Source organism: Thermococcus sp. GR5 (assembly GCF_012027535.1).
Classification (GTDB): Archaea; Methanobacteriota_B; Thermococci; order Thermococcales; family Thermococcaceae; genus Thermococcus; species Thermococcus onnurineus.
The window spans coordinates 1-111,996 of record NZ_SNUN01000001.1 but is presented as its reverse complement, the minus strand read 5'-3'; the positions used below and the strand labels follow the sequence as shown (position 1 = coordinate 111,996).

General features: G+C 50.3%; 115 protein-coding genes, 4 tRNA genes and 1 rRNA gene (1 of these 120 only partly in view). 66 read left to right on the top strand and 54 right to left on the bottom strand.

What is annotated here, in order from left to right; genetic code table 11:
- Positions 1-29: the end of a hypothetical protein gene (locus tag E3E33_RS00595; protein WP_167711678.1), read on the top strand. 211 nt of this gene lie to the left of the window's left edge; 29 of the gene's 240 nt are visible here — the last part of the coding sequence; its start codon lies beyond the left edge, outside the window; it ends in the stop codon at positions 27-29.
- Between the two features lies 1 nt (position 30).
- Here E3E33_RS00595 and E3E33_RS00590 read toward each other — a convergent pair whose 3' ends face one another.
- Positions 31-984: an NAD-dependent epimerase/dehydratase family protein gene (locus E3E33_RS00590; protein WP_167711677.1), complete on the bottom strand. Its 954-nt coding sequence runs from the start codon at positions 982-984 to the stop codon at positions 31-33.
- An 87-nt stretch (positions 985-1,071) separates the two neighbouring features.
- Between E3E33_RS00590 and E3E33_RS00585 the strand changes: the two genes are divergently transcribed.
- The 16 genes from E3E33_RS00585 (at position 1,072) to E3E33_RS00510 (ending at position 14,016) form a co-directional block, all read left to right on the top strand.
- Positions 1,072-2,067 (top strand): sugar phosphate nucleotidyltransferase, encoded by a 996-nt coding sequence (locus E3E33_RS00585; protein WP_167711701.1) that lies wholly within the window; start codon positions 1,072-1,074, stop codon positions 2,065-2,067.
- 99 nt (positions 2,068-2,166) lie between these two features.
- Positions 2,167-3,516, top strand: a complete 1,350-nt coding sequence (locus E3E33_RS00580; protein ID WP_167711676.1) for an ATP-binding protein — start codon at positions 2,167-2,169, stop codon at positions 3,514-3,516.
- Positions 3,517-4,238: 722 nt separating this feature from the next.
- Positions 4,239-4,883 carry a hypothetical protein gene (locus E3E33_RS00575; protein ID WP_167711675.1) on the top strand — a complete coding sequence of 215 codons (645 nt, stop codon included), beginning with the start codon at positions 4,239-4,241 and terminating at the stop codon, positions 4,881-4,883.
- Positions 4,884-5,005: 122 nt separating this feature from the next.
- Complete coding sequence (locus E3E33_RS00570) at positions 5,006-6,064, top strand: glucose-1-phosphate thymidylyltransferase (protein ID WP_167711700.1); 1,059 nt, start codon at positions 5,006-5,008, stop codon at positions 6,062-6,064.
- Between the two features lie 9 nt (positions 6,065-6,073).
- Positions 6,074-7,075, top strand: coding sequence for a dTDP-glucose 4,6-dehydratase (rfbB, locus tag E3E33_RS00565; RefSeq protein WP_167711674.1), 1,002 nt, complete (start codon positions 6,074-6,076; stop codon positions 7,073-7,075).
- A 45-nt stretch (positions 7,076-7,120) separates the two neighbouring features.
- A complete protein-coding gene (locus tag E3E33_RS00560) occupies positions 7,121-7,408 on the top strand; it encodes a hypothetical protein (RefSeq protein WP_167711673.1) in 288 nt (95 codons plus the stop codon).
- Positions 7,366-7,707, top strand: coding sequence for a type II toxin-antitoxin system VapC family toxin (locus tag E3E33_RS00555; protein WP_167711672.1), 342 nt, complete (start codon positions 7,366-7,368; stop codon positions 7,705-7,707). The genes E3E33_RS00560 and E3E33_RS00555 overlap by 43 nt, the downstream gene beginning before the upstream one ends.
- A gap of 74 nt (positions 7,708-7,781) precedes the next feature.
- The gene (locus tag E3E33_RS00550) at positions 7,782-7,985 is read left to right on the top strand and encodes a DUF2281 domain-containing protein (RefSeq protein WP_058938042.1); all 204 of its coding nucleotides are present in this window, start codon (positions 7,782-7,784) and stop codon (positions 7,983-7,985) included.
- Positions 7,985-8,383, top strand: a complete 399-nt coding sequence (locus tag E3E33_RS00545) for a PIN domain-containing protein (RefSeq protein ID WP_012572809.1) — start codon at positions 7,985-7,987, stop codon at positions 8,381-8,383. The genes E3E33_RS00550 and E3E33_RS00545 overlap by 1 nt, the downstream gene beginning before the upstream one ends.
- A 4-nt stretch (positions 8,384-8,387) precedes the next feature.
- Positions 8,388-8,945 (top strand): dTDP-4-dehydrorhamnose 3,5-epimerase, encoded by a 558-nt coding sequence (rfbC, locus tag E3E33_RS00540; RefSeq protein ID WP_167711671.1) that lies wholly within the window; start codon positions 8,388-8,390, stop codon positions 8,943-8,945.
- 63 nt (positions 8,946-9,008) lie between these two features.
- Positions 9,009-9,197: a hypothetical protein gene (locus tag E3E33_RS00535; RefSeq protein ID WP_012572811.1), complete on the top strand. Its 189-nt coding sequence runs from the start codon at positions 9,009-9,011 to the stop codon at positions 9,195-9,197.
- Positions 9,185-9,655, top strand: coding sequence for a type II toxin-antitoxin system VapC family toxin (locus tag E3E33_RS00530; RefSeq protein ID WP_167711670.1), 471 nt, complete (start codon positions 9,185-9,187; stop codon positions 9,653-9,655). The genes E3E33_RS00535 and E3E33_RS00530 overlap by 13 nt, the downstream gene beginning before the upstream one ends.
- Positions 9,652-10,503 (top strand): dTDP-4-dehydrorhamnose reductase, encoded by an 852-nt coding sequence (gene rfbD, locus E3E33_RS00525; RefSeq protein WP_167711669.1) that lies wholly within the window; start codon positions 9,652-9,654, stop codon positions 10,501-10,503. The genes E3E33_RS00530 and rfbD overlap by 4 nt, the downstream gene beginning before the upstream one ends.
- 5 nt (positions 10,504-10,508) lie before the next feature.
- A complete protein-coding gene (locus tag E3E33_RS00520; protein ID WP_167711699.1) occupies positions 10,509-11,780 on the top strand; it encodes a UDP-glucose/GDP-mannose dehydrogenase family protein in 1,272 nt (423 codons plus the stop codon).
- Positions 11,777-12,643, top strand: coding sequence for a UTP--glucose-1-phosphate uridylyltransferase GalU (gene galU / locus E3E33_RS00515; RefSeq protein ID WP_167711698.1), 867 nt, complete (start codon positions 11,777-11,779; stop codon positions 12,641-12,643). Before E3E33_RS00520 ends, galU begins: the two co-directional genes overlap by 4 nt.
- A gap of 152 nt (positions 12,644-12,795) precedes the next feature.
- Entirely contained in the window at positions 12,796-14,016 is a 1,221-nt protein-coding gene (locus tag E3E33_RS00510; RefSeq protein ID WP_167711668.1) for a lipopolysaccharide biosynthesis protein, read from the top strand.
- Here the strand turns inward: E3E33_RS00510 and E3E33_RS00505 are convergent, their stop codons facing one another.
- The 5 genes from E3E33_RS00505 to E3E33_RS00485 all read right to left on the bottom strand — a co-directional run bounded on the left by E3E33_RS00505 (position 14,017) and on the right by E3E33_RS00485 (position 19,316).
- Positions 14,017-15,948: a hypothetical protein gene (locus E3E33_RS00505; RefSeq protein ID WP_167711667.1), complete on the bottom strand. Its 1,932-nt coding sequence runs from the start codon at positions 15,946-15,948 to the stop codon at positions 14,017-14,019.
- Positions 15,926-16,819 (bottom strand): glycosyltransferase family 4 protein, encoded by an 894-nt coding sequence (locus E3E33_RS00500; protein ID WP_255453316.1) that lies wholly within the window; start codon positions 16,817-16,819, stop codon positions 15,926-15,928. Before E3E33_RS00500 ends, E3E33_RS00505 begins: the two co-directional genes overlap by 23 nt.
- Before the next feature lie 232 nt (positions 16,820-17,051).
- Positions 17,052-18,119 (bottom strand): glycosyltransferase, encoded by a 1,068-nt coding sequence (locus E3E33_RS00495; protein WP_167711665.1) that lies wholly within the window; start codon positions 18,117-18,119, stop codon positions 17,052-17,054.
- A gap of 14 nt (positions 18,120-18,133) precedes the next feature.
- A complete protein-coding gene (locus E3E33_RS00490; RefSeq protein ID WP_167711664.1) occupies positions 18,134-19,102 on the bottom strand; it encodes a glycosyltransferase family 2 protein in 969 nt (322 codons plus the stop codon).
- Positions 19,071-19,316: a glycosyltransferase gene (locus tag E3E33_RS00485; protein ID WP_240911979.1), complete on the bottom strand. Its 246-nt coding sequence runs from the start codon at positions 19,314-19,316 to the stop codon at positions 19,071-19,073. The genes E3E33_RS00490 and E3E33_RS00485 overlap by 32 nt, the downstream gene beginning before the upstream one ends.
- A 417-nt stretch (positions 19,317-19,733) precedes the next feature.
- Between E3E33_RS00485 and E3E33_RS00480 the strand changes: the two genes are divergently transcribed.
- From E3E33_RS00480 to E3E33_RS00445, 8 genes are all read left to right on the top strand, one after another.
- A tRNA-Glu gene (locus E3E33_RS00480) sits at positions 19,734-19,811 on the top strand.
- A gap of 13 nt (positions 19,812-19,824) precedes the next feature.
- Positions 19,825-19,902: transfer RNA gene (locus E3E33_RS00475), tRNA-Ile, on the top strand.
- A gap of 578 nt (positions 19,903-20,480) precedes the next feature.
- A complete protein-coding gene (locus tag E3E33_RS00470; RefSeq protein WP_167711657.1) occupies positions 20,481-21,596 on the top strand; it encodes an ATP-binding protein in 1,116 nt (371 codons plus the stop codon).
- Positions 21,597-22,501: 905 nt separating this feature from the next.
- Entirely contained in the window at positions 22,502-23,293 is a 792-nt protein-coding gene (locus E3E33_RS00465; protein ID WP_167711656.1) for a hypothetical protein, read from the top strand.
- Positions 23,286-24,077 carry a nucleotidyl transferase AbiEii/AbiGii toxin family protein gene (locus E3E33_RS00460; RefSeq protein ID WP_167711655.1) on the top strand — a complete coding sequence of 264 codons (792 nt, stop codon included), beginning with the start codon at positions 23,286-23,288 and terminating at the stop codon, positions 24,075-24,077. The genes E3E33_RS00465 and E3E33_RS00460 overlap by 8 nt, the downstream gene beginning before the upstream one ends.
- 89 nt (positions 24,078-24,166) lie before the next feature.
- Positions 24,167-24,346 carry a zinc finger domain-containing protein gene (locus E3E33_RS00455; RefSeq protein ID WP_012572828.1) on the top strand — a complete coding sequence of 60 codons (180 nt, stop codon included), beginning with the start codon at positions 24,167-24,169 and terminating at the stop codon, positions 24,344-24,346.
- A 19-nt stretch (positions 24,347-24,365) separates the two neighbouring features.
- Positions 24,366-24,641 carry an elongation factor 1-beta gene (locus tag E3E33_RS00450; RefSeq protein ID WP_012572829.1) on the top strand — a complete coding sequence of 92 codons (276 nt, stop codon included), beginning with the start codon at positions 24,366-24,368 and terminating at the stop codon, positions 24,639-24,641.
- A 78-nt stretch (positions 24,642-24,719) separates the two neighbouring features.
- Positions 24,720-24,929, top strand: a complete 210-nt coding sequence (locus tag E3E33_RS00445; RefSeq protein WP_240911978.1) for a DUF2283 domain-containing protein — start codon at positions 24,720-24,722, stop codon at positions 24,927-24,929.
- A 12-nt stretch (positions 24,930-24,941) separates the two neighbouring features.
- Here E3E33_RS00445 and E3E33_RS00440 read toward each other — a convergent pair whose 3' ends face one another.
- Positions 24,942-25,967: a tetratricopeptide repeat protein gene (locus tag E3E33_RS00440; RefSeq protein ID WP_167711663.1), complete on the bottom strand. Its 1,026-nt coding sequence runs from the start codon at positions 25,965-25,967 to the stop codon at positions 24,942-24,944.
- A gap of 306 nt (positions 25,968-26,273) precedes the next feature.
- Between E3E33_RS00440 and E3E33_RS00435 the strand changes: the two genes are divergently transcribed.
- The 7 genes from E3E33_RS00435 to E3E33_RS00405 all read left to right on the top strand — a co-directional run bounded on the left by E3E33_RS00435 (position 26,274) and on the right by E3E33_RS00405 (position 38,558).
- The gene (locus E3E33_RS00435) at positions 26,274-29,084 is read left to right on the top strand and encodes an anaerobic ribonucleoside triphosphate reductase (protein ID WP_167711654.1); all 2,811 of its coding nucleotides are present in this window, start codon (positions 26,274-26,276) and stop codon (positions 29,082-29,084) included.
- A 29-nt stretch (positions 29,085-29,113) separates the two neighbouring features.
- Positions 29,114-29,827 (top strand): anaerobic ribonucleoside-triphosphate reductase activating protein, encoded by a 714-nt coding sequence (locus E3E33_RS00430; RefSeq protein ID WP_167711653.1) that lies wholly within the window; start codon positions 29,114-29,116, stop codon positions 29,825-29,827.
- Positions 29,828-29,959: 132 nt separating this feature from the next.
- Positions 29,960-31,090 (top strand): ABC transporter substrate-binding protein, encoded by a 1,131-nt coding sequence (locus E3E33_RS00425; RefSeq protein WP_167711652.1) that lies wholly within the window; start codon positions 29,960-29,962, stop codon positions 31,088-31,090.
- 2 nt (positions 31,091-31,092) lie between these two features.
- Positions 31,093-32,139 carry an iron ABC transporter permease gene (locus E3E33_RS00420; protein ID WP_167711651.1) on the top strand — a complete coding sequence of 349 codons (1,047 nt, stop codon included), beginning with the start codon at positions 31,093-31,095 and terminating at the stop codon, positions 32,137-32,139.
- Positions 32,132-32,905, top strand: coding sequence for an ABC transporter ATP-binding protein (locus tag E3E33_RS00415; protein ID WP_167711650.1), 774 nt, complete (start codon positions 32,132-32,134; stop codon positions 32,903-32,905). Before E3E33_RS00420 ends, E3E33_RS00415 begins: the two co-directional genes overlap by 8 nt.
- Positions 32,902-36,660 (top strand): cobaltochelatase subunit CobN, encoded by a 3,759-nt coding sequence (locus tag E3E33_RS00410; protein ID WP_167711649.1) that lies wholly within the window; start codon positions 32,902-32,904, stop codon positions 36,658-36,660. The genes E3E33_RS00415 and E3E33_RS00410 overlap by 4 nt, the downstream gene beginning before the upstream one ends.
- Positions 36,636-38,558, top strand: coding sequence for a VWA domain-containing protein (locus E3E33_RS00405; protein ID WP_167711648.1), 1,923 nt, complete (start codon positions 36,636-36,638; stop codon positions 38,556-38,558). Before E3E33_RS00410 ends, E3E33_RS00405 begins: the two co-directional genes overlap by 25 nt.
- Before the next feature lie 75 nt (positions 38,559-38,633).
- Here E3E33_RS00405 and E3E33_RS00400 read toward each other — a convergent pair whose 3' ends face one another.
- On the bottom strand, positions 38,634-39,818 hold the full coding sequence (locus tag E3E33_RS00400; RefSeq protein ID WP_167711647.1) for a hypothetical protein: 1,185 nt from the start codon (positions 39,816-39,818) through the stop codon (positions 38,634-38,636).
- 185 nt (positions 39,819-40,003) lie between these two features.
- Between E3E33_RS00400 and thsB the strand changes: the two genes are divergently transcribed.
- Together thsB and E3E33_RS00390 are read left to right on the top strand one after the other, a co-directional pair.
- Entirely contained in the window at positions 40,004-41,638 is a 1,635-nt protein-coding gene (thsB, locus tag E3E33_RS00395) for a thermosome subunit beta (RefSeq protein WP_012572840.1), read from the top strand.
- 123 nt (positions 41,639-41,761) lie between these two features.
- Positions 41,762-42,829, top strand: a complete 1,068-nt coding sequence (locus E3E33_RS00390; RefSeq protein WP_167711646.1) for a DUF1464 family protein — start codon at positions 41,762-41,764, stop codon at positions 42,827-42,829.
- 422 nt (positions 42,830-43,251) lie between these two features.
- Here E3E33_RS00390 and E3E33_RS00385 read toward each other — a convergent pair whose 3' ends face one another.
- Positions 43,252-43,839, bottom strand: coding sequence for a hypothetical protein (locus E3E33_RS00385; protein ID WP_167711645.1), 588 nt, complete (start codon positions 43,837-43,839; stop codon positions 43,252-43,254).
- Between the two features lie 6 nt (positions 43,840-43,845).
- Entirely contained in the window at positions 43,846-45,828 is a 1,983-nt protein-coding gene (locus tag E3E33_RS00380; RefSeq protein WP_167711662.1) for an IGHMBP2 family helicase, read from the bottom strand.
- Between the two features lie 239 nt (positions 45,829-46,067).
- Here E3E33_RS00380 and E3E33_RS00375 point away from each other — a divergent pair, with 239 nt between their 5' ends.
- Positions 46,068-46,973: a hypothetical protein gene (locus tag E3E33_RS00375; RefSeq protein WP_167711644.1), complete on the top strand. Its 906-nt coding sequence runs from the start codon at positions 46,068-46,070 to the stop codon at positions 46,971-46,973.
- Positions 46,974-46,977: 4 nt separating this feature from the next.
- Positions 46,978-48,300 carry a hypothetical protein gene (locus tag E3E33_RS00370; RefSeq protein ID WP_167711643.1) on the top strand — a complete coding sequence of 441 codons (1,323 nt, stop codon included), beginning with the start codon at positions 46,978-46,980 and terminating at the stop codon, positions 48,298-48,300.
- A gap of 30 nt (positions 48,301-48,330) precedes the next feature.
- On the opposite strand, the gene E3E33_RS00365 is transcribed toward E3E33_RS00370, so the two are convergent.
- Positions 48,331-48,615 (bottom strand): hypothetical protein, encoded by a 285-nt coding sequence (locus E3E33_RS00365; protein WP_238516407.1) that lies wholly within the window; start codon positions 48,613-48,615, stop codon positions 48,331-48,333.
- A gap of 439 nt (positions 48,616-49,054) precedes the next feature.
- Between E3E33_RS00365 and guaB the strand changes: the two genes are divergently transcribed.
- The 8 genes from guaB (at position 49,055) to pdxT (ending at position 58,162) form a co-directional block, all read left to right on the top strand.
- Positions 49,055-50,515, top strand: a complete 1,461-nt coding sequence (gene guaB / locus E3E33_RS00360; protein ID WP_167711642.1) for an IMP dehydrogenase — start codon at positions 49,055-49,057, stop codon at positions 50,513-50,515.
- 79 nt (positions 50,516-50,594) lie between these two features.
- Complete coding sequence (locus E3E33_RS00355; RefSeq protein WP_167711661.1) at positions 50,595-51,995, top strand: L-aspartate oxidase; 1,401 nt, start codon at positions 50,595-50,597, stop codon at positions 51,993-51,995.
- Positions 51,996-52,045: 50 nt separating this feature from the next.
- The gene (locus tag E3E33_RS00350; protein ID WP_167711641.1) at positions 52,046-53,233 is read left to right on the top strand and encodes a TIGR00529 family membrane protein; all 1,188 of its coding nucleotides are present in this window, start codon (positions 52,046-52,048) and stop codon (positions 53,231-53,233) included.
- Between the two features lie 45 nt (positions 53,234-53,278).
- Positions 53,279-54,187: a quinolinate synthase NadA gene (nadA, locus tag E3E33_RS00345; protein ID WP_167711640.1), complete on the top strand. Its 909-nt coding sequence runs from the start codon at positions 53,279-53,281 to the stop codon at positions 54,185-54,187.
- Between the two features lie 77 nt (positions 54,188-54,264).
- Entirely contained in the window at positions 54,265-55,575 is a 1,311-nt protein-coding gene (locus tag E3E33_RS00340; protein ID WP_167711639.1) for an ATP-binding protein, read from the top strand.
- Entirely contained in the window at positions 55,562-56,395 is an 834-nt protein-coding gene (nadC, locus tag E3E33_RS00335; RefSeq protein ID WP_167711638.1) for a carboxylating nicotinate-nucleotide diphosphorylase, read from the top strand. The genes E3E33_RS00340 and nadC overlap by 14 nt, the downstream gene beginning before the upstream one ends.
- 132 nt (positions 56,396-56,527) lie before the next feature.
- Complete coding sequence (pdxS, locus tag E3E33_RS00330) at positions 56,528-57,535, top strand: pyridoxal 5'-phosphate synthase lyase subunit PdxS (protein ID WP_167711637.1); 1,008 nt, start codon at positions 56,528-56,530, stop codon at positions 57,533-57,535.
- Positions 57,536-57,568: 33 nt separating this feature from the next.
- Positions 57,569-58,162 carry a pyridoxal 5'-phosphate synthase glutaminase subunit PdxT gene (pdxT, locus tag E3E33_RS00325; protein WP_012572854.1) on the top strand — a complete coding sequence of 198 codons (594 nt, stop codon included), beginning with the start codon at positions 57,569-57,571 and terminating at the stop codon, positions 58,160-58,162.
- Between the two features lie 231 nt (positions 58,163-58,393).
- Here the strand turns inward: pdxT and E3E33_RS00320 are convergent, their stop codons facing one another.
- Positions 58,394-58,573 (bottom strand): hypothetical protein, encoded by a 180-nt coding sequence (locus E3E33_RS00320; RefSeq protein ID WP_167711627.1) that lies wholly within the window; start codon positions 58,571-58,573, stop codon positions 58,394-58,396.
- 239 nt (positions 58,574-58,812) lie between these two features.
- Between E3E33_RS00320 and guaA the strand changes: the two genes are divergently transcribed.
- On the top strand, positions 58,813-59,736 hold the full coding sequence (gene guaA / locus E3E33_RS00315) for a glutamine-hydrolyzing GMP synthase (RefSeq protein ID WP_167711660.1): 924 nt from the start codon (positions 58,813-58,815) through the stop codon (positions 59,734-59,736).
- Positions 59,737-59,746: 10 nt separating this feature from the next.
- The gene (locus E3E33_RS00310) at positions 59,747-60,313 is read left to right on the top strand and encodes a GMP synthase subunit A (RefSeq protein ID WP_012572857.1); all 567 of its coding nucleotides are present in this window, start codon (positions 59,747-59,749) and stop codon (positions 60,311-60,313) included.
- Positions 60,314-60,706: 393 nt separating this feature from the next.
- Here E3E33_RS00310 and E3E33_RS00305 read toward each other — a convergent pair whose 3' ends face one another.
- The 11 genes from E3E33_RS00305 to twy1 form a co-directional block, all read right to left on the bottom strand.
- The gene (locus E3E33_RS00305) at positions 60,707-61,444 is read right to left on the bottom strand and encodes a DUF2101 family protein (RefSeq protein WP_167711636.1); all 738 of its coding nucleotides are present in this window, start codon (positions 61,442-61,444) and stop codon (positions 60,707-60,709) included.
- Between the two features lie 4 nt (positions 61,445-61,448).
- Complete coding sequence (locus E3E33_RS00300; RefSeq protein WP_167711635.1) at positions 61,449-64,874, bottom strand: DUF2341 domain-containing protein; 3,426 nt, start codon at positions 64,872-64,874, stop codon at positions 61,449-61,451.
- Positions 64,874-67,042 carry a TPM domain-containing protein gene (locus E3E33_RS00295; protein ID WP_167711634.1) on the bottom strand — a complete coding sequence of 723 codons (2,169 nt, stop codon included), beginning with the start codon at positions 67,040-67,042 and terminating at the stop codon, positions 64,874-64,876. Before E3E33_RS00295 ends, E3E33_RS00300 begins: the two co-directional genes overlap by 1 nt.
- Entirely contained in the window at positions 67,039-68,526 is a 1,488-nt protein-coding gene (locus E3E33_RS00290) for a hypothetical protein (protein WP_167711633.1), read from the bottom strand. Before E3E33_RS00290 ends, E3E33_RS00295 begins: the two co-directional genes overlap by 4 nt.
- On the bottom strand, positions 68,523-68,996 hold the full coding sequence (locus tag E3E33_RS00285; protein WP_167711632.1) for a hypothetical protein: 474 nt from the start codon (positions 68,994-68,996) through the stop codon (positions 68,523-68,525). The genes E3E33_RS00290 and E3E33_RS00285 overlap by 4 nt, the downstream gene beginning before the upstream one ends.
- Positions 68,977-69,426 (bottom strand): hypothetical protein, encoded by a 450-nt coding sequence (locus E3E33_RS00280; RefSeq protein ID WP_240911977.1) that lies wholly within the window; start codon positions 69,424-69,426, stop codon positions 68,977-68,979. Before E3E33_RS00280 ends, E3E33_RS00285 begins: the two co-directional genes overlap by 20 nt.
- The gene (locus tag E3E33_RS00275; RefSeq protein ID WP_167711631.1) at positions 69,423-70,058 is read right to left on the bottom strand and encodes a class III signal peptide-containing protein; all 636 of its coding nucleotides are present in this window, start codon (positions 70,056-70,058) and stop codon (positions 69,423-69,425) included. The genes E3E33_RS00280 and E3E33_RS00275 overlap by 4 nt, the downstream gene beginning before the upstream one ends.
- A 39-nt stretch (positions 70,059-70,097) precedes the next feature.
- Positions 70,098-70,727, bottom strand: a complete 630-nt coding sequence (locus E3E33_RS00270) for a hypothetical protein (protein ID WP_012572865.1) — start codon at positions 70,725-70,727, stop codon at positions 70,098-70,100.
- A complete protein-coding gene (locus tag E3E33_RS00265) occupies positions 70,724-71,815 on the bottom strand; it encodes a cell division protein FtsZ (RefSeq protein ID WP_012572866.1) in 1,092 nt (363 codons plus the stop codon). The genes E3E33_RS00270 and E3E33_RS00265 overlap by 4 nt, the downstream gene beginning before the upstream one ends.
- A 7-nt stretch (positions 71,816-71,822) precedes the next feature.
- Entirely contained in the window at positions 71,823-74,039 is a 2,217-nt protein-coding gene (locus E3E33_RS00260; protein ID WP_240911976.1) for a terpene cyclase/mutase family protein, read from the bottom strand.
- A gap of 73 nt (positions 74,040-74,112) precedes the next feature.
- Positions 74,113-75,099, bottom strand: coding sequence for a 4-demethylwyosine synthase TYW1 (twy1, locus tag E3E33_RS00255; RefSeq protein ID WP_167711658.1), 987 nt, complete (start codon positions 75,097-75,099; stop codon positions 74,113-74,115).
- Positions 75,100-75,231: 132 nt separating this feature from the next.
- Here twy1 and E3E33_RS11050 point away from each other — a divergent pair, with 132 nt between their 5' ends.
- A complete protein-coding gene (locus tag E3E33_RS11050) occupies positions 75,232-75,366 on the top strand; it encodes a hypothetical protein (RefSeq protein ID WP_255452935.1) in 135 nt (44 codons plus the stop codon).
- Here the strand turns inward: E3E33_RS11050 and E3E33_RS00250 are convergent.
- Positions 75,363-75,947 carry a HemK2/MTQ2 family protein methyltransferase gene (locus tag E3E33_RS00250; protein ID WP_167711629.1) on the bottom strand — a complete coding sequence of 195 codons (585 nt, stop codon included), beginning with the start codon at positions 75,945-75,947 and terminating at the stop codon, positions 75,363-75,365. The genes E3E33_RS11050 and E3E33_RS00250 overlap by 4 nt on opposite strands.
- A 257-nt stretch (positions 75,948-76,204) precedes the next feature.
- On the opposite strand from E3E33_RS00250, the gene E3E33_RS00245 reads away from it, so the two are divergent.
- Positions 76,205-77,485, top strand: coding sequence for a S8 family peptidase (locus E3E33_RS00245; protein ID WP_167731659.1), 1,281 nt, complete (start codon positions 76,205-76,207; stop codon positions 77,483-77,485).
- Between the two features lie 110 nt (positions 77,486-77,595).
- Here E3E33_RS00245 and E3E33_RS00240 read toward each other — a convergent pair whose 3' ends face one another.
- The 9 genes from E3E33_RS00240 to E3E33_RS00195 all read right to left on the bottom strand — a co-directional run bounded on the left by E3E33_RS00240 (position 77,596) and on the right by E3E33_RS00195 (position 82,269).
- Positions 77,596-77,751 carry a 30S ribosomal protein S27ae gene (locus tag E3E33_RS00240; RefSeq protein ID WP_012572872.1) on the bottom strand — a complete coding sequence of 52 codons (156 nt, stop codon included), beginning with the start codon at positions 77,749-77,751 and terminating at the stop codon, positions 77,596-77,598.
- Between the two features lie 2 nt (positions 77,752-77,753).
- Positions 77,754-78,050, bottom strand: coding sequence for a 30S ribosomal protein S24e (locus tag E3E33_RS00235; RefSeq protein WP_012572873.1), 297 nt, complete (start codon positions 78,048-78,050; stop codon positions 77,754-77,756).
- Positions 78,040-78,573: a GTP-dependent dephospho-CoA kinase gene (locus E3E33_RS00230; protein ID WP_012572874.1), complete on the bottom strand. Its 534-nt coding sequence runs from the start codon at positions 78,571-78,573 to the stop codon at positions 78,040-78,042. Before E3E33_RS00230 ends, E3E33_RS00235 begins: the two co-directional genes overlap by 11 nt.
- On the bottom strand, positions 78,573-78,758 hold the full coding sequence (gene spt4 / locus E3E33_RS00225) for a transcription elongation factor subunit Spt4 (RefSeq protein WP_012572875.1): 186 nt from the start codon (positions 78,756-78,758) through the stop codon (positions 78,573-78,575). Before spt4 ends, E3E33_RS00230 begins: the two co-directional genes overlap by 1 nt.
- Entirely contained in the window at positions 78,755-79,321 is a 567-nt protein-coding gene (locus E3E33_RS00220) for a DNA-directed RNA polymerase (protein WP_012572876.1), read from the bottom strand. Before E3E33_RS00220 ends, spt4 begins: the two co-directional genes overlap by 4 nt.
- A 39-nt stretch (positions 79,322-79,360) precedes the next feature.
- Positions 79,361-79,897: an inorganic diphosphatase gene (locus E3E33_RS00215; RefSeq protein WP_167711930.1), complete on the bottom strand. Its 537-nt coding sequence runs from the start codon at positions 79,895-79,897 to the stop codon at positions 79,361-79,363.
- A 111-nt stretch (positions 79,898-80,008) separates the two neighbouring features.
- Positions 80,009-80,281, bottom strand: a complete 273-nt coding sequence (locus E3E33_RS00210; RefSeq protein ID WP_167711928.1) for a hypothetical protein — start codon at positions 80,279-80,281, stop codon at positions 80,009-80,011.
- 860 nt (positions 80,282-81,141) lie between these two features.
- Positions 81,142-81,217 (bottom strand) — tRNA-Gln (locus E3E33_RS00205).
- A gap of 974 nt (positions 81,218-82,191) precedes the next feature.
- Positions 82,192-82,269 (bottom strand) — tRNA-Pro (locus tag E3E33_RS00195).
- A gap of 79 nt (positions 82,270-82,348) precedes the next feature.
- Between E3E33_RS00195 and E3E33_RS00190 the strand changes: the two genes are divergently transcribed.
- Positions 82,349-83,407, top strand: a complete 1,059-nt coding sequence (locus E3E33_RS00190) for a glycosyltransferase (RefSeq protein WP_012572881.1) — start codon at positions 82,349-82,351, stop codon at positions 83,405-83,407.
- Between the two features lie 63 nt (positions 83,408-83,470).
- Positions 83,471-85,159, top strand: coding sequence for a DUF4910 domain-containing protein (locus E3E33_RS00185; RefSeq protein WP_167711931.1), 1,689 nt, complete (start codon positions 83,471-83,473; stop codon positions 85,157-85,159).
- Here E3E33_RS00185 and E3E33_RS00180 read toward each other — a convergent pair.
- Both E3E33_RS00180 and E3E33_RS00175 read right to left on the bottom strand, forming a co-directional pair.
- Positions 85,156-85,497: a transcriptional regulator gene (locus tag E3E33_RS00180; protein WP_012572883.1), complete on the bottom strand. Its 342-nt coding sequence runs from the start codon at positions 85,495-85,497 to the stop codon at positions 85,156-85,158. The genes E3E33_RS00185 and E3E33_RS00180 overlap by 4 nt on opposite strands.
- A gap of 69 nt (positions 85,498-85,566) precedes the next feature.
- A complete protein-coding gene (locus tag E3E33_RS00175; protein ID WP_167711932.1) occupies positions 85,567-86,217 on the bottom strand; it encodes a metallophosphoesterase in 651 nt (216 codons plus the stop codon).
- Between the two features lie 514 nt (positions 86,218-86,731).
- Here E3E33_RS00175 and E3E33_RS00170 point away from each other — a divergent pair.
- Together E3E33_RS00170 and E3E33_RS00165 are read left to right on the top strand one after the other, a co-directional pair.
- The gene (locus tag E3E33_RS00170; RefSeq protein WP_167711933.1) at positions 86,732-87,526 is read left to right on the top strand and encodes a nitrilase; all 795 of its coding nucleotides are present in this window, start codon (positions 86,732-86,734) and stop codon (positions 87,524-87,526) included.
- A gap of 251 nt (positions 87,527-87,777) precedes the next feature.
- Entirely contained in the window at positions 87,778-88,155 is a 378-nt protein-coding gene (locus tag E3E33_RS00165; protein ID WP_012572886.1) for a hypothetical protein, read from the top strand.
- A 15-nt stretch (positions 88,156-88,170) separates the two neighbouring features.
- Here E3E33_RS00165 and E3E33_RS00160 read toward each other — a convergent pair whose 3' ends face one another.
- A complete protein-coding gene (locus E3E33_RS00160; protein ID WP_012572887.1) occupies positions 88,171-88,959 on the bottom strand; it encodes a methyltransferase domain-containing protein in 789 nt (262 codons plus the stop codon).
- 95 nt (positions 88,960-89,054) lie between these two features.
- Between E3E33_RS00160 and E3E33_RS00155 the strand changes: the two genes are divergently transcribed.
- Together E3E33_RS00155 and E3E33_RS00150 are read left to right on the top strand one after the other, a co-directional pair.
- Positions 89,055-89,759 carry a hypothetical protein gene (locus E3E33_RS00155; RefSeq protein ID WP_167711934.1) on the top strand — a complete coding sequence of 235 codons (705 nt, stop codon included), beginning with the start codon at positions 89,055-89,057 and terminating at the stop codon, positions 89,757-89,759.
- The gene (locus E3E33_RS00150; protein WP_167711935.1) at positions 89,743-90,132 is read left to right on the top strand and encodes a sigma factor-like helix-turn-helix DNA-binding protein; all 390 of its coding nucleotides are present in this window, start codon (positions 89,743-89,745) and stop codon (positions 90,130-90,132) included. Before E3E33_RS00155 ends, E3E33_RS00150 begins: the two co-directional genes overlap by 17 nt.
- A gap of 22 nt (positions 90,133-90,154) precedes the next feature.
- Here E3E33_RS00150 and E3E33_RS00145 read toward each other — a convergent pair whose 3' ends face one another.
- The 5 genes from E3E33_RS00145 to E3E33_RS00125 are packed head-to-tail and all read right to left on the bottom strand — an operon-like array spanning position 90,155 to position 93,053.
- Positions 90,155-90,871, bottom strand: a complete 717-nt coding sequence (locus tag E3E33_RS00145; protein WP_240911975.1) for an SdpI family protein — start codon at positions 90,869-90,871, stop codon at positions 90,155-90,157.
- Between the two features lie 4 nt (positions 90,872-90,875).
- On the bottom strand, positions 90,876-91,652 hold the full coding sequence (locus tag E3E33_RS00140; RefSeq protein ID WP_167711936.1) for a DUF1648 domain-containing protein: 777 nt from the start codon (positions 91,650-91,652) through the stop codon (positions 90,876-90,878).
- Complete coding sequence (locus tag E3E33_RS00135; RefSeq protein WP_167711937.1) at positions 91,640-92,008, bottom strand: PadR family transcriptional regulator; 369 nt, start codon at positions 92,006-92,008, stop codon at positions 91,640-91,642. Before E3E33_RS00135 ends, E3E33_RS00140 begins: the two co-directional genes overlap by 13 nt.
- A gap of 5 nt (positions 92,009-92,013) precedes the next feature.
- Complete coding sequence (locus tag E3E33_RS00130; protein WP_167711938.1) at positions 92,014-92,718, bottom strand: YhfC family glutamic-type intramembrane protease; 705 nt, start codon at positions 92,716-92,718, stop codon at positions 92,014-92,016.
- 5 nt (positions 92,719-92,723) lie between these two features.
- Positions 92,724-93,053 carry a heavy metal-binding domain-containing protein gene (locus tag E3E33_RS00125; RefSeq protein ID WP_012572895.1) on the bottom strand — a complete coding sequence of 110 codons (330 nt, stop codon included), beginning with the start codon at positions 93,051-93,053 and terminating at the stop codon, positions 92,724-92,726.
- 118 nt (positions 93,054-93,171) lie between these two features.
- On the opposite strand from E3E33_RS00125, the gene dph2 reads away from it, so the two are divergent.
- The 5 genes from dph2 (at position 93,172) to E3E33_RS00100 (ending at position 98,156) form a co-directional block, all read left to right on the top strand.
- On the top strand, positions 93,172-94,206 hold the full coding sequence (dph2, locus tag E3E33_RS00120) for a diphthamide biosynthesis enzyme Dph2 (RefSeq protein ID WP_167711939.1): 1,035 nt from the start codon (positions 93,172-93,174) through the stop codon (positions 94,204-94,206).
- Complete coding sequence (locus E3E33_RS00115; RefSeq protein ID WP_012572897.1) at positions 94,203-94,814, top strand: METTL5 family protein; 612 nt, start codon at positions 94,203-94,205, stop codon at positions 94,812-94,814. Before dph2 ends, E3E33_RS00115 begins: the two co-directional genes overlap by 4 nt.
- A gap of 77 nt (positions 94,815-94,891) precedes the next feature.
- The gene (locus E3E33_RS00110; RefSeq protein WP_167711940.1) at positions 94,892-95,851 is read left to right on the top strand and encodes a hypothetical protein; all 960 of its coding nucleotides are present in this window, start codon (positions 94,892-94,894) and stop codon (positions 95,849-95,851) included.
- A gap of 49 nt (positions 95,852-95,900) precedes the next feature.
- Positions 95,901-96,770, top strand: coding sequence for a HEAT repeat domain-containing protein (locus E3E33_RS00105; RefSeq protein WP_167711941.1), 870 nt, complete (start codon positions 95,901-95,903; stop codon positions 96,768-96,770).
- A 57-nt stretch (positions 96,771-96,827) separates the two neighbouring features.
- Positions 96,828-98,156, top strand: coding sequence for an RsmB/NOP family class I SAM-dependent RNA methyltransferase (locus tag E3E33_RS00100; protein ID WP_167711942.1), 1,329 nt, complete (start codon positions 96,828-96,830; stop codon positions 98,154-98,156).
- Here E3E33_RS00100 and E3E33_RS11100 read toward each other — a convergent pair.
- A complete protein-coding gene (locus E3E33_RS11100) occupies positions 98,153-98,707 on the bottom strand; it encodes a mechanosensitive ion channel family protein (protein ID WP_370519839.1) in 555 nt (184 codons plus the stop codon). The genes E3E33_RS00100 and E3E33_RS11100 overlap by 4 nt on opposite strands.
- Here E3E33_RS11100 and E3E33_RS11095 point away from each other — a divergent pair.
- On the top strand, positions 98,687-99,076 hold the full coding sequence (locus E3E33_RS11095; RefSeq protein ID WP_370519838.1) for a hypothetical protein: 390 nt from the start codon (positions 98,687-98,689) through the stop codon (positions 99,074-99,076). The two genes, E3E33_RS11100 and E3E33_RS11095, sit on opposite strands and share 21 nt — an antisense overlap.
- Before the next feature lie 161 nt (positions 99,077-99,237).
- Here the strand turns inward: E3E33_RS11095 and E3E33_RS00090 are convergent, their stop codons facing one another.
- The 6 genes from E3E33_RS00090 to E3E33_RS00065 form a co-directional block, all read right to left on the bottom strand.
- Positions 99,238-99,876 carry a DUF432 domain-containing protein gene (locus E3E33_RS00090; RefSeq protein WP_167711943.1) on the bottom strand — a complete coding sequence of 213 codons (639 nt, stop codon included), beginning with the start codon at positions 99,874-99,876 and terminating at the stop codon, positions 99,238-99,240.
- Positions 99,877-100,497: 621 nt separating this feature from the next.
- Positions 100,498-101,160 carry a DUF434 domain-containing protein gene (locus E3E33_RS00085; RefSeq protein WP_167711944.1) on the bottom strand — a complete coding sequence of 221 codons (663 nt, stop codon included), beginning with the start codon at positions 101,158-101,160 and terminating at the stop codon, positions 100,498-100,500.
- A gap of 21 nt (positions 101,161-101,181) precedes the next feature.
- Positions 101,182-101,952, bottom strand: coding sequence for an HD domain-containing protein (locus tag E3E33_RS00080; protein ID WP_167711950.1), 771 nt, complete (start codon positions 101,950-101,952; stop codon positions 101,182-101,184).
- A 102-nt stretch (positions 101,953-102,054) separates the two neighbouring features.
- On the bottom strand, positions 102,055-102,465 hold the full coding sequence (locus E3E33_RS00075) for a PIN domain-containing protein (protein ID WP_012572905.1): 411 nt from the start codon (positions 102,463-102,465) through the stop codon (positions 102,055-102,057).
- Positions 102,466-102,493: 28 nt separating this feature from the next.
- Complete coding sequence (eif2g, locus tag E3E33_RS00070; RefSeq protein ID WP_012572906.1) at positions 102,494-103,726, bottom strand: translation initiation factor IF-2 subunit gamma; 1,233 nt, start codon at positions 103,724-103,726, stop codon at positions 102,494-102,496.
- A 119-nt stretch (positions 103,727-103,845) separates the two neighbouring features.
- The gene (locus E3E33_RS00065; protein ID WP_012572907.1) at positions 103,846-104,223 is read right to left on the bottom strand and encodes a 30S ribosomal protein S6e; all 378 of its coding nucleotides are present in this window, start codon (positions 104,221-104,223) and stop codon (positions 103,846-103,848) included.
- Between the two features lie 144 nt (positions 104,224-104,367).
- Here E3E33_RS00065 and E3E33_RS00060 point away from each other — a divergent pair, with 144 nt between their 5' ends.
- Complete coding sequence (locus E3E33_RS00060; protein WP_012572908.1) at positions 104,368-104,538, top strand: preprotein translocase subunit Sec61beta; 171 nt, start codon at positions 104,368-104,370, stop codon at positions 104,536-104,538.
- On the opposite strand, the gene E3E33_RS00055 is transcribed toward E3E33_RS00060, so the two are convergent.
- On the bottom strand, positions 104,535-105,197 hold the full coding sequence (locus E3E33_RS00055; protein WP_012572909.1) for a hypothetical protein: 663 nt from the start codon (positions 105,195-105,197) through the stop codon (positions 104,535-104,537). The genes E3E33_RS00060 and E3E33_RS00055 overlap by 4 nt on opposite strands.
- 93 nt (positions 105,198-105,290) lie before the next feature.
- Between E3E33_RS00055 and engB the strand changes: the two genes are divergently transcribed.
- Positions 105,291-105,902, top strand: coding sequence for a GTP-binding protein EngB (gene engB, locus E3E33_RS00050; protein ID WP_012572910.1), 612 nt, complete (start codon positions 105,291-105,293; stop codon positions 105,900-105,902).
- On the opposite strand, the gene E3E33_RS00045 is transcribed toward engB, so the two are convergent.
- Positions 105,849-106,313 (bottom strand): Lrp/AsnC family transcriptional regulator, encoded by a 465-nt coding sequence (locus E3E33_RS00045; RefSeq protein ID WP_167711945.1) that lies wholly within the window; start codon positions 106,311-106,313, stop codon positions 105,849-105,851. The genes engB and E3E33_RS00045 overlap by 54 nt on opposite strands.
- 163 nt (positions 106,314-106,476) lie before the next feature.
- On the opposite strand from E3E33_RS00045, the gene E3E33_RS00040 reads away from it, so the two are divergent.
- From E3E33_RS00040 to E3E33_RS00030, 3 genes are read left to right on the top strand one after another with little or no spacing between them, the layout of a single operon-like run.
- A complete protein-coding gene (locus E3E33_RS00040) occupies positions 106,477-107,544 on the top strand; it encodes a Clp1/GlmU family protein (RefSeq protein WP_167711946.1) in 1,068 nt (355 codons plus the stop codon).
- A gap of 44 nt (positions 107,545-107,588) precedes the next feature.
- Complete coding sequence (locus E3E33_RS00035) at positions 107,589-108,419, top strand: geranylgeranylglycerol-phosphate geranylgeranyltransferase (RefSeq protein ID WP_012572913.1); 831 nt, start codon at positions 107,589-107,591, stop codon at positions 108,417-108,419.
- Positions 108,420-108,431: 12 nt separating this feature from the next.
- Positions 108,432-108,812 (top strand): hypothetical protein, encoded by a 381-nt coding sequence (locus E3E33_RS00030; RefSeq protein ID WP_012572914.1) that lies wholly within the window; start codon positions 108,432-108,434, stop codon positions 108,810-108,812.
- Between the two features lie 44 nt (positions 108,813-108,856).
- Here the strand turns inward: E3E33_RS00030 and E3E33_RS00025 are convergent, their stop codons facing one another.
- The 4 genes from E3E33_RS00025 to scpB all read right to left on the bottom strand — a co-directional run bounded on the left by E3E33_RS00025 (position 108,857) and on the right by scpB (position 111,814).
- Positions 108,857-109,663: an OB-fold nucleic acid binding domain-containing protein gene (locus E3E33_RS00025; protein ID WP_167711947.1), complete on the bottom strand. Its 807-nt coding sequence runs from the start codon at positions 109,661-109,663 to the stop codon at positions 108,857-108,859.
- Positions 109,660-110,037 carry a replication factor A complex, RPA14 subunit gene (locus E3E33_RS00020; RefSeq protein ID WP_012572916.1) on the bottom strand — a complete coding sequence of 126 codons (378 nt, stop codon included), beginning with the start codon at positions 110,035-110,037 and terminating at the stop codon, positions 109,660-109,662. The genes E3E33_RS00025 and E3E33_RS00020 overlap by 4 nt, the downstream gene beginning before the upstream one ends.
- Positions 110,038-111,102: an OB-fold nucleic acid binding domain-containing protein gene (locus E3E33_RS00015; protein ID WP_167711948.1), complete on the bottom strand. Its 1,065-nt coding sequence runs from the start codon at positions 111,100-111,102 to the stop codon at positions 110,038-110,040.
- A gap of 124 nt (positions 111,103-111,226) precedes the next feature.
- Positions 111,227-111,814 (bottom strand): SMC-Scp complex subunit ScpB, encoded by a 588-nt coding sequence (gene scpB / locus E3E33_RS00010; RefSeq protein ID WP_167711949.1) that lies wholly within the window; start codon positions 111,812-111,814, stop codon positions 111,227-111,229.
- Positions 111,815-111,914: 100 nt separating this feature from the next.
- Here scpB and rrf point away from each other — a divergent pair.
- A 5S ribosomal RNA gene (gene rrf, locus E3E33_RS00005) occupies positions 111,915-111,996 on the top strand; the annotation flags it as partial.

The following is a 111,996-nucleotide window of genomic DNA, read 5'->3' as shown; positions in this document are numbered from 1 at the left end:
CAAGAAAAGTGTATGAGGTAATAAAATGAGTCAGATGGTCGAGAGAAGCTCTCTCACCGTCCTCCTCACGGCCTCGTAGCTGTTGAGCTTCGGCTCCCAGCCGGTTTTCTTCGCTTTCTCTATGCTCAGGCGCATGAACTTGACGTCGCCCTTCCAGCCGCGGCCACCGTCGACTCCACCTGTGAACATGAAGGCTGGATTCAGCCCTATCTCCTCGCTGACTATCTCGGCGATTTCCCTGACGGTTATCCAGTCGTCGTTTCCGAGGTTGTAAGCGTCGTAGGTTTTGCCTTCCTTCCTGAAGTGCTCGAAGATGTGGAGCATCCCATCAACGGTGTCGCTCACGTGGAGGTAGCTCTTCCTCTGGGTTCCGTCGCCCAGAATTTCCAGCTCATTGGGGTTCTTCCTGAGCTTGTTGATGAAGTCGTAGATGACGCCGTGGTTGGAGCGCTCGCCTATTATGTTGGCCAGCCTGAAGACGAGAGCTTTGAAGTCGAAGGTGTGGGCGTAGCCGCTTATCAGGGCTTCAGCCGCGAGCTTCGCCCCGCCGTAGACGCTTATCGGCTCGAGCGGGGCGTAGTCCTCTGGAGTGGGGATGACCTCGGCGTCGCCGTAGACCGTCGATGACGAGGTGAAAACGAGGTATTTGACCCTGGATTTCCTCATTGCTTCAAGGAGGTTGTAGGTTATAACGACGTTGGTCTCGTAGAGCAGCTCCGGGCTCTGAGAGCCGATCCTAACCTCCGGATTGGCGGCGAGATGGAAGACCACCTCTACGTCTTCAACGGCCTTCTCCACGATTTCCCGATTTCTCATGTCTCCCTCTATGAACTCGAACCTCTCATGCTCGAGCCAGCGTTTAAGGTTGTCCAGACTGCCGGCGCTTAAATCGTCCAGAACCCTGACCTCGTATCCGAGCTCCATGAGCCTGTCCACAAGATGGGAGCCTATGAAGCCTGCACCGCCCGTGACCAGAACCTTCATTCATACCACCACCCATGATGAAGCGAAATTATTTAAATATGTTAGGGGTAAACCCTGTGGTTGAAGTACGTTGGAACGGTGAGCGCTATGAAGGTTCTGATAATGGCCGGCGGCTACGCGACGAGGCTCTGGCCCATAACCAAAGATAATCCCAAAGCCTTACTCCCTGTCGGGAACAAGGTGATACTGGACTACATTCTGGAAAAGGTCGACGAGCTTGGTCTCGAAGCCTACATATCGACCAACAGGTTCTTTGAGATGCACTTCCGTCCCTACGCTGAGAGGAATGGCATAAACCTCATCGTGGAAGACACCCTCCACGAGGAGGAGAAGCTCGGAACGATAGGGGCTATGAAAAAGGCTTTGGAGGAGCTCGGTTCAGATGACTACCTCATCATAGCCGGAGACAACCTGTTCTCCTTCAGCCTGGTGGACTTCCTGAAGGCCTACGACGGGAGGACCCTCATAGCGGTCTACGACGTCGGCGACCTAGAGCTGGCCAAGCGCTACGGTGTGGTCGTTCTTGAAGGCGACAGGGTCATCTCCTTCCAGGAGAAGCCGGCCGAGCCGAAGTCGACTCTCGTCAGCACGGGCGTTTACATCTTCCCGAGAAGGGTAATGGAGAAAATCGATGAGTACCTCTCCGACGGAAACAAGGATTCACCCGGCTACTTCATCCAGTGGCTCCTGGAGAAGGGTGAGGACATCAGGGCCTACCGCTTCTCCGAGTACTGGTACGACATAGGAAGTGCGGACAGCTACCTGGAGGCTCTCAAGACTCTCCTCAGAGAGAGCCACGTCGAGGAGATTCAAATAAGCCCCTACGCCAAGATAATCCCGCCGGTGGTCATAAAGAAGGGCGCCAAAATACTCGGCAGGTCGATAATAGGGCCGTACGCCTACATAGGTGAGGAGTGCGTCATAGAGAACTCTGACATCAGCGACTCGATAATTTTCCGTAGAACCATAATCAGGAACTCGACGATATGGCGCTCCATCATCGATGAGAAGTGCGAGATAAGGAACCTCGAGCTCAGGAAGAGCCTCGTTGGAGGGCATGCAAAGATACAGAGGGGCGAGTAATATCTCTACATATTTTTTGCATCTTTGAACGGCCATTCCCCACTAGAGCATCCGCAACTTTTTTATACCTATCAGGTATAATACCTGTGGGGTATAAAAATGAAGTTTTATGACCGTGAGCGGGAGATTGAACTCCTCAGAAGGGGCAAGAGAATTGCCATAATCGGACGGCGCAGAGTGGGAAAGACTAGATTGGTCGAGGAGGCTCTCAACCCTATAACGCTCTTCATCCCGGCCGAAAAGAACGAGGCCTTAATATGCCGAGATTGGATCGAAGAAATTCGCGAGAGGAGATACATTCCAACGCTCAACTCTATGAAGGAAATCGTTGAGTTCTTAATGAGGGAAGGGGAGACGATATTCATTGATGAACTCCAGAATGCCCTCAGGGTAAATCCCTCCTTTCTTTATGATCTTCAAAGGCTCCTCGACAAGTACCGCGATGCAAAGCTCGTCGTTACGGGTTCACTCATTAGTATGAGCAAGAAGCTTGTCGAAGACTATCAAGGCCCGCTTTATGGCAGGTTCGATTACATCATAAAACTCCGGGAGCTGGGTTTTGGGACAGTGACGGAAATAATGCGCGATTTGGGCTACAGCATCGAGGACGCCGTTGTGATGTGGGCGGTCTTTGGCGGCTCGCCCAAGTACTACGAGACGCTTGAGAGATTCAGTCTGCCGGTTGAGGACTTCATCCGTATGATGTTCTTTGAGGAGCCTTATCCGATGTTCCCTGAAGTCCTCATGATGCTCAAAGAGGAGCTAGGTAAGGAGTACAAGACTTACTTCAGCATCCTCCAAGCGATAAGCGAGGGCAAGAACACGCTGGGGGAGATTTCCTCTTATCTGTCCGTCAAGAGCACGAGCCTCACCAAGTATCTCGCTGCCCTTGAGCGGGAGTATGAACTGGTTACAAAGCGGAAAGATGTCTTTGAGCGGGGGAGAAACAGGTATTACATAACCCAAAACCTGGTTGACTTCTGGTTCAGATTTCTGTGGCGGAATTATTCCAAGCTCGAGAGGAACGAGCTGAGCTTTGATAAAAACGACTTCAACGCTTACGTTGGCCGTAAGTTTGAGAGTCTGGTGGAGTTGCTTGTTCCAAAACTTGTGCCTTTTGAGGTTATCAGAACGGGCAAGCTCTGGGGGAAGTTCAAAGGCAAGGAGAAGGGTAAGGATTCCTTTGAGATTGATGTGGTTGCCCTCGGAAGGGAAGACATTGCGTTTTTTGAGGTGAAGTGGGAGGAGCTGAGCTTTGGCGAGGCCAAAAAGGAGCTCAAATTGCTGTCCAAAAAAGCCGAAGCTGTGGGGGATAAGCGGAGGATTCATTTAGTCCTCGTTGCGAAGAGGATTGGAGGTAAAGAAAGGCTATGGGGTATGGTGTATGATTTGGAAGATTTAAATGAGATGCTGGCAATGGCCACACACCGTTTAGAAACGGAGCGGTAGAATAGTGAGGAGCGCCATACAGACGAGTCTGGAGTGAAGTTCCACTCTTGACAGACCTTTCCCTGCTTAATAGTGGTCCCATGACCCTCTCAGATCATGGAATCACTGTTCGGGTTAGGTCTGCCTGGGGTGAAGCTTTCGCTTCAGTCTCCCCTGCAGGCACTCCTCATATACCATTAGGTGCTTTAACTATATAAACCTTTGCTTTTATTTAAAGCAAAATTTTTTGACAACTCCTTGAAATAATTTCAACCATGCTGGGATCTGAGTTGGAAGCGGAGGGTATTCATGTAAGAATAGAAATTGAATCAGGCGCGAGAAGATAGTGAGGAGCACCTTGAAATCGGGACCTCGGCGAAAATCCCATCCTCAAGGAACGCCAGGCTTGTGACTCCAGCCCTCCGGACTTGTGGAACACGTTAGGCTTAGCATCCATCAAGGGTGAAACTTTCGCTTCGGTCTCACCAACAGGGCACTCCTCATATAGTATTGGGTGTTTTAACTATATAAACCTTTGCTTTTATTTAAATCAAAATTTTTTGGCAACTTCCCGAGATAATTTCAATCAGGTTGGGAATTCGGTTTGAGATGGAGTGTTTAGTAGTTAGCTAAAATGGAAATCGAATCGTACATTGAAAAGACGGAGAAATGGAATTTCCTGCTTTTTCAAACCCAACCCTTAAATTCTTCGAGAACCAAAAGTTAATGATGGGGTGTGGGTAATGGGTGAGAAATTAATTAAGGTGCTGACGGTTCTCGTGGTTATTCTGCTTGTCTTCAACATCGGCATGGTCTACGGTGCACTCAAAGCCAGGAGCATAGCGCTGGAGGAGATAGACAGTGCTATAACCCTCGTGGAGGACATGAAGAACGAGAAGATAACCATTCAGTACCCGTTCGACCAGGAGATAAAGGTGCCCCTCAGGATGAACATCAGCGTTCCCGTTTCCATGGTGGCGAGGGTTCCGGTAAATGAGGAGATTGCCGTGAAGGTTCCTCTCGATACCTACGTTGACGTTCCCGTAAACAAGACTGTGAAGGTGCACATCGTCCAGAACATAACCACCACCGTTGAGGTGAACGGCAAGCAGGAGACGGTGATAATTCCGCTTGATACCTACGTCGATGTCCCGATAGTCACGACGGTTAGGGTTAGGGTCAGGGACGTTGTAGACACCACAGTGCCGCTCAACATGACCCTTGAGGTGCCGATAAACCAGACGGTTGTTGTGCCGATAGACGAGACGCTGACCGTTCCGATTAAGATGGACCTCACCATCGAGACGACACCGGAGGAGATGGGCCTCGGAGATATGATTGATAGGGTTGTTAAGATGCTCGAGGGGATGAAGGCGGCGATTGGGTGAACCGGCCTGAGCATAACGTTACATTTGGAATCCTATTCATCCACCCTCTGAGGATGTTGGCCGTTACGACGGCCACGATAGGTTTTTATTTTCTGGGATAGTATTGACGGCGGTGGATGATCATGAAGGCCCTTATTCTCTCCGGAGGTCACGGTACGAGGCTGAGGCCGTTAACGTATTCCCAGCAGAAGCAGCTCATCCCAGTCGCGAACAAGCCCGTCCTGTTCTACGCCATCGAGGACGTCATCGAGGCCGGCATTCACGAGATTGGAATTATCGTCGGCCCAAACAAGGAGCAGGTGATGGAGACCGTTAGGAGCGTTGATTGGGACGCTGACATAGAGTTCATCTACCAGGGCGAGCCGAAAGGTTTAGCACACGCGATAAAGGTCGCGAGGGATTATCTCGGTGACGATGATTTTGTGATGTACCTCGGTGACAACATCCTCAGGGAAGGCATAGTGGAGCACCTGAACCACTTCAAAGAGGGAAACTTCGACGCCAGCATTTTGCTCTGTGAGGTTTCCAATCCCCAGCGGTTCGGTGTGGCCGAGCTGAGTGAGGACGGAAAGACCATCAAACGGCTGGTTGAGAAACCCAAGGTGCCGCCGAGCAACCTGGCGCTTGTGGGAATCTACTTCTTCAAGCCCGTCATCCACGAGGCAGTCGAGAACATAAGGCCCTCCTGGAGGAACGAGCTTGAGATAACCGACGCGATCCAGTGGCTCATCGACCACGGCTACCGCGTTGGGTGGACGAAGGTTCAGAACTGGTGGAAGGACACCGGAAAGCCCGAGGACATACTCGACGCCAACAGGCTCATCCTGGACGACATCCAGACGGATATACGGGTCGAGACAAAGGCCAGAATCCATGGAAGGGTGGTCATCGGGGAAGGTACCCAGATCGACGGGAACACCGTCATAAAGGGCCCCGCGATAATCGGCAGGAACTGCATCATCAGGAACGCCTACATCGGCCCCTACACGAGCATCGGCGACAACTGCGTCATCGAGAACATCGAGATTGAGGACTCCGTGATCCTTGAGGGAAGCGAGATTAGATGCGGCGGCAGGATTGTGGAGAGCCTCATAGGGAAGAACGTGAAGATTTTAGAGGGGAACAACCATCCCATTGGGAGGAAGCTGGTCGTCGGTGACAATTCCCAGTTAATGCTGTGAGGTGGAATGATGAGACTCTTAGTGACCGGTGGAATGGGCTTCATAGGGAGCAACTTCATCCGCTATATCCTGGAAAAGCACCCTGACTGGGAAGTGATAAATCTCGACAAGCTCGGCTACGGGTCGAATCCGGCAAATTTGAAAGACATCGAGGACAATCCGCGCTACACCTTCGTCAAGGGAGACATAGCGGACTTTGAGCTCGTTAAGGGGCTAATCAAGAAAGTTGATGCGGTAGTTAACTTCGCTGCTGAGAGCCACGTGGACAGGAGCATCTCAAGCCCTGAGCACTTTCTAAAGAGCAACGTCATCGGTGTTTACACGATTCTTGAAGCCATCAGGAAAGAGAACCCCGAAGTTAGACTAGTTCACGTGAGCACCGATGAAGTCTACGGCGATATCCTGGAAGGCTCGTTCACCGAAAAAGACGCGCTTATGCCCTCATCCCCATACTCTGCTACTAAAGCTGCCAGTGATGTTCTCGTGCTTGGCTGGACGCGGACTTACAGTCTGAACGCCTCCATAACGAGGTGCACCAACAACTACGGCCCCTACCAGTTCCCGGAAAAGCTCATCCCCAAGACGATAATCAGGGCCAGCATGGGGCTCAAGATCCCGATATACGGCACCGGCCAGAACGTCAGGGACTGGCTCTACGTCGAAGACCACGTAAGGGCAATTGAGGCCGTTCTGCTCAGAGGGGAGCCTAGGGAAATCTACAACATCTCCGCCGGCGAGGAAAAGACTAACTTGGGGGTCGTTAAGACGATCCTTGAGCTCATGGGCAGGGACGAGTCGCTTATAGAGTTTGTTGAGGACAGGCCCGGCCACGATTTGAGGTACTCCCTCGACTCCTGGAAGATAACGCGCGACCTCAAGTGGAGACCGAAGCACAGCTTTGAGGAGGGCATTAGAAAGACTGTCGAATGGTACCTCGAAAACGAGGCCTGGTGGAGGCCGCTGGTCAACGAGAAGGTCCTCCACCCGACGCCCTGGAAGCTGGGGTGGTGAGAACATTTAAATATGTGCGTACACATAATTATGTATGGTGATGATATGCCGACTATGACCCTTTCAATACCTCCGGAGCTCTACCGCAGGATGAAAAAGCACCCAGAAATTAAATGGAGCGAAGTGGCGAGAAAAGCCATAGCCGAGTACCTCAGTGAGCTTGAGAACTCCCGAACCGAGATGTCCATGTTGGAGTTCAGAGAACTTCTGGGGGATGAGACCCTCAGGGAGATGGAGTCCATTCCGGACGAGGCTTACGAGGAATACTACGGGAAAATGAGGGATCTGGAATGGGAGAGGACAAAAAGAAACTCTACGACACGAACGTCCTGATCGACCTCGTTAAAAGCGGCGAGAATCCCGGGGACGGCTATACAACGGCGCTGAATCTTGTGGAATACCCAAAGGGAGTCTCTCTGGATCTGGGAGTCCTCATACCATCGCCCAAAGAATACGCTCTGGCTGTTAAGCTCTCAGAGAAACTTGTAAAGGCAGGCACCCCTGTTCCCGCCGTGGACGTGATAATCGCCGCCGTTGCAATATCCAGAGGCATGGCCCTGATAACAAAGGACCGGCATTTCTTACTGGTAAAGGATGTCGCCCCCGAGCTCAGACTCGAACTGGTTGAATGAGATGTGTTATTAATCATTTGGCAGTAAGCAAAAGGTAATTAAGTTCCGCGAGAATGTTTAGGATGGTGAACGTGATGGAGGACGCTTACAAGCTCTTTCAACAGCTCCCAGATGACCTCAAGGAGGAGGTGCTGGACTACATCGAGTTCCTCCTGGAGAGGAACGCGCGCAGGAGACGCTCCCCCATGAAGTTTGGATGGCGCGGGGGGCTGAAGGAGCTCAGGAAGAAGTACACTTCCGTGGAGCTTCAGCACAAGGCCCTTGAATGGTGGGGCTGATGTATCTAGTTGATACTAACGTGTTCCTTGAAATCCTTCTTGATCAGGAAAACGCTGATAACGCGGAGAGGTTCCTTAGAGAAACTCCACCCAGCGAGCTTGCCGTCTCGGATTTCTCGGTTTACTCAATAGGGATAATACTCTTCAAGCAGAAGAAACACGGGGTCTTCCGGGAGTTCGTTGAGGACGTTCTCCTGCGCGGTGGGCTCTCCCTGCTGAGACTCACTCCCTTTGATTTTGAATCCCTGGTTGAAGCCTCCCGTAAATTCCACCTCGATTTTGACGATGCGTACCAGTACACCTTGGCCCGTAAATACGGCCTCCGCATAGTCAGCTACGATTCAGATTTTGATGCAACCGATATCGGTAGGGTTACGCCACTTCAGGCGATGAGGTGATGTTATGCCGTTCGAATTTAAAAGGCTGGAAATCCCTGATGTTATCCTGATCAGGCCCAAGGTCTTCGAGGACGAGAGGGGCTTCTTCATGGAAACTTACAAGAAATCGGATTTTGAAAAGGCTGGAATCAAAGGGGAGTTCGTCCAGGACAACCACTCAAAATCGAGATATGGAGTGCTCAGAGGCCTGCACTTCCAGCGCGAGCCCTACACCCAGGCCAAGATTGTGAGGGCCGTTAGGGGAGTTATTTATGATGTGGCAGTTGATTTAAGGAGGGACTCACCGACCTTCGGTAGATGGGTGGGGGTAATCCTCTCGGAGCACAACAAGTGGCAGCTCTACATTCCGAGGGGCTTTGCCCATGGATTCCTAGTGCTGAGCGACGTTGCCGAGGTCGTCTATAAGGTTGACAACGTCTACGCCCCTGACTATGAGGGCGGGATAATCTGGAACGACCCGGAGATAGGCATAGACTGGCCGATTGATGACCCCATAGTATCAGAGAAGGACAGAAAGTGGCCAACGCTGAAGGAGGCCATCGAAAAGGGATGGGTGTTCTGAGACACTACTATCGCAAAACATTTTATAACGCTATGATAAAAAATACACCGACGGTGGTTGGATATGGGAAAAATCGCCATTGAGCTTAACATCCCTGACGAGATACTGAAGACGATTGACCTCAAGCGGCTGAAACGAATCGTTGAGAGAGAGGTTATTATAGAGTACAGTGTCCAGAAACTTCACGGAAAGTTCAAGGACATGGATCTTAAAAAACTCCTCAGAGAGGTCGAAGAGGAATGGGCCATCTAACGGCCTTCGTGGACACCAACGTAATAATTGAGCACCTGGGAGGCAATATTGACCTCCTCGACTTAAGGGAGAGGTTTGACGTCCTGTATTCTAACAGCATAGTGTTCAGTGAGGCGCTTATGGTGTACCTAAGGGCATTAACTGGCGAACGCCCGTATACACTCAAACACAACCCCGATATTATCAGGAACCTGAGGGAGGAGCTCCTGGACTTCTCAAGGCTTTTTGAACTTTTCCTTGATCTGGAAATAAACCGGACTGTTGAAACCCTCTCCGTTGAGTACATGATAAAATACGGCCTGCTGCCGAATGATGCACTCATTCTCGCAACCTGTAAGTTTTACGACGTCAAATATCTAATTTCGTTTGACAGCGATTTTGCCAATGCCTGTGAGAATGAAGGGATATCTCTTCTCAGTGATCCAGAGGAGATAACTAGGCTTGGTGATGTCCCGTGAGGGTTGCGATAATCGGGGCCAACGGCCAGCTCGGAACCGACCTGGTGAAGGTCTTTGGGGAAGACCCGTCTTTTGAGGTCATCCCGTTGACTCACAGGGATCTGGACGTCACGGTTCCCGAGACCCTGAAGGTGCTGAAAGAGCTGAAGCCCGACGTAATCATCAACACGGCCGCCTATGTGAGGGTTGATGACGCCGAGATTTATCCGGAGAAAGCTTTTGCGGTGAATACCATCGGCGCGCTGAACGTTGCCAGGGTTGCCAGTGAAATTGATGCCATCAACGTCTACATCAGCACGGACTACGTCTTTGACGGCGAGAAGGGAGAACCATACACTGAGGACGACGTTCCGAACCCGATAAACGTCTACGGGGCAAGTAAGTACTCCGGCGAGATTTTCACGAGGAATTATTCGACGAAGTACTACATCATCCGGGTGGCGAGCCTGTACGGAAAGGCCGGTGCGAGCGGAAAGGGTGGAAACTTTGTGAACTGGGTCATCGAGAAGGCAAAGCGCGGGGAGGAGCTGAGGATAGTCGACGACCAGTTCATGAGCCCCACTTACACGATGGACGTCGCCAGAACTCTGAAGAAGTTCCTGGAGGTTGGGCCAGAGTGGGGAGTCTATCACATGGTGAACGAGGGCTACTGCTCGTGGTATGAGTTCACAAAGACTATCTTTGAAATCTTGGGCTGGGACGTTGAAGTGAAGCCTATAAAATCGAGCGAGCTTAACAGACTGGCGAGGAGGCCGATGTTTTCGGCGCTGAGAAATGAGAAGCTGGAAAGGATTGAGTTGAGGATGATGGATTGGGAAGAGGCGTTGAGGGAGTATCTTCGGAGGTGATGGAATTGAGAATTTCAATTATCGGTTCTGGCTATGTTGGTCTTGTTACTGGCATGGGGTTTGTCAAACTGGGAAATGAAGTTAGTTTCGTTGATGTTGACGACAGGAAAATTGAATTGATAAACAGCGGGAAACCCCCAATTTATGAGAGAGGTCTTGAAGAACTTATGCAGGAATTCGGGGGAAAGTACTATGCTACTAAAGACTATCGAGAAGCAGTCCTGAACTCCGATGTAACATTCATTGCTGTTGGAACACCATCAAGAGAAGATGGGAGCATTGACCTAAAATACATTGAAAGTGCCTCTAAAGAACTTGGAAAAGTCTTGAAAGAGAAAGACTCCTATCACCTCATCGTTGTCAAAAGTACTGTTCTCCCTGGGACAACTGAGAACGTTGTCAGGCCAATCTTGGAGAGCGAATCAGGTAAGACAGCCTTCCAAGACTTTGGCCTAGCAATGAACCCCGAATTCCTGAGGGAAGGTGTTGCACTTCAAGATTTTCTAAATCCTGACAGAATTATTATTGGCGTAAATGATAAGAGGAGTAGGGACATCCTTAAGGAGCTTTATGCTCCAATTGATGCGCCAAAACTTGTTGTCAATATCAAAACTGCAGAAATGATTAAGTACGCCTCAAATGCTTTTCTCGCAACAAAAATAAGCTTTGCAAATGAGATTGGCAATATCTGTAAAAAGCTTGGCATTGATTCATGGAAAGTCTTTGAAGGCGTTGGCTTGGATCACCGGATAAGCTCGCACTTCTTCAGGACTGGAATCGGCTGGGGTGGCTCTTGCTTCCCCAAAGATGTAAGAGCATTAATTAGAAAAGCTGAAGAACTGGGAGAAGAACCACTAATTCTAAAGGCTGTTATGGAGGTTAATGAGAAGCAGCCATTAAAATTGATTGAACTTCTAAAAGAACATATCTCAGAGTTAAAAGGAAAAACAATTGGTGTTTTGGGATTGGCCTTCAAACCTGACACTGATGACATTAGAGAGGCAAGATCAATAGTAATTGTGAAAAAACTCTTAGAGGAAGGTGCTGAAGTTATTGCTTATGACCCAAAGGCCATGGAGAACTTTAGACGTTTGTTCCCGCAGATTGAGTATGCAAGCTCTGCAGATGAGGTTTTGGAAAAATCTGACATTATTCTGATAGTAACAGAGTGGGGAGAGTTTGAAGAGCTTGATTACTCTGGGAAGATTGTCATCGATGGAAGGCGCGTAAGAGCCGCTGAGAAAACGGCAAAAATTTACGAGGGGGTTTGTTGGTGAGGGTTAAGAAAGCTGTAATCCCTGCGGCTGGTTTAGGAACCAGACTACTACCGGCAACAAAGTCAATGCCCAAAGAGATGTTGCCCATTATTGATAAACCAGTAATTCATTATGTTGTTGAGGAAGCAATAAAAGCTGGGATTGATGATATTCTTATAATTACCGGTAAGGGAAAAAGAGCTATTGAAGATTATTTTGATAGGAGTTTTGAGCTAGAATATTATTTGAAAGAAAGAGGAAAAGAAAAAGAGCTAAGACAAATTGAGAAGATTGGCGAAATGATCGATATTTACTATGTCCGACAAAAGAGGCCTCTGGGATTAGGTGATGCTATTCTTCATGCTGAAAAGCATGTAAATGGGGAACCCTTTGCGGTTCTTTTAGGTGATGACATTATTGTTAATAAAAGTCCTGCAATTGGGCAGTTAATAGAAGTATTTGAACATTTTAATGCTTCAGTTTTGGGAGTGGAGAAAGTTTCCTGGGATGCTGTCAGCAAATATGGTATTGTTGATGCAAGGGAAATTCAGAAGGGCCTCTATGATGTCCACGATTTAATTGAAAAACCGTCTCGGGAAAAAGCGCCAAGTAATATTGCCATTGTTGGACGTTACATTCTAACTCCTGATGTTTTTGATGTTTTGAGGAGAGTGAAACCTGGCAAAGGTGGAGAAATCCAACTGACGGATGCTCTGAGACTACTGTTGGAGGAGAACAATGTCAAAATCTTTGCTAAAGAAATTGAAGGCAAACGATACGATGTTGGGGATAAGGCTGGATATGTAAAAGCCATAATCGATTTTGCGTTGATGAGAGAGGATTTAGAAAAAAATATAAGAGATTATATCATGGGATTACAATGACTTCAGGATTTACTTAGTGTCTACAAACTAAACGTGGCGAGTGTATCTAATTAGCAAGATCTCACAGCAAGCTTGTCTAATATCGTGAAGGAAATCTTAAATACGAACTATGATGATAACTTTGAGAAATCACAGTGGGACGGCGTGTTGCAATGATGAGGATAATAAAGCATGAGCTAAAAAACTTCAAGAATCCTCTCTATAAAAATTCTATATGCCTTGCTTTAGCATCCGTTATCTCTGCCTTTGCTGCTTTCGTTTTTTGGAACGTAGTGTCCCGGCTCTATTCCCCAGCTGACGTTGGTGTTGCATCATCTTTAATATCTATGCTCAACCTAATTTTTGGTATCTCTCTATTGGGCTTAAACATGTCACTTATTAGGTTCTATCCAGAATATAAGGATCGATCAATTGGAAGTGCGCTCCTGATTTCAACATCATTTGCAGCCGTCGTTGCGCTGGGTTATATCCTGTTGGCAAGAACCTCTTCAAATTTTGCCACTATTTTTTCATTCAGTTTTTCGTTATTGTTTGTTCTCATCTCAATGATGGGTGCGGCATTCAACATATTGGGAACGGCGTCCATAGCCATGAGAAACACGAGACATAATCTTGTTCAAAACGTGTTGTTTAGTCTACGGTTTGTACCTCTATATATGCTAGTCCACTTGGGTATCCCCGGAATCATTGGTTCTTTCGGCTTTGGTGTGCTCTTTGGTTTAACGTATATTGTGTTTGTCCTTAGAGGGCATATCTCGCTCTCGATCGACAGAAGGTATCTGTCTACTGCATTCAAGTTTTCACTTGGTAACTATATAGCAAATATCGCTAATATAGCTCCCAACTATCTAATGCCGACCCTTGTTCTGACAGTGGCAGGTAGGGAAGATGCGGCATATTTCTTCATTGCGTTTACAATTGGTAACATGCTTTTAATAGTGCCCAACTCAATAAATACTTCTCTTTTTGTGGAGGGTAGTCATGGACTTGTAGACTTGAAACAGACGCTAAGGAAGGCAATATTATTCAGTTATCTCTATTTGGTAATTGTTATTGTATTCGTATGGATGTTTGGAGAGTGGGTGTTGGCGTTCTTTGGGCCGGAGTATGTACGTGGGTTGGATTTGTTGAAAATTGTATCCCTCTCAGGATTTTTGATTGTTATAGTTAACTTCTATGTTACAATGTTGAATATCCAGAAAAAGGTAAAGGGGGTAGTGATAATTTACATTTTAAAGGCGGTTTTGTTTCTTGGGCTGAGTTACCTACTGGTTTTAAGATTTGGAATTTTAGGGGTAGGATATGGGTGGGTGATATGTAATGTGGTTCTTGTTGTATTAGTGTATTTAATGTCTTTACGCGATCCGATATGACTAGGGGGTATTCTGCTTTGTATTGCCACAACTGTCGTAAATTGCGACGACTTCATTATTAATGTATACATTACATCTGTCATAAGAACTGAATAGCTTTTCTCTGAAATCTGCGTTGAGGTAGACTATTCCCCTAAAGTGGTTGTCGGCATGATAAAAGTACTCACCATTTAATATGTCCCACCTAATCAGCTCAATATCCACTGGTGCCTTTATCCAGTTAATCCAGTAATATGAAACAATAGTATTTTGTAATTGGTAGTATCCAAAAACTGGATGCAAAAGAAGGTCAGAGCCAAAAGACATATTTTGATAATTTGTGTGGAGAAAGTTAACTGCATACACTGCTTCAATTTTTTGTCCATGTTCGTAATTATTGGGATTGATAGATTGTAGAGACCCCTCTGGATAAAATCCAGGATATAAAAAGTTTGTAAATACCAATGTTATTAAGAGTGTGCTCAGTGTTATTAATGCTAATTTGTTTTGTCTACTTAGAAGTAGATACATGCTCACGGATACCGGTATTGTCAGAACCCCAAATATGAATGGCATCCACCTATCAGGAAAGAATGCAGTCAGTTTTAGAACTACACTAGTGCCAGCGAATCCGAATAATGCAAGTCCCGCTAATGAGAGGGACAACATTCTAATACGAAGGTCTCGGTTGTGTATCCTCTTGGAACTAAGAGATCCCAGAAGTACCCATGTCCCATAAAGTGAGATTACAACGAAAGTAGTTACTCCGGACAACTTCAGGAAGTTTGAAATAGGGGTAGGGACTTCTTTGATCATAAGTATTTGAAACCTAAATAAAAACCTCAGAGATGCCGCTATGTGAGTTTTAACAATATATTCCGTCCCTACCCAATAACCCCATGTTGCTATTAATAATATAACAATCAAAATCAGCGTGGGGTATCTGCTTCTCTTGGCGTCTTCGGGAGATAATGAAGGTGTCCATTGAAGGAACGAGTTAAATATCAACATGACAACAGCAAAGAGTATCAATACCACGGTGTAAAGTGGATGTGTGGGAATTATGGCAATGGACACTATGGTTGCCAGAAGAATTTCTCTATGGTCATTAACCTCAAATATTTTGGAATAAACGAGTAGGAAAATCATACTGTATATGACAGCCAGGGACATTGCTATTACCCAGTAGCTCCATAATACGTGTGTCATGTTTATCCCTATCAACATTGCTCCAATAAGACCTACGTTATCACTAGAAAGGAACTTTTTTACTAAAAGGTACACTGAGGTTATGGAGAGGATCGATTCTGGAATCATTATAGTCACTACAAATAATGTTTTATCTAACGGATGGCATATCATTGAAGTAACTGCATTGTATATATGAAACATGGGAAATTTTGAGTAGTACAAAACATAGGGTTGGACATGCCCTGTCCATATTATGCCTTTATACATTAACGCATGAAACCAAGTGTCTATACCAATGTATAGAGGGTACTCGAAATATATGACGACCCTAATTGTGATACTCCACAGAATTATTAGAAGTAGTATAAAATAGCTTTGGCGCTTACTTTTATGTGTGAGTATTGCAAACAAGAGGATGCACGAAATAGTAACAAGGTATGCAAATTTAATCTGGGGGTTTAATACCAATTTGGGGTTGAGTATGTAAGCGAAGAGCAGCTGAAGAATAAGCAGTGAATCTATGACGAGTAGAATCAAGGATAAGTTACTGTGCTTTCTATTGGTGCCATTTGTCATTGGAACAGCATTAAAAGTTATGTTTTTAGGAGTAGTTAAGAGTAACAGAGGCAAAAAAAGGAAGAACACTAAAAAATATTTATGGAGATAAATCCCTGTAATAGATATAATTATTCCCATTACACCTATGATTGTATTGATTATATCGTAAGCGGAGCGTTCATTAAATGGCTGTCTTTTGTACATGCTCCCCCACCAACATTCTGTAAATATTTATGTACCTTTGGGTGATTGTATTCCAGCTGTACTTCTTTTCAGTGATCTCTCTGTTCCGTTTTCCAATTTTGTCCACAAGTGCGTTGTCTTGTATTAGCATATTCACAGTTTCCCCTAACTCCTTAGGACTCTTAAGTGGCACGATAAAACCGTTCTTTTCATGCTCAACAATGCCCCCACTCCCAACTGGGGTTGTGATCACAGGCAGTCCTGAAGCCATTGCTTCTAACACCGTTAAGGGTTGAACTTCATCTAGAGAAGGCAAAATAAAAATTTTTGATCGCTGATAAATCTTTGCTAATTCTTGGTGGGTCAAATTAAATATAAATTCAATCCCGGCTTTTTTTCCTAACCAATATAACTTCTTTTCTACACGGGTAACTACGGCAACTACTCTAATGCCCTTCTCTAAATACTTAGTAGCTTGTATTAGTGTGTCAAATCCTTTTGCAACTGTTCCTCTTCCAACAAAGAGAATAATATTCTCTTTTACTATATCGGGATCGGGTCTAAATAATTCAGTATCAACCCCGTTGGGGATAACGGAAATTTTACTGGATGGTATCCCATGGTCGCATAAATATTTTTTTAAATCAAGCCTCGGAACAATAAGATGATCAATATTTTTGAAGCTTCTTTTTTCAATAGCTTTTGCTACTATGTATGTTATGTCATTATACACAGGTTTGTATTTTAGGCTCATTGTCCTGGAGCGTCTTTCTACTTGTTGAAACCAAACGCTACCAATGGAGATGATTGTTGGCTTCCTCGGTTTGTACAATAACGTTGTGGTGTTATTTGCCAGATGAATTATATCATAACTATTCTCATGCCTTTGCAGTACTTTCTTCCCTACATATGGAATACATGTAATGTCCTAACATATGGCGCATATTTTATAAAGTCGGGAAAGTTTGCATTTATTCCGTTAGCAAAAGAGATTAACTCGACTTCATGTCCAAACTTTCTCATATATTTAGCCAAATATGCTGGCACGATTGCTCCGCCGCCCCCCCTTTTGGTCTGGTAATACTCGCTGATATACAACACCTTCATTGCATTCACCATGATTTTTAGTTAGATATCTTGTGGAATATACTAACTAACTGCTTTCCAATTCTCTTGGGAGTAGCCTTTTCTTTATAAATCCTGTATCCCCCATATGCGATTTTTTTTCTCAATATCTTGCTATCCTTTAATTCTAAAATTTTATCGGCTAAATCATCGGAGTTTGCATGTTCCACAAATAATGCACTCTTTTTATCTTTAAGTAGTTCTCTATTTGCTGGATTGTCTCCCACTATAGTTGGTTTTTTCATTGCAATGAACTGGAATGTTTTTCCAGCTATGACTCTCTTGGCTTTATCTATATCCGAAAAATGTCCACCAAGGCAGACATCAGCTTTTGCTATTTCTACTGGCAACCTTTCATAGGGAATCCACTCTATAAAGGACACATTTTGTAAGTTTAGTTTCTTGGCATATCTAATCATTCTTTCATATTCTAAGCCCTTACCAACGATCTTAAAATGAATATCAGAGTGCTCCTCTAATTTCTTGGCGGCTTCAATGATATATTTTACTCCATGAAGAGGAAGGTATGTAGCATAGTAAAATATCTCAAAAGCCCTGTTGTCCTTTTCGACATACCTTGGATAAAATACACTATTATCGGCACCAACAAAGATGCTCTTAAATTTGTCTTTTTCTACTCTAAAAGTGTTAACAAAATAATCTATATGCGCATTAGTGTCTAATAGAACAATATCAGCAAGTTCACACGAAAATTTGTCTAACAAATAACTTGATCTTCCAAAGAACGAATCCGGCTTGATTTTTTCTCTATCGAAGCATAAAGTGTCATATACTGATATAAATGCGTCAAAGATTATAGGTTTGTTTGGCAATAATGATTTAATTATTGGGACTAGAGGCTGACCTAAAAAACCGACAAAAATTAAGTCAATGTCTTTTTCTTTTCTCACGAGAAATTTCTTTAAGACATCATAATATCTTTTGGGATAAGAATGTAGCTGACTGGTGTGTTCAATAACTTTAATCCCGTTTTCTCTTAAACCTTTCAATATTATGGAATTTCGCACATAACTTGGCTCCCTTCCTGAGATAAAGAGAACTCTCATTACTCTATCACCATTTATTTCTTCTCATACTCTAACTTCTTCAGCCTATACAGCACATCATCTAGGAGCATCCTCTGGGATTTAAGCATATCTGCCAAAAGCCCTAAAACTATCGTTTGAACGCCCACTATGAGTAATAGAGTTGCCAAGACTGCAGAAGGCAACCTTCCACTAACACTCCCTGTAGCGAGATAATATGACAGAGCTCTCCACCCAAAGTACAATCCAGCAATTATAAAAACACCTCCCACAAGGCCAAAAACTTTCAATGGATTGTAATCCCTATATGACCTTAAAATTATCATGCCCGCTCTTTTTGCATATTTAAAGATATTTGAAATCAATCTAGATTTTCCATCCCCTTTTCTCTTCCTAAACTCTACGGGAACTTCAACGATCTTCAATCCGTAGTGACTTGCCTGTATAATCGTCTCCTGGACATAAGTATAATCCGCCAAAATATGCAGCCTCATTGCAGCATCTCTTGAGAAAGCCCTAAATCCCGTTTGAGCATCGGAGGTTGGAAATCCAGAGGTGATCCTCGTAACCCACGTAGCGATTTTATTACCAATGCGCTTTTGTAGCGGCATGTACTCAATCCAACCCTTAAACCTTGAGCCCAGAACTATATCCGCTTTGCCATCAAGTATTGGCTTTACTAATTTTGGAATTTCTTTAGCATTATATTGACCATCTGCATCGATGTTAACAATGATATCTGCCCCAATTTCTAAAGCCGTTTCTATTCCCTGCCTAAATGCCCTTGCCAGTCCTCTATTTTTTCTAAAGCTGACTATTACATCAGCCCCGGCTTCTTTAGCAACTTTAACAGTATTGTCTTTAGAACCGTCGTTAACGACAACAATCTGAATGTCGTCGATTTTCCCTTCAAAATCTTCCGGCTTGAGGTCTTTTATCTCTTTTATGACTTTACTAATTGTTTCCTCCTCATTATATGCAGGTATGGTGATTACCAGTTTCATCTTTGGACCTCCATACACTTGGTGCAATCTCAAAAGTTTTGTCCTTACTCCCATCATCGACTACCAGGACATCACCGTGCTTCTTAGAAAGGGCAACGACTGAGCCTATGGTCAGTTCCTCGTTGTACGCTGGGATGGCGATCAGGATGTTATGCCCCATAATTCCCACCGGTGACATCGTTGCAGTATATCCAAATTTTAGTAGTACTATCAACAATTTAAAATATGTGTATACATGGGACTCAAGTAAACTCTATTGTCCACTCCTTTTTAAATTTTTCTAACCTCCAGAGATATTTTGGTTCGTATATAAAACGTTATTTGATGAGAATCGCTCCTCGGAGTTTCAGATGCAGAACGCTCCTCTGACATTATGGTACTCCGAATGCCCGTATTCATGCTGAAACTTGAATAGCTGCCCCGGTGAATACCATTAAGTGCCTTGGTGGGGGCATTTTAGTGACGTTGTGGATCACTCCCCGTGCCCGGAATTCTGCGTCAGTTATTATATCTCTCCTCACATCCACCTGGAGTCCCTCGCGTTTTGGCCTCTGCTAGTGCCCTGGATGTCCCGGGCTCTCCCCCCCACCGAAAACTTTTTAAATCCTCTTCCCTCCCTAATTTCGGACACGCCCCGGTGGTGTAGCCCGGTCAATCATGCGGGACTCTCGATCCCGCGACCCGGGTTCAAATCCCGGCCGGGGCACCAGAACCTTTCTCGCGGGCCCGTGGCTCAGCCTGGTCAGAGCGCCCGCCTGATAAGCGGGAGGTCCGGGGTTCGAAGCCCCGCGGGCCCACCAGTTCTACAAACTTCGCCTGCGCGAAGTTTGATCAAGGTCGGTGATTCCTGTTTGAGTGCTCTTTTGGGAGTGTTTGCCTTTTTGAGTGTGCGGTTTTTAGTGAAGAATTCCTTTGAAAATACATTATTCAAGTGGGTTTACTTCTTCCGCGCTCCGTTGGAGCGCTTTAATGGTTTAAACCCGCGTTTTGAGGCTTGTGAAATGCGAATTCCAGCTTAAAATGGCAGTTTGGTAGTGCAAATTCTCTTCAACTGCACCTTTGGGAAAGAATCACAAACTTTGATGAATCCCTACCGAGCAACTTTGCTGGACAAAGTCTCTTTGGTGAAGCTTTTTTCAAAAGCTTCCTTCGCATGTTGAGGCTTTTGCCTCAACACCTCGGGAAGCTTCGCTTCCCAAGGAGCGCTGGTGGAAATGATGTACCTATTCTGAAGTGTGATTATTTTATGATTAATTCTTCAGGGTGGGGCGGTCAGCGTAAACTCTGGTTCATCTCAAAAACAAAACGGATGATTGGGGAATTTCATCACAATTAAATTTTTATCCATATTCCCATGAAACCTTATGTGGTGAAAGCTATGGGATGTCAGAAGCCGAACTATTTCAGTACGGCACCAAAAACCCGTGTATGCGATCTTTTCGGAAGGGACTATCACGTACATAAGTTCGAAAGATGGATGCTGAATCCAAACCGGAGATTCTTCATAATTACCGGCCCTCGAAGAGTTGGTAAAACGAGCTTTCTCTACTCCACACTCAACGAGTTGCATAAATCAAAGAACTATCAGACCATTGTAATTGACGTGAGGAAAGTAATCTCAATGAACAAAAACTATCCAGAAAAACCCATCTCCCAAAAAATGACTGGACTCTTATCGGGAAAAAAGCGTTTCAAAGAAATATTCCCCTTTGCAAAAATAACCGTGAAACTCCCGTTCATCGAGGTAGCGTGGGAAAATAAGGAAGAGCTTTCCCTCGCCGAGATATTCGACGCTCTAGGAGAAACAGACCACACTTTCGTAATAGCCTTTGATGAAGCGCAGGAACTGAGATATGGACAAAATGACCTCAGAGAACTTTTTGCATCGGTACTTGATTCGCCAGAGTTACAAAACATAAAACTTATCTTCACCGGTTCACAAGTTGGCATACTCGAAAAATGGCTTGCGGTTGATGATGGCGATTCCCCTCTCTATGGACGCTTTGAAAAACGTATCCACCTCAACCGTTTCAGTCCCAATGAAACAATACGCTTCCTTGAGGAGGGCTTTGAGCAAAACGAGTTTGATGATTATGATTTCGATGAACTCATACTCGCGTACGATGAGGTAGGTGGCACGCCGGGCTGGCTCATTGATTATGCAAATGACCGCCTTGAAGGCTACACTCACAGAAAAGCGCTCAAAAACATGATCGAGAAGGCGAAAAGAAACGTGATAAGTGAGTTCAAGCAACTGAGAAAAGACAAGAAAAAAGAATCAAACTACGAAAAAGTCATGAGGGTCATCGCGAAGAAAGTTCATGAGAGGGGATATGCGACGTTTGGGGAAATAAAGAACTATATGGGTCTAAATGATTCCACGGTGAGAGAATTACTCATCAAGCTTGAGGATTATGGATACATTGAACAGGTAGGTCATAACAGATATACAATTTTTGACCCTATTGTAGTGAATGTGTTCATTGATGTATAAGATTATGCATCCCAAGTTACTTGGGATGTGGAAAGTTGTTCGTTGATAGACATGTTTGGCGTAGTTGGAAGTACATACACCCTTCGATGAGCTTGGGAACTGAAGTGATGTTCTCAAGATGTTGCTTTTCTCATTTTCGCCATTCTTCGAGCGCTCCTTCTTTTCCCGGGGAGAAAAGTTCAACCGGCTCGCATTTTCCCAATTTGAAAATGGTCTGTCATTTTTGCAAAATTTTTGGGGAATTCACTGGCCTTTTATAGTATGTGCATCACTATCCCTAACTTTTCCATCTGCTTCCCTAACTTCAAAGGCCTCTCCCAGAACTTCCATCTGTGTCTCACCGTCCCTAGTGAAGGGGGTTCATTTGCGGGGATCCTCTCTGGTCGATTCTTGCTAAGTGTTCAACTCTAGTCTGCTCAAACAGACTAAACCACGAGGTTTTTATTCCGTTCGGACAGACTAGACTGTGGCGTGGTCGTCCATAACGGAAGCTTGGAAACAGAAATGGCGTGTGGTTTGTCCCCCGTGAAATGTTTCTCCTGATGCTTTGATCTTTTTCGTAGTTCCCTTTATACAACCTGTATGAGGGGAGGCCGGTGTTGTTAAGGTTTGGTTAACTCCCGCAACTCCTATGCACATCTTTGGACGTCCCCCATAATGGGGGGCCTCTCATTTCTCCGAGAACATGCACCACTGGGGATGTCCTCCCTAAAGAACAGGGGGAGATAAGGTAAACCTCCGGGGCGTGGGGGCGTTAGCCCCCCGGTAATTCAAATAAAACCGGGGTGCGGGGTGGAACCCCGCATCTCACCGTATCAAGTGAGTGGTTATAGAATGCCATATGTTACACCCCTTTAACCTCGTTCCGAAAATTTTATTAAGAAAGTTACCACAGTGGTCACTATATGCAGAAAAATTACTACCTTACAAAAACTGAACAGGACATAATTAGGGCGATACGAGGGACTGATATAGTGAGTGCTGACGAGATTAGAGAACTCTTTCCAGGTCTCAGCAGGGAGATGGTTAAAAAGGTCCTTTGGAGCCTCTCAAAAAAAGGATACCTCACAAGGCTGAAGAAAGGCCTCTACCTCGTCAACGAACAGCCAGGAAACCCCTCAATAAAAAACCCCTATCGGATAGCCCTCGCCCTGTTCCCGGGATACATAGCTTTCTCTTCCGCCCTGAGGCTTTATGACCTACTCGACTACGAGCCGTTCACGATATTCGTGGCCACACCGAGAAAATCCGGTGAGAGAACCGTTGGGGAGTACACGATCAGGGCCGTTGCCCTGGGAGAAAAGGCCACTGGAATGACGCTTAAGGATGGCGTCTACACCTCCACCCTCGCGAAGACGTTCTTTGACTGCTTCTACAAGCCGAGATACTGCGGGGGCTACTCTGAGATAACCAAGGCCCTTTATGAGGCCGGAAAGCTTGACTGGGACGAATTCTTGGGCTACTTCGAACGCTTTGCCAGCGACTCCCTCTGCCAAAGGACTGGCTATGTTCTGGAGCTCCTCAAAAACGAGTTGGGGGTCGACATCCCCGAGGAAGTTCTTAACTATCTAAGGGGCAAGGTTAGAAGCTGGACGAAGCTCGTTCCAACTTTTCCCTCCCGCGGGAGGAGCATAAAAGAGTGGAAAGTGATAGACAACCTTGGAAAGGAGAAGATACTGGGGTGGGCGTATGGATGAGGAAATGCTCCGGTATCTGGCAGCGAAGACTGGGCTGGGCTTGAACTACATTGCCAAGGAGGAGAGGATTTCCTTCCTGCTGAGTCAGCTATGGGAAATCTTCGGCGAGAGGGCGATACTCAAGGGCGGCACTGCCCTCAACAGGGTTTACCTCGCAAAGATTGGAGCGGCAAGGTTTTCCGAGGACATAGACATTGACTATTTTGACGGCGACGTTGGCAGGGCAGCTGAGGAGATAAAAAAGGGCATGAAGCTCGTCGAAGGATTTGACATTAAGGGGCCGAGGATTCTGCACAGGACTTTTCGGTTCGATTGCTATTACAGGAATCCTCTAGGGAATAGGGATAGGGTCAAAGTTGAGTTCTACCTCAGCAGGCCGCCCTACGTTGAGGCCGGAATTGAGCTGGTTAAGTCTCCCTTCGTCAGTGAGTATCCGACCATGTTCAGGGTCTATTCCTTTGAGGACCTGCTCGCTAAGAAACTCGCTGCCCTCTACAACCGCACTGAAGGCAAGGACATCTACGACTCCTTCCATGCCCTCAACATGGAGTTTGATGAGAAAAGGTTGGAAAATGCTTTGAAGCTCACTCTTGAATTCTATCACATCGAGGATGAGTTTTGGAGAGGTTTGATTGAGAAGCTCGATTACGCAAAGAAAAATGCCCGATACATCGGCAACTCCACCAACCACTTTATCCCCAAAAGCTTACGTCCAAACTGGGAAGAGATGATAGAAAGCCTGAAGCTCAGAATTGAAGAACTGGGTCGGGTGCTTTCATTGTAGTTCGCGCCTTTTCCCAGAGAAAGGTTTATAAGCCAACTCCCTCAATGCCCACCAGTGATTAAAAACCACCTTTCTTGGAGGTGTTCGCAGTGGAAGCCAAGTTCGAGATACCCGTATGCACATCATGCGGAAAGGAGATAACCCCAAGGGAGCACGCCACTCACTTCGTCTGCCCGAACTGTGGCGAGGAGATCATCTGGCGCTGTGAAAGCTGCAGGGTCCTCTCAGTTCCCTACAAGTGCCCCAAGTGCGGCTGGGAGGGGCCGTGAAGTTTAGGAGGTGAAAGGAATGGCTGACTACAACCTTGTTGGCGTTATAAAGGTCATGCCGACCGACCCGGATGTCAACCTCGACGAGCTCGAGGAGAAGCTCAAGGCCGTCATCCCGGAGAAGTTCGGCCTCGCCAAGGTCGAGCGCGAGCCTATAGCTTTTGGTCTCGTTGCCCTCAAGTTCTACGTCCTCGGTAGGGACGAGGAGGGCTACTCCTACGACGAGGTTGCCGACCTCTTCAGGCAGGTCGAGAACGTCGAGAGCGCCGAAGTTGAGACCGTTTCGAGGATCTGAATCCTCGACTTTCTTCTATTCTCTCGTGATTTAACACGATGTTTTTAGTTTGCTGCTCCGATTAAGGTGGGTTGAGGTATGAAGGTTAGGTATGACCCAAGGGCTGATATCCTCTATATTCTGATCAGAGAGGGCCCGGTGGCAGACACCGACGAAGTTGACGAAGACGTGTGGTTCGAGTACGATGAGGAAGGAAACATCGTCGGGATCGAAATATGGAACGCTGGGGGAGAATGTTATCAGAAAAAGTCTCTTGGAAATAGAGCGCTATACGAAGGCGTTGAATAGAAAAATGGAAGCCTAAAGCCCCAAACTCAGGCTCAGCTTTGGCTTCTTCCACTCGTCGAGGATTGCTTTCAGATCCTCGTTCTGAACCTTGGCGTAAAGCTCGTCGAACCTTTTCTTCGCTTCCTCGTCTCCTCCCCTCCAGCGGGCGAGCTCGCCTATAGCTCTGAAGAACTCCGCCGTGTCGTCCTCGAAGACTTCAACAAAGAGCCCGATGTTCTCGTGGATGTCCTCGTAGGCCTCCTCGTTGAACAGTCCCTCGATGAAGTCAACGAGCGTGTCGAAGACGAGGCCGAAAATCTCTTCGTTCGTATCGACGGCCTTCAGGAGCGCGTCGCGGAGAGCCCTGAAGGCCTTTCCGTAGTCCTCTCTGCCAGCCCAGATCTCGGCCTCCACCAGCTTGGCGTTTATCTCTATCTCGTTGTCCCTCGGGTTCTTGAGAACCTCGTTTATCAGCGCCTCGGCCGTGTTATAGTCTCCGAGTTCGTATCTGAAGTGCGCCAGGTCGAGGAGGCTTATGAGGTAGTTCTTCTCGTCGCTGAGCCTCTCGAATATGTCCCTCGCGCGCTCCATGAGCTCTATGGCTTTCTCGGTCTCGCCGATCTCGTCGAGGTTCACCGCAATGTTGGCCAGCGTCAGCGCTATCTCCCTCTCGTTCTTGAGGACTTCCTCCTCAAGCTTGAGCAGCTCCTCATAGGTCTCTATCGCCTTCTCTGGCATGCCGAAGTGCTCGTAAGCATCGGCCAGGTAGTAGAGCGCCGTCGCGTACTCCTCTGGATCTTCCTTCTTCCTTTCGGCTATCCTCTTGTAGAGCTCAATGCCGCTCTCGGCGTCGTCGAGGTGAGCGTAAACGTGGGCTATCTCATGTGCTAAATCGTAGGGGCCCTCGCACTCGATGACGACTTCCTCAAGCCTCTTCAGCTCCTCCCTCAGCGTCTCCTCATCTTCGATGTTCTCGATGTAATCGTCAAACAGCTCGAGCAGCTTCTCGCAGTCCTTCTCTTCCAGAGCCTTCTCCCACTCGGCCTTGATATCGCTCATTTTTTTCATCACCAGTTCCGCTTCTCTGAACGGGTTAAAAAGGTATGCTTTATATACACTGATGATATTTAGACAGGGTAGTCAGTTAATTTTTGCAGTTATGCCAATCACCTGCCGGTGTTGTGGTATGAATTGAAATTCACGTCCCACCATAGCTGTCTTTTTGATTATAGACGTTTTATCCATGTAGGTGGCTAGACCATGTTCTGGGGGATTAGTTGTCTCATCTTCAACACCTGCGGGGAAAGTGTTATATCCCTGGGGTGCTCTTTCTAACTGTTGGATAAATTATCCAGGTGGTTGAAAATGGAAACTGTGAGGGAGGACATTATCCAGGAGTACACAAGGTGGGGGAGTCTCGACGTTCTCGAAAATGCAAACCGCTATCCCGGGCCAACCGGCTTCTTTGCCTACGTGATGGAAGAAGCGCTCAAAGAGCACCTCTCGCTCATCCCAACGGAGGGCAGGGAGGCTCACTTCAGCGGCGATATCTACATCCATAAGCTTCCCTACAGTCTCTACATTCCCTACTGCACGGGCCACAGCACGGCGAGGCTCCTTGAGAAGGGTCTAAAGACGCCAACGATAATATCGAGGCCGGCCAAACACTTCGACACCTACGTCGACCACATAGCCAACTACCTCATAACCATGCAGCACTACTTCAGCGGCGCTCAGGCCCTCTCAAGCGTCGAGTGGTACGCGGGGCCGTTCATAAGGAAAGAGGGCCTCGACAGGAGGAAGATACGGCAGAACATTCAGAGACTGGTCTACAACCTAAACTATCCGAGCAGGGTGGGGATGCAGTGCCTGTCCGAGGACACGGTTATACTAACCCCCTATGGGTGGAGGAGATATGATGAAGTAAACGTTGGAGACGTCATATATACATTCAACGTTGAAACCAAGAGTATAGAGCCAAGGGTTGTCAGGCATGTCCATGTATCCCACTATTCCGGTAAGATGTACAACTTAAGAAACAGGACACAGGATCAGCTGATTTCTCCGAGGCATAGGGTGGTAAGAAAGGTCTTCAACTCGGACAGGTATACTCTCACTCCGATTGAAGAAGTCTTGAAGTTCAAATCGCCGATACCCGTCCCCACACCTGCCATTACTAAATTGGAAAACGATGGGATCGAGATGAATGAAGAATGGATAAAACTTCTTGCATGGATACTTTCCGAAGGCTCAATTGAAAAAAGGTCCAAAGGAACCTCCCGAGTAACCATAGTGCAGTCTCCAGAATCACATCCTGAGGAATACAGAGAAATACTGGAGCTCTTATCAAAACTGGGACTTGGGTACACAATAAGGGATGACCCTGGCTGGGGAAATGCAAAGGCAATCCGCTTGAACGCCGAATCCTCTAAGATAGTTGTGGAGAAACTTAGGATAAAGGGAAAGAAGCCTCCGCTGTGGCTTTATCAACTAAACAGAGAGCAAGCTAAGGTTTTCATCGAGACATATGTGAAGGGGGATGGATACACTGAAAAGGGGGAGAACAGAGTTAGAATAACAACGACAGACGAGGAAATGAAAGATGCCATAGTGGCAGTTGCCGTTCTTGCAGGATACAACGTTTCGGTTTCAGTAAGAACGCCAAATCCTCCCTCCAAGAAAGCCCAATACATAGTTACCTTAACAGCGACAGGGCACGAATATATTCAGGAAATAAAAGAGGTTGAGTATTCCGGGATTATCTGGTCAGTGAACACAGAGAACGAGACCGTTATAGCAATGAGGAAAGGTTCTGTGTTTATAACAGGAAACACACCTTTCACCAACTTCACCGTGACCCTGGACGCCCCGAAGGAGATGCTCGAAGGCGACCACGCGGTTTACGATGGCAAAAAGCTCGAGCCTCTCGGAGAGTACGAGAGAGAAGCCAAGGAGTTCTTCATAGCCCTGACTGAAGTGCTCAGAGAGGGTGACGCGATAGGTCAGCCCTTCACGTTCCCTATCCCCACCCTGATGGTCACCGCCAAAATGCTCTGGGACGATCCAGAGGTCTTCGAGGCCGTCTTTACAACTGCTGCAAAGCGCGGAAGCTTCTACTGGCTCAACACGAACGTCGTTGACCCCGATGCGAGCTACGCGATGTGTTGCCGCATAGCCATTGACAAAACCGAGATGGCCTTCGCCTTCGGCGTCTCCGAGAAGAGCGTCGAGGAAGAGGCCATAGAGAAGCTTGAACGCCAGCGCTTCGGCGGCCTCTGGGCGATGCCCGACGTCACTGGCTCTGTGAACGTCACGACGGTCAACCTTCCGAGACTTGCACTCAAAGCCAATGGCGATGACGATAAGTTCTGGGAAGAGTACGAGCGCGTTCTCCAAGTCGTCAGGGACACCACCGACTGGTTCCGTGAGCGCTACGTGAGACTGATAACGAACTACCGCCAGATGTATCAGATGATCCACCTCTACCTCGAGGAGTTCCCGTCGAGCCACTTCAATACAATAGGAATTCTTGGTTTGCCAGAGGCGGCTGCAATTTACCTCAATGAACCTGGACTCTGGACTGAAGGAACGAGGAAGGACTGGCTCAAAGCTGCGGAGCTGATGAAGGAGATGGTCGAGTTCGCCACGGCCAGGGCGAGGGAGTGGATGAAAGAAAGTTGGACGCCGTGGAACGTTGAGGAAGTTCCGGGAGAGAGCGCTGCGGCAAAGCTTGCCATAAGGGATCTCCGCGAGTTCCCCTGGCTAAAGGACTACCTGAGCGACGTTGACAATCCAATTTACTCCACCAGCATAGCGCCCTACTACGGCTCGCTTGAGCTGGGCGACAGGATACGCATAGAGGAAAAGGTTCAGAGGAGCTTCACCGGTGGAGTGATGATGCACATCTTCTTAGGAGAAGAGCCGGACCCGGAGGCTTTAGCGAAGCTTACCAAGAGGCTCATGAAGACAGACCTCGTCTACTGGAGCTACACACCTGCAGTGACAGTCTGCAACGACTGTAACCACTCAACTACGGGCCTGCACACCCACTGCCAGCGCTGCGGAAGCGAGAACGTCGAGATATGGAGCAGGATTATCGGCTACTACCGCCCGCTCAAAAACTGGAACCCCTTCAGAAAGAAGGAGTTCTGGACGAGGAGGCACTACACCTCCTGACATCTTCTTTTCTCTTGGGGGGTGATTCGATGCTCACAGGTGGCTGGAAAGCCGTCAGCATGGTGGATGTGCACGGAAAGGTCACCTTTACGCTCTGGCTGTGCGGTTGTAACTTGAAATGTCCCTTCTGTCATAACTGGCGGATAGCTGAGGGAAAAGGCTGCTTCGAGCTGGAACGGGGGGCAATGCTTGAGGAGCTTGAGGTGAACTCCTTCCTCATCGATTACTTCCACGTCACCGGTGGCGAGCCGCTGATGCAGTGGACCGAGCTTTCATCGCTGTTAGCCAGTGTGAAGGCTCTTGACGTTCCCGTCAGCCTCAACACGAACCTCACCCTCGTTGGGCCGCTTGAAAAACTCCTTAATGCCGGGCTCGTTGATCACATCGCGACCGACCTGAAGGCACCCCCGGCTGCTCTCTATGGCCTTCCTGAGGAAGCCAGCGAACGGCTCTGGAGGCTGTTCCTGCGGGGACTTGAGCTGGTATCTAACTACGGTCTTCCCCTTGAACTTCGCATTCCCGTTCCCAAGGGCTTTGACGTATGGCCATGGATCGAAGAGGGGCTCGGACACCTCGATACGGAGTTTTACGTCGTCCTTAATCCTCTTGTTGGAAAACCGCTGACGAATCCTCGCGACGAAGCATGGTGCTCTGCCCACTGCTGGCCGGAAGATGAAGTCAGAAATCTTGGAGAGAGGCTTGATGAGCTTGGTATTGAATTTCACGTAAACAGGTGGGCTTAATTCTTTTCGTTTTGGTGTTATCGAAACCATAAGTTATAAACCTGCTGTTTTAAAAAGTGTTAAAAATCAGCAATATCCTTCCGGTTTTGTATTACTAAATTAGAAATTAGTAGCACAATGGCGGTGAGCACAATGAAATCCCGCGGAAAGACATTCACCCTGTTTCTGGTCGGCGTCTTGCTCCTCGCCGTCGTGGAGAGCGGCTGTATAGGCGGCGAAACTACTACAACGACCATAACCGCGCCCTCTCCCGGCCCAACGGAGACGGCTTCGTCCCCAACAACCACCACTGCCGCTCCCAAGTACCCGATAACCGTCACGGACTTCGCGGGAAGGACAGTCACCATAGAGAAGCCGCCCGAGAGGGTGATAGTGCTCTCCGGCTACTGGGCGGAGATACTATGCGTCCTCGGCGTCCAGGACAGGATAGTCGGCATAGGCAAGTACGTCCCCTACGACCCCTACCTCCCGGATGATGTGAAGAACAAGACCGTCGTTGGCAGCAACTTCAAGGGCCTCAACTGGGAGACCGTCGTCGGTTTGAATCCAGACCTCATAATAATCGACTGGTACGGCGGCAAGTACGCCGACGCCGAGACGATACAGAAGGCGGAAGAGCTCGGCATACCCGTCATAGCGCTCACTGCCAGGACCATCGAGGACAATGTGGAGGTCGTTAAGCTCCTTGGAAAGGTGTTTGGTGAGGAAAAGAAGGCCGGTGAGCTGGCCAGATGGATGGAGGAGAAGCTCAGCGCCGTGAAGGAAACCGCCGCCCAGATTCCGGAGAGCGAGAGGAAGAACGCCCTCCTCATAAGCGCCCCCAAGGACATCGCCGGCCCGGTCACTGTCTACGCCACCGGAAGCGCGTGGGCGAGTATGGTGGAGCTCATCGGTGCCCACAACTTAGCTTTCGACATGACCTTCGACACCCAGTGGCCCAAGCTCGACCTCGAGAAGATAATCGCCTACTGGGGCAACGACACGGACGTTTTAATCCTGACGTCATTCAGCCAGGACAGGCTTGAGGACGCCATGAACGGCATTAAAAATGACTCAAGGTGGCAGGAAATCAAGGCCGTGAGGGAAGGACACGTCTACGGCATTCTCGCAGGTTCAAAGGGCTACCTCGACTGGGGCCCGAGGATAATAGTCGGCCTCTACCAGATGGCCAACATAATCTACCCCGACCGCTACCAGAGCTGGGAGTCGGTCAGGGACGAGCTGATTGAGAAGTTCTACAGCCCGTTCTACCAGGGTGGGTGAGCATGAGGAAGGCCCTCCACCTTTCCTTTTTGCTCTCCCCAGTTCTTGCCCTCATCGTAAGCCTGTGTATAGGGACCTATCCAATTCCTCCCTCCGCCGTCGTGAGTATGGTGCTCCTTAAAGGGGCTCAGATCATCTCCGAAGTTTTGAAAACTTTAACCCTCGGGAAGATATCCTTCTCCGTCACAATTCCCTACCCGAGCGTTTACCAGACCATACTCTTTGAGATACGCCTTCCCCGCGTCCTGATGGCCATGCTCGTCGGCTCGGCCCTTGCCATCTCGGGCGCTGTCCTGCAGGCCATATTCAGGAACCCCCTCGTCAACAGCTACATCCTCGGTATCTCTTCTGGGGCGGCATTCGGTGCCGCCTTGGCCATAGGCCTCTCCGTTGGCGTGGGGGTGACTCCTTCAGCGTTCGCCTTCGCGCTCCTCGCGGTCTTCATAACGACCTCGCTGGCGAGGGTCGGCGGAAGGATAACCCCAGTCTCGCTCGTACTCGCTGGAATCATAGTCAACGCCTTCTTTTCAGCTTTAACGTCCCTTCTCAAGTTCCTTATGGAGCACGATAAGCTGGCGAGCATCGTCTACTGGCTTATGGGGAGCTTCGCCAACTCTGACTGGGGCTCGGTCAAGGTGGCCTTCCCGGTGATCCTCGCCGGCTGTTTCCTGATATACTCAATGCGCTGGCAGCTGAATGTGCTCTCCTTCGGTGAGGAGGCTAAAATCGTGGGTGTCGAGACCGAGAAGCTGAAGTTCGTCTTCATAGTCATCGTCTCCATGATAACGGCCGTCTCAATAGCCTTCTGCGGTATAATCGGGTGGGTCGGGCTGATGATACCGCACATAGTCAGGATGGCCTTCGGCCCGGACCACAAGACCCTGATACCCCTGACGATAACCCTCGGGGCTTCGTTCATGGCCCTAGCAGATACGCTCGCGAGGTCTGTGGCGACCTACGAGATCCCGATTGGTATAATAACGACCCTCCTTGGAATTCCCTTCTTCGCTTACCTGCTCAGAAAGACGGGCGGTGGATGGGATGCTTGAGGTCAGAGGCCTGTCGTTCAGCTACGGTGATTTCAGCATCGAGGGGGTCACCCTCGAGGTGAAGGAAGGGGAAGTCGTGACGCTCCTTGGCCCCAACGGGAGCGGGAAGACCACCATACTGAAGGCCATCTACGGGCTGCTGAAGCCAAAGGAGAGGTGCGTCTTCATTGACGGCCGGGACTTCCACGGGCTGCCCATCAGGGAGAGGGCCAAGCTGGCCGGCTACGTCCCACAGTCCCACACGCCGCCCTTCCCATACACGGTTCTGGACGTGGTCGTCACGGGTTTGGCTTCCCAGCTCGGCCCCTTCGAGAGCCCGGGAAAAGAGCACTACGAGAAGGCCCTCGAAAAGCTCGGGCTCCTCGGGCTCGAGCGCTTTAAGGATAAGCCTTACACCCAGCTGAGCGGCGGTCAGATGCAGCTGGTTCTGATAGCGAGGGCCCTCGTCCAGGAGCCGAGGGTTCTGCTCCTCGACGAACCAACGGCTCACCTTGACTTCAAGAACCAGGTCAAAGTCCTCGGGATAGTCAAGAGGCTCGCGCGGGAGGAGGGCATCTCGGCCATCATGACGCTCCACGACCCCAACTTGGCCTCCCTCTACTCCGACAGGATAGCCCTCGTCAAGGCGGGCAAGATCAGGGCCGCCGGGAGACCGCATGAAGTCCTGCGCGAGGAGATGCTCCGCGATGTCTACGGCGTCCCCGTGTGCGTCCTTGAGTTCGACGGCTTCAGACTCATACTTCCCAGAACGGAGGTGATTCAATGATATGCTTCATCATGGGGTACGGCGCGAGGGCCCTGCCCCTGCTGGAAGAGATACTTGAGGAGGAGGGAATAGATGGGCTCGTGCTCACGGATCAGAACTGTGAGAGAGAGCTGGATAAAGTAGAAAAGTCGGATGTAATCTTCATCTACGCCCACGAGCTTCCCGAAATAGTTGAGGAGAGGATTAAAGAAAGCAGAGCTAAAGTCATTGCCTGCGCCGGCCGGGAGGGCCTGGCAAACGTCCCGGAGGAGGTTCTGATAAAGGCCAAAACTTACTACGTCCTCGGAGGCGAAAAGAACCTGAGAAACCTGGTCAGGTTCCTTGCGAGCCTCACTGGAGCGGAGGTCGACTACGAAGATCCCCGGGAGGTGCCAATGCACGGCATTTACCACCCCGTGCTGGGCCTTTTTGAAAGCTTGGACGAATACTTGGAGGTTTACAAGAAGAGGCCCCTCATTGGAGCTCTCTTCTGGAGGAGCGCTTGGCTCTACAAGGAGTTCAAACCAATTGGAGAGCTTATCCGGGCCCTTGAAGAGGAAGGCTTTGGGATAATCCCGGTCTTCACCTACGGAAAAGACTCAAGGACGGGGCTTGGAAGGGAGAAGAGCGAGGCTGTTGAGGAGTTCTTCATGAAGGACGGAAAGCCAGTTGTAGAAGCTTTGGTTAGCTTAATCTCCTTCGGCACGGTCGAGCTGAAGAACCTGGAGAGGCTCAACGTCCCGGTCTTCGCCCCGATAAGGTCCTACTATCAGTCCCTCGAGGATTGGAAGAAAAGCGAGAAGGGCGTTGACTACATGACTCAGGTCTATGGGGTAATAATTCCGGAAGTTGCGGGTGCAATTGAGCCGATTTTCATAGCCGGAACCAGAAACATTGAGGGCTACAAGAAGGGCGAGCCCTATGAAGAGCACATGAGGTACCTGGCCAGAAGGGTGAAGAAGTGGGTCAAGCTCAGGAAGAAGCCCAAGGATGAAGTTAGGATAGCAATCGTTTTGATAAACCCGCCGTGCAAAGGTCTTGAGGCGAACGTTGCTGTGGGCCTCGGCCTGGATGTTCCCGAAAGCATCGTCAGACTTCTGCACGAGCTTAAGGAGGAAGGCTACTACGTTGGCGAAGACCTGCCGGAGAACGGTGAAGAGCTGATAAAGCTGATCCTGGAGAGGAAGGCGATAAGCGAGTTCAGGTGGACGAGCGTTGAGGAGATCGTCAAAAGCGGTGGGGCGATTGACTTCGTGGGCCTGGAGGAGTACCTTGAGTGGTTCAACGAGCTGCCGGATGACCTGAGGGAAAGAATCGTCGGGGACTGGGGAAGACCTGAGGATGTCCTGGCTGGAAAAGTGGACAAAGCGCTGGTCGGGATGGCCCACGACGGGAAGTTCGTCGTCCCGGGGATAAGGTTCGGAAACGTCCTCATTACGCCCCAGCCCAAGTTCGGCTGTGCCGGGGCCAGGTGCGACGGAAAGGTGTGCAGAATTCTGCATGACCCAACGATAACCCCACCTCACCAGTGGTGGGCCGTTTACAGGTGGATAACCAGGAAATTCAAGGCTGATGTGATGGTCCACTTCGGAACCCACGGCTACCTTGAATTCCGGCCCGGAAAAGGCGTTGGACTATCCCCTTCATGCGTTCCTGAAGCTTCTTTGGACGACGTTCCCCATTTATACGTTTATGCTGTCTCCAATCCAATGGAGGGAGTCATTGCCAAGAGGAGAAGCTACGCAGCGCTTGTAGACCACATTTATCCCCCGATGGGGATGGCGGAGGTTCTGGACGATTTGGATTCCCTCCTGACCCAGTATGCAAAGGCTAAGAACCTGGGAGATGAGGCAAGGAGAAAGAAAATTTACGAGCAGATCCTTGAGAAGGCCAAGGAAAACAGGCTGAGAATAGCGAACCCTGAAAATGAAGAGCGGACGATAGAGGAAATACACCGCTACGTCGAGCTGATGAGGGGCTCCCAGATAAACCTCGGCCTTCACGTCTTTGGATACCCACCAAACGAACCCGGAAGATTGGCGGAATACGTTGCCACTGCAATGGCCTATGATTCCTACGCTTCTCCTTCGATTAGGAGAGTCATAGCCGAGGCAGTGGGCCTGGACTACGATGAACTAAAAAAGAACCCATTGGGAACCATAAACGGGTTCACGAACAGGGAGCTTCTGGAGATTTTCCAGGGGATAGCAGTCAAGAGCCTGGAGCGTTTGCTTAAGGGGGAGAGCTTTGAAGTTATTGGGGAAGAAATTGAGAAGTTTGGATTTAAAGTTAAGGAGAAAGAGAAGCTTGAAGAAACGTTTAGAAAAGCCCTTGAAGTTGCAGAGAAAATAATCGGGTGTAAAAAGGAGCACGAAGGATTCTTGAAGGGATTGAAGGGAGAATACGTTGAACCCGGCCCCTCGGGAGCGATAACGAGGGGGAAGTTCGAGATTCTGCCGACGGGAAGGAACTTCTACGCAGTTGATCCAAGGACTCTGCCGACTAAAGCGGCGTGGTGGATAGGGGTTGAAACCGCGGAGAAGCTCCTTGAGGAATACATGAAAAAGCACGGAAAATACCCGGAGAGCGTCGGACAGGTTCTCTGGAGCATAGACGGCTATAAGGCTGATGGAGAGCAGATAGCCCAGATTCTGTATCTGATCGGAGTCCGGCCGGTTTGGAAGGGGGACGTGGTTGCCGGTCTTGAAGTCATACCTCTGGAGGAGCTCGGAAGGCCGAGGATTGACGTCCTGGTGAGGATAAGCGGAATAGTGAGGGACACGCTGCCGAACTACATCTACCTGATTGACGAGGCCATAGAGAAGGTCGTTACGCTGGATGAGCCCTTGGAGATGAACTACATTAGAAAGCACTACGTTGAGCACATCAAAAAGCTAATTGAGCTCGGAAAGAGCTTTGAGGAAGCGCAGAGGTTCGCAAGGTTTAGGGTTTTCTCGGCCCCGCCAGGTGCCTACGGGGCTGGAGTGAATTTAGCGGTTGAATCATCGGGCTGGAGGAGTGACGAGGACTTGGCCAAGGTGTGGATTCAGTGGAGCGGCTACGCCTATGGAAAGGATACCTTTGGCGTTGAAGCATATGACTCGCTGGTCTTGAACCTGAAAGAGGTGGACGTGGTTAACAGAAACCACATAAGCGACGAGCACGACCCGACTAACTGCTGCTGCTATTTTGCTCATCATGGAGGATTCAAGGCAGCCGTTGATGCCCTAACCGGCAAGAACGCTGAAGTGGTTCAGACGGACACGAGGGACATAAGCGATACCAAAATCGTTGAGGTGAAAGTTGAGCTTGAGAGGGTCGTCAGGGCAAAGCTCCTCAACGAGCGCTGGATTGAAGAGATGAAGAAGCACGGTTACCGGGGGGCGAGCGAGTTCTCCAAGAAGATCAACCACCTATACGGCTGGGAGGCAACGACGAAGCTCGTTGAGGACTGGGTTTTTGACGAGATAGCAGAGAAATACGTTCTGGACGAAGAGATGAGGAGATGGTTCGAGGAGCACAACCCCTACGCCATCGAGGAGATCGCGAGAAGGCTGATTGAGGCCTATGAGCGCGGCCTGTGGGAGACGAGTGAGGAGCTCATTGAAAGGCTCATGGAAGTTTATTCGGAAATCGAAGGAATTCTGGAAGAAAGCCTTGGTGAAGGAGATGTTCAAGGTGGAACGATTGAAATCTACACTGCCCAAGATGATGAACACTGGAATGAAAAGATTGAGGAGGTGGATAAAATATGGAGCCTCGTGAAAAACGATTAGTCTTCCCGTTCTCTGCAATAGTCGGGCAGGAAAAGGCCAAGCTGGCACTGCTGGCCGTGGCCGTTAATCCACTGATCGGTGGTGTCCTGCTTAAGGGTGATAAGGGTACGGGAAAATCGACCCTGGTCAGGGCTCTGGCCAACGTTTTGCCCGAGATTGAAGTCGTGGCGGACTGTCCCTTCAACTGCAATCCTAAGAACCCGCTGGAGATGTGCGACAGCTGCTATGAGAGATACGAAAATGGGGAAGAGTTGCCCATAGCAAAGAGGAAGATGCGCGTTGTGGACCTGCCCCTTAGCGTTACAATAGACAGGCTTGTTGGAACCGTTGACGTTGAGCGCTTTTTGAAGGAGGGCAAAAAAGCTCTTCAGCCTGGAATACTCGCGGAAGCAAACAGAGGAGTTCTTTACATCGATGAAGTGAACCTCCTGGACGACTACATAGCCGATTCACTATTAGATGCTGCTGCAATGGGATGGAACACGATAGAGAGGGAAGGAATCTCTTTCAGGCATCCGGCGAGGTTCATCCTGGTTGGAAGCATGAACCCTGAGGAAGGCGAGCTCAGACCGCAGATCCTCGACCGGTTCGGTTTATGCGTTGAAGTTTCAGCATCGATGAACCCTGAGGAGAGGATAGAAATAGTCAAGCGCGTTGAAGAATTCCATGAAGACCTCATAAGCTTCTACAAAAAGTATGAGAGCGAAGAGAAGAAGCTCACGGAGAGGATCGTTAAGGCGAGGGAGATTCTGCCGGAGGTCGAGATAAGCGACGATTTGCTGAAGCTTTTGGCTGAAACTGTCGTTAACCTGGGAATTAAAACCAACAGGGCCGAGATAGCAACGATAAAGACGGCCAAAGCTATAGCTGCACTAAACGGAAGGAGAAGGGTCTCACTGGAAGACTTAGAAAAAGCTATGGAATTAGCTTTACCGCACCGCCTGAGGGACAGGCCGTTCCAAAAGCCACCCCAGATGAGGCCCCCGAAGCCTAAGGACGATAGCAAGCACAATCACGACCACAAAGGCGACCATAAGCATGAGCACAAGAAGGAAGAAAAAAGTGAAAGGAGAAACCAGGAGTCTCGAAGTCAGGGGATTGGGAATTTGGAGCAGAATTTTCGCTCAAGCGAAGCTAAAATCCCAAGGATAGAAAGTAAAAACTTTGATGGAAGCGAATTCACAGGATACCGCTCCTCAAGAGATGTCAGCGTCACAGTGGTAAACTTTCCGAAAGGCATTCCCGTCTCTTACGTTCCCCCTAAAGGTGAAATAAGGGATGTTGATTTTTACAACTCGGTTATTTGCGCCATGTTGAATGGCAAAAAGCCTCCAATAAAGCTTGATTTAAACGACCTTCGCGTTAGAGTCAGGAAGGCAAAGGCACCGACGCTCTGGGTTCTGCTCCTGGATTCGAGCGGAAGCATGGCAGTGCAGAAGAGGATAAGCATCGCGAAGGGAATAGCGGAGAAGCTGGTTGAGAACGGCTACATCAAAAAGTCAAAGATGGCCCTGATCGTTGCGAAAGGTAACCAGGCGGAGATATTCGTCCCACCCACCAAGAACTACTGGGAAGTGCTTGAGAAAATAGAGAGCGTTCCGACTGGAGGGAGGACACCTTTAAGCTCCGCCCTCTACAATCTTCTGCTTTTGGCGAACAGGGAGAGGATGAAGGACAGGTCGGTCAAGGTGAGGGCTTTTCTAATAACCGACGGAAAGGCGAACGTGCCGCTCTTTGGAAAGAGGATTAAGGAGGAAATAACAGAGCTGGCCAGGGTGCTGAAAAAGAGAGAGGTCGAGCTCACGGTTTATGACACTAGAGGAAGGGGGATAAACCCGGGCCTGTCGTATGTCCCCATCCTGGAGCAGGTTGCGGGGGCGAAGGTACACAAAGTTTAGTCTGCCTAAAAGCCATCAGTTTTTTAGTATCTCAATAGAATCGTCTCTAAAAACAAAGTAGAAAAGGGAAATACTTCATCCACTGTAAATGTGGAACTCCACGTATCCTTCAGTGGTGTAGTCCCACCAAAACAGGGTCTTTTTCCCATACTTTGCCCCATAGTGTTCCACCCAGTCCATGGGAGAGCCTTGGGGGACCCGAATCGTTGCGCCTGGCTCTATCTGGTAGGTTGAAGAGCCCACGGGTGCACCTTCGTCAACGTTATGCCACCATTTAGCCAGCTCTAGGTAGTAGTCGCTTTGATCATATACGACGACATCAGGTAGAGTATAGCTCCAAGAAAGCGAGGCGGAGATTGATGCACCATCTTCACCTGCGGAGACGCCAATTGAAACCCCAACCGTGGTGGAGCCAACGGTTGTGGTGGGAGCATAGTCTGAAAGGAAGTAGTCACTGTTATAATAGTCAGCGTCTATCCACGTGTACATATCAGCAGTTTTCCAGCCGGAGTCCCAGAGATACTCTCCCGGAACAGACTGCTGCCTAACGTGAACGCTGTACCAGTCGTAGGTATACGAACCATCGTTGGAGAGTTTGTAGTATAATGGTCTAACGTTTAACCTACCGTAGGGTTCCCAGAGATCAACAGTAGAGAAATCCAGCTGGTATATCTGAGTCCAGTCCCCAGTGGACTCTATGCTCACATCAAGAGTTCCTGCGTTGGAGGGCATGTTGCGAACTGCCCATCTGTATGCTTCTTCTACGGCTCTTCTCCCGGGATCTGGTGAAATAAACACCTTTGTCACGAGTACGCCCTCACTCAGGGGATACACTATGTAACCACAGACTGTCTCTCCTTTTATGGGCCTGCCATCAGGTGTTTTGCCACCAATAATCTCAGGTTTGAACTGGTGAGGAAGTAGTGACTTTATGACTTCTGTGTGTCCATTTACTACTATTATGGGAATCCCTCTAAGAAGTTCGTCTTTTAGGCTTTCCTTAGTCTCAGGATGTTCGGCAACATAGGGTCCATCAACGATTAGTATGTGCGCTTCTTTGGGAATCCCGTTCTGGAAGGGATGGATATTTTCAAAGACTCCATAAAGATCGCGACCGAGATAATACACAGGTACGGTATTCTTTATCGGCTCTTCCGTCCCAGCATTTTGGGGTGAAGGTTCGGAGGCAAAAGCGCCCGCTGCTACAAGTCCTACTACAAATAACCCCAATAGTATGCTAAAAATTTTCTTTTTTATCATAGCACTTCACCTCCGAATCTTCAATAAATTTTCGGATTATAATGACTTAATTTTTTTTACTATTGGCGCTACTAAATCATACCGAAAATTTTATAAATAGTCCAAAGGAACGATAAAACGGATACACTAATTGTAACTAAAAGTCCTCCACCCATAAAAAAGAGAACGGGCGGAGGTGGGGGGAGATGGCCCAGCTCGCGGGACAGCCAGTTGTTATTCTGCCTGAGGGAACCCAGAGGTATGTTGGAAGGGATGCCCAGAGGCTCAACATCCTGGCCGCTAGGATAGTCGCCGAGACCATCAGGACCACCCTCGGTCCGAAGGGTATGGACAAGATGCTCGTCGACAGCCTCGGCGACATCGTCATCACCAACGACGGTGCCACCATCCTCGACGAGATGGACATACAGCACCCTGCTGCTAAGATGATGGTCGAGGTTGCTAAGACCCAGGACAAGGAGGCCGGTGATGGTACCACCACTGCCGTCGTCATCGCTGGCGAGCTCCTCAGGAAGGCCGAGGAGCTCATCGACCAGAACATCCACCCGAGCATTGTCATCAAGGGTTATGCTTTAGCTGCCGAGAAGGCCCAGCAGATCCTCGACGAGATCGCCAAGGACGTTGACGTCGAGGACAAGGAGGTCCTCAAGAAGGCTGCAGTGACCTCCATCACCGGTAAGGCCGCCGAGGAGGAGAGGGAGTACCTCGCCGAGATAGCTGTCGAGGCCGTCAAGCAGGTCGCCGAAAAGGTCGGCGACAAGTACAAGGTCGACCTCGACAACATCAAGTTCGAGAAGAAGGAGGGCGGCAGCGTCAAGGAGACCCAGCTCATCAGGGGTGTCGTCATCGACAAGGAGGTCGTCCACCCAGGCATGCCGAAGAGGGTTGAGAACGCTAAGATTGCCCTCATCAACGAGGCCCTCGAGGTCAAGGAGACCGAGACCGACGCCGAGATCAGGATCACCAGCCCGGAGCAGCTCCAGGCCTTCCTCGAGCAGGAGGAGCGCATGCTCCGCGAGATGGTCGAGAAGATCAAGGAGGTCGGCGCCAACGTCGTCTTCGTCCAGAAGGGTATTGATGACCTTGCTCAGCACTACCTGGCCAAGTACGGTATCCTCGCCGTCAGGCGCGTTAAGAAGAGCGACATGGAGAAACTCGCCAAGGCCACCGGTGCCAAGATAGTCACCAACATCCGCGACCTCACCAGCGAAGACCTCGGTGAGGCCGAGCTCGTCGAGCAGAGGAAGGTCGCCGGCGAGAACATGATCTTCGTCGAGGGCTGCAAGAACCCGAAGGCCGTCACCGTCCTCATCAGGGGCGGTACCGAGCACGTCGTTGACGAGGTCGAAAGGGCCCTCGAGGACGCCGTCAAGGTCGTCAAGGACATCGTCGAGGACGGCAAGATCGTCGCTGCCGGCGGTGCTCCGGAGATCGAGCTCGCCATCAGGCTCGACGAGTACGCCAAGGAGGTCGGCGGCAAGGAGCAGCTCGCCATCGAGGCCTTCGCTGAGGCCCTCAAGGTTATCCCGAGGACCCTCGCCGAGAACGCCGGTCTCGACCCGGTCGAGACCCTCGTGAAGGTCATCGCCGCCCACAAGGAGAAGGGCCCGACCATCGGTGTCGATGTCTTCGAGGGCGAGCCAGCCGACATGCTCGAGAAGGGCGTCATCGCCCCGGCCAGGGTTCCGAAGCAGGCCATCAAGAGCGCCAGCGAAGCTGCCATAATGATCCTCAGAATCGACGACGTCATCGCCGCCAGCAAGCTTGAGAAGGACAAGGGAGACAAGGGCGGCGACGACTTCGGCAGCGACCTTGACTGAAGGCTTTGAGCTTTAGCTCTCCTACCTTTTCTGTTCTCCAACTTTTGGCTGGGCTTCCCTATGGCAAGCCTTTTTTAAAGAACCTTCCATTCTCAACTGGAGATAAACCTAAGGGTGTTTTCCATGAGGGTCATAGGCGTCGATCCCGGAACGAAGAGCTTCGACGTTATAGGGCTTGAAGACGGGAGGATAAAGCTTGACCTTACCTTCCCGAGTGAAGTGGTCGCAGAGGCACCTGAAAAGATTGTCAAGGCCATTGAGGACTTCAATGCCGATCTTATAATTGGGCCCTCAGGCTACGGAGTCCCGCTGAAGCACATAAGCGAGCTGACAGACAGAGACCGCTTCGAGATGACGCTCGTGAGAGAAGAGGAGATGAAGGAAATCCCTGTCCTCATCGGGTTACAAAAGATGGTAAGCGAGATGGCTGAGAAGGGCATGAACGTCTGGTTCATCCCTGGTGTTATCCACCTCCCGACGGTGCCGGAGTGGAGAAAGTACAACAAGGTTGACATGGGAACGGCCGACAAGATGGCGATAACAGTGCTCGGTATCCACGACCAAGCGAAAAGGTTCGGAACCGAGTACAGTGAAGTTTCATTCGTCCTCCTTGAGGTAGGTTTCGGCTACAACTACGCCGGAGCGGTTAAAGGCGGAAAAATCGTTGATGGCATCGGCGGAACCATTTTCCCCGGTCCGGCCTACGTGAACAGCGGCGCCCTCGACGGCGAAGTTGCCTACCTTATGGGAGGGGTCAAGAAGTGGCACCTCTTCTGGGGCGGAGCTACGGTAATAGCCGCCAACGAGATACTCCCGCCGGAGGAGTTTGCCAAGAGGCTCGACGAAGAACCGTTCGCAAAGGCTTGGGAGGCCATGAAGGACGGCTTCTTAAAGGCCGTTGCGAGCGAGCTGGCCGTTGTGGGCAACGCTAAGGAGATAATTCTCTCCGGCAGGCTGATGCGCATAGACGAGCTCAGAAAGGACGTGGAAGACCTCTTCGAGGAGCGCTTTGGACTTCCCGTCGTCAAGCAGAGGGGTCTTGAGGGCAGGGCTAAGGAAGCCGCCCAGGGGAGCGCGATAATAGCGGACGGCCTCGCGGGGGGCCAGTTCAAGGATCTCGTCGAGCATGTCGAGATAAGGAAGGCCAGGGGAAGCGTTTTGGACTACGTAAAACTGCCCCTTCAGCTTTGATGCTTTATTATTTTGGGACATCTCCGCAGGGAGGAGGAACCAGTGATCGGGAGAGTTTTTACGTAACGGCCTTCTTGAGTTTTTGCTGGCCTTCTTTTCCAGGTCAGGTTTAGGGGACTTAAGGGGGTGAGTTTTTGTAGACCAAACGCCAAAGTGTTTCGTGGTGGAACAGATGGAGGAAATTGAGGCCGTCTATGAGAACGGTATATTGGGGAGGATAGAAAATGATAGTAATAGATGCCGTACTAATTTTTTATGAGTCGAATCACAAAAATTGTCTGGAAAAGCTCAAAAGTTGTCATTATTGATTACTTGTGTTCTTTTGTTCAGTCTTTTACTCTCCCTTCCCATCGTCCCACTCATCGCGTACACTCTGCTGAAGACGCTCGTGTGGATGCAATCTCATTAAGGGCAAGTGGCGTTTATAACTTCTCGACCTCTTCCTCCAACCTCTTCAGCTTCCCCTTAAACCTTCTCACCTGCTCGTTCGCGATGTCCACGATTCTCTCGATGTAATCCTCGCTCACCCAGAGCTCGCCATCCGCGCCGAGCGGAACGTCCATTCTCTCCGTCGAGCGAATCTCAACGAGCAGTTTCTTGTGGCTCACGCTCTTGATGTTGCTGTACTTGAAGCCCAGTCCGATGGCAAGGTTTAGTAGTTTAACCGCGTCCTCCATCGTCCTCGCGCCGACGTGCAGGATAGGGCTCCTTACGAGAAACCAGAGCTGACCGCTGGAGTGCTTTTTGATAGCTTCAAGGACTTCCCCGAGCTCGACTTCCCGGTGCCACTTGCCGAGCCAGGCGGCGTTGACCTTGTCTCCAAATTCGGGCATCTCCATTACCGAAATCCTTCCTGAGCAGGAGGATGTTGTGAAGTAGTTCTCGAGCGAGTTTATCTTCTCCAAGAGCGGAATTATGTCCTCATCCACCTTGCCCTCTTCCAGTGCCTTCCTAAGGCCTGCCATCGCCCTGGCCTTCTGCTCGTCGAAGTTCTTGGTAAATAGGAACATGGCCCCTCATCCCCCGTTGGTCTTAAAATCATTTCCAATCTCAACGAACCTACCCTCAGCTTTCACGAACTCGATGAACCTTTTGTAAGTTGAATGAACGCTTAAAGTTTCGGAATCCCCAACCACTATCAGCTTCCTCTTTGCCCTCGTCAGCGAGACGTTTAATCTTCTCAAATCCTTCAGGAAGCCAACCTCGCCCCTCTCGTTTGAGCGCACGAAGGAGAGGATTATGACTTCCTTTTCCCTGCCCTGATAGCCATCCACGGTTTTGACCTCTATCTCTTCGGGAACGAGTGAGCTGATTAAGTCACGCTGGTCGTCGTACGGCGTTATCACGCCAATCCACTCTGGCTTGACGCCCATCTCGAGGAGCTTCTCAACGGTCTCGGCCACTATCCTCGCCTCAAGTGGGTTCTCCCTGCTTTCGCTCCCGCGCCTCTGCCTCTCCCACTTCTCCGGGTGTTTGGATGTGTCTATAAAAACGAGCACATTGCCCGCTTTCAGGATTTCATCCCATGGTTCCCCAAAATTGGGGCACTTAATTCCGAGATCTGTGAGAGTGATGCACTTAACTCCGGGTGCTGCCTTTATTTTCCCATCGTAGAACTCCCGGTTCGGAAATTCCATCAGCCTCTCGTTCATCCTGTACTGAACGGTCAGCATAGCGCTGTCCTCAGGATAGCGCTCAATCAGTCCCTCAAAAAGTGTCCTGCTGAGCTCCCGCGCCTTCTCACTCAGTATTGTCGGCGGCAGCTGCCTGTGGTCGCCCGCTAAAACGAAGCGTTTGGCACGGTTTATAGGTATTAGCACGCTTGGTATGGTCGCCTGGGTCGCCTCATCTATGATGGCCACATCGTAGTCTGCGTAGCCGATTACCTCCAGCCCGGCCGAAGCGTTGGTGGTGAGAACAACGTCTGCCTCCTGAATTATCTCTCTGGCTATTCTCTCCTCCAGCTTTCTGGCGTCGTCGAAGGCCTTCTGGACGAGCTTGTTGAGCTTTATCCAGTTGGCCATCTCCCTGATGAGTTTTGCCGGTACCCCTCTCGTGCCCCGCCTCCTCCTCGACAACGCAAGGATTTCAATGTCGGTCAACCCGCGCCTGTACTTCGGCAGGGGCTTTGTGAAGGTGTCACGCTTTTCCGCGAGGTTCTGTGCCGTGACTCGGAGTTCTCTCAGCTCGCCGTATAGGTCATGCTTGGTCATGAGATATGCAAGAGTTGTCTCGTGGAGGTGTTTGGAAACGCGGCTTGGGTGTCCAACCCGGACGATTTTCAGGCCCGATTCTGCTAATCGCTCAACGAGGTTGTCCACAGCCACGTTGCTCTCTGCCGTTGCAAGAACCTTGTGGCCGCGCTCCACTTCCTGCCTTATCAGCTCGGCCAGCGTTCTGGTTTTGCCCGTTCCAAAAGGCCCGTGGATGAGGAAGAAGTTGGGGCTCCCGAGTGCCTGGCTGATTGCTCTCCTCTGACTCGCGTTCAGGCTTTTATCGATCGGATCAAACTCGACCGGCTCACTTTCTTCCGGATCCCTTAGGCCGAGATAGAACTCCAGTGCCCTCTTTCCGCCCTCATGGAGGTGTTCAAGGTTTTCAATCCAGCGCTTGAATGTGATATCGTTGGCGTAGAGGTCCAGCCTTACTCCTTTAAGCGCCCATTCCGGGACAGTTTCAAGGGCGACTGTAATGAATCGCTTCCCCTTCTCTACGACGGTTCCAACTAGATCGCTCTTCAGGGGATCGCGTTTGCTGATAACCACCAAATCCCCTACGCCTATTTCCGTCTTAATTTCCCGTTCTCGACCGTATTTTACCAGGAAGTAGCCGAGTTCTTCCCCGATTATTTTGCCGTTCAGGCCAAGGATTGCTCTGCCTACCTTCTCACGCTCTCTGCCGCTTAGCCTTTTCATCTCTGCCCTCATGGCTTCTATCTCGGCCTTTCTTTCGTACTCTACGAGAACCTTGAGGTGGTTGATGAACTTCTCAAGCTTCATTCTCGCTCCCAAGCGGAGGAAAGAAGAACGTCTTAAAAGGTTGAGGGTTGGTCAGCCCATGCGAGTTTCCTCACCGCTCGGACGAAACTTCCCTCATCATCCCAAGAAGAGTAGAGAAAGGGGGTTAAAAAGCTAACCTGTATTTAACTCAAGGATGTTATATCAATAAGTATCCTCGATCAGAAAAGTTTATGTACTACCATCCAAAGTTTTCAGTGATAAGTTAGTAGGTGGTTTATATGACGACTTGGGGCTTGTGGTATTATAAGTGGAACGGGTCGGAGTACGAGGTCCTAAGCGATTGGAACGACCAGAAGTTTGATTACATCATTGTTACCGATGGAGGGACAGGGGGGACTGAAGGAAAAACTACCAAATATTCAGGACCGGGATATAACGATGGGTATAATGATGCCGGGGAGTTGATTGAAAAGATAGAAAATCAGTGGTTAAAGGGTAGGAATTATATTATTGAGATACCTTATTTCTACGTTTCTCCTGAAGGAGGCAAAAAGGCGCGTCCTCTGGATTATTGGCTTGGCTGGATTGATGGTGCTGCCGCTCAGGGTATTTCGAGACTCAAGGGATTTTATTGGTCATTGGAAAACATTAGGTATATTCAAGTGGGAGAGCTGCGCAGATACACGATAGAGACTATATGGGGCAGAATAATGGAGAACAGAAGAGAGTATGGGGAGAATTACCAGTTTATCTGGATACCTAGCTTGAGGAGTTTATTACTGGATGATAACAGGTATTTTTCATCAGAGCAAGATGTCTTAGAGGCAGTAGCTTATGAAACGGATGTGCCAAACATAGCGAACTACTTCAACAAGGTTTTTATCCAGCCAGGGTATTATTTCATGAACATAAACGGCCAAACTATTAGTGGGGGGATACCATATTCATACTCTCTTTTTGTTGACATCCTAAAAACAATAAGACAGTACATGCCCTCAAATGTCTCCATTGAGATGGAAGCCGATGGTACCGTTAGGGTCAATGATGATGCTGAAAAGTATGCCTGTAAGTACGTAGATGCTCAGAGAGAAGCATTTGGTTATGTGCTGCCAGATAGAGCATACTATTTTGACACGGAGGAGCGTACTGTTGATTACATGAGAACTAACTGCCCGGGATGGTGAGGTAATGAAGAAACGTATTTCCATACTTTTCTTTTTAATTCTCCTGCTTTCTCCCTACGCTTCCGCCTACTCCCCAAGGATTACTGGAATAATTCACTATCGAGGCGGTTTTCTGGTTCTGACTCATTACCCCAACAACACTACTCAACTCTGGTTCTTCGAGCCTGGAAAGGGCCTCAAACTCTTAAACGCCACTTTCCCAAACCTAGCCTTCATACACTCAACCGGAAACAGAGTTCTCATGTATCAAAACTTATCAGATATATACTCTGCGCCGGACGTTCAACTGTACACTTATGACGGCAAATTTCATCATTTGGGTGATTTTAACGGAGTAACCGATTGTGGTGATAAACTCTACATCTACTGGAACGGGGAGTTCTATCTTTTGTTCCAGCCGTGGGATGCCTGTCAGATGACGGGTTACGACTGGTATGCAATAGTGAACGGCTCAATCTTTAAGTTGCCTGGCGATGACAGGGGTTGGTCTACTGTTCGCATTCATTCAAAACGCTACGTGGATAACCTCCAGGTCGTTCCGCACGGCTACATGGTTGGCTACACGGACTTTTACACGCAGCTGACAACCCTCCGTCTTGTAACCCTCTCTTCCACAGGAATCCGGATTAAGAACATCACGTTTGGAAACCTCTATGCAGACTGGGCTGGGGCCTGCTTCAACGGCACCCATTTTGCAACCATACTGGGCAACTGGATGGAGGTGCCCGTCAATAATGAGTCTGTGTTGAGGTTCTATTTAGCTATCATCAATACCCGGGGCGATTACAAGATAATTCCTCTGGATTCAATTCCATCCAACGATAACGTTTCCCTTGAACTCCTTGGGAGCTACGATGGAAAGTGGGTCGTGAAAAAGTACTGGTTCAGGTATCTGTCAAATTCCTCTGGGGGTTACAAGAAGACCAAGACCTTAGGTTATTTCATCGTTTCTCCGAAAGGCGTCGTTGAAGTGGGTAACGAGACCAAGGTTACCGCCATCTGCAGGAGGAATTATCCCCAGCTGCTTTTCGAGGGAAGGCACGTTGTTAAATCACCGTTGAAGCTGAAGGGGAGAAGCGTTGCAATCAACGGCACGATTCTCTTCTATGCGGGACGGACCTTCAAACTTCCATTCAATGCCACCCTTGCCGACTGCGGTAACGGTTGTTTGCTTTCTAATGGGAAAGAACTCGCCTACTTTAATGGAGTGAGGGTGGAAATCGTTAAATTCCCATCGAATCAAGCAATGATCCACTGGCTAATCCTATTCGGAATAACCTTCACCCTGCTCCTCGCCGTATGGTTAATGAAAGCGAGAAGGCAATAAACGACAAGTGGAAGAAGAGGGGTTAAAAAGCTAAGCCTTCTCAAAGGAAATTACTGCGATGATATCCCTTTGGAAGGATTTCACTGCCTTCATGTGCCTTTCTTCAACGCGACCGCAGCAGGCGACGCGGTTGTAGAATATCTCCAGCTCCCTGAGTAGATCCGCGAGCTCCCTCTTGGTGCTTTCACTGTATCCGTTGTTCAAAAGCTTGCCCCTCAGAAACGGCATCACTTCCGACGGCCTTCCGAGGGCCGCCCAGAAAAGGCCTTCCTTCAGTATTTCACCTAAAATCTCCTCAAAACTAAAGCTCCTCACATTCAAAATCTTTTCCTTAGCGATGGGTTTGGTACTCCCCCCTCATTGTGAAATCACCCACATGGATGGTTGTCTGGAAGTATTTTGGCTTTTCGGTGTAAGTATTGATGTGATGACAAAATGTAGGGAAAAAAGGTCTAAATTTTGGATGAACCTCTTTGTAGTCCTATGTTCTTTGTCACATCGCCAGGGCGAGGACCCCAAGGATGAGCAATATCGGTGCCGCGTAGGATAGGGCTATTGCGAGTCTTTTCATAGATGCCACCGTGCCCAAACGTACACATTTGTTTATAAAGTTTACGTTTGTAAAGTTGTCAAATGTAAAGCCATCGGTTCGAAGCTGTACATTGAAACCGTGGTTGAGTTCGATCCTCGAGGTAAAAACCCTTAAAAACCCTTGACAGGTTCAAGTTAAAAAGGATGGGGAGGTTCGCGAATTATGGGGAAATTTGAACAAAAACTTGTCAATGCAATTAAGGGCTACACCTTCGACGACGTTCTTCTGGTTCCGCAGGCAACCGAGGTCGAGCCGAAGGACGTTGACGTTTCGACCTGGATAACGCCGAGGATTAGACTCAACATCCCGATTCTCAGCGCGGCTATGGACACCGTCACCGAGTGGGAGATGGCGGTAGCGATGGCCAGGGAGGGCGGCCTCGGAGTGATCCACAGGAACATGAGCATCGAGGAGCAGGTCGAGATGGTAAAAAAGGTCAAGCGCGCAGAGCGCTTCATCGTCGAGGACGTCATAACCATCGAACCCGATGAGACTCTTGACTATGCGCTCTTCCTGATGGAAAAGAACGACATCGACGGCCTTCCGGTGGTCGGAGAGGACGGAAGAATTATTGGAATCATCACCAAGAAGGACATAGCTGCGAAGGAAGGCAGGCTCGTGAGGGAGGTCATGACCAAGGACGTCATAACGGTTCCGGAAGACATCGCCGTCGAGGATGCCCTCAACCTTATGGTCGAGAACAGGATTGCCCGCCTCCCCGTGGTCGATGGGGACGGTAAGCTGGTCGGAATCATCACAGTGAGTGGCCTCATGATGAGGAAGAAGTACAGGAACGCGGTAAGAGATGAAAACGGCGACCTGTTGGTTGCCGCCGCGGTTGGTCCATTCGACTTGGAGAGAGCCAAGGCCCTTGATGAGGCTGGAGTTGATGTTATAGTCATTGACACGGCCCATGCCCACAACCTCAAAGCGATAAGGGCGATGAAGGAGATAAGGAGCGCCGTTGATGCCGAGTTAATCGTCGGAAACATCGCCAATCCAAAGGCCGTCGATGACCTAACATTCGCCGATGCCGTCAAGGTTGGAATAGGACCCGGAAGCATATGCACCACACGCGTTGTCGCTGGCGTCGGCGTTCCGCAGATTACCGCTATAGCTATGGTTGCCGACAGGGCACAGGAGTACGGTATTCACGTCATCGCCGACGGAGGAATACGCTACTCCGGCGACATCGTCAAGGCAATAGCCGCTGGAGCCGACGCTGTTATGCTTGGTTCGCTCTTGGCTGGAACCAGGGAGGCCCCTGGAAAGGAGGTCGTCATAAACGGCAGAAAATACAAGCAGTACCGTGGAATGGGCTCCCTCGGAGCGATGATGAAGGGAGGGGCTGAAAGGTACTATCAGAAGGGCCACATGAAGACGCGCAAGTTCGTCCCCGAAGGAGTCGAGGGGGTCGTCCCCTACAAGGGAAGCGTTGGAGAGGTTCTCTACCAGCTCGTCGGTGGCCTGCGCTCGGGAATGGGCTACGTCGGGGCGGGGAACATCGAGGAGCTCAAGGAGAGAGGCGAGTTCGTGATAATAACCCAGGCTGGCGTTAAGGAGAGCCATCCGCACGACATCTTCATCACCGATGAGGCTCCGAACTATCCGGTCGGGAAGTGAGCTTTTCTTCCTTTGTTCTTCTATGCCTGATTCCAAAAACCGTTATAAACCCCCTTTTTGAGCCCCGTTGGGGGAGAACATGACCAAGATTGGAATCGTCGGCGATGGTGCAGCTGGTTTAACGGCTGCCATAGCCCTGGCGAAGAGAGGTTTTGACGTCACGGTCATAGGTAAAGGGTTTAAGAACACCAACTCATATTTAGCCCAGGCTGGAATAGCCTTCTCGATTCTTGAGGGAGATTCACCTAGGGCTCACTTCCTCGACACGGTTAGGGCTGGCAAGTACCTCAACGATGAGGAAGTAGTCTGGAGCGTTGTGAGCAAAGCTCCCGAAGCGTATGATTTTCTAATCTCGCTCGGCCTTGAGTTTGAGGCCAACGAGACGGAGGGGGGACACTCCTTCCACAGGGTCTTCACGATAAGGAACGAGACCGGGAAGTACCTGATGAGGAGTCTCTATATTGCCGCGAGAGAGCATGGGGTGAACTTCGTTGAAGGTCTTGCCGAAGAGCTCGCGGTTAGAGACGGTATCACCTACGGCGTCTTTCTCGATGGGGAGCTGCTGAAGTTCGACGCTACCCTTCTGGCCACGGGCGGCTTCGCCTCGCTGTTCAAGTACACCGCCGGCTCGCCCCTCAACCTGGGGACGCTGATAGGCGATGCCGTCATGAAAGGTGCTCCCGCGAGAGAGCTGGAGTTCGTCCAGTTTCATCCCACGGGCTTCATCGGAAAGGAGGGTGTCAGGCTCATCAGCGAGGCCGTCAGGGGAGCCGGGGCCAGGCTCGTGACGGATGACGGCGAGCGCTTCGTGAACGAGCTCTCCACGAGGGACATCGTGGCGAGGGCCATATACCGTCAGATGCAGGCTGGAAAGAGAGTCTATCTCGATGCAACTGGCATAGAGGACTTTAAACGTAATTTCCCTCAGATATATGCCTTCCTCATCAGGGAGGGCATAGATCCCTCCAAAGACCTTATTCCAGTCTTTCCAATAGCTCACTACACCATCGGCGGAGTAGCGGTCGACCCCTGGTATCGTACGGGCATCAAAAACCTATATGTTGCTGGGGAAGCCATGAGCAACGGCTTCCACGGTGCGAACAGGCTGGCGAGCAACTCCCTGCTGGAGTGCATTGTGAGCGGACTTGAAGTTGCCAGAACCATATCGAGAGATAGGCCGAGGCTTGGCGAGGTTTCAGAGGTTCCCTACACCTCTGACTCTCTGGGTGATGTTGAAGCCCTCAGGGAAATACTGTGGGAGCACGCTGGAATAGTGAGAACTGCCGAAGGCCTGAGGTTTGGCTTGGAGAAGCTTAACTGGATCGAGGCTGATGGAAGGCTTAAGCTGCTCGCGAGGGGTGTTCTTGAGTGCGCTTTGGCAAGGGAGGAGAGCAGGGGGAGCCACTACCGCGAGGACTTTCCCGTCATGAGGAAGGAGTTTGAGAGGCCGAGCTTCTTTGATGGGAGGTGCAGGCTCTGAGCCCAAACATTTAAATTCTCATCGAATCCTTATCATACCCGGTGAAACGGGTGGAGCTCCTCTACCTCATAGCCTCCTTCGCAGTCATCATCGCTCTCATCTGGCTTAAAATCAACATCGGTGTCTCTATATTCGTCGGCTCACTTGTTCTGGCCTTTCTGTTTGGCATGAGCCCTTCCGATGCGGTTATGGCCCTCTACCACTCTGTCGTCTCCTGGGAGACCATCAGGCTCGTACTTATCATCGCCTTCATAATGGGAATGACCTCGGTGTTCTCACAGATCGGCTATTTGAAGGATATGGAGGCCGCCGCGGGCAACCTCTTTCCCAAGGCCAAGTACTCACTGGCAATGCTTCCGGCCCTCATAGGCCTCATGCCGATGCCCGCTGGCGCCCTCGTTTCGGCCCCCATGATAGACCCCGTCGCGGGCAGGCTTGAGATGGAGCCCGAAGAGAAGACGCTGGTCAACTACTGGTTCAGGCACATATGGGAGCACTCCTGGCCGATGTACCAGGCCATAGTAATCGCCTCCGCCATCGTCGGGATTTCCATAAGGGAGATAAGCACCAAGATGTTCCCCCTGACGGTTCTTATGGCCATCATCGGCTACCTGATGCTGATTCGGCCCCTTCCAGATGACGGGAGTGACGAGGGCGACTTCAGAACCGGCCTAAAGCTCCTCCTAAAGAGCACGTACCCCATACTGGTTATCATACTCGTTTCAATCGTTCTGGGCATCGACATGGTTTACGGTGCTTTTCTCGGATTCCTCTCGGCTCTCATTCCCAACCTGAAGAGGGTGAGCCTGAAAGAGGTCATTGCTCATGCCCTCCAGCCCAAGATAGTCTTCCTCCTCGTTTCGGTCATGTACTTCAAATACGTCCTTGAAGTTACGGGGGCTGTGGAGGCCCTTCCAAAGGCCATGCTGGCCATGAACCTCCCGGTAATCCTTGTCCTCATGGTGACGCCCTTCGTTGTCGGCCTGATGACGGGCATAAGCTTCGCCTACGTCGGCATGACCTTTCCGCTGTTGCTCCCCTTCTTCACGAGCTTTGACAGGGTCGCCCTTGCCTATTTAAGCGGCTATATGGGGATGCTCTTCAGTCCCGTCCATCTCTGCTTAGTTTTCTCGGCCGAGTACTACGGGGCCGAGCTCCGGAGGGTCTATTTGAGGCTGCTGGTTCCCGCTCTGGTCCTCTTCCTGCTCGGGCTTCTTTACATCGCCGTTGTGCTTTAGAACAAGCTTTTATACCCCCGGGCATAGCATTCTCTAGGTGAGAACATGAAAATGGAGGAGCTCGTTAGGGAGATTGAACGCCTCAAAGAGGAGAGAAACGCTATAATCATGGCCCACAACTATCAGTTGCCCGAGATTCAGGACATAGCTGACTTCCTCGGCGACAGCCTCGAGCTCGCGAGGAAAGCTGTTAACGTTGATGCGGACGTCATAGTTTTTGCGGGTGTCGACTTTATGGCTGAAACTGCCAAGATTCTCAATCCAGAGAAGACCGTTCTGTTGCCAACGAGGAGGGCAACCTGCGCGATGGCCAACATGCTCAAAGTCGAGCACATCCTCAAGGCCAAGGAGCAGTATCCGGACGCGCCGGTGGTTCTCTACGTAAACACCACCGCCGAGACCAAGGCCTACGCCGACGTTACGGTTACCTCTGCCAACGCGGTCAGAATAGTTGAAAAGCTCGACTCGGACGTCATAATCTTCGGCCCGGACAAGAACCTCGCGAGCTATGTGGCAAAGATGACCGGCAAGAAGGTCATCCCCGTCCCCGAGTACGGACACTGCTACGTCCACAGGCAGTTCACCCTTGAGGACGTTGAAAGGGCTAGAAAGCTCTACCCGAACGCCAAGCTGATGGTTCACCCGGAATGCGAGCCAGAGGTACAGGAGAGAGCCGACATCATAGTCTCCACGGGCGGAATGATAAGGCGCGCCCCCGAGCACGACGAGTGGGTGGTCTTCACGGAGAGGGAGATGGTCTACCGCCTTCAGAGGCTCTATCCGGACATCAAGTTCCACCCGGCTAAAGAAGACGCCATCTGCATCGGCATGAAGGCGATAACGCTCAACCACATCTACGAATCGCTCAGGGACATGAAGTACGAGGTTGAAGTTCCGGAGGATATAGCCGAGAAAGCCAGAAGGGCGATAGAGAGGATGCTGGAGATGAGCTAAGTCTGTAGGGAAAGATTCTACCATTTTTGTTAAGTACAGAGGGAAACTTTTTAAGGATTTTTACCTCTTTATCTAACATGGGCCGCGAGGAAACGATAGCCCAAATTGTGATGGACTATCTCAATCTCAGCGTTGAAGGTGTCGAGCGTGAGCTGAGGGTTTCTGAGGACATCCGAATAAACAAAGCAATAACAATAATCGGCCCAAGAAGGGCTGGAAAGACTTTCTACATTCTTCAAAAGTTTTCCAAACTGAGGAAGGCTGGTAAAGCAGCCGTCTTCTTCCCTCTCGACGATGACAGGATATACCCTCCAACGCCCGATGACCTTTCAACTCTCGTGAGGGTGTTCTACGAGCTCTTCCCGGATGCCGACGAGAAGTACCTTTTTCTCGACGAGATTCAGAACGTCCCCAACTGGGAGCTTTTCGTTAAGCGTGTCATGGAACGTGATGGGTTCAGGGTTTACTTAACCGGCTCCTCTTCAAAACTCCTCAGCAGGGAGATAGCAACGGCCCTTCGGGGAAGAACTCTAACATTCGAGATGCTGCCCTTCAGCTTCCGAGAGTTCCTTAGAGTGAAGGGGATTGAGGTGGGTAGGTATCTCTCGACGAGAGAAGAGGCGGTTGTCAAGACTCTTCTGAGGGAATACCTAGAGTTCGGCGGCTTTCCAGAGGTTGTTCTTATCGAGGACACATACCTAAAGCGGAAAACGCTTTCCGAGTATGTGGATGTGATGCTGTATCGCGACGTTGTTGAAAGGCACGGGGTAAAGAATTTAAAAGCTGTGAGGCTGTTCCTGAAGCTTCTCATAACGTCCTTTGCCAAGGAGTTCTCGGTGAACCGAACGGCTAGGTACATGAAGGGCATTGGCGTGGACGTCAGCAAGAACACCCTATACAGCTACTTCGACTACTTTGAAGAAGCTTACGTGATCTTCCCGCTCAAGAAATTTTCCTACAACCTGAGGGAGGTTGAGAAGAGCCTTCCCAAGGTCTACGTCGTTGATACGGGTTTGATAAACGTCTACTCGCTTCGCTTCGGGGAGACCATTGGTAGGCTCATCGAGAACGCCGTTTTCCTTGAACTTAGAAGACGTGAGAAGGAGCTCTACTACTTCAAGGACGAGCGCGGGAGAGAGGTTGATTTCCTCGTGAAGGATGGAAAGGATATCTCGGAGCTCATACAGGTCAGTTATTCACTTGAAGCCCCCGAAACGTTCGAACGGGAGATCTCGGCACTGGTGAATGCCTCGGAGAAACTCGACTGCGAAAACCTAACGATAATAAACTGGAACAGAGATGACATTCTTGAGGTCGGAGGGAAAAAGGTCAGGCTCATCCCTCTCTGGAAGTTCCTGCTTGGAGGTGAAGGTAATGATTCACCTTAGTTATCTCATCCGCTTCATAGAGGAGGACGCTCCCTTTGGCGACGTCACGAGTGAGGCGGTTATTCCGAAGGAGTTGAATGCAAAGGCCGTAATCATCGCGAAGCAAGAAGGAATAATAGCGGGCGTTGAGGAAGCCAAGGCTCTCTTCGAGCACTTCGGGGTTAAAGTTGAGGTTAAGAAGAGGGATGGCGAGGCCGTGAAGAGGGGCGACGTCCTCCTTGAGCTCGAAGGGAACGCGAGGGCGATACTTCTCGTCGAGAGGACGGCATTGAACGTTATGGGCAGGATGAGCGGCATAGCGACCGAAGTCAGGAAGCTGGTCGAGAAGGTGAGGGCGGTAAACCCGAAGGTTCGGATTGCCGGAACGAGAAAAACCCTCCTCAAGCCGATAGACAAGAGGGCGATACTCATAGGTGGCGGTGAGCCCCACCGCTTTTCCCTTAGCGATGCCGTACTCATAAAGGACAACCACCTGGCTCTTGTCCCCCTGGAAGAAGCCATAAGGCGCGCCAAGGCCTTCAGCGTCTACAAGGTCGTCGAGGTTGAGGTCGAGACCCTCGAGGACGCCATCAAAGCGGCCAGAGCAGGTGCCGACGTTGTGATGCTCGACAACATGAAGCCTGAGGAAATAGCCGAGGTTTTAGAAGCCCTCAAGCGGGAAGGGCTCAGGGAGAGAGTTAAAATTGAAGTCAGCGGTGGAATAACGCCCGAGAATATAACCGAATACGCCAAGCTTGACATCGACGTCATAAGCCTCGGAGCTCTAACGCATTCCGTCAGGAACTTCGACGTCAGCCTCGAGATAGTTGGAAAGGCCTGAGCGGATTTCCTTCTTTTCTCCTATCACTCGATCGAAGGTTTTTCGGAAACATCGGGGCGTTTCTGCGGCAAGGTTTATATTCAAGTTTTTTCTTGAGATTATTGCAAGTTACAGCTTGAAAAGGTGATACCGATGGGAAGGCTCCACGTTATTGAGGCTAAGGGCACGGAGAGGCTGAAGCGCGGTTTTGCCAGGATGGTTAAAGGCGGCGTCATAATGGACGTCACCAACGCCGAGCAGGCGAGGATTGCGGAAGAGGCAGGTGCAGTTTCTGTCATGGCCCTCCATAAAGTTCCGGCCGACATTAGGAAGGCCGGCGGCGTCGCTAGGATGGCTCCGATAGAGAAGATCCAGGAAATAATGGACGCGGTAACGATTCCTGTCATGGCCAAGGTCAGGATAGGCCACGTCGCCGAGGCTAGAGTCCTTGAGGCGCTCGGTGTGGACATGATAGACGAGAGTGAGGTATTAACTCCAGCGGACCCGTTCTTCCACATAGACAAGAGGGAGTTCAACGTTCCCTTCGTCTGTGGAGCGAGGAATCTTGGGGAGGCCGTCAGGAGGATATGGGAAGGCTCCGCCATGATAAGAACCAAGGGTGAGGCCGGAACCGGCAACATCGTCGAGGCAGTCAGACACGTTAGGCTCGTCGCCGACAACATAAGGCTCATCCAACGCATGACGGACGAGCAGGTTTATGCCGTGGCTGAAAAGTTCGCCGAGCCGTACCTCAGGCTGGCCAGGCAGATAAGGGAAATAAGCGGCCTGCCGGAGCAGATCCTCGAGAACGAGCCTGTTTACGGCCACTACACCTACCGCGAGATAGTTGACGGTCTCTACAAGATTCTCCTGGAAATAAAGAAGCTCGGAAGATTGCCCGTGGTTAACTTTGCCGCCGGAGGAGTTGCCACTCCAGCCGACGCCGCCCTGATGATGCAGATGGGCATGGACGGCGTCTTCGTTGGTTCAGGCATCTTCAAGAGCTCCACTCCGGAGAAGATGGCCAGGGCAATAGTTGAAGCCGTTAACCACTGGGACGAGCCGGACGTTATAGCCGAGATAAGCAAAGAGATCGGCGAGCCCATGAAGGGCCTGGAGATTGAGGAGCTCGAGGTTCGCCTTGAGGAGAGGGGCGTCTGAGCTTTTCTTTTCTATATTTATGGGGGTGAGAAAGTGCTCAGAGTCGGAGTTATTGGTGTTCAGGGGGCAGTTAGTGAGCACATCGAGGCGGTGAAGAGGGCCTTCGAGAGGCTCGGCGTCGAGGGGGAGGCATTCTGGCTGAGGAGGCCCGAGCAATTGAATGCTATTGATGCAATAATCCTGCCAGGCGGAGAGAGCACGACCATATCTCGGCTGATGCAGAAGAATGGTCTCTTTGAGCCGGTTAAGAAGCTCGGTGAGGAGGGGCTTCCAATAATGGGCACCTGTGCCGGTTTAATCCTTCTCGCAAAGGAGGTCGAGGGAGCCGTTGAGGGACAGCGCTTTCTGGAGCTCCTCGACGTCAGGGTTAACAGAAACGCCTACGGCAGGCAGGTGGACAGTTTCGAAGCCCCGTTAAAGCTGTCCTTCAGTGATGAACCGTTCCCGGGTGTCTTTATTCGTGCTCCAAAGATAGTCGAGCTTCTGAATGATAAGGTCAAGCCCATAGCCTGGCACGGCGATGAGGTCGTTGGCGTAGAGCAGGGGAACATCATTGGCTTAGCGTTCCATCCTGAGTTAACCGACGACGCGAGGCTGCATGAGTACTTCCTCAGGAAGGCTCTCTGACTTTATAAATTTTCATATACTCAGAATAAGGAAGCTCAGAAGCGGAAGGCCCACTCTTGATACTCGCCGGTGAGACAGGGAGTGCAGAGCTCCTTCTTTCTCACAGCCTTTTCAGCCCCTCGACGCTTAGATAATTCAGACTATCAACCTCAATGGCTTTTCTGACCTTCCTGGTGTTCCACTTCGATAAAGATGACCTAATAAACGCCCATAAGGGGCTCTACGGGTGTCTTATTGGGTGGGCCTAAAGTTAGACTCGTAGGTTATGAAAACTGTGTAGCAGCCCTTCTCGTCTTCAGTTATTTCTATCTTCTTCAGTTTTGGGCCATATTCCCTAACGACGTCTTCCACGATCTTGGACAGCTCCTCAAGGAAGGCCTTTCTTTTAATGGTCATTTCCATCAGGTTCACCAAGAAAAGTTGGGTGGAGGAATTAAAGCCTTATCCTAGAGCTCTCCACGACTATTTTGCGACTCACTTACAGCGGGCAAGATACAAGGGACATATCAGCACCGGACGAGAGATGTTGATAGAGATAAGGCAAGCTCTAGACGAAAACCGGCTCAATGAAATATTGACACAAATTTGGAAAACATTGTGTGAATAGATTTATAAATTGACGGTATTATGCAGAGCAAAAGGTGGTGCTCATGTGGGAGAGCTTCATTGATGAGAAGGTTAATGAGATAAGGGAAACGGTTGGAGATGGGAAGGCCATCATAGCGCTCAGCGGCGGTGTTGACAGCTCTACTGCCGCGGTTCTGGCACACAGGGCCATCGGGGATAAACTTCATGCGGTCTTCGTGAACACTGGCTTCCTAAGGAAGGGCGAGCCGGAGTTCGTGGTGAGGACCTTCAGGGACGAGCTCGGTATGAACCTTCACTACGTTGACGCTCAGGAGAGATTCTTCGAGGCTCTCAAGGGCGTAACCGACCCCGAGGAGAAGAGGAAAATAATAGGCAGGGTCTTCATAGAGGTGTTCGAGGAGGTTGCGAGGGAAATCGACGCAGAGTTCCTGATTCAGGGGACTATAGCCCCTGACTGGATAGAGAGCCAGGGCAAAATCAAAAGCCACCATAACGTCGGAGGACTGCCGGAGAGGCTGAACCTCAAGCTCATCGAGCCGTTGAGGGACCTCTACAAGGATGAAGTCAGGGAACTGGCAAAGGAGCTTGGCCTTCCGGAGAAGATATACAACAGGATGCCCTTCCCGGGCCCGGGGCTGGCCGTCAGGATTCTTGGGGAGGTTACCCCCGAAAAGGTCGCCATCGTCAGGGAGGCCAACGCCATCGTGGAGGAAGAGATAGCTAAAGCTGGACTGAGACCGTGGCAGGCCTTTGCGGTTCTCCTTGGCGTCAAGACTGTCGGCGTTCAGGGTGACATAAGGGCCTACAAGGAAACGATAGCTATTCGCGTTGTTGAAAGCCTCGACGGCATGACCGCCAACGCCATGAACGTTCCCTTTGAGGTTTTGCAGAGGATAGCCTTCAGGATAACAAGCGAGATTCCAGAGGTTGGCAGGGTGCTGTATGACATCACTAACAAGCCGCCGGCGACGATAGAGTTCGAATGAGGTGAAATGAATGATAATCATAATGGATAACGGCGGCCAGTACGTCCACAGGATCTGGCGCACTCTTCGCTACCTCGGCGTTGAGGCGAAGATAATCCCAAACACAACGCCTCTCGAGGAGATAAAGGCAATGAAGCCGAAGGGTATAATCTTCTCCGGCGGCCCGGACATCGAGAAGACCGGCAACTGCAGTGCTATACTCGATCACTACGACGAGTTCAACGTGCCTATCCTCGGTATCTGCCTCGGCCACCAGCTCATAGCGAAGTACTTCGGCGGTAAAGTCGGCAGAGGCGAGAAGGCCGAGTACAGCCTCGTAGAGATTGAGATACTCGAGGAGAACGACATATTCAGGGGACTTCCCAAGAGACTCAAAGTCTGGGAAAGCCATATGGATGAGGTGAAAGAGCTCCCGCCCGGTTTCAAACTTCTGGCAAAGAGCGAGACCTGTCCGATCGAGGCTATGAAGCACGAGGAATTGCCAATCTACGGCGTTCAGTTCCATCCAGAGGTCGCCCACACCGAGATGGGGAGCGACGTTTACCGCAACTTTGCTCAGCTCTGCGGAGAGCTCTAATCAGCTAGTCGATCCTCTCCTCATCTTTTTATCGGCAACGGGTTTAGTCATCATCCCCCAGCTATTCTCCTTCTTTGTCTTAAAGCGTTTCCCCAATTACGATAGTACATTGCAAAATCAAAAACTTTTTAAAGTTTTACTTCTTACTCTTTGTGGTGATATCTTGGGACACACGGTATACTATCGCACTCGAATCGAGCGGTGGGATGACTTCAAGCGGTTCATCGAGGGAATCTGCGATGGCCTTGGATACGAATTCGTGGAGATGGGGGAGTCTGTACTTGTGGTCTCAGGGTGTCTTCATGTTGAGCCCCTACAGATAAAAAGAGAAGGGTTCGGGTTTGCCAAAACCAACCTGGTTGAGCCCTGTCACTCGATTTACCTGTTAATCCTTCATTCACTTTCTTCTTTCGGCTCCGTTGAGGTCTGGGAGGACAGATAGACCTCTATGATCTTAGTCGGCACCGCGCCTCTCAGCCGTCTGTCTTCCACGATTAGCTTCACGACCCTCCCGACCTCTAAATCATCGACGGCATCGACCCAGTAGCGGCCTGGCTTGACGTTGGCGGAAATGTCATCATGGACGAATACCTTCACAATGTCCCCACGGATTTCCTCTACAACGCCGTAGGTCCAGTCACGTCCGTATTTAGTCTTGAAATACCATCTGAATGCCATGACTGCTATGAACACCAGCACAAGGTAGCCGTAGTAATAGTAGATGCTTGTGGCGATTCTCCTGATGAAGGAGTAGCCAAGGAACGCACCAAAGGATATCAGGGAAATGAAGTAGTAGAAGAATCTGTACGGCTCTGGTTCTATAAAGAATTCCCTGTTTCTTGTGAGCAGGTAGCGAAGGTAGAGGAAGTATATCAGGGCTATCACAGCGAGCCAGAGGGGATTAAGCTTTAGGAACAGGACTGCGAGGTTTGTTAGGAGATATATTAAGAATGCAATTTGGAGCTTAAGGCTGAGGAACTCGTGGGTTGTTAAATCCTTCTTTATCAGCCGTGTGAGGTATCTGAAAGTGGGTGGCTCTTCTGATGGAGAGGGGTTGATAAACTCAATTAGTTTGTGAATTCCGGAGTCCACCGCTTCACCTATATTATAAAGGAAATCTTCCAACGACATAATTTCACCTCTTTAGTAGGTCGTTCGCTCCTTCAGCTCCGAAGATAGCAGTGGCTGTTTCGTAGTCCATGAAGAACGGAACTTCCAGGGGATTACCGAGCACCGTGTTCATGTCGTCAGGGTAGGCGTAAGAGATACCCCATATGCGGTACCCCTGCCCTGTTATTGAGGTTCCCCCGTTGAAGTAGTAGTTGAGGAAATTGTAATCCACGCTGGAAACACCTTCTTCCGGGTTCTTCTGGAGGTTGGCGAAGAGATTGTACAGCTTTTCATCGTAGGTTCTGTAGGGGACCATGAAGCTGACGAGGCCTATTGGGTAGTACTCGTCACCGTACTTTATCCCGAGCTCGTCCTGCATCTCCATCGCGAGCCTGAAGTAGCTGGCGTGGTTGTCGTCGCTGTTCTCCAGCCTCTCAAAAAAGGACCAGCCGGAGTAGGTTCCGAAGTACCTCATGTCCATCACGCACTCCAGGAAGGGCTGGAGATTGTAGGCCCTGGCAGTGTATGTGGCGGTGGTTTCGGGGGCCGTTTCAACGCTCGAGCTGATTATCTGGGCTGGTTTGACGGATTGGTAGCTCCCCAGACCTATGATTATCCAATCGAAGTACGCATTGTTGTTCTGATTGTCTATGACAATTCCAATCTTTATGTTATCGGTGGGATAGCCCGACACGGAGGTTCCGACGCGGTCAATGGAATCGGTGGAGGATATGCGTGCAAAGGACAGCTCAACGTTTCCGTTGGAGGGGGTAAAGTTCACCTCGTAGCGATAAACGTACGAGCTGTAGACCGGAGCGATTGGGGTAGATACCACACTGTCTCCCCAGTTCTGGAGGATTCCCAGGAAGTCGCCGCCGTGGTCCTCGTTGGTGGCGCTCGTGTCGTCTATGAATTGGAGGTCGTAGGTTATCGGGTGGTTGGTTATATCGTACGAGAGCTCATCGTCGTCTATAAGCTTCCTCACGAATATCCAGTCGTAGGTTGCCCCCCTGTTTTTGTTTTCGCTGTCTATGACGAGGAATATGTAGTTTAAGTAGGAGTACAGGGTCTTGTAGGTTTCACCGTAGTTGTTGGTGATGCCTCTGGTAAAGTCTGTGAAGCTCGCGCTGGTGTTGTAGACTTCCCTGACCTCGTAAGTATGGTACTCGTAGTCCCTGTTTGAGACCTGACCGCTGTCAAGGTCGTCGTTGTCGTACCACCAGCTTTCTATCCACCACGTACCATCATAGCCCCACTCGGCCCAGTGAATAGCCATGGGATCGTCCTGGGGTATATCGTCCGTAAAGAGCTGCTCTGCTATGTAATACTCCCCGTCCCAGTCCTCACCGACGTATCTGATCCAGCCGTCCCACAGTCCAATTCCAGCGTCCCAGTCCTTATTTTTCTGGAAATTGGGCTTCATTCTGAACCTAACCCCAAAATCGTACCTGATGTTTAGGGGCTGTTTGTTTCTCATAGCGAATACAGAATTTCCTCCATCTATCGTGACCGTTCCGTTTCCGGTGGTGTCTATGCTGGCCTTCGCACCCTGGTCATAGGGGTCGATGGTCCACTTGGAGAGAGTCTCGTTAAAGTCGTCGAAGAACGGGAACACGGCATCGCCGTCTCCCCTACGGTAGGTTCCCGTGTTGTACTTGATGTAGAACGTCCCAGGCAGGTCTCCCCGTATCCAGATGAGGGCGCCGTTGTCGTTCCAGTACTCTATCCAGAATGGGAGTGGAGACGTCATCTGGGGATCGGAATACACTTCTATCTGAGCCTGGCTCAGGTCGTTGTGGAGTATCATCTGGGCGGTGGTCGAGTCCAAGTAAACAGGTATCTGGACATCCTGAACATTTGACGGATAGTTTACGGTAACCTGGAGGTAGCCTTCACGGGAATCCGTCGAGGACGCCACCTGAACCCCTGCGTCGAAGTCCCTTACGGCCCTCTCGGGGGCCATTCTGAACCTCACGAAGAAGTTTCCGGTGAGCGCGTCCAGGGTCTGTAGGACGAGCTTCTCCACTCCGGCAGGCACGACGAGGTTGCCGTTTCCGTCCAGGTACGCCCCGCCGGGATTCTCCCAAAGGCCCGGGTTTGGTGATGAGCCAGCGCTCCCGTCGAACGTGTCTATCAGCCAGAACATCTGGCCCGCGTTGTAGCCGCTGGTTGCTTTGTTGGGATCGTCCGTGAAGTATATCGAGTATGATGTTCCTGTGGACTTTATCCATATCCAGGCGTAGGTGCTTCCCCAGTACTCTATCCAGAAGTCCACCTGGTTGCAGCTTCCGTCACCGCTGTATATAACTAGGGACGCATTGTCCTCGGTGGAGTATATCCCTGGAAACATTGAGGTCGGTACCTTCAGCAGGACGAGGCTTCCCCAGGGTGTCTGGGGTATGGTGATGTTCACCCTCCACCTGTACGAGGCATCGCACCAGTTGCTGGAGCTCGTGTCACCGAAAACCAGAACGCCGAAGTCGTCGTTCTTTATCACGCTGGTTGGGTCTACCAGGTCTCCCCCGGGCTGGAATACCGTTCCGTTCAGGAATGGGGTGTCATCGGGGGGGCTTCCGGACTTCAAAACGTACGCGTGGGCGTCTGCGTTGGGGTAGGTTGAGCCGAAGAAGATGTAATCCAGATCAGGGGAGCTCTTGTATATCCCGGCCACGTGGTCCCTGTCGCTGTTGCCGTTGCCGTAGAGAACCTTCACGGGCCTGTCTATGAGCTCGGGATAGGTGTAGTTGCAGGGCTGAATGGAGCGGAAGTACCTTCCGTTCGTAAGTGCCGAGAACATCGGATCCTCGAGATCCTGTATGGAGATTATTGAATAGACGTATCCCTGCCTTGGAATGGACCCCTCGTAGACGACATTGTTGGCCGTGTCGTATATCTTGACGTTCTTCAGCCTGGTCCTTATGACGATCCTGAAGGAGTCGAGGGGGGCGACAGTTATGTCCACGTTGTTGATGAGGAAGTCCCTCAGCTCGCGGTCGCTCATCGTCTGGAGGTCCGTCAGGGGGGTGTTGCTTATCTCCATCGTGTAGCCCTGCTTTTTCAGTTCGGTGGAGACGTTTATCAGCCACTTCTTGAGCGTCTGATCCTTCATTATCTTATCCACGTAGCTCTGGGAGATTCCGCTGGCTTCTTTAAAGAGCACCAGGTCACGAATGGTGACGTTGGCGGGGCTGTCCTGGGGATCGAGGAAATCCCCGGTGCTGGCTATATAATCAACAACCGTGACCAAGGCCCTCTTTCCTGATATCTCCAGGGCCCTCTGGAGGTCCAACTCGACGTACGATACAACCCTGTACGTTCTCTCAACCTGCATTCTCTCGCTCTGGGCGAAGATTATCTGGGAGGAGACGTCCTCGTAGGTGGCGAGAAGGAGCATCAGGGGTATGATGAGAAGTATAACAGTAGAGTTTATGATGTAGGCTCTCTTTCTCATCAGCCTTCCCTCCAGACGCGAAGGGTTATCGTTATCGGTTCAAAGAGTCCAGGTATGTTTCCCATTGAGACGAAGTCGATCCTGACGCTCTCCGGCAGGTCCACGTCTATCGGGTTGGTGCTAGAGCCGTCAAAGGGTTCGCTCTTCCACTCTCCAGGATTCCGGTCGTCCTCGAAGTTCAGCTTCTCGAACAGCCTGAGTATCGCGTCGTCCACCGCGTATCTGGTGGGATCAAGTTCGTCAATGGAGATGTCCTTGTAGGGCGGGTCTCCTATGAGAATTGTCCTGGGCTCGCTACTGGGTCCATAGTAGTACTGGAGACGGTAGCCCTGGTAGTTGGGGTATCCCTGAAGGGCCTTGGGGAACACCTCGCCGTAGCCAGCGTATCCCTCGATGAAGTACTTGATTATTCCCCTCGTTGCCTGGTACCTGTATGAGGTCCCGCCGTCGTCCACTCCAACGGAGAGGGTGGCTGTGAATGTGTTGTCCCCTTCCTTCATCATCCAGTCAAACATCTTGGTATAGGCTATCCTTATGGCGTATCTTCCGTTGGGACCCGAGTAGAACTCTTCCCCGTTCTCCTCCAGCGTCTGAGTGGTGGAGTCGCTAAAGCAGTACCCCACCCAAAGGTCGGCATACCAGGGGGTGGCCTTTGAGGGGAGCGTGTAGGAGATGCTCATGCTCTTATAAGTGCCGATACTGCAGTGGTATCCTGTGTAACCGCTGTAGGCGGGGTCGTCGTAGTCCACGTAGATGGACAGGGGTATGCTGTACCTTGAGGTGACCACCTTTGACAGGTAGTTTATCTTGACGTAGGAATCGGGGTAGCCGTAGAGAACCCTCTCCCTAACTCCTCCGCAGTCACTGCACGGGTACGAATCCGAGCTGGCCCCACCGTAGTAGAAGTGCTGCGTATCATCGTTGTACTTGGCATCCACAGCTAGGACGAAATCGAAGACCATCTTTGAGAGGTTCTCGTAGGTTATTCCAAGGTCATCGAGGGCGCTCTCTATCTCGCTGTTCGTGAACTCCACTGTCTCAATTGAATTTGGATCCACCCTCTTTTCCGCGAGGAGATATAGGTTTCCGCCGAGACCGTAGTAAAGCCTGACGACCTGTGCTCCCTCGACCTTGAACTTCATGTCTATCGAGGTTATGTTGCCCGGTACAAAGTTCTCCAGGAGGTACATGAAGCCTGTGTAGCTGGAGGTTATGTTGTAAACCTTTACCAGGCCGGGATCATCGACGTTGAGGGAGTTGGACTTGTAGTTCACGTAGATTGTGGTACCGCTACCTATTCCTATCTCTCCCGCGTAGCCGTCTTGGGCCTTGTAATCCCGGAAGACCATCTTTACCTCGTTGTCCCCCGGGACGAGGTATCTCTCCAGGTTGGGGGCGTTGGGCTCTGAAGAGGTCAGCGTCACCTTCTGGTCGTTTATATACACGTCCTCCTTCTCGTAGAGCCTGTGTATGAAGTTGCCGTCGGCCTCGTATATGGAATCGGCATCGACCGCCGGAATGTTTATCTTCCTGGTGACGACCAGGGTGTTGCTTTCACCGTCGCTCGACTCAGCTGCGGCAAGAACTCTGAACCAGCCGAAGAGGTCGCTCCTAGTGTACTCCGCCTTGGTCAGAAACGCCCTCGCCATGTATCCCCTTGGGGTCTGGTTGTAGGCGTAGCCGCTTATTATGAGCGTGGCAGGGGTCACGTCTGAGGCCGTTGAATAGTTGGCTCCAGTTTTTCTTAGATATGAGCTTGTGTAGTTGTTTATCATGAGTTCATAGTTGTAGTCCGTTAAGGTATTGTTGAGGACGTAGCCCATTATTACCTCCGCTTTATGCCTAAGGTTTGCCTCTGGGAAAACCGGGGCGATTGCCCAGTACGTTGCCACAATGTCAATCGGGGACATATCTGGAGTCACAAGCGTTGTGTTGAGAGTTCCATCGCTTATCCACTCTTCGAGCTTTTCTGGAGGAACGAGCTCCCTAAGGGGAAGGGTTCTGAACATGGTTAGGGTATCTTCCGCCACATATTTGGACTGGGAACGCATGTATGTCGAGTAAACTTGGGCGTTTGGGTTAATCTGGCTTATGCTAACCACAAACATTGTTACGAGTAGGAGCGCAAGTATGGCGTCGAGTGTGAATACAAAGCCCCGTCTCTTCATGAGTCATCCCACACCCACAGCTTTAACACAGCGAGGCTCGCCTGGGGCTTCATTATTGTCTTGATTCCATTTAGGTCCGTTATCTCAACTTGGTCAATGTCTCTCATCTCGTATACCCAAACGTGGATGTCTAGGCTCTCGCCCTGTTTTATCTGGGTAAGGAACTCCTTCCACTGGACTATCACGTAATCCGGACTTCCGGAGGTGTAGGACTTAACGTATGTCTTCCCATTGATGGTCTGATTGATAATGAGCTGTATGTTTGAATCGACAGAGGCTTTGTAGGCAGCCAAGACAGAATAACCCGAGATGTTAGTTCCCCTCATCCATGCTACCATGACAATGTAGCCTGTATCGTTGAACCCTACCTTAAGGGCCATATAGTCCGGAATTGAAGTGTAAATACTTCCAACATAAAGCTCTTTTGGAAGATCATTCGGTGTCACTGTGTAGCTTCTGTTGTATATCATCTTGGTCATCGGGACCCTTCTCTCGGTGTAGGTTATCCACGGAGAACGGTCCATTGAGGCCCGGATTATGCTGGAATCTTCCACAAAGGTGCCGTTTATCATCGTCATGTTATAGTCAGCGTCAACGACCTTAGTGGCGTAGACGTACCTTATCGTAAGATTTGTTGAGGAGACTTCCCCTTTCTGCCCCCACCATATTGTTCCTGTCCATGTTGTCCAGATTTGTTCTCTATTTCTGTGATATGGGATCCAAAGCTCATAAATGCCATTTCCGAGGTAATTCCATCCTATGAGTACATAACCGGTGTCGACGTCTATATGGACAACAGAGCCTGGAGATATCTGGTAGTTAACAGGGCCTCCAAGATTGTTTGGTCCTATAAGGTCAACCCTCACGTTTGCACCTTCTGCAACTTTGAAACTGAAACTTTCTCCAGCACTTATATTGATGATGTAGTCTATGTTGCCAGCTCCATAGTAATCAATTCTTTCGGGGTTTATCCATTCAGCGTAGAGACCCTTCCCATATGCATATCCAGTCCTAGGGGTAACTGACAAGTGTCCTCCTTGGGGAATCTCTACGGAACCTTCAATATTGGGGGGTACAACACTTACGTTGCCGATAATCTCAACCCTAGTCAGGTAAAATCCAAGCGTGAAATCCTTACCCATGCTCAAATTGGCAAGGGCACTCCTAATCGTTGGGTCATTATCATTAACAGCCTTGTTTAAGGCCTCTATTTTTAGATAGTCAATGGTATTGGGATATCTGCTGCTCTCGAGGCCTAAATAGACGAGGTTTGAGGGATCGCTCTCCCAGTCAGATGGAACTCCGGGATTTTTTACGATGATATCGAGCATGTTGTCTCCTATATTAGCCCTCTCGTACCAGCCCAGCATGATGGTTATATCATCTTTTAGTGCACTGGATGTGCTGGTTATCATTCCCAGCATGAGTATAACTATGATCAATGAGAGCATCGCGTCAAAGGAAAGTAGCTGACCTCGCCTCATTTTCTCACCACATCCACGTTTATCTCAACTTCTTTTCCACCAAAATACAGCTTGCCCCCGCTCAGCCGAACGTTCGTGTTTGAGGCAAGGTCATTGACTATATACTGCTTTATGTTGGTTTCTAGGGTTGCTTCAGGGACGGCGCTTCCCGAGTATGTTATGATGATATTGACCTGTATCTTGCTATCCAGCTCGTTCATGCTAATGGATGTGAGTTGGAATGTGTGGTAAGTGTAGTTGTCAGCCTTTATTATTACGTTCAATGGAGTGTATCCAGCTTCGTTGATCACAACCCCTGTGTTCAGGTACGCACAGGCGTTGGACGCAGAATTCCTTGCATAGACTACTAGTGAGATATCTCTGTTCTCATTCAGGTAGGGGGGTACTATTATTAGAACACCGGCCAGGATTATGGCAATTATGAAGAGAGCCTCAATCGCGGTTTGAGCCCTACGACGAGATATCGACATACAGCCTTCCCTCCATCTCGTTGTACGTTGCCGCTATCTGGAATTCTCTATCGGCCTCTGTGAGGGTCACTGAGCTTTCCCGGTAAATTGGCACGGGACTGTTCTGAATGACGAGGTACTTCCTGCCAGCTATCGTGGCGCTTATCATGATGGTATCGTTGGATGGTACGAGTGTAATCGTGACTTTGTCGCCTGAATCGAGGTCCATGGGAAGTTCTTTCTTCACGCTGAAGCCGTCCCCAACAGCGTAGACTTTTACAACCGAGTCTCTCACGTCTATCGAGAATGCTTTGAGCTTTGCAACGGCATCAAAGGTCTCGGCGTGGGTTGTCTCGCTACTGGCAATATAAACTAGGTTAACCATTGTTAAGGTTATCAGAGTAACCGCAAAGAGGAAGTCAAGGCTTATCTGTCCCCTCTTCATATTCATCTACCAGCTTTAATGTTTATTCTAAGTTCGCCCTTCGTGGAATCAAACATCCAGCTGTTGGGATTGTCGGGGTTCCACTCGACGACTATTTTTAGGGTCGCAGGGAGGTCATTGGGGTCTATCTCCAGGCCGTAAATAGTGTCCGCGCCAATAGTGATGCTTCCCAGGGGGGACCATATGGACGGGTTATCGTACAGCACCGCCTGATACATCGACCTGCTCCAGAATATGTTCTTATCTCCACCACTAAGAACGAGGTTAAAGCCCGTGCCAGTGACTGTGACGTAAGTACCGTTGCCATCATTGCTGTAGTTGCCGTAGGTTATGAATATTCTCGGACTCTCTAGGTTCAGGGCCTTTTCGAGCAGGCCTGCATCCCTTAAGTATGTCAGCCTGACGTAGGTGGTGGATTTGGCACCGGGTCCCTGGGCATAAACTTGGCTTATGGTGTTGGATATGGCGTTGGCGAGGTTCTTCTCCTCAAGACTTACCTGAATACGGAGAGTTTCGGTTGAAGTTGAGCCTTCCCGGAAAGTAACGTTGTTCACAGAGTAAAGTAACAGTATAAGCATTATACCGAATATGAGCATAAACTCCAGTGAAACCTGGCCACGCTTCGCTTTTTTCATCATACATTCTCCCCTCAGTATTGATATGGTGTGAACATCTATTTAATGGTTACTCTCGGATTTTTCAGCTTTTATTACTGCAAAAAGGCCCGTTCCGGCTTTTCTGGTTGTAACTCCGAAGTAATCGCCGCTGAATATCTTGAACTTGTACCTTTCGGGGGGTAGGGAATGCTTCTCCACAAGTTCAGTCAGCTCATCGATGAAGAACTGTGTGAGCTCGTAGTAAATCAGGTCGAGCTTCTCCTTCGTGTAGTCCCTGATGAAGAGAATCACTGGCAGCATCGCGAGGCCGAGAATTAAGTAGGGCTGTTTTAGCAGCAGGGAGGCCACTGCCGTGGCTGCAATGACACCTCCTACGGCGGCGTATGCTGCTTTTTCCTTTTTCTTTATCCCCTTGATTTCCTCTACCTTCTCTTCCCAGATGTCCAGAAGCGCCGGATTGTAGAAGTCAAAGGCGGTGTGACGCTTTCCCTTTGCAATCCTTTCCCTGATTAAATCGTCCCAGTCGTCCCTGTAATAGATGATCTCTCCATGGAGCCTGGCCCTTTCAGCATCGAGGGAGGAGATTATCCTGATTATGTCCTCGGCGCTTTCGTGGGCTATGTGTGCGTAAACCTCCTTCTCGTCGAGCTCCAGCGCGACCTCGACGGAGTCCTTTATTGGCTCGGTCATTCCCCATCACCGGGATATATGTCGTCGAAGTCAGGCAGACCGCTTAGCAGCTTCTTCTTCTTAGCCTCAGCCTCTTTCTTGGCCTTCATGAACGACTGAGCGTAGCGCTTGGCAGTTAGTACTATCTCTTCGATGCTCTTGCTTTCGTAGATGCCGCTCAGCAGGGTTACAACTTCAACCTCTCTCTCGCGCGGATCTGGATAGAAGCCGCGGAATATCTGCTTACCTCGTATCTTGTTGGTGAGGTAATCGAGGGCCTCGAATATCTCCGTAGCTTTGAGCAGCTCCGGCGGCCCATGAATTGCAACGAGGCCGTAGAGCGCTGACTCTATGTTTGCATCCAGATAAAGCCCCTCGTTCTCGAAGGACTTCATTATGAGCCTTGAGAGGCTCTTGACCTTGTTAGCGTCAGCTTTCGCGTAACCAATGGTGGCAAAGCTTCCAAAGGCCTTGAGAACGAACTTCAGATCGCTCGCGTCAAGCGTCTGCTCGCCGGGAACGTCGACAAGTGCCAGCAGGGAGGCTATGCGCTCGACTATCGTGTAGTTTATCCTCTCGTAGGCCTTTGTTATGTCGTCGCCGCTCTCTTTCAGCTTGTTGTTGTCGATGGCTATGATGGAGTCGGCGATCTTAGAGAGCTTGTCTATAGTTATGGCCGCGTTTATGGTCGGCCTTATGCCCTCCTCCCTGAGTGGAAGTGCTCCAATGGCCACGACGAGCGAATCGGGGTACTCCTCTTTTAGAGCCTCTGCCAGAACTGGTGTTCCTCCGGCTCCAGTTCCACCGCCGAAGCCAAAAGTTAAGAAGAACACGTCTATGTCTTCGTAGCCGATTATCGACCCTATCTTGCGCATTACCATTGGTAAATCGCGCTTCATTGCCTCTCTGCCAAGTAGTGGATTGGCGTTGACACCCTTTCCACCGGTGAGGCCCTCTCCTATGAGTATTCTTCTCTCGTGAGGAATGTGTTTTAGGTAATCTAGGTCTCCCCTGGAGGTGTTTATCGCCAGTGCCTCAAAATCAACTAGGGCGAAGAGGTCGGCTATCTTCGTTCCGCACTGGCCGACCCCTATGATTAGAGCCCTCACCTTTTAATCACCCCACTACGATGACGCGCACCTTCCCATTCTCTCTGAGGAGTACCATTGCCTCTCCCCTGATGTATCTGATGAAGCCCGTGGTGAATATCTCCTTCGCTATCTCCACGTTCTCTGGTTCGTAGAATATGAAGAACACGACACCCTTGGGAGTCTTGCCGGGAACGAGAACCACTGCTTTGTCGGTCGGAACCGTGACGTTGCCCACAGTAACTGTACCATCCTCAATGTAGAACCTTATATAGGGGTTGTAGTCTCTGATGCAGTAGTCGCCGAAGTTTGCCATCACTATGTAGCTCTCCTCGCCGATGACCGTCGAGTTGGCCGGTATGAAGCCTCCGCTGAAGAGATCGTTCAGCGTGGTTATTATCTCGTTCACGCTCTCCGGATCCATTCCGGGTGCAATGATCTGGAACACGTCGGTGTTAAGGGCCCTCTCGATGTCGTAGAGGTTAACGGGCGGTATGTACTGGAAGCGCGAGAGGTAGAGTATAGCGCTCGCTGTCTCTAGGGTCTTGTCCTCTATCAGTCCGCTGTCCCTGGCTTCCATCACGAAGTCGAGGGTCTCATTGGTGTAGTTGTGACCATACTTGATGAGCAGGTCGGTGACCCTGACGGTGAGCTCGACGCTCGGGGTTCCCGGGAATTCTTTGTTCTTCTCCCAGACGTAGTAGGTCTTCCAGTAGGGCCAGCCGCCATTAATCCTCTGTTCTATGAGCCACTCAATGTGGGGTTGAAGTTCTTCGGGCGTGGCTATTCCGTCGAGGGCCTCAAGGACTGTGAGCGTGGTCAGGACGTCAGGCTTGAGCATGTAGGCAAAGTACCTCGTTGTCACGTAGGTTCCCCAACCGTCGTTGGTTATGCTCAGGAGCCAGTCCTTAGCCTTCTGGATTAGCGGGTCGTCCGAAGGAACGCCCAAATCGCGGAGGGCCTTAACGGCCAGAGCGGTCTCGTAGGGCTGAGGCCCGAGGACGGTGTTGCCCCAGAGGCCGTAATCGAGCTGAGCGTTGCGTATGAGCTCTATTGCCTGAGCTTTTTCCTCCTCGGTAAGATCGTTGTACATGAGGAGTATCTCGAGAGCGTAGTAGTAGCCGACGGACATCCTGCCGTCCTGCTCTATCCAGAGGGCATCCTTCTGGAATGCTTCCCTTGCCCACGCCACTGCCTTATCTATGGCCTCCTTCTCGGGATAGCACTCCTTGATTGCCATAAGGGCGTAGTAGGTAGCCTTCTCGTCGGAGGGTGAGTTCAGAGTCAGACCCCATCCTCCATCGGGGTTCTGCATGTTCTTCAGGGCTTGGCAGGGCATCTCGTATGGGTTTTTAACCTCGCTTGGAGGCAGTATCTCAAAGGACGTGGAGAGCGCCATCAGGGCAAAGGAGGTTGTCGCTATGAGCTCGGTGGAAGAGAACAGATTCGGAGTGTTCATCCAATAAACGAGGTCGTTGGATGTTTTGCTGTAAGATTCGAGTTTTATGAGTATCCTCGCGGTGTCAAAATCGACTGGGGTGTGGAGAACCAGGGCATATGTGAGCATCGCCCTCTCTTTCATAGTTATCTCGCCGTTGAGGAGGACGTCCTTGACTTCATCTATAGTCTCTTTGTCGACGGGATATCCTGTGCTGTGATATGCGATGAGCTTAAGGGCGAGGGCTTCGTAACCGGGAATCTCACAGGAGGCGTTTTCAAGATATTTAATCGCATCGCGAACAATCTGGCTGTTGTAGGTGTAGCCAGCCTCACCGAGGGCCCACACAGTCACGACCGTCGGGTAGCATGAAACAGGTGTTCCCGGGATATAGCCCCAGCCGTTCTCGCTCTTCGCAGAGAAGAGATAGGAAATTCCATTTTCGAGGGCTGGCCTTATCTTCGTCTTGGTCATTGTATCCAGATGGGGATACGCTCTCTCCAGCGCTATGACGGCATATGCAGTGTCGAGGACGTTGCTTGTCTCACCTGGATAAAGACCCCATCCCCCATCCGGGTTCTGATATGAGAGAAGCGTCTCCAAAAGGGTTGAGATGTCCGGGACAATGCCCCCGTCCAGGTCGCTGGTAGCCCCGGATAATGCCATGACTGCCAGGCTTATTTCCCTCGTCTGCTTTGTAGATTCAGCCGAGTCACCAAGAAACTTTACAGAGCCATCTATCGTTCCGGCACTAACGGCTGGAATCAACATGAAAACAATCATCATTAAAGCCAGAACTTTCTTCATCATCTTACACCCCTAGGTTCATTCTAAGCGGCCAGAATAAATAAACTTTTTCCATAAAAAGGGGAGAGAAAGCTCAGTGCTTTATGAAGCGTTCTGTTTTGTCCACATCATCGCGCATTATAAGAACGACACGGCTCGGCTCGTACTCGTCCTCGATGTGGTAGCCGGGCAGGTGCTTGACAAGCTCCTCTGCGAAGGCCTTGATTTCTTCATGGCGCGGCATGTTGTTTATCGTGAGTCGGTTCCTCGAGAAGCCGACGAACATGTAGGCTTTGGCCTCGACGAACATTGGTTTGGCCTTCATTATGAGCTTTGCGTAGCCCTCTGGATTGTGCATGTTCTCGTCCTTGACGAGCGTGAGTCTTATCACCGTCCTCGTTGGCAGACCGTTCATGAGCTCGAGGGTTCTTGTTATTTTCTCCCAGCCGTCGGGAATCATTGGGACATTGACGCGGTTGTAGGTCTCTATGTCTGGAGCGGTGAGCGAGACGTAGAGCTGGGTCGGAAGCTTGTCCTCCTTAATCATCTCTTCGAGTCTCTCCGGAGCGGTTCCGTTTGTGACTATGAAGGTGGTGAATCCGCGCTTGTGGAACTCCTCAACTAGATCGCCCATGTATGGATAGAGCATCGGCTCACCGGAGAGACTTATGGCGGCGTGCTTCGGATTCCAGGCCTCCTCGAACTTCTTCATGTTTATTCCAGGCATGCCCTTGTAGCCGACGAGGAGCTTGCGCTGGGCCTTTATGCTCTCCTCGACTATGAAAGCCGGGTCGTCCCAGGGTCCAGGAAGCTCGGTTCCAAGGAAGCCCTCCATGGGACGCCAGCAGAAGATGCAGTTGTGGGTGCACCATGCAGTAACCGGCGTCATCTGCAGACAGCGGTGGGAGTGTATTCCGTAGAACTTCTGCTTGTAACAGAACCTGTCGTGCTTTATGCTCTCTTTGAGCCAGTGGCAGAGCTTGACTGAGCTGTGTCTGCCCACGAGAGCGTAATGCTGCTTTTTAAACAGTCTCGCAATCTCGCCCGGCATGTTTGGATTGGACTTGAACGTTATCGCCATTAGTCTCACCTAACTCCACTTCAGACACCCTTTTAAAAAGGTGTTGGGAACAAAGCTGTCCCATATTTTATCGTCGAAAAACTATTCGTCAATCGGAGAAAAGTTTAAAAGGAAAAGTTCGAGGTTAAGCCCATGTTCGAGCGGGTAAAACCGATTCCAATGCTCAAAAAGGAGGAGTTCGAGATCTTTCCCACGGAAGAACCAGAGGTCGAGAACAAGCCGAAGGTTAAGTTCCTGTTTGAAGTTAAACGTCACCATTTGGCTTAATCCTCAAGCAGGGCGTTTATCAGGACTATGTCCTCAAAGAAGACATGATTCTTAGCGGCTATTTCTCCCTTTAGACCCACTTCTTTCAGCCTCTCGAGAGTCTCTTTTATTCCTGTTATGGAGCTCTGAACTATTTGAACGATTCCACCGGGCTTTAGATAATCGGCAACTTCATCTATGAACCTGTCGAGGACTTCCCTTCCGGTTTCTCCCCCCACCAGTGCAAGGTCTATAGGCTCCTCGGGTTCGCCGGGCAGATACGGCGCGTTGAAGGTGATGACGTCAAACTCCCCATCAACCCCCTCGAAGAGGTTGCTCTGGATGAACTCAACGTTTTCAATGCCGTTGAGCCTCGCATTTTCCCTTGCCAGCTTAATGGCGAGGGGATTTACGTCAACGCCGAGGACGTACTCTGCCTTTCTCGCCATCAGAAGTGCTATTATGCCCGTTCCGGTGCCCATATCGAGGGCAACGTCGCCATGTTTAACCGCCAAGTTCTCGGCTAAGAGAAACGTATCCTCCGCTGGCTCGTAGACTTGCGGATGAAGTTTGAGCTTTAGTCCCTTGTAATATATCATCATGAAAGTAGATATCTTCAGAACCTTTTTGTGTTTAACCCTGTGTCTTTTTGGCTTTTTGGGATATTTTTCGAATATCTTTCGAACATTTTGAAAATATTCTTATGTTTTGTATACTTGTCAACGTATTGTCCTGTAGAAATGCCACATGACAGAACTTTCTTGCATTTGATGACGATTTGTCATATGTAACCTACGAAAGACTTAAGTATGTGTGCCTTCATGTATAGGTGCATAAAATCGTACTGGGGTGTTGTTGAATGAACAGGAAAGTGACTATAGGTAGTTTAATGGCCCTGTTGCTTCTGGCAGCAATCTTTGCCGTCCCCGCTGTCGCTGAGAAGCCAGAGACTATCAGGGTTGTCGCACACATAGACAGGGGCCACTTCAAGGCCGATGCCGTCAAGGGAATCGGGGGTAAAATCGTCTACGAGTTCAAGCTGATCGATGCCGTTGTCATTGATATCCCAGCTAATGCCGTCGGCAAGCTGGCTAAGCTCGACGGCGTTACCAAGGTCGAGTACGACCACGTGGCTCAGGTTTACAGGGGCGGTCCGCCGTGGCTCATCAGCCAACCGACCCAGCCTGCTCAGACGGTTCCGTGGGGAATTGAGCGTGTTCAGGCTCCAACCGTCTGGAGCATAACCGACGGCTCCAGCAACGGCGTCATTGAAGTTGCAGTCCTCGACACTGGAGCCGACTGGGACCACCCGGACATTGCCGCCAACATTGTCTGGGGAATTAGCACTATTGGTGGTGTTGTCAGCACGGATCCTGCTGACTGGTACGACGGAAACGGACACGGAACCCACGTTATAGGAACCATAGCGGCCCTTAACAACGACATTGGTGTCGTCGGAGTTGCTCCGAACGTTGAGATCTACGCCATCAAGGTCCTTGACGACAGGGGAAGCGGAACCTACACTGACATAGCCATTGGTATAGAGCAGGCCGTTCTCGGTCCGGACGGAGTCCTCGACGCTGACGGAGATGGAATAGTCGTTGGCGACCCGGATGACGACGCTGCCGAGGTCATAAGCATGTCTCTCGGCGGTCCGAGCGATGACCAGTACCTCCACGACATGATAATCCAGGCCTACAACTACGGCGTTGTCATAGTTGCTGCCAGCGGCAACGAGGCCGCTGACCAGCCGAGCTACCCGGCTATCTACCCGGAGGTCATCGCCGTTGGTGCCACCGACTCAACCGACGCCATAGCTTACTTCAGCAACCTCCAGCCCGAGGTCAGCGCTCCGGGTGTTGACATCCTCAGCACCTATCCGGACGACACCTACGAGAGCCTCAGCGGAACCAGCATGGCCACTCCGCACGTCAGCGGTGTCGTCGCTCTCATCCAGGCTGCCTACTACAACAAGTACGGCAAGGTTCTCCCAGTTGGAACCTTTGATGACATGAGTACCAGCACTGTCAGAGGAATCCTGCATAGCACTGCTGATGATCTCGGTGAAGCTGGTTGGGACATCTACTACGGTTATGGAATAGTAAGGGCTGACTTGGCAGTTCAGGCGGCCATCGGCTGATTTCTCTTTTTTATTTCTCTGTTTTGATAGTCTGAGCAAGGTTTTCTTAACTGCAACAGAAGCCTTAGTTGTTCTCAGGAAACGTTCAAGGGATTGGAGAGAAAAAGAAATCACTTCCTCTTCCATTCGGTGTAGCCGCACCTTCCGCAGCTCCAGCGGTCCTTGTGCTCGGCCATGAAGACACCCGGACCACAGCGCGGGCAGAACTTGTTCTTCCTCTTGACCTTACCGCCCTGAACCTCATAGAGCTTCCACTTCTGTCCCATCTTCACTCCTCCTCCTTGGTTATTATTCCGTCCCTAACAAGGATGTACTCGGGCTCTATGTAGAGCATCCTCTCCTTGCTCTCATAAGCCTTAGCGTAGCCCTTGCTGACCCTGCTACCGAAGTAGGACTTTATGTACTGGAGGACGGTAGTCTCGGGGTCGAGGTCGAGCATGGCGACGAGCTTGCCCTTGACGTCCTTCCTGCTCGGGGTTGGCTCACCCTCGTGAATGACGTCGAAGTATATCTCCTTTCTTCCGAGGAGCTTGTTCTCCTTAATCTCGGTAACCTTAATCTCCATCGCGAACCACCTCCATCTTAGACATGAGCCTCCCGCACTTGAGCTTGCATTCGGGTGTTACCTTTATAAGCACTACCCCCTCGTCGGGCTGGCCGTAGAGCACCACCGAGCCCTCGGGGGCGTAGAGCACGGCCGGAATCGCCGCGAGGTCTTCCTCCCCGCACACCTTTATGTAAACCTTTCTGCCCCTCTCGGCCAGTCCAAATCCCTTTTTGATTGCGTTTAATAAAGCTTTCGTTATTGTTCCGGGCGGATTCTGCACGGTCATTATGACCGCATCGCTCTCAATGTCCGGACTGTATTCCTGTCTTTTAGTTTTATGATCGTAGATGGCCAGGCTCGGCTTTATCCCGAGCCTGAGGACGTTTTCTGTAACAACGTCGCCGACGGTGACAACGTGCCTGGCCCTTTCAAGCTCTTCCCTAATCATGAGGTATGGCTTAGGTATCTCCCCCCGGATGAGCTTTCCGAGGGGGTCCTTTAACTCCTTCCTGAGTTCGGGGGTTAGCTTGAAGTGGAACATCATCTAACCCTTATGGCGTACTTTCCTGGGACTTTGACGCCCAGTTTCTGGGCTATTTTCGACTTCTCGGGTTCAGTGATTATGACGAGGTCGAACCACTCGTCGCTCAGATCCCTGCTGCCGCAGACAGGGCAGCGGTCTTCCGTGGTTATGTAGTGGCAGTGCCTGCAGGCGCGCTCCTTCATGCCTCTTCAGCCTCCTCCTTGCGCTTCTCCTTAGCTATCCAGTCGGACTTGCCAAGGCCGGGCTGGCGCATGGTGAGGCCTATCTTATTCTCCCTGATAACGCGGCTCTTAATGCTTATCGCTATAATTCTCGCTTTGACCTCGTCTCCAAGCTTGAGGATTCTCTTGGTCTCCTTACCGAGGAACTGCTTGTTCTTCTCGTCGAAGACTACGTAATCGTCCATAAGCTGTGAGATGTGAACGAGACCGTCCATCGGACCGATCCTTATGAAGGCTCCGTAGGGAGCGACGTCTATAACCTCTCCCTCGACAACCTCGTGCATCTCGGGCTTCCAGACGAGGACGTCGAAGACAACCTCGTGGTAGGTTGCGCCATCGCCGGGAACGACGACACCCTGGCTTATCTCTTCAACATCCATGACGGCTAAAATAACCCCTTCATCCCTGTCGTAGATACCCTCGTAAGTTTCCCTGAGGACTATCTTTGCCGCCTCCTTGGGATCCATGGTGAACATCCTGGGGGGAATCCTTACAACATCCTTAATCTTCAGGAGCTTGTACATGCCTTTACCTCCTTGGTGAAGGAAATAAGAGGAAAGAAATCACTCCTTCTTACCGAACTTCTCTTTGTACATCTCGATGGCCCTGAGGATTTCCCTCTTGGCCTCCTCGGCGTTGCCCCAGCCTTCAACGGTGGTGACTTTGCCCTGGAGCTCCTTGTACCTCTGGAAGAAGTGGGCTATCTCGTCAAGGAAGGCCTTCGGAACGTCATCGATGTCCTTCCAGTCGTTGAAGTACGGATCCTCGACGGGAACGGCGAGAACCTTCCAGTCTTTGTCTCCGCTGTCCTCCATCTTCATGATGCCTATCGGCCTGGCCTCGACGATGGTGAGCGGGTAGACTGGCTCGCGCATGATGACCATTATGTCGAAGGGGTCGCCGTCGTCGTACCAGGTCTGCGGGATGATTCCGTAGTCAACCGGGTAGAAGAACGGGCTGTAGAGCACTCTATCAAGCTTGAGAAGGCCGGTCTTCTTGTCGAGCTCGTACTTGTTCCTGCTTCCCTTCGGAATCTCTATAAGAGCGTAAACGACCTCTGGAACCTCCGGTCCGGGCTCAAGCTCGTGGAACGGGTTCATCCTTACCACCTCTTACTCCTTGTAGAACTTCTAGGTTAGGCTTTCGGATAGGGCTTTTAAAGTTGTTGGTTGTGAAACCGAGAAAAAAGCAGTGGGGAGAAGGAAAGGGCTTCAGTTGTCCTTCTTCTCCTCTTTGGGCAGAGGTTTTCTGTACTCGTAGGAGATGCCGTCGTCTATTATTGCGTGGACCTCTTCCTCACCATCTATATAGTGCAGTATCGGCTTGTCCAGCAGCTCGAACGTCGTCTCCAGGTCCTTGGGAGTCCTCGGGACGATTAAGTCCCCATTCAGAAGCTCTTTCTCTATCGTCGGGCCTCCCGTAATGATAAGCTTTATGGAACAGGTCGATATAATTGCGTCTCTGCCTTCCCAGTGGGCGTACATCGTGATTGGTATGACGTAATCCCAGGTTCAATATCGCCGACAGTTACGTGGCCGCTGAACGTGTATTCATCTTCCGGGGCTATCATCCTCTCGACGCCGCTTTCTGTTTCTACAAACATGTCAACCTCGCTTGGAAGGTTGAATAGCCCGTCTGGAGCCATATCCAAACGTCTTTCATTTCGTTCAGGTAGTTCCTGACGGTTAGTGCGTCAAAGTCCGTTTCGCTGTTAACATCGTACCTCTACAATGGCGGCGTAATCGTCCTCGCACAGAAAACCTATGTATTCTTCTTCGTGGGGTACTACATTGACCCTCACTTACCTACTTGCATCAAAACTCATGAACGTTCCACTTGAACCCATGAGAATCAACGACGCTAGAGCAAATGTTATTATCACTGAGAAAATACTCTTCATCTCTTAGGATGTCATCCCCTAAGGTCGGTAATGCTGTTGATTTTTCCACCTCCATATTAGGCAACTAGTTTGGAACACTATAATGTATATTGTCTCTCATGTTATTTAAACGTTCCTAAAAAGTATTATTTTCGAATTTTCTCTGCTTTTATGTCTGTTATAGTAAAAAGGGCCATTCATCTTCGAGAAATTGCTAAAGAAAGTCTTTCTTGTTGTTTTTTGAAATGGCGAATTCCTGGATCGCTGGAGAATATTCAATATTTTGATAAAGATTCTGTCAGACATAAAAATGGCTGTATTTCATCGGATAAGGATCCAAAAGGCCAAATCCCAGAATGCTGAATGCCCACCACAAAATACGTTTTGTGGTACAACATGCGGGTTGAAGAAGAAACTTTGGAAAGCAGTAAAGGGATGGGGTTCGAGGTCTGGAGCCCAGTTGGATGGTAGCCCCGCGGGGATTCGAACCCCGGTCGCGGGATCCAGAGTCCCGCATGCTTGGCCGCTACACCACGGGGCTGTGCCCGTTGATAGGTTCAGGTATTGATTTATAAATTTTATCCTCTTCCCTGGAATTTCATACTCCTAGTGGGGCTTATGCAAAAATTTATATTTTTCTCTACTTCAATAGTAACCAGTGAGGGTAATGGACTTCGCCCTCTTCATGGAAAGGTACGGCTACCGAATTTTGGTGCTGGTTTTTGGCGCCGCTATACTCGGAATCATGCTCGCGCCCTTTGTGATGACTTTCTGAGCCTTCAGCAGCAGCGGCATTGCGGCCGCAGTTATCGCGGTGATAGTGCTTGCAATAGGCATTGCATTGATGGTCGTCCCGAAGTTCTGGAATTTTGCTGACAAGATGAGACAGACCCACGTCATTGAAGACTGGAACGAGGAAAAGTAGCGCCAAACTTTTCTAGTGAAAAGGTTGATCAAAGAGCAAACTTCCCGCTAAATAGGCTATTGAGTTCGCATGTCTTTCAAGATTGTAAGTTCAAAGTGGGTTTGACTCAAAAAACAAGCAATCCAAATGGTTTCACTTTCCTCTTAACGCCTTTCGGGCGTTATATTTGCAGTGAAACACTGTAAAACTGGCAATTGAGGGAGTAAACCCATTTAAGAACCAGCCATTTTAGAATTGACATGCGAACCTTGATCAAACTTCGCGCAGGTGAACAACCTTTGCACTGCAAAGGTTGATCAAAGTTTTAAACTCACTCAAAACTTAACTGGAAAGAGTTCGTATGTCTTTCTAAAAGTGGGAATCACAAATTGGTTTTGTTTTAAGCTTGGCTTTTTAAATTGTTTCTATTTTCTTTTGGCGCCCTTCGGGCGCTTTCTTGAGTGAAACACTGGAAAAGAGCCTTTGGATTAAAACCACTTGAGAATTAGCAATCCAAAAGCGACATACGGACTTTGATGAAACTTCAGCGGAGAACGAAGTTCTCCGTGTGTTGGGGCGAAGCTCCAACATTGCTTGGCAAAAGTTTCTAATGGTGGGGCCGCCGAGATTTGAACTCGGGTCCCCGGCTCCCGAAGCCGGAAGGATAGGCCAAGCTACCCCACGGCCCCATGCCCGCTGATAAGGGGACTCGCAGGACTTATAAAGTTTACGGAGTAGTCTAGTGTACATGGTGGAGGAGTGGAGAACATGAAGGTCTCGGTGATAGTACCAACGTACAATGAGCGAGACAATCTTGAGGAACTCTTCGAGAGAATAAGCACAGCCCTTACTGATTACGATTATGAAATCATCGTTGTTGACGACGATTCCCCTGACAAAACCTGGGAATTTGCCCAGAGGCTCGCCGAAAAGTATCCAGTTAAGGCTATCCGCCGGACGAAGGAGAAGGGTCTCTCCTCAGCGGTCATCCGCGGCTTCAAGGAGGCGAGTGGCGACGTCTTCGTCGTGATGGATGCCGACCTGCAGCACCCTCCGGAGGTGATTCCCCGGCTGCTGGAGGCAATCGAGAACGGCGCGGACATAGCCATAGCCTCCCGCTACGTTAGGGGAGGAGGTGTTAAGAACTGGTACTGGTACAGGAAGCTTATCTCCAAAGGGGCCATAATGATCGGCCGCATCGCCCTGCCGAAGATAAGGGACGTTAAGGATCCCGTGAGCGGCTTCTTCGCCCTCAAAAGGGAAGCCGTCGAAAACGCCCAGCTCAACCCCATCGGCTTCAAGATACTTATGGAGATACTCATCAAGGGGAACTACAAGAAGGTTACTGAAATTCCATTCACCTTCGGCCTCAGACACGCCGGCGAGAGCAAGCTCGGCGGAAAGACGATACTCAATTACCTCAAGCACGTTTACAGGCTCATGAAGTGGGAGGGCGAGCTTGACAGGCTGATCAAGTTCATGATAGTTGGACTCTTGGGCGTTCTCGTGAACCAGGGATTTCTGTGGTTCTTTGTCTCCAAACTCGGCTGGGACAAGATACTGGCCAACATTCCGGCCACGGAGCTGGCCATACTCAATAACTTTACCTGGAACGACCTCTGGACGTTTAGGGATCTTAAGATGAGACCGCTTCATCTCCGACTCCTGAGCTTCCACCTGGCAGCGCTGACCGGAGCAGTCGTTCAGTGGATAATTTACGCTGGTCTGGTCCTCCTCGGGATGCACTACCTGCTGGCGAACATGGTCGGCATTGTGGTCTCTTTCATAGTCCGCTTCCTTGTGAACAGGCACGTTACTTGGGGCTGATTCTTTGTTCTTTTCCGGACAACCTTAAATATACCCAGATTTATTCTCCCGTTGGGGATTAACATGAGACGCTTTCTGAAGGAGACTGAGGTTTTTGACTCAACGAACGTTCTCCACTACATTGCCGAGATAAGCCAGTTCCACAGGATACAGGGCTCGAAGGAACTCCCCGAGGCAGTGAGGTTCATTAAAGAGGAGCTGAGGATCTGGGGAGTTAACGCCCAGCTCTTTGAGGAGTTTTACGATGGAAAGAGCTGGTATCTAACATTGAAGTCGCCGATAGCCTGGGATTTGGTCTATGGAAAGGTTGAGCTCCTCGGAAATACCCTAACAACATCTCTAAGCCCACTCGTCGTCATGGCTCACTCCCCAGGCGGAAAGGCAGAGGGCGAAGTGGTTCACATAGTCCGGGAAGAGGACTGGGAAAAAGCGAAGGGGAAGATAGTTCTCGTGGGAAGGGAATGGCGTGAGGCTTACAGAAAGGCCAACGAGGCTGGTGCTAGGGCTTTCATAGCTTACCGTGAGGGAACCGGGGATGCAATCCCCTACATCGGCCTCTTTCTCACTAAGGATGAACTCGAATGGGCAAGGATCCCTGCCGTTGCAATTTCGGAGAGCCTCGCCAATAGGGTCATAAACAAGCTGAATTCGGGAGAAACAGTTAAAGCGAAAATAGAGGTCGAGACCCAGATAAACGAGCGTCAGGTTCTCCCGATCCTCTACGCCGAGATAGGTAAGCCTCCTTTCATACTCTTCACCGCCCACATCTGTCACCCAAAGCCTGGAGCCAACGACAACGCCAGCGGAAGCGCAATGCTCATAGAGCTCGCGAGGATTCTGAACGGCCTATACAATGACTCCTTCCGCTTTGGCTTTGCCTTCCTTTGGATACCCGAGTACTACGGAACCCAGGCCTTCATCGAGAAGTACGCCAAGCTTGACAAGTACTATGCTGTCATAAACCTCGATATGGTTGCCGGGAGCGAGGACAGGGCAGGCTCGACGGTGATGCTTGTCAGAACGCCGGCTTCGAGATTTTCCATAGTTTCCGGTGTTCTGGAGTACTTCCTCGAGCTTTCCAATGGGGCCGGAAAGAGCTTCTCTGGCAGTCCGATGCCGAGGCTAAAGCTCAAGTCATACCCCTATGAGATGGGCAGCGACCACGACGTCTTCAACTTCTTCGGGATTCCTTCGGTTATGCCTATAACCTGGCCCGACCGATTCTACCACTCCAGCGAGGATACGGTGGATAAGGTGAGCAAGGCAACCATCGAGCTGATTGGTAAGGCTGTTCTGGCGACTGCCCTGGCACTGGCAAAGGCAGAAAAGGAGGAGCTCCAGCGCTTTGCTAGGGGCTATGCCATGAAGTACCTAGGAGAGCTGGGTAGAGACAGAGACACGGAGAGAATAGAGCGGCTTGTCATGACTGGCCTCGCTAGGGATTCGCGCTTCCTCGGGATCGAGAGCGGCCACGAGTTCGAGAGGATGCCATGGCTCAGGTGGGTCAAGAAGGGAAGAGTATCCGGTGAGTTGATTAAGGAAGCGGATAAGGAAGCCTACGAGGAGTTTAAAGAGCTGACTAGGGACAGGAAGATTCTCGTCTACCTCCACGAACTCCTGATGCTCGGCGAGTTTCTGCCGAAGGAAGAGGCCTTTGAGGCTTTAGAAGAGGAGTTCGGAGAGGTGAATAGGGAAAAGCTCAAGAAGCTGGTCGATGTGCTCGAAAAAACGGGAGTCATTGAGCTCCTCTAGTTCCTCTGGCCTGAGGGACTCTTCAGCTCTTTTTCCAGCTCGTTTATTCTCTTTACAAGGTTCTCTTTAATGTGTTCGAGAACCTCACTTGGGGTCACGGCGGTGTAGACGTAGCCGAGCCAGCCCTGCTCTATCAGTCTCCTCCTGAGGATACCTTTGCGATAAAGGCTCAGCACGTGCTCTCTGACTGAGCGCTCGCTTATGCCCAATTCTCTCTGGATTTCGGTTATCCTCATAGGCTCGCTCTTCTCAAGAAGGAGTCTGTATATCCTCAGCTCCGTCCTCTTGAGCCCCAGTGAGCGCAGCAGCGCCTCGAGCTTCTCATAGACGTCGCTCATTTCACACCACCTGATGTACTTTCATCCTACCTATGAAATATTATCTTCATATACATTAATAAAGCTTGCCTATCTGAAGGGAACTTCGCCCACGTAGATTCCTTCTGGTAGAAAAGCTTTTCCACTCTTGGTGTCTTTCAGGAAGGGTACCATCTTTATACCTTCTCTCACGTCGAAGCCCTCAATGAACGGGTTCACCGAAGGTAGAATAAGGAACCTTCCAACCCTGAGGAAAATCTTGGTTTTCTTGGCTACCCCTCCGGATTTGAAAGTGTATGCGGGATGAATGTGGCCGAGATATGCCTCGCTGAACTCTACCTTCGGCAGATTTGTATGGCCGTGTAGAAGGAGTATATCGTCGGCCAGGATGTGTTCCCTGACCTCAACGTTCGGAAACTTTTCGGCAACTTCCTCTATTCTTCCGTCATGGTTGCCCTTGGTTATAATAGTCGGAATTTCCCTCAGCTCAGAAAAGAAGCCCATTAGGAGTCTTTTCATGGTGGAGCTCATCCCTATTGGCTCCTTAACGTCCCCCAGAAGAACCAGCAAGTCTGGGTCCTTTTCGACTATGAACTGAGCCAGTCTCTCCTCGAAATGCGTCCTTATCCTCAGCCCGCGGGAAAGCTCGAATCCTATATGCGGATCTGCCATGAGAAGAGTTCTTCCACGTGAAGTTTCAATTTCCAGTGAGAGCCTTTTAAATGCTTCAAAAGAGTTCATAGCACCACCAAAAAGGAAGCAATAGAAAATGAATGGAAGGGCGTCAGATGAGTCCGCGCTCCTTCCTGCGCTGCCTCTTGAGGCGCCTGATCCTCTTCTTGATCCACTTCCACCTCATCCTTCCCTTCTTCTTCCACTTCCTCGGTCTCCTCTTCATGAGCATCACCCCTGAGCTCTAACTCCACCCTTAGCTCCAGCGGCTCCTTTTTAAGCTTTTCCGTGGGGAAAGGTTAACTCCCTTTGGACGGTCGAAAAGATGCACCAACGCTCTAACCTGCCCGAAAAGCCGATAGAGGATGGGTTCTTGCTTTCCAATTTTTCCAGCATGTGTGGGGCTTTTATATTTTATCTGTGGCCTATTGTGGGTCTTCAGGCTGAATGCGTTGTCAACTATATAGCAACTGTCCAGATTGGTCTTGTAAGCTGGAGTAGATTAAATATGGCTGTTTTCAAGTTTGAAACACTTCTCCACTAACCTTATCTACTTTTCCTGATAAAATCCCACGGTGGTGGTATGAGGGTCGCCTATGTCCAGATGGAGCCGAAGCTTTTGGAGCCTGAGAAAAACTACTCCAAAGCGGAGAGGCTTATAAAAGAGGCCGCCAAGGAAGGGGCGAAGCTGGTGGTTCTCCCTGAGCTCTTCGACACCGGCTACAACTTTGAGAGCAGGGACGAGGTGGAGAGCGTCGCCGGCCAGATTCCGGACGGAGAAACCACTGAGTTTCTTGTTGAGCTTGCCAAGGATCTTGAGGTCTTCATCGTCGCGGGAACTGCAGAGAAAGATGAGAAAGGAAGGCTCTACAATTCCGCAGTAATAGTTGGCCCGATAGGCTGGGGCTATATCGGGAAGTACCGCAAGGTTCACCTCTTCTACCGCGAGAAGCTCTTCTTCGAGCCCGGAAACCTCGGCTTCCACGTTTTCAATATCGGCATCGCAAAGGTCGGAGTTATGATATGCTTTGACTGGTTCTTCCCAGAATCGGCAAGAACGCTCGCTCTGAAGGGAGCGGAGATAATAGCCCACCCGAGCAACCTCGTCATGCCTTATGCGCCGAGGGCCATGCCAATCAGGGCCTTGGAGAACCGTGTTTACACTATAACCGCTAATCGCATAGGCGAGGAGCGGGGCCTTAAGTTCATAGGCAAGAGCACAATAGCCTCACCGAAGGCCGAAGTTTTGGCGGTGGGAAGTGAGGATAGGGAAGAGATTGGTGTCGTCGAGATTGACCTGAACCTCACCGGGGACAAGAGGCTCAATGAGCTCAACGACATATTCAAGGACAGACGGCCTGAGTTCTACCTCCTGTGATAATCTTCCTTTATCTTTTCTTGGATGTTGTGTAAATGTCTCACTCTCCGGGAACGATATCTTGGATGATCATCAGCGATGTTGCAGAATCCCCAAACATTACTATTTTGATTTCCATAACCTACAATGGTTGGCTATTTTCGTTGGATAAATCACATAAAAAACTCTCCACAGCCCTCCGTTTCAGTTTTGGAGGCTTTTTTCGAAAGGGTTTTAAGAAATAAGGTTACAGATAATAACAGGTGCTTAAAATGAGAAGCTCAATCTTCCTAGGGCTTGCACTAGTGGTTGCCTTGGTGGTTGGCTTCGCAGTGCAGGCTGAACTCTTCCCGGCCAACTATGTCTACCAGAAGAGCTATCTTTGTTCTGACAAGATACAAGCTGAGTTTATCCCAGCTGACACTCACGTCACTGGCTACATACGGGCAGAGAACCCGTTCTCGGCCTACGTCGTTGTATCAAACTCTGGATACTTTGAGAGCCTTGAAAAGAGTGAGGTTGTCCACAGTTGGGAGAACGTGACAGAAGTCAAACTCGATTTTGATGTGCCGGGTGAGAACTGCTACCTCGTAGTGAAGAACGGGAACACGAACCAGATAGTCGAGATAAAGTTCAAAGCTGAGCGCTGAATGAAAAACAGAGGATCAAAAATCAGCGAGCACCTCTCTAGCGGTGTTCTTCTTCGGCCTTCTGAAGTAGAGCAGGTGGGAAACACCGTTGATCCCATGCTCGTTTCTTGTGATGAGCTTCCATTCCCTGAAAAAGATGCTCCCTATAGCCAGCTGGGAAGCGAGATCCCAGAGCCTATGCTCCTCTTCGGTGATCTTCTCGAAGCCCGGTAGCTTGTAGTACGTCCTCTTGAAGGTGCCCCTCTTGAGGTTGTAGCCCTCGTGAACCGAAATCAAGGTGTAGTCTTCCGTTTTGGATTCAACGAGGAAGTCCTTGTAACCTACTTGGTAGAGGATTCCGTAGACCCTGTCAGTTTCCTCCATAACGAAAACTCCGTCTTCGTTCAGGCTCAGGGCCACGTTTGCGAATATTCTTATCACATCGAAGGGGTCAAAGTGCGGCATTGTGAGTCCCCAGAGCAGGGCCAGGTCGTGCTCTCCTACGAGCTTTGAAACTTCCCTCACATCCCCGGTGACGAGTCTGAGCTCAGGACTTATCCCAGCTATCTCGATCCACTTCCTGGCCTTCTCAAGATCCTCCTTCCTTGCGTCCAGAACCGTTAGCAGCGGGGCATTAGTGGCTCTAGCAGCAGCGGCCCCAGCAATCCCCGTGCCGGCGCAGAGGTCGAGTACTCTGGGCTCTTCTGGCAGGAGCCCCTCCATGAACTCGAAAACCTTCATTATCCCCCAGAACCTCCCAACTGCTAGCTCATCATCGGGATCCATTCTCCAACGAAGGTAGCGGTAGAGCTCCTCCAGTGACATGGTATCACCACAGCCAATAATACATGAAGTTATTTAAATCCGTCGAAAGACTTAAATATTTTGTCAACTTACATAGGTTGACAGAGGTGAAGACCATGGCCCACTTTCATGGCCACTGGATTGAAGATATCCTCATTGTTGCGATAGGTCTCTTGGCCCTTGCCTCCCTGCTTACGGGCGTTAAGTGGCTGACAACCTTGGCCGGCACCCTGTTCTGGGTCAGCCTTCCAACGCTCCTGTTCGGCAGGGGAATAAAGATTGAGAACGGGATAATTCTTGAATTTGGTTGGCCAATGAGACTGTTTAGGATTAGGATAGCTCCAGATGACATAGTGGAGATAGTTGACCTCGAAAGGGCTGAGGGCATACCTCTAATAAGATACTACAGACAGATAATAATTTTTACTGCCCTGTGGCTTGTTGTCGGCTTCACTGGGCTTATTAAAAGGCCTGAATGGGCCTTCATGTGGTTTGGCTGGATATACTGGGGGCTCGCGTCGGCTGTTCCTCTAATTTTCCCAGGGAGAACCAGAAAGCTGGGAGCTTTAGCTCTCCTTCTCTTTGGCGTGCTGATGTCGGGTGTGGCATATCATCTTGGCGTTAACGTGTATCAGTTCTATGCCATTGGAGGTGCCCTTCTGGCCTTCGTATACCTTACCGATGTCCGCGAGAAGACAATCGTTCTGGTGACCGAGAAGGGCACGTATTTTGTGTGTTCCTATAACTATGATGAACTGGAGGAATTCCTCGAAAGGATAGGCAAGCTGGTAAGCGGTGGTGCTGATGCTCAGGCTACCTGAGGGTATGGAGAGGATCTGGTTCCTGAGGGCGAGGGGGTTGAGCGAGGCTGAGATCGCCCGCTCGCTGGGGGTATCGCGGCAAGCCGTGAACAAGGCGCTGCGCGATGCCAGGGTAAAGCTTTTTGAGGCCTTCTTTAGGCTCGCCGAGACGTTCTCATGGAAGGTCGTTAGGATAAATGCTGAGAAGGGCTTCGCGGTCTTTGAAGGGAACTGCAACGGCCCGGTTAAGGTCTACGCCCTTTACATTCCTGGGAAAGGGGTTAGGGCCTTCATCAACGGCGATTTTCCAGACTACATCTTAGAGCATGCCGTTGAGGTTGGTCTGGTTGAAAGAAAAGACCTTGAGGAGCTTGTGAAGGTCATTGAGGGCTAATAGTACCCCTCCTCGTAGGCGCTTACGATGGACTTAAAGACGGCGTAGAACACTGCACTGGGGGAAAAGAACGTGAGAAAGATTGCTTCGATCGGCCCGGTTCGTAGCCTGTGGCAATTAGGAAAAGCCAGAGGGTTATCACAGCTGAAACTACGGTTAAGGCCCTGGCGAAGCCGAGTGCCATCTTCCCCTTGAAATTCGGCGCCAGCTGGAAAACGAGGGGCTGGGAGAAGAGGACCGTCAGCGCGAGGAGGAAGAGCTTGGTGAAGACGATGACGGCGATTCCCGCTTCTCTTGGGAGTTTCCCGGTAAAGAGGAGCGCAAGGGAGATGCCGACAAAGGCCGACTGAAGGGCCACGCATTTCCTTACTTTAGGAGGTTCTATCCTCCTTCCAGGTTTCTCTGGAACTTCCTCCGAGAGCTCTTCAAGCTCGTACTCGCGCTTTGCCACGAGGTAGGCGATAAGAACCGTTCCGCCGAGGCCGAGGACGATAACTACCGCCAGCCAGGCCATCGGGAGAAACGGCGAAAGGAGTATTATGAGAACTCCCGTTGCAATGGTTCCGATTCCTGAGACACGATTAGCTTTTCTCCTCGCCCGCTCGGATAGATAGGTATAGCCGATGCGAAAGCCGATTCCAGGCTCGTCTCTGGCCGTGAAAGTCAGCATTCCCATAGCTATCAGAAATGCTCCCATGAAAAGGGCATAGAGGGACCTAAGGAGCAGATAGGGTTCCATCATATCACCTCGCCGATAGTGTCCTATATATTCCGACGAAGGTCACAGTGAGGAATACGAAGGCACCGTAGGTTATCCAGTTACTTGGAATTAGGCCTGCATTGTAGAGGAGTGCCATTGAGGCTATCGCCGCGATTCCCGCTCCAACGAGTGTCATCAGCTCTGCAAAGACCATCCAGCCTTTCTCGCTGAACTTAAGCTGTGGTGCAAAACCCGGCTCCCTGAGGAGAAGGGTCATCATGATTGGGAGGACTTGGGCAATCAGGGGGAGGATAATTGCTCCCACCTCTTTAGATGCGAAGTTGTCCGGTTCTCCGCTCGCGTTGAAGTGGATGGCTACCTTTTCCGGCAACTTGTCCCAGAGGAGAATCGTTAGTACGAGATAGAAAACCACTGCTGAGAGCTGAACGATTATGTAGGGTCTGACGTTGACATTTATGGGCTCAGTTGGTCTTTCCGGGGCATTATTAGAGAGATCCTCAATCTCATAGGCTTTCTTTGCAATTAAAGTGCCAAGAAAAAGGAGCAGAAGGATGCCGGCTATCATGACAAGGACGAATACGTTGAGGGAAACGCCCGCGATGGCCAGGACGAGGAGGAAGAGCGATAATGCCATCATGAATATTCCAGCGAAGGTGTTTGCCTTCCTCCAAGCATCGTCTGACTGATAGGTATAGCCTATCCTGAAGCCTATGAAGTACTGCCTTTTGTTTCTGAAGGCGAAGGTCAAGAGACCAGCAACGAAGAGCGTCATAACGATGTATAGTTCTACCCACTCCATTCAAATCCCTCCACACGCTCAAGAATTGCACGTATCTCTTTTATTTCACTCCTCAACTCGGTTAGAACTTCCCTTCCGAGATCCGTAAGTCTGTAATACTTCCTCGGCCTTCCGCCGACCTCAGCCCAGAAGTCCTCAACGAGTCCGTACTTCTTCAGGCTCTTGAGGAGGTCGTAGAGAGTCCCCTCGCTCGGAACAAGCCTCCCATCACTGAGCTTTTCAAGCTCCTTCCTTATCACATAGCCGTGCATATTCTCTTTCCTTTCAAGGAGAGAAAGAACTAAGTAGGAGTACAGGCCGGAGCGGAGTTCCTTGAGAAGCTTTTTGAGTGCCCTCTCCTTTTTGTTACCAAGCAATTACTTCACCATATTACTTTTTCTTCCTTAGGCTTTTCGACCTTCACCCTGGGGATTATGTAGTACATGAGCGCGAGCGCTATTACGGCAAAGATTGCCTCAGTGGCGTACATAAATGTCTCGCTCCCCCTCAGCTGGTAGTAGGCTGCCATTGAATCAACAATCATATGCAGACCGACGATTGCGATCAGTCCCTTCTTTCCGAAGCCTTCTCTGTATGCGTGGGCGAGGAAGACCGTTGTCCCTACATGGAAGAGCACGGCGAAGTAGCGCTCGACCAGAGAGAGGAGGGCCGTGCTGACCGGAACGTCCAGTGGGATCTCGCTCGCTATCGCGGCAACGGCGGCAATTATTCCCACAAAGAAAGCCTCGGTGACGCCAAATCCAAGTCCCACGAAGAGAGCAGTCCTCAGGTTCTTTCCTTTAACGAGAAGATATTTGGTGCCCTCCTGGACGAGGCCGGCAACAAAACCCAGCCACAGCGAGGCCGCTATGGTAAAGGCCGCTCCCTTGGCTATGACATCTGCGTTCGAGTGTATTCCCAGAGCCAGCAGGGGCAGCTGCTGGATTGGATTTTGGACGATTATCGCAATGAAGAATATCGCCAGCCCGAATATGAACTCCGACCACTTCGTCCTTTTGAAGCCCAGAAAGTATATCGTGGCCCAGGCGAACAAACCTCCCATTATTGGGAACGGGAGGAGGTACATGGCAATCACTCCTTTTCCACGACTACCGCAGTACCGTAGGCGTAAACCTCGGCAACGCTAGAACCGATGTTCGCAGTAGCGAAGCGGACATTTACAACGGCGTTGGCTCCGAGCTCCTTGGCGTAGAGTATCATCCTTTTCAGGGCCTCCTCTCGGGCCTCGGCCATCATCTGGGTGTACTCCTTCACTTCTCCTCCTTTGATGTTCCTGAAGAAAGCCGTTATGTCCCTGCCCAGGTGGGTGGCCTTGACTATTCCTCCCCTGGCTATTCCTTTGATCTCAACTATTCGGTATCCGGGCACGCTTTCGGTCGTAACCACTATGATGTCCTCCATAACGTCACCCCCAATACCTCGGACTTCGAGGTATATTGGGTGTGAAAATATAAAAATGTTTCCTCCCTTTCTGGGGAAGAATTTTAAGGCCTCCTTATGAAGGCTCATTGGTGAGAGGATGCACGAGATAGATGAGCGAGAGATATTGAAAGTACTCGGAGAGCTTAAAGCTAAGCGCGTCCTTATCCAGACTCCTGAGGGGCTCAAGCGCGAGGCTCAGTTTCTGGCCGACTTTCTTGAAGATAGCGGGATAGAGGCGATAATAAGCGGCGACATCAATTACGGAGCCTGTGATCCGGCTGACAGAGAAGCGAAGGCTCTTGGTTGTGATGCACTGATTCACCTCGGACACAGCTACATGAGGCTTAACCTTGAGGTTCCCACTATATTTGTTCCAGCTTTCGCCAAAGTTGACGTTCTTCCTGCGCTGGAGAAGAATCTGGACGAGATTAAAAAGCTCGGGAGGAAGATAGCGCTCGTTACAACCGCCCAGCATATACACCAGCTGGAAAAGGCCAAGGAGTTCCTTGAAAGTGCCGGCTTTGAAGTCCTTATAGGTGCAGGCGACGGAAGGGTAAGCTGGCACGGCCAGGTTCTCGGCTGCACATTCACCGCCGCCAAAGTTGACGCCGATGGGGTGCTTTTCATTGGGGCAGGATATTTCCATCCGATAGGAGTTGCCTTAGCAACGAAGAAGTCTACTCTGGCAGTAAATCCCTACAGTGGCGACGCGATATGGATGGAGAAAGAGGCTGAGCGGATTATTCGGAAGAGATGGGCCCAGATAGCGAAAGCCTATGATGCCAAAAAGTTTGGTGTCGTTGTAAGCACCAAGAAAGGCCAGCTCCGCTTGGCTGAAGCCAAAAAGATTGTAGAACTCCTGCGTGAGCATGGCAAATACGCCAGGCTAATAGCTATGAACTACATAAGCTACTCTGCGCTGGAGGGTTTTGACTTCGATGCCTATGTAGTCGTTGCCTGCCCGAGGGTGCCCATAGACGACGCCGAAAACTGGAGAAAGCCAGTTCTAACGCCTCCGGAGGTTGAGATTCTCCTAGGTCTTCGCGAGGACTACCAATTCGATGAAATCCTTGGCGGGAAGCGCGAGAAGGACGAGCCGCTCGGCATAGCCCTCCACGGGGTGAGAGGGTGAAAAAGAAGCACCTTGCGATGATACTTTCAAAGCTGAAGGGCTTCCCCGAGCCGAAGCCCGAACTTGAACAGTACAGGACCCCTGGCGATGTCGCGGCAGAACTGCTTTGGCTGGCTCACTCTCTCGGAGACATTGGGGGAAAAGTTATAGCGGATTTAGGTGCCGGAACGGGAGTTCTGAGTGCCGGCGCATGCCTGATGGGGGCTGAAAGGGTCTACGCCGTTGAAATCGATGAGGAGGCTTTAAGGGTCGCCAGAGAAAACATTGAATCTCTCGGTATCGAGGACTGCGTTGAGTTTGTGAACTCTGACGTCTTAGATTTCTCCGCTCGGGTTGATACCGTGATAATGAACCCTCCCTTTGGCAGCCAGGTGAAGCATGCCGACAGACCCTTTCTTATGAGGGCCTTCGGGATAAGTGACGTTGTCTATTCCATTCACCTCGCGAAGCCTGAGGTGAGAAGGTTCATTGAAACGTTCGTTAGAGATGCTGGTTTTTCAATAACTCATAGAATAACCCTCACCTTTGAAATTCCTGCCCAGTTCTTCTTCCATAGAAAGAAACTGGAAAGGATTTTGGTAGATATTTATAGGTTTGGAAGAACTTGAAACACTGGTGAGCGAAAAAAATATATTGGATAACCTCCAACTAATAGCAGTTGCTATAATCGGTAATGGTGGCTATAATGACGGGGGTTTCCGTTGATAAAATTAGGGAGTTAATACTTTCTTGGCAGATGAGAGATGTAGTAAAGTTGTCTCAAGATAGTGAAGGGGTTCTCTTGACTCTCATTGAACTCCTAAGCGAGGAAGACAGTATCACAAAGATACGAGCTCTATCCGCTCTGGAAGAGATTCTCAAGGGGGCCGACAAAAAGACAAAGTCCTTAATACTGAGGAATGGCTTCGATGCAATAGTTGGTACCCTCCGGGAAGAAGATGAACGGCTGAAAGTGAGAGCTCTTAGAGTTTTAAAACGTCTGCTTGAGGGAAATCCCCTAACGAAAAATCAGCTATCTAAGCTTGTGGATGCACTTGTTTCGCTAGGTTCTGATAACGACGGTCTTTCGTGGCTCGAAGCAGTGGAACTCACAGAAAAGATTTCTACGGCGTATCCCATCGATGGAGTGCTGTCTAGGATTAACTCCCTTCTCACTTCGTTTAATCTTCGTGAAAAGGCCCTGGGTATTCGGTTGCTCCTGGCCTTAGGAGTGTTCTCAGAGGAGAACTGGGATCCCATAGTCAGCGGAATCTCTGAGCTCCTGAGGAGCGAGGATCCCCTCCTTGTGGAGGTTGGTCTTGATGCTGCGGCCAATATGCTAAAGCTTCCCATTGTCCTTCCTATGGAAAGGATCCTTGGGAATATTCTTCCTGCCCTCAAGAAGCTTACAAAGGGTGCAGATACTCTAGTCCTGCGCGCAAAAGCTAGGAAAGTCATGAGTCTGTTGGAAGGTGCACTCTACAATTACTACCGCTCTAGGCCCATTGAGGCACGGAACGCCGTTAGGAAGTTCCTTAGTGAGGGCTTTGTTGAAGAGGCTATGATGCTTTCCTTGGTCGTGGGGGACTCTTCGCTACTGCTCGGGACGAGCAGTGGTGTGGGATCATTCAGCGTGCCGGGACAGAGATTTGATGAGATGCCGTAGTTCAGGATAGGTCGTAACTTCTGTTTGTATTCTCTGACGAATTAGTTAAATGAACCTTGAAGTTACTTTGGAATTCGGAAAGCGAAATCAATATATGTACAGATTCAAACTCTATAATATAATGCCCGCGAATAACCCCATATCAAAGACTGAGCTTAGGGAGTTAGTGCTTTCGTGGCAGATATTGGACGCAGTTAGTCTAGCCTTAGAGGATAAGCGGGCACTTTTTCTGATTCTGGAGCTTGCAGGAGAAGATGATGAAACCACACGCCTTAGAGCTTTCGTAGCTTTAGGTGAGATTCTCAAAAGGGCCGACAGTGATCTTAGGATGATGGTTCTGGAAAGACACTTGGATGTGTTTATCAATGCACTATCCCAAGAGAACGAAAAGGTTACTATCAAGGCCCTTCGTGCCCTTGGATACCTGGTTGAGGGTGTCCCCCTGGAATCAAAAGCGTTTCTGAAGGCGGCGAAGACTCTGGTTAGCTTGTTAGAAAGCCCGGACGACATGATGAGGATAGAGACCATCGATGTCCTTTCAAAGTTACAGCCCTTAGAAGATTCGAAATTGGTGAGGACATACATAAACGAACTTGTGGTTTCCCCTGATCTCTACACAAAGGTGGCGGGGTTTTGTCTGTTCCTCAACATGCTGAATTCGTCCGCTGATAGTGGCCATTTGACACTTATACTTGATGAGATTCCTTCTCTTCTCCAGAACGACAACGAGTTTATTGTGGAACTAGCTTTGGACGTGCTTGAAAAAGCTTTGAGTTTTCCTCTTCTAGAAAACGTGAAAATCGAACTCTTGAAGATTTCCCGGATTGTGGATGGTTTGGTTTACCGGGAAGGAGCACCCATAATACGACTGAAGGCCAAAAAGGTTTCTGATCTGATTGATTCTGTGATTTCCACTTGACTCCAGTTGTTCGCAGACTTTAAAACCTCAACCAGGAACACCCAATGAGGGGTTGAAGTGGGAAAGCTTAAGCTGAGTGACAGGCAGCTCTATGCTATCATTGAAGCTGTTAAGCTTGGTGAGGAGCTTAAGCCGAGTCAGCAGGCTAAGAGAAAGGCCTTCGCCAAGTATAAGATTGAAGGCTGGGAAAATTCTAAGCTAACGGGTATATTCTACTCCATTCAGCGCAGACTTGGTTTGATAGATGAGATAATAGAAGAACTAATTGGCATTTCTCCACTCATCCTTGACCCCTGGCTGAGGGCTACGCTGAGGGTTGCCATTGAGGTGGCGATCTTTAGGGATCCAAGCGAGAGAACGAGGCAACATCTTAAGGGGCTCGCCCAGTTTCTATCGAAGAAAACGCACCCCTTTGTGGGCTATTACTACTACGACCTTCTTCCGAGGATTCTTGAGTACGTTCCAAAGCTCGATACCGAAGAGAAGCGCCTGAAGTGGGACTACCTTTTTCCCGAGTGGTTCATAAAAAGAATGAAAGAACTCATTGGAGACGAGGCGGAGGAGCTTCTCAAGGCCCTCAACGAGACCCTGCCTATGAGCATGAGGGTTAACCTGCTGAAGACGAGCGTTGACGAGGTCGAGGATTATCTAAAAAGCAAAAATGTCCGCTTTGAGAGGAGTGAGCGCGTTGGAACAGTTTTGAGAATCCTCGACTCCTTCAACCCTGAGTGGCTCTTCAACAAGGGCTGGACAATTCCCCAGGAGGAAGCGGCGGCGGTTGCCTCACTAGTTTTGGCTCCAGAACCTGGCGAAACCGTCGTTGATCTGGCTGCCGCCCCGGGTGGAAAGACCGCACACATGGCAGAGCTGATGAACAATACTGGCAAAATCTACGCTTTCGACATTGACTCGGCGAGGATAAAACGCATGAAAGAAGTTCTCAGGAGAGCTGGAGTTGAGATAGCCGAGACCATAAAGGCCGACGGCAGAAAAGCCCCAGAAATCCTCGGGGAGAAGATAGCTGATAGAGTCCTTCTTGATGCACCGTGCACGAGCGACGGGACTATAGTCAAAAATCCAGAGCTCCGATGGCGCCTGCGCGAGAAGAATATTCCAAAGGTCGTTCAGCTTCAGAAAGAGCTCATTGAGAGTGCCTGGAAGCTTTTGAAGCCTGGGGGGAGGCTGCTTTATTCAACCTGCTCGATGCTGCCAGAAGAAAACGAGGAGGTTGTGGAGTGGTTCCTGAAGAGGCATGAGGATGCTGAACTGATACCACTAAACGGCCCTTACGATGGAGGATTTCTGTCCGGAACGATGAGGGCGTGGCCTCACAGGCACAGGACGATAGGCTTCTTCTACGCGCTGATAGAAAAGAAAGGGGATTAGGACTCCTTATCTACCTTTACTCTCAGCTCGTTGGCGAACCAGTTCACTCTCTGCGGGAACGGTATCTCTATTCCCGCCTCGTCCAGAGCCTTCTTGATTCTGGATACGGCCTCAGTCCTGACGTCGAACCATCTCTCGCTCGGCGCCCAGGCTCTGATTGAAAGCACCACCGCGCTATCCCCAAGTTCCTTTACGAACACGACCGGCCCTGGCTCGGCTAAAACGAGGGGCATCTCATTGAGAGTCTTTTTTATAACCTCGATAGCCTTCTCAGTATCGGCACTGTAGGCTATGCCGATCTCAATCTCTACCCTTCTCGCCGGATATCTCTGAAGGTTGATGATATTGCTGTTGAAGAGCTTCTCGTTCGGAATCCTGATGAGCGTTCCGTCCCAGGCGCGAATTCTCGTTGAAAGTATCCTTATGTCCTCGACAATGCCCTCGAGTTCACCTATTTTCACTTGGTCACCTATGTTGAGTGGCTTGTCGAAGTACATGAAGATTCCTGAGATGAAGTTTGCAACGACGGTTTGTGCCGAGAAACCGAGGATGATACCAGTTATTCCTGCCGCTGCCAGAAGGGCGCTCAGCTCAGCACTTATTCCGGCAAAGCTGAGAGCCAGAAAGAAAGCTATGGTGATGAAAGTGTAGTAGAATATCTTCGCCTTTACCTGAACGTCGGAGGAAGGTTTCTTGCCCGCGCTCATTATGAGGTAGTCCTTGGATTTTTTGGCGATGAGGTATGCAAAGTAGAAGAAGCCGACCGCGAAGGCGATGTTTCCAACGCTGGTGGATCCTATCTGGTAGTTCATCACGCCTATCACGTAGAGCGCCCATATCATGCCTCCGAGCACGAACATGCGGAACACTATGTCAGCGGTGTCCTCGTTGATTATCCAGGTGAGAGTGGTTTCCTTTGACTTTCGAATTATGAGCTTTCTCAGAATTCTCCCGAGAATTATCATGCCTATTACGATGAGAATCGCCTCAATGCCCGTCCAGAGACTTATCTCAATAGGTATCAGACTTCCCACGCCTCTCGGTGAATTTGTGGTCGTGTTGCCCGTCACGTTAGCCATCGTCACCACCTCATCTTGAAGTTCGGTAGAGGTTCTGCTTTATGGGTGGCCTTGAGCGTCCCATCGGGCGGGTTGCCGGTGTTATTGACCTCGTAGGGCTCTTTCGTCGTCAGTATCACGAGGGGATAGTAGGCCTTTTCGCTGGAGTAGAACATAACACTGTTCCTTATCGGGACGGTTATCCTTTCCACGAGCTTCCATTCGTCAGTGGGGTTGTTTATCACGAGCTTCATGATTCCTAGCTCGTCGGGAATTTTATCGTGGAACTCACTCACGTGATAGCGCGCTATCACTCCGATGTTATTCTCGCCATAGAGGGCGTATTTCTCCCTTCCTACAACAAAGCGGTCTATCGTGGCGTTTCCGCTCTTGACTTCAATGTCCACGGGGGCGGAGAGGTATCCGGTCAGTCTTTTCCTGGGGGGAACGGCTATCCTTGGTGAGAACCTTATCATGAGGAACTTGACGCCATAGCCCTCAGCTGGGGCCGGGAGTACCCTGAAGGCGCCATCGCCCTTCTTTATGAGAACTCGAACATCATCCCGCGTGTAAAGCACGCTGTCATCGGCCCTTTCGAGGAGGTGTATCTTCTTGTTGAGGATTTTGATGAACTTCGTTCTGAGCTCGTGCTCTCCGAACATGAAAGAAAATAGGTTTTGAAAGATTTAAAGTTTGCCTGAAAGTGGAAAACTGAAAAGCAAAAAAAGCCTTGGACCTTCCCAAAACCGATGTCCTCGATTTGAAGTGGGTGAAAACGTTGGCACCGCCTGTTCGATGGAGACTCCCCTGGCCTCAATGGGTACTGGCAGTTGGCCGTTGGAACAGCCTCCCCCTGTCCGGTGACGTCGCCAAAAGTGTACGTCCACCTGACCGTTGATATTTTGAAGTTTTTTGCCTCCGAGTGCAATCGTTCCATCCGGCTCTCTCGTAGTTGTACTGTCGGCCCGGTATTCTCCAGCTATCCTGTCTTGTAGAGGTTTTCACCCTCCAGCACAGCCCAGAAGCTGAAGTTGCAGAAGCCGAACCAGCTCATATGGATAATCTCCAGATTAGGTATGTTTGGGATCATATCGATGTCTCCTTCCTGGTACGGAGTTACCCCCTCATGTTGCCGACCGCTTCGGGGTTGTAGAACTCGAATTCCTGATTACCATACTTCATTCAGATGTCCACAGCGTCCCTCTCCGGCGTAAAGTGGTTAGTAAAGGTTTTCAAAAGTTTCAAGTGAGCCTGTAACTGTTCGAAGAAAATAAATCTAAGTGTTAAACCTCCTCTGAACACATTTTCCCCATAAACTCAACGAATGGCCTCGCTCCCTTTCCGAGCTTCTCGCCGACGTATCCAGCGAGGTCAAAGACGTGGGGAACTCTGACGATTATCCCCACATCCGCGGTGGCAACCACCTCAAAGGCCTTGAGCTCAAAATCGGGGCTTTTAACCAGTTTTACTTCCCCAGGAATATCAAATTCCTTCAGCTTCTCCTCGGTCAGCCTCTTGACCTCTCCGCTTCCCGGCACGTTCTTCCCGTAAAAGAAGACCGTCTTCTTAATCCCCAGTTCCTTCAGGGCCATCGCGATTTTAGTAAGCAAATCACCGGTCCTCTCGTTGATTCTATACCTCCCTTGGTACTTCAGGTCCCTTATCAAGCCGTCCTCGCAGAGTATTGCTTTCCCATCGAGGAGAGATTCGAGGGTTATGAGGACGTTGAAACCGTCTACCGCCAGAACCTTCCCGACAAGTTCTTCGGGTTTTAGGAGCTTTCCCTCAACTTCCCTGATCCATCCATCAGAAAAGACGCATCTGGCCAGAAGATGCCGCTCTTTTTTCGTAAGCCTGTAGTGGTTGGCAACGAATTCTAATGCATAGCTTTTCCGGTAGCCCCTGTTGAGCAGATATTTGAGATCAACGTAGGCATCTCGAAGCATGGAGAAGGTTGGGATGGAAGGTTAAATAACCTTCTCCATTATCTCTTCGCCGACGTAAATTCTTATCCTAACCTTTCCGCTCAGTACTGAGCTTTTGACCTTCTTGGTGAGAATTTCGTCCACTTGGAAGACTCCTGCGAGGTGCTTCATCCATATCTCAATGAGTATCGGCTGCTCCTCGTTTCCTTCCCTTATTTCGACCTTCTCTATTGCCAGGGCTGAGACGGCGTGTATGTCAACGCGGTCCTTCTTGTGGACGAGCCTGCTCCTTCCGGCTTCCATATCGCAGCCGTCCGCTATGGTGACGAGGCTCCCCTCAATGGTTGTGCACGGCACGTGCTCATCGTGCGTGTAGATGGCGTTCAGCGTGAGCGCTTTGAGGAGAAGCCAATCATCCGTTTCAAACTCCCTGGCGAGCTTGTCTATTATTGGCTCCGTAAGCAGGGCACTGAACTCGTAGTGGTTTATTCTGTGTATCATGTTGCCGACGTCGTGGAAGAGCGCTCCAAAAGCAACGATGAACTTGCTCCAGCGGAAAGGCTTGCCGAGCTTCTCCGCTGTGGTCTCAATTCCAAACTTTTTGATAATTTTCAGTAGCTCCAAGGCCCGTCTCGTTGTGAGGAGAACGTGGATCGGTCCGTGGTCGTTGAAGCCGTAGACGTTGAGGACTATGTAGTTGGTGGTCTCGAAGTAGTAGATGTGTTCCCTGAAGGCCCTCTCGTACATCTGGTAGAGTTCGTCGTCCTCCATTAGTTCCCTAATCTCTCTCAAAAGATCCTCTTCGGTGTACATATTTCCCACCCAAATGCATGGAGAAAAGGAAGTTTTAAGGGTTTTGAACGCCCAGGCGAAAAGAACTCTTTGAATGGTTGTTGGGCTTGGACAGAAAATAGCTCACTCCAGCATTCCTTCAAGCTCCAGAATCTTCTTGGAGCGGAGGTACACGACCGGAATGCCCTTCGCGCGGAGCCTCTTTTTCAGCCCCTTATCGTTGGTGCAGACCACAACACGCTCGTTATTCAGGGCGAAGTCAAAAATCTGGTCGTCTATTGGCCTCTCCCCAAACCAGCCTATATCCACGGTCTCGAACCTCTCAGCCAGCTTCTTCGCCATCCTGATGGCCATCAAGTCCTTCCCGCGGGACTTTCTTTCGATGACGTCCAGTTCCTGAAGGACAACGTTTGGAATTACAATCCTGAACTTCACATCGAGAACCCTGTTCAGCTCGGATATTATGTCGACGCCGAACTGTCCCGGGACGAGGAGAAAGTTGGTATCGGGAATAACGAGCCATTCGCGGTGCATGGAGACCACCAAATGAGAAAAGAGAGGGTCACTCCCTGATGAAGCCGTAGCCTATGAGGCGCCACCTGCTGCCGACCTGCCTGCTGATGGCAACCCTGTCGCCGACCTCGGCGCAGATGGGTATCTGGAGCTTGAGCTCGATCTCGTCCTTGCCGAGTCCGGTGACGAGACCCATCGTTCTTGCCGTTCCAACGTTGAGGAGCAGGACTTCCCTCCTTTTGATCGGCTCGACCTTGAGCTCCTCCTCGGTTCCCACAACCCTCTCGAGGAGATGAACCTCAAGCCTGAGCTCGTCCCACACCGGCGGAAGCTGGCCAGGTTTTCCTACGACGTTTCCGGCCATGAGGTCGCCCTTGGTGAGGTACGGATCGAGCTTGGTGCCGACGCCGACGAGCCCACCTGGATATGCCTCCTCGACGAACCTTCCTCCTGCCTGAAGGGACACTATCTCGGTGGTTATCGGCTCGTACTTGATCCTGCCGTGCTCCTCGTAGGGAACGCCCGGGCGGATCTCTATCTCGTCGCCGACTTTGAGCTTGCCCTGGACTATCGAACCGCCGATGACTCCGCCGACGAGCTTTTCCGGCTTGGTTCCTGGCTTGTTAACGTCAAAACTCCTCAGAACGAGCATCTTGGGCGGCTTGTTCGGATCATGCTCAGGTGTTGGGATGAACTCCTCTATTGCAGCTAAGAGAACGTCAACGTTGGCTCCATGCAGGGCTGAAATCGGAATTATTGGGGCGTTCTCGGCGACGGTGCCTTTGACGAACTCCTTTATCTCCTGATACCTCTCAATGACTTTCTCCCTGTCGACAAGCTCGATCTTGTTGAGGGCTATGACGATGTTCTTATTGCCGACTATCTGAAGGGCCATGAGATGCTCCCTGGTCTGGGGCATTACACCCTCGTTGGCCGCTATGACGAGAACGGCACCGTCCATGAGGGAAGCTCCAGCGAGCATTGTTGTCATCAATGCCTCGTGACCGGGAGCATCGATGAAGGAGACTCTCCTCTCAAATTCGGTTTCATGGCCGCAGTAAGGACATATCGGTGAAGTTGAGTATCTGCCGCAGCTCGGGCACTTCCTTATCTCTGCATCGGCGAAGCCTATCTTGATGGTGATTCCTCTCCTTAGCTCCTCGCTGTGGGTGTCAGTCCAGATTCCGGTCAGGGCCTTCGTGAGTGTCGTTTTACCGTGATCAACGTGACCAACCATTCCGATGTTAACCTCGGCCTGTCTAAACTCCTTCTTCTTTGCCATCTTCTCTCACCCCTAAATTTAGAGAGTTTGGGCATTTATTAAGGTTACCTCAGGGGAAGAACTCGAAGGACATACTCCAAGGCAAGCAGAAAAGCAGTAAGTTGGGGAAAGGAGGAAGCTCAGAAGACGAGCTTCATGTTGATCTGGACGATCTCGGGGCTGATGGTGTTGCCCCTAACGGTCTTCTTCCTCCTCTCACCCTTCTCCTTAGGCCTGAAACCCGGCCCCCTAGAGACGAGGATCTTGACCCTCCTCGGACCATGGACATCGGGCCTCATGGGGAAGCCATCCTTGTCGGTTCCGCCGGTTATCTTGAGCTTGGTATCGGCTGGAATCTCCTCGCCGAATATCTCGGTGAGGTTGAGGCCAAGCTCCTTGGCGGAGATCTCCTCTCCGATCCTCTTTCCGATGAGCTTCTCTGCCTCTTCGCCGCTTATCTCGACCTGCCTGGCTATCCCGTTCTTCGGGTTCGATATGACAAGCTTAAAGGTCGCCATTTCCTCCCACCTCCTATGTCATTAGCGGGATTCATTGGGGAAACCCCTTATCCACCATGGGCTGTGGATTATCTTTTAAAAAGTTTCCCCTATCAAAACTTTTTTATACCTCTCTGGTGGTAGCCATCTTAAGAGGTGAGAGAGATGGCAAAGGAAAAGGCCACACTTCCCCCGACCGGTGCGGGTCTCATGAGGTTCTTTGATGAGGACACCAAGGCAGTAAAGATAAGCCCAAGGGGCGTTATAGCCCTCACGCTGATACTCGTTGCCCTTGAGATACTTCTCCACGCCTTTGGGCCCCAGATCTTTGGCTAAATGAAGCTCGTTTTCTTTAATCCCCTTGCGTTCAGCTCTTCGTTTATTATTGTCCTGACGATTTCTTCAAGCTGGCTCTGGATGAGCTTGTCAACATCGTCCTTTATTTTGTCTATGTCGTGCCTGAGACCTTCGAGGAGCCTTATGTAGTCCTTGGCCATTTCGAGCTGGCCCTCCTGTCTGACCAGTTGCTCTTTGAGGTGTTCGAAGTCCTCTTTCATGACATGGAGCTTTCTAAGCTCTCTCTGAAGCTCATCCAGCTGCTTGGTAAGTGAGTAGTTCTCCTCCTTGAGCTTTTCTATGAGCCTCTCCTTGGTCTCGAGCTCCCTAACCAGGGCGTTGTACTCCTCGGCTATCTGGGTGAGCCTCTCTATCTCTCTTAGTGGGGGCACCTTACCGTTTCCGAGGATTATAACGTCTGGACCAACGTTGACTATATCGCTTGGCCTTATTTTCATCTTCTTCTCGTTGGAGAACATTCCTGGGTGTTCACCCTTTCCAAGGTTCTCCACGAGCTTCATCTTCAGGATGAAGTAGAACTGGTCGCCCTCAACCTCGACGTTGATGTCCGTCACAAACCCAAGTATCTTTCCCTCCGTGAGGGATATCACAAACTTGTTGATGAGCTGGTTGGCTTTAGCTTCACTGCCCTCTACCATAAACACCACCGCGATTATTTATCGCTCGGCCTACTTAACTTTTCCGCCAAGCCTTATAAGGTGAAAAAACTTCAACTCCCTTCGGTGAGAGCCATGATAATCTTTGTGGGACGGTCGAACGTTGGAAAAAGCACGCTCATCTTCCGTCTTACTGGAAAGTGGGTCAGGAGGGGCAAGAGGCCAGGAGTTACGAGAAAGCCTGTGGAGGTTAGCTGGAGGAACCGAAAGGTCGTCGACATGCCTGGCTTCGGCTTTATGAGCGGTCTGCCGAAGGAAAAGCAGGAGAAGATTAAAGATGAGATAGTGCACTTCATAGAGAACAACGCCGATGAGATAGACCTAGCAATCCTCGTCATAGATGGCAAGAGTGTGCTGGAGATAATAGAGCGCTGGGAGAAGCGCGGTGAGATTCCGATAGACGTAGAGTTCTTCCAGTTCCTGCGGGAGCTGAAGATACCGACGATAGTGGCGGTGAACAAGATAGACAAGGTGAAGAACGTCCAGGGGACCATAACGAGGCTCGCCGAGAAGTTTGGAGTTCCCTATAGCGAGATAAACGAGATTTTCGTGCCAATCTCAGCTAAGTTCGGAAAGAACCTCGACGAGCTTAGAATGCTAATAGAGAAGAAGCTAAGGGAGGGCAGGAAGCCCTCAGAGGACTTCAAGGACGATGTGGGTAATGGTCTCCTTGACGCCGTCGAGTGAGGCTATTTCCTCGAGAATCTCGTCGAGCCGGGTCTTGTCTGCCTCGATGATGAGGTCGATGTCGCCGGTGACGCGGTATATCTTCTTTATCTTGAGCCTCTTTATCTGTTCGTAGACGTGCTTTCTCTTGGTTGGCTCTATCCTCACAAAGACGAAAACATCCCCCTTCTTCTCGCCGAGGAGGTCGAGGGCCTTGTTGGTAAGGTCGATAAAGCCCCTACCGGTTCTTATATAGCCAAGCTCCTTGAGAACTTTGAGATGATTGCTTAAGGCCTGTCTGGTTATTCCGAGTTCCTCGGCGAGCTCGTCTTGGGTCTTCTCAACGGTATGAACCTCTATGGTCTTTCCTTCCTCGTAGAACTTCCTGAGCAACCTAATCTGTCTTGGGGTGAGAGTGGGTTTTTCTTCCATTTTTAAAACCTCCTTTGCAAGGTTAGCATTTGCACCTTGTATTAAACCAACTATTTTCAAGGTCAATGTCAAATTTTTCTGGCCTTCACACTGATAGCCCCCGACCACACTTATAAGTTTTTCTCAAAGTTAGCTTTTTAATTCCCAGCTCTAATCAACTCACATGAACAAAGCAGGCTATACTGAGGACGTTCCCCCCGACAGGTTTGAACTCCTTGACAAGATAGCCCAGTCAGAGAGACCCATTAGGGTAATGCTCATCGGCGGAACCGACAGCGGAAAGACGACCCTCCTGACGTTCCTTGCGAACGGTCTCATTGAAATGGGTCTCAGAGTTGCGATAATCGACAGCGATGTCGGCCAGAAGGGAGTTCTCCCCCCAGCAACGGTGAGCTTAGCTTTCCCTGAAGGTCCCTTTGACTCGATCAGCAATTTAAAGGCTCGTGCTCACTACTTCATTGGGACCACTTCTCCCAGCCAGTATACAGGTGAGATGGCAGTTGGTGTCAAGAGATTGGTTGATATTGCCGTTCAGGATGCGGATGTCGTTTTGGTAGATACTACCGGCTTCGTCACCGGTCCGGGCGTAGAGATGAAGCGCCTCAAAGCCGAACTCGTGAGACCTGAACTGATAGTTTTCCTTGAGAGGGAGAACGAGCTCTCTCACATAAAACGGCTACTCTCTCCCTACGGTGAAGTCCTGAGCCTCTCAGTGAGCGGCAGAGCGAGGGAACACTCGAGGGAGGAGCGCAGGGAAATAAGACGGGAGAAGTGGGGGGCTTACTTCTCAAGTGCTGGTCTGATTAATGTTGATTTGAATAATGTCGTTCCAACCGGAACGGAACTCTTCAGAGGCAGACCGTTAACGGCCGAGGAAAAGGAACTTCTATCGTCCCTCTTCAAGTGGCTCGTTCTGTCTGGCTGGAAAAGCGAGCGTTACACCGTCGTCAAGGCTGATATCGAGAGCGTTCCAAGGCACTACAGCAAGTTCGTTATTCACGCTGTTGACTTCGAAAAGCTGAGCAACTTGCTGGTTGGTTTCATCGATAAAGACGGTCTCTGCCTCGGCATTGGGATACTGAAGTGGATAAACTTCAGCGAGATGAATGCCCAGGTCCTGACGCCCATATCTTTAGAAGAACTCGAAAGAGCAGTCGAGCTTCGTTTTGGGCGCATAAGGGTGCTCGAAAGCGGCGAAGAGCTTGGCCTGTTGAGAAGGGAGGAGCTCTAGCAAAGATTTTTAAGTCAATAACCTAATCGAATTAGGTGGCCCTAATGGAACTCAAGGCGTTCATTGAGATAACCCGGCCTCATAACTGTATCCTTGCCGGGATAGTGGGCCTTCTGGGCTCGATAGTGGCCCTTGGTCACTTCCCCGACCCAAAAACGGCTCTGCTTATCTTCTTAGTGGTCACTGTGGGCTGCGCCGGAGGAAACACGATAAACGATTACTTCGACTATGAGATAGATAAAATCAACCGCCCCGAAAGGCCCCTGCCAAGGGGGGCAATGGGCAGGAAGGTTGCACTCTACTACTCGATGCTCCTCTTTGCGGTTGGTCTTGCCCTGGCATACATGATAAACATCTACGCCTTCATCCTTGGGGTGATAGCCTATGTCACGATGTTCATCTACGCCTGGAAGCTCAAGCCCCTTCCGTTCGTCGGAAACATTGTCGTTGCCGGCCTTACCGGTGCAACTCCGCTCTACGGTGCGGTCGCTGTTGAACACCTCGGGCTGGCCGGCTATTTAGCGATCTGTGCCTTTCTCGTTAACGTTGCCAGAGAGGTTATTAAGGACATTGAGGATGTGGAGGGCGATATGGCCAAAGGCGCTAAAACACTACCCATAATCTGGGGGAAGAAGAGAGCGGCCTACGTTGGGGTCCTCTTTGCGCTGCTGACGGTCATCGCTTCGTTCCTTCCTGTCAAGGCAAGTGTTGGCGTCGGCTACTACGCGATGGTCCCTGTTGATTTACTCATACTCTACGCGGCCTACCTGATCCTGAGGAACCAGGACAGGGAGGTTGCACATAAATCACAGAAGCTGCTCAAGATGAGCATTTTCCTGGCGGTTATGGCTTTCCTTATAGCAGCGATAGTTTGAGGAGGTGAGATCATGGAGTTTAAGGATGAGCTCATAAGAAGCCTTGAGGGGGAAGAGCTCTGGACAGTCATCACATTCAAAACCCCTCATGGTCCGGGAAAGACCCTGGAGAAGCTCGTAGAGGCACTTGAAGATGCTGGCTGGAGGATAACGTTTAAGGCCAACTGGTGGACGGCTGACATTCCCTATGGTTTAGTCAGAATAGACGCGAAAAAAGACGGAAAGGAGAAGATAGTGCTTGGCAAGTGGATACTCGGAGGCAAATGCAAGCTGATAAGGATTGAGAACATGGATCTCATCAAGGGCCGCGACGAGTTCTTCCGCATGGTTGACAGCATAACCTCGACTCTCATTCACGACCCTGTCATAAGGACGATGAGGGAGCAGTATTGACTTCTGCTTTTTCTATTTTTCGAGGGGATTAAAAGAGAAAGAGCTCACAGCGGCTCGTAGTAGCCTATCTCCGGTTCGTAGATTTCTCCTTCGGCCAGAAGCTGTGTTATGGCCTCCTCGATGAGCTCCTCGTTGAACTCCTTCGAGAGCTTCTTGATGATGAACTTGTGGGACAGTGCCTTTTGCTTCTCCTTCAACAGATCAAGGACGACCTTCTTAGCCTTTTCGAGCTCTGGGTTCTCCTCAGTCTTTTCCTCGACTTCAGGAACTTCCTCTTCGAAGAGCTCCTCCTCGAGGTTCCTGTGCTCGAGCATTATCGTGTAGAGCTCGTCAATTGTCAGCAGTAGGTCCTCGCTAACGCCCTTATTCTTGGCTATAACCTTGGCCTTCGCAGTGATACCGTACTTATCGTAAATCTCGAATGCTATCTGAGCCTTCTTGGCGTGTTCGACCTTCTCCTTCAGCGTCTCAAAGCGGTGGAGTATCCACATGTTGGGATTGACTTTGGAGATACCCTCGACAAGTATCTGCTTGTCATCGCGCCATTCGGCAACCTTGCCAATTATCTGGACGAGGTCGCCCTTCTTGACGAGCCTGATGAACCTCGTGTCGTCTCTAAAGCCGAGCACCCATATGGTTCCGGTTCCGTCGTCGATCTGGAGCTTTCCATAGGTCTCGTCGTCACTTATAACCGGCTCGCGAACGACGGTGGCGACGACCTTGACGCGGTAGACCTTTCTCGCGTCCTTCGTTATAAGGTAGTTGGGCTCGAAGTCCCCTTCACTCTTAACGTAGTAGCCGTCGATGATGTCCTTGATGTAGACCCTGCTCGCTGGGAGACGCTTTTTCATAGCTCCTCACCTCCAAAGAACTCGATGACGCTCTCCACCCTGGGGAGAACCTTCCTCTCAAGCTCCCTAATCTCCTCCAGCGCCTCCAAATCTGCCTCGCTGAAGTCCTGTATAACCTCGCCGTAGATGTGAATGCCTTCTTCGTTCCTGATGACCCTGCCGACGACCCTAACGGTCTGGCCGTTCTGGGGGAGGACGTTCTCCTCGCTCTCGATGAGTATGACCCCGGTTCCGTCGTCGAGCCAGAAGGTGTAGTCCATCTTGTCAACCTTGAAAGCCTTGCCTATAAGCGCAACTCTCGTGTCGTCTTCCCTTATCTCGCCTATCTTCCTCTCGACGGCGGGCTTGCGCCGCCTGTACCTGACCTCCTCCATTCACAGCACCTCCTTAATGACCTCCTTCAGCTCGGCCCTGACGCGGCTTATCTCTCTCTTGTAGTCCACCTCGTCCCAGCCAAAGGCCTTGAGGATTAGCCCAAGGAACTTGTCGTCCACGACGTTGCCCCTGACGACTATTTCCCTTCCGAGCAGGTAGTAGTACTCCTCCTCCGCGAGCTTTCTGCCGGCTTCCTTGAGGGCCAGTCCGTCCTCCACCAGCTCCCTGAGCTTTTCTGCTATCTCCTCTGGGTCTTTTCCGAGAAGCTCGGCCGCATCGTCGCCGAAGAGCGTCGTCCTTATGTAACCAGTTGAGTCGTCGAGGCCAAAGTCGATGATGGTTATCTTTATCGGCTGGATCTCGCCGTGCTCGGGGCATATCCACGTATCTGTTGCCGGCTCGTAATCAACTTTCCTCCTGCACTCAGGGCAGGCGTCGTAAACGGTAACCCTGTAAAGCCTCGCTATCGTTCCCCTGACCTCAACAAAGCGCTCGCCGCCCATGAGCTCGCCTATCTTTGTTCTTCTGTAGTTGTAGCTTCTCACTTCCTCCAGCGGTGGTATCTCCTCGACACGCGGGTCTTCCGGATTGAGTATTATCCTTGTCCTGAAGTTGGCGTGGAGCTCAACTCCGCTCCTTCCCTCTCTAACGCTCGGATCGATGATCTTGATGATGTCGCCCGGGTTCAGCTCGTTGTAGTACTTTGCCACCTGAGCGTCCCAGAGAACGAGCCTTGTCTTTCCGGTTGAGTCGTAGATTATCACGTTTGCAACCTGGCCGGTTGAGCCGTCCCTCTTCTGGTACTCCCTCGGCGGGTACTTCCTCAGTATCCTCGCGACTATGTTGACGTTGGCCATTCCGGGGACAAGGTCCGCTATGTGGAGAAGTTCCTCCTTGCCCTCCAGGTTAACGCCCAGTTCCTCCGCGAGCATTAAAGCTGCCGCGTGCTCGGAAATACCCTCGCGGGATGCTATCTCCGCTATCCTCTCCTCAATTTCATTCCTCGAGAGGCCCTTCTGCCTCTCGATCATCTCGATGATCTGCTCCTTTGTCAGCACTACCATAACACTCACCTTAATGGTAATACAGGGTGGTGGTATTTAAACTTTTCTCCGGAGGCCGAGTTTCCGGAAAAAGCTTCCGTATTCCTCCCAAGAACAGAAATAAGTAAACTGAGGGGTCAAGAAATTACTCTTCGCTTTCCTGAGGCATTTCTTCTTTTTCTTCTTTCCCTTCGAGTTTTGCTATCAGGTCGCTGTACTCGGCATGAACCACCTTCTTGAATGCTTCCTTGATCATCATGGGGTCGTTCTCTGGGAAGCCGTAGAGCTCTGCGAATTTGGGGGTCGTTCCAAGAAGCTTTGTCCTCTCATAGGGCTCGGCGTAGATAAGTCCCATCTCGAGGAGCTTCCTTATGTGCTCGTAGGCCTGACTCCCGCGGAGTTTAACAAGCTTGCTCTGCTCTATAGGCTGGAGGTAGGCTATAAGGGCCAGGGTCTTCAGCTCGCCAGTCCTTAAGTCCGGTCTTGGCATCAGGTGGACGACCTTCTGTGAATACTCCTGCTTCACCTGCATGACGTATTTATCGCCCAAAACGCGAACCACTTCGATTGCGCTCTTTCTCTCAGCGTATTCAGCTGCTATAAGCTCGATGAGCTTCTCGAGGTAATCCAGCGACCTTATCCCGAGGGCTCTGGAGAGCTCTTTAATGCTCAGCGGCCGACCAGAAACGAAAAGGGCAGCTTCGACAAGGGCCTTGTCCTCTAGGAGTCCCATTATTATCACCTCTCCCTAAAGCCTCTCCGGCGATGACTATAATCTTTTCTCCTTCTTTGACCGTAATCTTTATAAACCCATCCCGATAGGTCAATAGCGGTACGGCGGTCATAGCGGCGGGGTCACACCCGGTCTCGTTTCGACCCCGGAAGTTAAGCCCGCCAGCGATCCCGGGTGTACTG

Excerpts from the sequence above, each read along its gene's own strand:
- E3E33_RS00590 (WP_167711677.1), bottom strand. The coding sequence starts at position 984 with ATGAAGGTTCTGGTCACGGGCGGTGCAGGCTTCATAGGCTCCCATCTT.
- E3E33_RS00585 (WP_167711701.1), top strand. The coding sequence starts at position 1,072 with ATGAAGGTTCTGATAATGGCCGGCGGCTACGCGACGAGGCTCTGGCCC.
- E3E33_RS00580 (WP_167711676.1), top strand. The coding sequence starts at position 2,167 with ATGAAGTTTTATGACCGTGAGCGGGAGATTGAACTCCTCAGAAGGGGC.
- E3E33_RS00575 (WP_167711675.1), top strand. The coding sequence starts at position 4,239 with ATGGGTGAGAAATTAATTAAGGTGCTGACGGTTCTCGTGGTTATTCTG.
- E3E33_RS00570 (WP_167711700.1), top strand. The coding sequence starts at position 5,006 with ATGAAGGCCCTTATTCTCTCCGGAGGTCACGGTACGAGGCTGAGGCCG.
- rfbB (WP_167711674.1), top strand. The coding sequence starts at position 6,074 with ATGAGACTCTTAGTGACCGGTGGAATGGGCTTCATAGGGAGCAACTTC.
- E3E33_RS00560 (WP_167711673.1), top strand. The coding sequence starts at position 7,121 with ATGCCGACTATGACCCTTTCAATACCTCCGGAGCTCTACCGCAGGATG.
- E3E33_RS00555 (WP_167711672.1), top strand. The coding sequence starts at position 7,366 with ATGGGAGAGGACAAAAAGAAACTCTACGACACGAACGTCCTGATCGAC.
- E3E33_RS00550 (WP_058938042.1), top strand. The coding sequence starts at position 7,782 with ATGGAGGACGCTTACAAGCTCTTTCAACAGCTCCCAGATGACCTCAAG.
- E3E33_RS00545 (WP_012572809.1), top strand. The coding sequence starts at position 7,985 with ATGTATCTAGTTGATACTAACGTGTTCCTTGAAATCCTTCTTGATCAG.
- rfbC (WP_167711671.1), top strand. The coding sequence starts at position 8,388 with ATGCCGTTCGAATTTAAAAGGCTGGAAATCCCTGATGTTATCCTGATC.
- E3E33_RS00535 (WP_012572811.1), top strand. The coding sequence starts at position 9,009 with ATGGGAAAAATCGCCATTGAGCTTAACATCCCTGACGAGATACTGAAG.
- E3E33_RS00530 (WP_167711670.1), top strand. The coding sequence starts at position 9,185 with ATGGGCCATCTAACGGCCTTCGTGGACACCAACGTAATAATTGAGCAC.
- E3E33_RS00510 (WP_167711668.1), top strand. The coding sequence starts at position 12,796 with ATGATGAGGATAATAAAGCATGAGCTAAAAAACTTCAAGAATCCTCTC.
- E3E33_RS00505 (WP_167711667.1), bottom strand. The coding sequence starts at position 15,948 with ATGTACAAAAGACAGCCATTTAATGAACGCTCCGCTTACGATATAATC.
- E3E33_RS00495 (WP_167711665.1), bottom strand. The coding sequence starts at position 18,119 with ATGAGAGTTCTCTTTATCTCAGGAAGGGAGCCAAGTTATGTGCGAAAT.
- E3E33_RS00490 (WP_167711664.1), bottom strand. The coding sequence starts at position 19,102 with ATGAAACTGGTAATCACCATACCTGCATATAATGAGGAGGAAACAATT.
- E3E33_RS00470 (WP_167711657.1), top strand. The coding sequence starts at position 20,481 with ATGGGATGTCAGAAGCCGAACTATTTCAGTACGGCACCAAAAACCCGT.
- E3E33_RS00465 (WP_167711656.1), top strand. The coding sequence starts at position 22,502 with ATGCAGAAAAATTACTACCTTACAAAAACTGAACAGGACATAATTAGG.
- E3E33_RS00460 (WP_167711655.1), top strand. The coding sequence starts at position 23,286 with ATGGATGAGGAAATGCTCCGGTATCTGGCAGCGAAGACTGGGCTGGGC.
- E3E33_RS00450 (WP_012572829.1), top strand. The coding sequence starts at position 24,366 with ATGGCTGACTACAACCTTGTTGGCGTTATAAAGGTCATGCCGACCGAC.
- E3E33_RS00445 (WP_240911978.1), top strand. The coding sequence starts at position 24,720 with ATGAAGGTTAGGTATGACCCAAGGGCTGATATCCTCTATATTCTGATC.
- E3E33_RS00440 (WP_167711663.1), bottom strand. The coding sequence starts at position 25,967 with ATGAGCGATATCAAGGCCGAGTGGGAGAAGGCTCTGGAAGAGAAGGAC.
- E3E33_RS00435 (WP_167711654.1), top strand. The coding sequence starts at position 26,274 with ATGGAAACTGTGAGGGAGGACATTATCCAGGAGTACACAAGGTGGGGG.
- E3E33_RS00430 (WP_167711653.1), top strand. The coding sequence starts at position 29,114 with ATGCTCACAGGTGGCTGGAAAGCCGTCAGCATGGTGGATGTGCACGGA.
- E3E33_RS00425 (WP_167711652.1), top strand. The coding sequence starts at position 29,960 with ATGAAATCCCGCGGAAAGACATTCACCCTGTTTCTGGTCGGCGTCTTG.
- E3E33_RS00420 (WP_167711651.1), top strand. The coding sequence starts at position 31,093 with ATGAGGAAGGCCCTCCACCTTTCCTTTTTGCTCTCCCCAGTTCTTGCC.
- E3E33_RS00415 (WP_167711650.1), top strand. The coding sequence starts at position 32,132 with ATGCTTGAGGTCAGAGGCCTGTCGTTCAGCTACGGTGATTTCAGCATC.
- E3E33_RS00410 (WP_167711649.1), top strand. The coding sequence starts at position 32,902 with ATGATATGCTTCATCATGGGGTACGGCGCGAGGGCCCTGCCCCTGCTG.
- E3E33_RS00405 (WP_167711648.1), top strand. The coding sequence starts at position 36,636 with ATGGAGCCTCGTGAAAAACGATTAGTCTTCCCGTTCTCTGCAATAGTC.
- E3E33_RS00400 (WP_167711647.1), bottom strand. The coding sequence starts at position 39,818 with ATGATAAAAAAGAAAATTTTTAGCATACTATTGGGGTTATTTGTAGTA.
- thsB (WP_012572840.1), top strand. The coding sequence starts at position 40,004 with ATGGCCCAGCTCGCGGGACAGCCAGTTGTTATTCTGCCTGAGGGAACC.
- E3E33_RS00390 (WP_167711646.1), top strand. The coding sequence starts at position 41,762 with ATGAGGGTCATAGGCGTCGATCCCGGAACGAAGAGCTTCGACGTTATA.
- E3E33_RS00385 (WP_167711645.1), bottom strand. The coding sequence starts at position 43,839 with ATGTTCCTATTTACCAAGAACTTCGACGAGCAGAAGGCCAGGGCGATG.
- E3E33_RS00380 (WP_167711662.1), bottom strand. The coding sequence starts at position 45,828 with ATGAAGCTTGAGAAGTTCATCAACCACCTCAAGGTTCTCGTAGAGTAC.
- E3E33_RS00375 (WP_167711644.1), top strand. The coding sequence starts at position 46,068 with ATGACGACTTGGGGCTTGTGGTATTATAAGTGGAACGGGTCGGAGTAC.
- E3E33_RS00370 (WP_167711643.1), top strand. The coding sequence starts at position 46,978 with ATGAAGAAACGTATTTCCATACTTTTCTTTTTAATTCTCCTGCTTTCT.
- guaB (WP_167711642.1), top strand. The coding sequence starts at position 49,055 with ATGGGGAAATTTGAACAAAAACTTGTCAATGCAATTAAGGGCTACACC.
- E3E33_RS00355 (WP_167711661.1), top strand. The coding sequence starts at position 50,595 with ATGACCAAGATTGGAATCGTCGGCGATGGTGCAGCTGGTTTAACGGCT.
- nadA (WP_167711640.1), top strand. The coding sequence starts at position 53,279 with ATGAAAATGGAGGAGCTCGTTAGGGAGATTGAACGCCTCAAAGAGGAG.
- E3E33_RS00340 (WP_167711639.1), top strand. The coding sequence starts at position 54,265 with ATGGGCCGCGAGGAAACGATAGCCCAAATTGTGATGGACTATCTCAAT.
- nadC (WP_167711638.1), top strand. The coding sequence starts at position 55,562 with ATGATTCACCTTAGTTATCTCATCCGCTTCATAGAGGAGGACGCTCCC.
- pdxS (WP_167711637.1), top strand. The coding sequence starts at position 56,528 with ATGGGAAGGCTCCACGTTATTGAGGCTAAGGGCACGGAGAGGCTGAAG.
- guaA (WP_167711660.1), top strand. The coding sequence starts at position 58,813 with ATGTGGGAGAGCTTCATTGATGAGAAGGTTAATGAGATAAGGGAAACG.
- E3E33_RS00310 (WP_012572857.1), top strand. The coding sequence starts at position 59,747 with ATGATAATCATAATGGATAACGGCGGCCAGTACGTCCACAGGATCTGG.
- E3E33_RS00305 (WP_167711636.1), bottom strand. The coding sequence starts at position 61,444 with ATGTCGTTGGAAGATTTCCTTTATAATATAGGTGAAGCGGTGGACTCC.
- E3E33_RS00300 (WP_167711635.1), bottom strand. The coding sequence starts at position 64,874 with ATGAGAAAGAGAGCCTACATCATAAACTCTACTGTTATACTTCTCATC.
- E3E33_RS00295 (WP_167711634.1), bottom strand. The coding sequence starts at position 67,042 with ATGAAGAGACGGGGCTTTGTATTCACACTCGACGCCATACTTGCGCTC.
- E3E33_RS00290 (WP_167711633.1), bottom strand. The coding sequence starts at position 68,526 with ATGAGGCGAGGTCAGCTACTTTCCTTTGACGCGATGCTCTCATTGATC.
- E3E33_RS00285 (WP_167711632.1), bottom strand. The coding sequence starts at position 68,996 with ATGTCGATATCTCGTCGTAGGGCTCAAACCGCGATTGAGGCTCTCTTC.
- E3E33_RS00280 (WP_240911977.1), bottom strand. The coding sequence starts at position 69,426 with ATGAATATGAAGAGGGGACAGATAAGCCTTGACTTCCTCTTTGCGGTT.
- E3E33_RS00275 (WP_167711631.1), bottom strand. The coding sequence starts at position 70,058 with ATGATGAAAAAAGCGAAGCGTGGCCAGGTTTCACTGGAGTTTATGCTC.
- E3E33_RS00270 (WP_012572865.1), bottom strand. The coding sequence starts at position 70,727 with ATGACCGAGCCAATAAAGGACTCCGTCGAGGTCGCGCTGGAGCTCGAC.
- E3E33_RS00260 (WP_240911976.1), bottom strand. The coding sequence starts at position 74,039 with ATGAAGAAAGTTCTGGCTTTAATGATGATTGTTTTCATGTTGATTCCA.
- twy1 (WP_167711658.1), bottom strand. The coding sequence starts at position 75,099 with ATGGCGATAACGTTCAAGTCCAATCCAAACATGCCGGGCGAGATTGCG.
- E3E33_RS11050 (WP_255452935.1), top strand. The coding sequence starts at position 75,232 with ATGTTCGAGCGGGTAAAACCGATTCCAATGCTCAAAAAGGAGGAGTTC.
- E3E33_RS00250 (WP_167711629.1), bottom strand. The coding sequence starts at position 75,947 with ATGATGATATATTACAAGGGACTAAAGCTCAAACTTCATCCGCAAGTC.
- E3E33_RS00245 (WP_167731659.1), top strand. The coding sequence starts at position 76,205 with ATGAACAGGAAAGTGACTATAGGTAGTTTAATGGCCCTGTTGCTTCTG.
- E3E33_RS00240 (WP_012572872.1), bottom strand. The coding sequence starts at position 77,751 with ATGGGACAGAAGTGGAAGCTCTATGAGGTTCAGGGCGGTAAGGTCAAG.
- E3E33_RS00235 (WP_012572873.1), bottom strand. The coding sequence starts at position 78,050 with ATGGAGATTAAGGTTACCGAGATTAAGGAGAACAAGCTCCTCGGAAGA.
- E3E33_RS00230 (WP_012572874.1), bottom strand. The coding sequence starts at position 78,573 with ATGTTCCACTTCAAGCTAACCCCCGAACTCAGGAAGGAGTTAAAGGAC.
- spt4 (WP_012572875.1), bottom strand. The coding sequence starts at position 78,758 with ATGAAGGAGCGCGCCTGCAGGCACTGCCACTACATAACCACGGAAGAC.
- E3E33_RS00220 (WP_012572876.1), bottom strand. The coding sequence starts at position 79,321 with ATGTACAAGCTCCTGAAGATTAAGGATGTTGTAAGGATTCCCCCCAGG.
- E3E33_RS00215 (WP_167711930.1), bottom strand. The coding sequence starts at position 79,897 with ATGAACCCGTTCCACGAGCTTGAGCCCGGACCGGAGGTTCCAGAGGTC.
- E3E33_RS00210 (WP_167711928.1), bottom strand. The coding sequence starts at position 80,281 with ATGTACGCCCACTGGGAAGGCAGAGACGCAATTATATCGACCTGTTCC.
- E3E33_RS00190 (WP_012572881.1), top strand. The coding sequence starts at position 82,349 with ATGAAGGTCTCGGTGATAGTACCAACGTACAATGAGCGAGACAATCTT.
- E3E33_RS00185 (WP_167711931.1), top strand. The coding sequence starts at position 83,471 with ATGAGACGCTTTCTGAAGGAGACTGAGGTTTTTGACTCAACGAACGTT.
- E3E33_RS00180 (WP_012572883.1), bottom strand. The coding sequence starts at position 85,497 with ATGAGCGACGTCTATGAGAAGCTCGAGGCGCTGCTGCGCTCACTGGGG.
- E3E33_RS00175 (WP_167711932.1), bottom strand. The coding sequence starts at position 86,217 with ATGAACTCTTTTGAAGCATTTAAAAGGCTCTCACTGGAAATTGAAACT.
- E3E33_RS00170 (WP_167711933.1), top strand. The coding sequence starts at position 86,732 with ATGAGGGTCGCCTATGTCCAGATGGAGCCGAAGCTTTTGGAGCCTGAG.
- E3E33_RS00165 (WP_012572886.1), top strand. The coding sequence starts at position 87,778 with ATGAGAAGCTCAATCTTCCTAGGGCTTGCACTAGTGGTTGCCTTGGTG.
- E3E33_RS00160 (WP_012572887.1), bottom strand. The coding sequence starts at position 88,959 with ATGTCACTGGAGGAGCTCTACCGCTACCTTCGTTGGAGAATGGATCCC.
- E3E33_RS00155 (WP_167711934.1), top strand. The coding sequence starts at position 89,055 with ATGGCCCACTTTCATGGCCACTGGATTGAAGATATCCTCATTGTTGCG.
- E3E33_RS00150 (WP_167711935.1), top strand. The coding sequence starts at position 89,743 with ATGCTCAGGCTACCTGAGGGTATGGAGAGGATCTGGTTCCTGAGGGCG.
- E3E33_RS00145 (WP_240911975.1), bottom strand. The coding sequence starts at position 90,871 with ATGGAACCCTATCTGCTCCTTAGGTCCCTCTATGCCCTTTTCATGGGA.
- E3E33_RS00140 (WP_167711936.1), bottom strand. The coding sequence starts at position 91,652 with ATGGAGTGGGTAGAACTATACATCGTTATGACGCTCTTCGTTGCTGGT.
- E3E33_RS00130 (WP_167711938.1), bottom strand. The coding sequence starts at position 92,718 with ATGTACCTCCTCCCGTTCCCAATAATGGGAGGTTTGTTCGCCTGGGCC.
- E3E33_RS00125 (WP_012572895.1), bottom strand. The coding sequence starts at position 93,053 with ATGGAGGACATCATAGTGGTTACGACCGAAAGCGTGCCCGGATACCGA.
- dph2 (WP_167711939.1), top strand. The coding sequence starts at position 93,172 with ATGCACGAGATAGATGAGCGAGAGATATTGAAAGTACTCGGAGAGCTT.
- E3E33_RS00110 (WP_167711940.1), top strand. The coding sequence starts at position 94,892 with ATGACGGGGGTTTCCGTTGATAAAATTAGGGAGTTAATACTTTCTTGG.
- E3E33_RS00105 (WP_167711941.1), top strand. The coding sequence starts at position 95,901 with ATGAACCTTGAAGTTACTTTGGAATTCGGAAAGCGAAATCAATATATG.
- E3E33_RS00090 (WP_167711943.1), bottom strand. The coding sequence starts at position 99,876 with ATGTTCGGAGAGCACGAGCTCAGAACGAAGTTCATCAAAATCCTCAAC.
- E3E33_RS00085 (WP_167711944.1), bottom strand. The coding sequence starts at position 101,160 with ATGCTTCGAGATGCCTACGTTGATCTCAAATATCTGCTCAACAGGGGC.
- E3E33_RS00080 (WP_167711950.1), bottom strand. The coding sequence starts at position 101,952 with ATGTACACCGAAGAGGATCTTTTGAGAGAGATTAGGGAACTAATGGAG.
- E3E33_RS00075 (WP_012572905.1), bottom strand. The coding sequence starts at position 102,465 with ATGCACCGCGAATGGCTCGTTATTCCCGATACCAACTTTCTCCTCGTC.
- eif2g (WP_012572906.1), bottom strand. The coding sequence starts at position 103,726 with ATGGCAAAGAAGAAGGAGTTTAGACAGGCCGAGGTTAACATCGGAATG.
- E3E33_RS00065 (WP_012572907.1), bottom strand. The coding sequence starts at position 104,223 with ATGGCGACCTTTAAGCTTGTCATATCGAACCCGAAGAACGGGATAGCC.
- E3E33_RS00060 (WP_012572908.1), top strand. The coding sequence starts at position 104,368 with ATGGCAAAGGAAAAGGCCACACTTCCCCCGACCGGTGCGGGTCTCATG.
- E3E33_RS00055 (WP_012572909.1), bottom strand. The coding sequence starts at position 105,197 with ATGGTAGAGGGCAGTGAAGCTAAAGCCAACCAGCTCATCAACAAGTTT.
- engB (WP_012572910.1), top strand. The coding sequence starts at position 105,291 with ATGATAATCTTTGTGGGACGGTCGAACGTTGGAAAAAGCACGCTCATC.
- E3E33_RS00045 (WP_167711945.1), bottom strand. The coding sequence starts at position 106,313 with ATGGAAGAAAAACCCACTCTCACCCCAAGACAGATTAGGTTGCTCAGG.
- E3E33_RS00040 (WP_167711946.1), top strand. The coding sequence starts at position 106,477 with ATGAACAAAGCAGGCTATACTGAGGACGTTCCCCCCGACAGGTTTGAA.
- E3E33_RS00035 (WP_012572913.1), top strand. The coding sequence starts at position 107,589 with ATGGAACTCAAGGCGTTCATTGAGATAACCCGGCCTCATAACTGTATC.
- E3E33_RS00030 (WP_012572914.1), top strand. The coding sequence starts at position 108,432 with ATGGAGTTTAAGGATGAGCTCATAAGAAGCCTTGAGGGGGAAGAGCTC.
- E3E33_RS00025 (WP_167711947.1), bottom strand. The coding sequence starts at position 109,663 with ATGAAAAAGCGTCTCCCAGCGAGCAGGGTCTACATCAAGGACATCATC.
- E3E33_RS00020 (WP_012572916.1), bottom strand. The coding sequence starts at position 110,037 with ATGGAGGAGGTCAGGTACAGGCGGCGCAAGCCCGCCGTCGAGAGGAAG.
- E3E33_RS00015 (WP_167711948.1), bottom strand. The coding sequence starts at position 111,102 with ATGGTAGTGCTGACAAAGGAGCAGATCATCGAGATGATCGAGAGGCAG.
- scpB (WP_167711949.1), bottom strand. The coding sequence starts at position 111,814 with ATGGGACTCCTAGAGGACAAGGCCCTTGTCGAAGCTGCCCTTTTCGTT.